The sequence below is a fragment of the Lysinibacillus sp. SGAir0095 genome, assembly GCF_005491425.1.
Lineage (GTDB): Bacteria > Bacillota > Bacilli > Bacillales_A > Planococcaceae > Ureibacillus.
Genome location: NZ_CP028083.1, coordinates 3555343 through 3647500 on the forward strand (window position 1 = coordinate 3555343; position 92158 = coordinate 3647500).

At 38.9% G+C, this 92158-nt stretch carries 66 protein-coding genes, 8 rRNA genes, 1 pseudogene and 1 riboswitch (2 of these 76 running past the window's edge); of the genes and pseudogenes, 15 read left to right on the forward strand and 60 right to left on the reverse strand.

Annotated features, from left to right (window positions below; genetic code table 11):
* From C1N55_RS17580 to C1N55_RS17620, 9 genes are all read right to left on the reverse strand, one after another.
* Nucleotides 1-1267 carry the 5' portion of an alanine/glycine:cation symporter family protein gene (locus C1N55_RS17580; protein ID WP_137730006.1) on the reverse strand. 155 nt of this gene lie to the left of the window's left edge, so only the first 1267 of its 1422 coding nucleotides appear in the window; its start codon is at nucleotides 1265-1267; its stop codon lies off the left edge, out of view.
* A 429-nt stretch (nucleotides 1268-1696) separates the two neighbouring features.
* On the reverse strand, nucleotides 1697-2062 hold the full coding sequence (locus C1N55_RS17585) for a metal-dependent transcriptional regulator (RefSeq protein ID WP_137730007.1): 366 nt from the start codon (nucleotides 2060-2062) through the stop codon (nucleotides 1697-1699).
* A gap of 58 nt (nucleotides 2063-2120) precedes the next feature.
* A complete protein-coding gene (locus C1N55_RS17590; protein ID WP_137730008.1) occupies nucleotides 2121-2993 on the reverse strand; it encodes a metal ABC transporter permease in 873 nt (290 codons plus the stop codon).
* Complete coding sequence (locus C1N55_RS17595; protein ID WP_137730009.1) at nucleotides 2990-3910, reverse strand: metal ABC transporter permease; 921 nt, start codon at nucleotides 3908-3910, stop codon at nucleotides 2990-2992. The genes C1N55_RS17590 and C1N55_RS17595 overlap by 4 nt, the downstream gene beginning before the upstream one ends.
* Nucleotides 3891-4643, reverse strand: coding sequence for a metal ABC transporter ATP-binding protein (locus C1N55_RS17600; RefSeq protein WP_137730010.1), 753 nt, complete (start codon nucleotides 4641-4643; stop codon nucleotides 3891-3893). Before C1N55_RS17600 ends, C1N55_RS17595 begins: the two co-directional genes overlap by 20 nt.
* Nucleotides 4643-5605: a metal ABC transporter solute-binding protein, Zn/Mn family gene (locus tag C1N55_RS17605; RefSeq protein ID WP_137730011.1), complete on the reverse strand. Its 963-nt coding sequence runs from the start codon at nucleotides 5603-5605 to the stop codon at nucleotides 4643-4645. Before C1N55_RS17605 ends, C1N55_RS17600 begins: the two co-directional genes overlap by 1 nt.
* Nucleotides 5606-5955: 350 nt before the next feature.
* Nucleotides 5956-7641, reverse strand: a complete 1686-nt coding sequence (locus C1N55_RS17610) for a methyl-accepting chemotaxis protein (protein WP_137730012.1) — start codon at nucleotides 7639-7641, stop codon at nucleotides 5956-5958.
* A 62-nt stretch (nucleotides 7642-7703) separates the two neighbouring features.
* Nucleotides 7704-8093: a GtrA family protein gene (locus C1N55_RS17615; RefSeq protein ID WP_137730013.1), complete on the reverse strand. Its 390-nt coding sequence runs from the start codon at nucleotides 8091-8093 to the stop codon at nucleotides 7704-7706.
* Between the two features lie 56 nt (nucleotides 8094-8149).
* On the reverse strand, nucleotides 8150-9256 hold the full coding sequence (locus C1N55_RS17620) for a phosphatidylglycerol lysyltransferase domain-containing protein (protein ID WP_137730014.1): 1107 nt from the start codon (nucleotides 9254-9256) through the stop codon (nucleotides 8150-8152).
* A gap of 246 nt (nucleotides 9257-9502) precedes the next feature.
* On the opposite strand from C1N55_RS17620, the gene C1N55_RS17625 reads away from it, so the two are divergent.
* Entirely contained in the window at nucleotides 9503-11209 is a 1707-nt protein-coding gene (locus C1N55_RS17625; protein WP_137730015.1) for a methyl-accepting chemotaxis protein, read from the forward strand.
* Between the two features lie 143 nt (nucleotides 11210-11352).
* Here the strand turns inward: C1N55_RS17625 and C1N55_RS17630 are convergent, their stop codons facing one another.
* From C1N55_RS17630 to C1N55_RS17645, 4 genes are all read right to left on the reverse strand, one after another.
* Complete coding sequence (locus C1N55_RS17630) at nucleotides 11353-13053, reverse strand: methyl-accepting chemotaxis protein (RefSeq protein WP_168193894.1); 1701 nt, start codon at nucleotides 13051-13053, stop codon at nucleotides 11353-11355.
* Complete coding sequence (locus C1N55_RS17635; protein ID WP_137730017.1) at nucleotides 13037-14686, reverse strand: pyridoxal phosphate-dependent decarboxylase family protein; 1650 nt, start codon at nucleotides 14684-14686, stop codon at nucleotides 13037-13039. The genes C1N55_RS17630 and C1N55_RS17635 overlap by 17 nt, the downstream gene beginning before the upstream one ends.
* 374 nt (nucleotides 14687-15060) lie before the next feature.
* Nucleotides 15061-15291, reverse strand: coding sequence for a small acid-soluble spore protein Tlp (locus C1N55_RS17640; RefSeq protein ID WP_137730018.1), 231 nt, complete (start codon nucleotides 15289-15291; stop codon nucleotides 15061-15063).
* A 150-nt stretch (nucleotides 15292-15441) separates the two neighbouring features.
* Nucleotides 15442-17409 (reverse strand): lipoteichoic acid synthase, encoded by a 1968-nt coding sequence (locus C1N55_RS17645; RefSeq protein WP_137730019.1) that lies wholly within the window; start codon nucleotides 17407-17409, stop codon nucleotides 15442-15444.
* Between the two features lie 1089 nt (nucleotides 17410-18498).
* Between C1N55_RS17645 and C1N55_RS17650 the strand changes: the two genes are divergently transcribed.
* The gene (locus tag C1N55_RS17650) at nucleotides 18499-19434 is read left to right on the forward strand and encodes a 3D domain-containing protein (RefSeq protein WP_137730020.1); all 936 of its coding nucleotides are present in this window, start codon (nucleotides 18499-18501) and stop codon (nucleotides 19432-19434) included.
* A gap of 91 nt (nucleotides 19435-19525) precedes the next feature.
* Here the strand turns inward: C1N55_RS17650 and helD are convergent, their stop codons facing one another.
* The 6 genes and pseudogenes from helD to C1N55_RS17680 all read right to left on the reverse strand — a co-directional run bounded on the left by helD (nucleotide 19526) and on the right by C1N55_RS17680 (nucleotide 27441).
* Nucleotides 19526-21871: an RNA polymerase recycling motor HelD gene (gene helD / locus C1N55_RS17655; protein ID WP_137730021.1), complete on the reverse strand. Its 2346-nt coding sequence runs from the start codon at nucleotides 21869-21871 to the stop codon at nucleotides 19526-19528.
* A 686-nt stretch (nucleotides 21872-22557) separates the two neighbouring features.
* Nucleotides 22558-23613, reverse strand: a complete 1056-nt coding sequence (locus C1N55_RS17660) for a C40 family peptidase (RefSeq protein WP_137730022.1) — start codon at nucleotides 23611-23613, stop codon at nucleotides 22558-22560.
* Between the two features lie 213 nt (nucleotides 23614-23826).
* Nucleotides 23827-24105, reverse strand: a pseudogene (locus C1N55_RS21065) (GtrA family protein); the annotation flags it as partial.
* Nucleotides 24106-24147: 42 nt separating this feature from the next.
* Nucleotides 24148-25857, reverse strand: a complete 1710-nt coding sequence (locus C1N55_RS17670) for a bifunctional diguanylate cyclase/phosphodiesterase (RefSeq protein ID WP_137730024.1) — start codon at nucleotides 25855-25857, stop codon at nucleotides 24148-24150.
* A gap of 230 nt (nucleotides 25858-26087) precedes the next feature.
* Entirely contained in the window at nucleotides 26088-26486 is a 399-nt protein-coding gene (locus tag C1N55_RS17675) for a DUF1761 domain-containing protein (RefSeq protein WP_137730025.1), read from the reverse strand.
* A gap of 13 nt (nucleotides 26487-26499) precedes the next feature.
* On the reverse strand, nucleotides 26500-27441 hold the full coding sequence (locus C1N55_RS17680) for an AraC family transcriptional regulator (RefSeq protein ID WP_137730026.1): 942 nt from the start codon (nucleotides 27439-27441) through the stop codon (nucleotides 26500-26502).
* A 255-nt stretch (nucleotides 27442-27696) separates the two neighbouring features.
* Here C1N55_RS17680 and C1N55_RS20640 point away from each other — a divergent pair, with 255 nt between their 5' ends.
* A complete protein-coding gene (locus C1N55_RS20640) occupies nucleotides 27697-27840 on the forward strand; it encodes a hypothetical protein (protein ID WP_168193895.1) in 144 nt (47 codons plus the stop codon).
* A gap of 89 nt (nucleotides 27841-27929) precedes the next feature.
* On the opposite strand, the gene C1N55_RS17685 is transcribed toward C1N55_RS20640, so the two are convergent.
* The 3 genes from C1N55_RS17685 to C1N55_RS20695 form a co-directional block, all read right to left on the reverse strand.
* On the reverse strand, nucleotides 27930-28496 hold the full coding sequence (locus tag C1N55_RS17685) for a DUF4256 domain-containing protein (RefSeq protein ID WP_137730027.1): 567 nt from the start codon (nucleotides 28494-28496) through the stop codon (nucleotides 27930-27932).
* Between the two features lie 227 nt (nucleotides 28497-28723).
* A complete protein-coding gene (locus tag C1N55_RS17690) occupies nucleotides 28724-29713 on the reverse strand; it encodes a tRNA dihydrouridine synthase (RefSeq protein ID WP_205758556.1) in 990 nt (329 codons plus the stop codon).
* 311 nt (nucleotides 29714-30024) lie between these two features.
* Complete coding sequence (locus C1N55_RS20695) at nucleotides 30025-30582, reverse strand: iron chaperone (protein ID WP_205758487.1); 558 nt, start codon at nucleotides 30580-30582, stop codon at nucleotides 30025-30027.
* Between the two features lie 370 nt (nucleotides 30583-30952).
* Here C1N55_RS20695 and C1N55_RS17700 point away from each other — a divergent pair, with 370 nt between their 5' ends.
* Both C1N55_RS17700 and C1N55_RS17705 read left to right on the forward strand, forming a co-directional pair.
* On the forward strand, nucleotides 30953-32080 hold the full coding sequence (locus C1N55_RS17700) for a 5-methyltetrahydropteroyltriglutamate--homocysteine S-methyltransferase (RefSeq protein WP_137730028.1): 1128 nt from the start codon (nucleotides 30953-30955) through the stop codon (nucleotides 32078-32080).
* A 231-nt stretch (nucleotides 32081-32311) separates the two neighbouring features.
* Nucleotides 32312-33655, forward strand: coding sequence for an MFS transporter (locus C1N55_RS17705; protein ID WP_137730029.1), 1344 nt, complete (start codon nucleotides 32312-32314; stop codon nucleotides 33653-33655).
* A 172-nt stretch (nucleotides 33656-33827) separates the two neighbouring features.
* On the opposite strand, the gene C1N55_RS17710 is transcribed toward C1N55_RS17705, so the two are convergent.
* The 14 genes from C1N55_RS17710 to C1N55_RS17775 form a co-directional block, all read right to left on the reverse strand.
* Nucleotides 33828-34721 (reverse strand): nicotianamine synthase family protein, encoded by an 894-nt coding sequence (locus C1N55_RS17710; RefSeq protein ID WP_137730030.1) that lies wholly within the window; start codon nucleotides 34719-34721, stop codon nucleotides 33828-33830.
* 640 nt (nucleotides 34722-35361) lie between these two features.
* The gene (rlmD, locus tag C1N55_RS17715; RefSeq protein WP_137730031.1) at nucleotides 35362-36726 is read right to left on the reverse strand and encodes a 23S rRNA (uracil(1939)-C(5))-methyltransferase RlmD; all 1365 of its coding nucleotides are present in this window, start codon (nucleotides 36724-36726) and stop codon (nucleotides 35362-35364) included.
* A gap of 908 nt (nucleotides 36727-37634) precedes the next feature.
* Nucleotides 37635-38561, reverse strand: a complete 927-nt coding sequence (locus C1N55_RS17720; RefSeq protein WP_137730032.1) for a diacylglycerol kinase — start codon at nucleotides 38559-38561, stop codon at nucleotides 37635-37637.
* Between the two features lie 113 nt (nucleotides 38562-38674).
* Nucleotides 38675-39238 carry a thioredoxin family protein gene (locus tag C1N55_RS17725; protein ID WP_137730033.1) on the reverse strand — a complete coding sequence of 188 codons (564 nt, stop codon included), beginning with the start codon at nucleotides 39236-39238 and terminating at the stop codon, nucleotides 38675-38677.
* Nucleotides 39239-39379: 141 nt separating this feature from the next.
* The gene (gatB, locus tag C1N55_RS17730; protein WP_137730034.1) at nucleotides 39380-40825 is read right to left on the reverse strand and encodes an Asp-tRNA(Asn)/Glu-tRNA(Gln) amidotransferase subunit GatB; all 1446 of its coding nucleotides are present in this window, start codon (nucleotides 40823-40825) and stop codon (nucleotides 39380-39382) included.
* Nucleotides 40826-40827: 2 nt separating this feature from the next.
* Complete coding sequence (gatA, locus tag C1N55_RS17735; protein WP_137730035.1) at nucleotides 40828-42291, reverse strand: Asp-tRNA(Asn)/Glu-tRNA(Gln) amidotransferase subunit GatA; 1464 nt, start codon at nucleotides 42289-42291, stop codon at nucleotides 40828-40830.
* Nucleotides 42292-42316: 25 nt separating this feature from the next.
* Complete coding sequence (gene gatC / locus C1N55_RS17740) at nucleotides 42317-42610, reverse strand: Asp-tRNA(Asn)/Glu-tRNA(Gln) amidotransferase subunit GatC (RefSeq protein WP_137730036.1); 294 nt, start codon at nucleotides 42608-42610, stop codon at nucleotides 42317-42319.
* 318 nt (nucleotides 42611-42928) lie between these two features.
* The gene (locus C1N55_RS17745; protein ID WP_137730037.1) at nucleotides 42929-44107 is read right to left on the reverse strand and encodes a CamS family sex pheromone protein; all 1179 of its coding nucleotides are present in this window, start codon (nucleotides 44105-44107) and stop codon (nucleotides 42929-42931) included.
* Between the two features lie 14 nt (nucleotides 44108-44121).
* Nucleotides 44122-46122, reverse strand: a complete 2001-nt coding sequence (gene ligA / locus C1N55_RS17750; RefSeq protein WP_137730038.1) for an NAD-dependent DNA ligase LigA — start codon at nucleotides 46120-46122, stop codon at nucleotides 44122-44124.
* Nucleotides 46123-46155: 33 nt separating this feature from the next.
* Complete coding sequence (pcrA, locus tag C1N55_RS17755) at nucleotides 46156-48411, reverse strand: DNA helicase PcrA (protein WP_137730039.1); 2256 nt, start codon at nucleotides 48409-48411, stop codon at nucleotides 46156-46158.
* A gap of 68 nt (nucleotides 48412-48479) precedes the next feature.
* Nucleotides 48480-49172, reverse strand: coding sequence for a heptaprenylglyceryl phosphate synthase (locus C1N55_RS17760; RefSeq protein WP_137730040.1), 693 nt, complete (start codon nucleotides 49170-49172; stop codon nucleotides 48480-48482).
* 225 nt (nucleotides 49173-49397) lie between these two features.
* On the reverse strand, nucleotides 49398-49715 hold the full coding sequence (locus C1N55_RS17765) for a YerC/YecD family TrpR-related protein (RefSeq protein ID WP_137730041.1): 318 nt from the start codon (nucleotides 49713-49715) through the stop codon (nucleotides 49398-49400).
* A gap of 24 nt (nucleotides 49716-49739) precedes the next feature.
* Nucleotides 49740-50783, reverse strand: coding sequence for a DUF3048 domain-containing protein (locus C1N55_RS17770; RefSeq protein ID WP_137730042.1), 1044 nt, complete (start codon nucleotides 50781-50783; stop codon nucleotides 49740-49742).
* Between the two features lie 13 nt (nucleotides 50784-50796).
* Complete coding sequence (locus C1N55_RS17775; protein WP_137730043.1) at nucleotides 50797-52527, reverse strand: adenine deaminase C-terminal domain-containing protein; 1731 nt, start codon at nucleotides 52525-52527, stop codon at nucleotides 50797-50799.
* A gap of 202 nt (nucleotides 52528-52729) precedes the next feature.
* On the opposite strand from C1N55_RS17775, the gene C1N55_RS17780 reads away from it, so the two are divergent.
* Nucleotides 52730-53203: a YgaP family membrane protein gene (locus tag C1N55_RS17780; protein WP_137730044.1), complete on the forward strand. Its 474-nt coding sequence runs from the start codon at nucleotides 52730-52732 to the stop codon at nucleotides 53201-53203.
* A gap of 94 nt (nucleotides 53204-53297) precedes the next feature.
* Here the strand turns inward: C1N55_RS17780 and purD are convergent, their stop codons facing one another.
* The 13 genes from purD to C1N55_RS17845 form a co-directional block, all read right to left on the reverse strand.
* Nucleotides 53298-54554, reverse strand: coding sequence for a phosphoribosylamine--glycine ligase (purD, locus tag C1N55_RS17785; RefSeq protein WP_137730045.1), 1257 nt, complete (start codon nucleotides 54552-54554; stop codon nucleotides 53298-53300).
* 308 nt (nucleotides 54555-54862) lie between these two features.
* Nucleotides 54863-56389, reverse strand: a complete 1527-nt coding sequence (gene purH / locus C1N55_RS17790; protein ID WP_137730046.1) for a bifunctional phosphoribosylaminoimidazolecarboxamide formyltransferase/IMP cyclohydrolase — start codon at nucleotides 56387-56389, stop codon at nucleotides 54863-54865.
* Nucleotides 56390-56490: 101 nt separating this feature from the next.
* A complete protein-coding gene (gene purN / locus C1N55_RS17795) occupies nucleotides 56491-57075 on the reverse strand; it encodes a phosphoribosylglycinamide formyltransferase (RefSeq protein WP_137730047.1) in 585 nt (194 codons plus the stop codon).
* The gene (purM, locus tag C1N55_RS17800; RefSeq protein WP_137730048.1) at nucleotides 57075-58130 is read right to left on the reverse strand and encodes a phosphoribosylformylglycinamidine cyclo-ligase; all 1056 of its coding nucleotides are present in this window, start codon (nucleotides 58128-58130) and stop codon (nucleotides 57075-57077) included. The genes purN and purM overlap by 1 nt, the downstream gene beginning before the upstream one ends.
* A 60-nt stretch (nucleotides 58131-58190) precedes the next feature.
* A complete protein-coding gene (gene purF / locus C1N55_RS17805) occupies nucleotides 58191-59615 on the reverse strand; it encodes an amidophosphoribosyltransferase (protein WP_137730049.1) in 1425 nt (474 codons plus the stop codon).
* Complete coding sequence (purL, locus tag C1N55_RS17810; protein ID WP_137730050.1) at nucleotides 59591-61819, reverse strand: phosphoribosylformylglycinamidine synthase subunit PurL; 2229 nt, start codon at nucleotides 61817-61819, stop codon at nucleotides 59591-59593. Before purL ends, purF begins: the two co-directional genes overlap by 25 nt.
* Nucleotides 61809-62489, reverse strand: a complete 681-nt coding sequence (purQ, locus tag C1N55_RS17815) for a phosphoribosylformylglycinamidine synthase subunit PurQ (RefSeq protein WP_137730051.1) — start codon at nucleotides 62487-62489, stop codon at nucleotides 61809-61811. The genes purL and purQ overlap by 11 nt, the downstream gene beginning before the upstream one ends.
* A 2-nt stretch (nucleotides 62490-62491) precedes the next feature.
* Nucleotides 62492-62740 carry a phosphoribosylformylglycinamidine synthase subunit PurS gene (gene purS / locus C1N55_RS17820; protein WP_137730052.1) on the reverse strand — a complete coding sequence of 83 codons (249 nt, stop codon included), beginning with the start codon at nucleotides 62738-62740 and terminating at the stop codon, nucleotides 62492-62494.
* 2 nt (nucleotides 62741-62742) lie between these two features.
* Nucleotides 62743-63453, reverse strand: coding sequence for a phosphoribosylaminoimidazolesuccinocarboxamide synthase (purC, locus tag C1N55_RS17825; protein WP_137730053.1), 711 nt, complete (start codon nucleotides 63451-63453; stop codon nucleotides 62743-62745).
* A 94-nt stretch (nucleotides 63454-63547) separates the two neighbouring features.
* Entirely contained in the window at nucleotides 63548-64846 is a 1299-nt protein-coding gene (gene purB / locus C1N55_RS17830) for an adenylosuccinate lyase (RefSeq protein WP_137730054.1), read from the reverse strand.
* Nucleotides 64847-64860: 14 nt separating this feature from the next.
* Nucleotides 64861-65985, reverse strand: a complete 1125-nt coding sequence (gene purK / locus C1N55_RS17835; protein WP_137730055.1) for a 5-(carboxyamino)imidazole ribonucleotide synthase — start codon at nucleotides 65983-65985, stop codon at nucleotides 64861-64863.
* On the reverse strand, nucleotides 65982-66470 hold the full coding sequence (purE, locus tag C1N55_RS17840) for a 5-(carboxyamino)imidazole ribonucleotide mutase (RefSeq protein WP_137730056.1): 489 nt from the start codon (nucleotides 66468-66470) through the stop codon (nucleotides 65982-65984). Before purE ends, purK begins: the two co-directional genes overlap by 4 nt.
* Before the next feature lie 295 nt (nucleotides 66471-66765).
* Nucleotides 66766-66865: riboswitch (purine riboswitch) on the reverse strand.
* Between the two features lie 215 nt (nucleotides 66866-67080).
* Nucleotides 67081-67269, reverse strand: coding sequence for an NETI motif-containing protein (locus C1N55_RS17845; protein WP_137730057.1), 189 nt, complete (start codon nucleotides 67267-67269; stop codon nucleotides 67081-67083).
* Nucleotides 67270-67539: 270 nt separating this feature from the next.
* Here C1N55_RS17845 and C1N55_RS17850 point away from each other — a divergent pair, with 270 nt between their 5' ends.
* From C1N55_RS17850 to C1N55_RS20840, 6 genes are all read left to right on the forward strand, one after another.
* Complete coding sequence (locus C1N55_RS17850) at nucleotides 67540-68256, forward strand: response regulator transcription factor (protein WP_137730058.1); 717 nt, start codon at nucleotides 67540-67542, stop codon at nucleotides 68254-68256.
* On the forward strand, nucleotides 68246-69622 hold the full coding sequence (locus C1N55_RS17855) for a sensor histidine kinase (protein ID WP_137730059.1): 1377 nt from the start codon (nucleotides 68246-68248) through the stop codon (nucleotides 69620-69622). The genes C1N55_RS17850 and C1N55_RS17855 overlap by 11 nt, the downstream gene beginning before the upstream one ends.
* Nucleotides 69619-70389 (forward strand): PepSY domain-containing protein, encoded by a 771-nt coding sequence (locus C1N55_RS17860; RefSeq protein WP_137730060.1) that lies wholly within the window; start codon nucleotides 69619-69621, stop codon nucleotides 70387-70389. The genes C1N55_RS17855 and C1N55_RS17860 overlap by 4 nt, the downstream gene beginning before the upstream one ends.
* Before the next feature lie 104 nt (nucleotides 70390-70493).
* Nucleotides 70494-70979: a PepSY domain-containing protein gene (locus C1N55_RS17865; RefSeq protein WP_137730061.1), complete on the forward strand. Its 486-nt coding sequence runs from the start codon at nucleotides 70494-70496 to the stop codon at nucleotides 70977-70979.
* Between the two features lie 570 nt (nucleotides 70980-71549).
* Nucleotides 71550-72464: a group II intron reverse transcriptase/maturase gene (gene ltrA / locus C1N55_RS17870; protein ID WP_240758276.1), complete on the forward strand. Its 915-nt coding sequence runs from the start codon at nucleotides 71550-71552 to the stop codon at nucleotides 72462-72464.
* 20 nt (nucleotides 72465-72484) lie between these two features.
* Nucleotides 72485-72841, forward strand: coding sequence for a group II intron maturase-specific domain-containing protein (locus C1N55_RS20840; protein WP_137727147.1), 357 nt, complete (start codon nucleotides 72485-72487; stop codon nucleotides 72839-72841).
* Between the two features lie 59 nt (nucleotides 72842-72900).
* On the opposite strand, the gene C1N55_RS17880 is transcribed toward C1N55_RS20840, so the two are convergent.
* The 7 genes from C1N55_RS17880 to C1N55_RS17910 all read right to left on the reverse strand — a co-directional run bounded on the left by C1N55_RS17880 (nucleotide 72901) and on the right by C1N55_RS17910 (nucleotide 85117).
* Nucleotides 72901-74001, reverse strand: coding sequence for a mechanosensitive ion channel family protein (locus tag C1N55_RS17880; protein ID WP_137730062.1), 1101 nt, complete (start codon nucleotides 73999-74001; stop codon nucleotides 72901-72903).
* Nucleotides 74002-74225: 224 nt separating this feature from the next.
* Nucleotides 74226-74341, reverse strand: a 5S ribosomal RNA gene (gene rrf, locus C1N55_RS17885).
* A 63-nt stretch (nucleotides 74342-74404) separates the two neighbouring features.
* Nucleotides 74405-77323 (reverse strand): 23S ribosomal RNA (locus C1N55_RS17890).
* A 314-nt stretch (nucleotides 77324-77637) separates the two neighbouring features.
* Nucleotides 77638-79191 (reverse strand): 16S ribosomal RNA (locus C1N55_RS17895).
* 958 nt (nucleotides 79192-80149) lie between these two features.
* Nucleotides 80150-80265, reverse strand: a 5S ribosomal RNA gene (gene rrf, locus C1N55_RS17900).
* A gap of 63 nt (nucleotides 80266-80328) precedes the next feature.
* A 23S ribosomal RNA gene (locus C1N55_RS17905) occupies nucleotides 80329-83248 on the reverse strand.
* A gap of 315 nt (nucleotides 83249-83563) precedes the next feature.
* Nucleotides 83564-85117: ribosomal RNA gene (locus C1N55_RS17910) — 16S ribosomal RNA — on the reverse strand.
* The 16S, 23S and 5S rRNA genes sit together here, the layout of an rRNA operon.
* 513 nt (nucleotides 85118-85630) lie before the next feature.
* Between C1N55_RS17910 and C1N55_RS17915 the strand changes: the two genes are divergently transcribed.
* Entirely contained in the window at nucleotides 85631-86383 is a 753-nt protein-coding gene (locus C1N55_RS17915) for a GNAT family N-acetyltransferase (protein ID WP_137730063.1), read from the forward strand.
* A gap of 50 nt (nucleotides 86384-86433) precedes the next feature.
* On the opposite strand, the gene C1N55_RS17920 is transcribed toward C1N55_RS17915, so the two are convergent.
* Complete coding sequence (locus C1N55_RS17920) at nucleotides 86434-86970, reverse strand: GNAT family N-acetyltransferase (protein ID WP_137730064.1); 537 nt, start codon at nucleotides 86968-86970, stop codon at nucleotides 86434-86436.
* Between the two features lie 53 nt (nucleotides 86971-87023).
* Nucleotides 87024-87563: a ribonuclease FAU-1 family protein gene (locus C1N55_RS17925; RefSeq protein ID WP_137730065.1), complete on the reverse strand. Its 540-nt coding sequence runs from the start codon at nucleotides 87561-87563 to the stop codon at nucleotides 87024-87026.
* A 99-nt stretch (nucleotides 87564-87662) separates the two neighbouring features.
* On the opposite strand from C1N55_RS17925, the gene C1N55_RS17930 reads away from it, so the two are divergent.
* Together C1N55_RS17930 and C1N55_RS17935 are read left to right on the forward strand one after the other, a co-directional pair.
* A complete protein-coding gene (locus tag C1N55_RS17930) occupies nucleotides 87663-88058 on the forward strand; it encodes an NUDIX hydrolase (RefSeq protein ID WP_137730066.1) in 396 nt (131 codons plus the stop codon).
* 184 nt (nucleotides 88059-88242) lie between these two features.
* Nucleotides 88243-88632: a hypothetical protein gene (locus C1N55_RS17935; protein WP_137730067.1), complete on the forward strand. Its 390-nt coding sequence runs from the start codon at nucleotides 88243-88245 to the stop codon at nucleotides 88630-88632.
* 468 nt (nucleotides 88633-89100) lie between these two features.
* Here the strand turns inward: C1N55_RS17935 and rrf (C1N55_RS17940) are convergent.
* Together rrf (C1N55_RS17940) and C1N55_RS17945 are read right to left on the reverse strand one after the other, a co-directional pair.
* Nucleotides 89101-89216, reverse strand: a 5S ribosomal RNA gene (gene rrf, locus C1N55_RS17940).
* Nucleotides 89217-89279: 63 nt separating this feature from the next.
* Nucleotides 89280-92158: ribosomal RNA gene (locus C1N55_RS17945) — 23S ribosomal RNA — on the reverse strand; it runs 41 nt beyond the window's last position.

Here is a 92158-nt window from a genome sequence, read left to right on the forward strand (position 1 = left end):
GGTTAATAATCGCCATAATAGCCATGAAAAGATCTGCTAAATCCCATACAACCTGTACTTTCGCAACCGATCCAAACATAACGAAAGCTACTGCTAATATACGGAATATTAATAAGCCTGTTTTAGATTCTTTAATAAATCCAATATTTGTTTCACCATAGTAATAGTTTCCGATAACAGTGCTATAAGCAAATAAGAAAATTGCAATAGCTAAGAAAATTCCAGCCCAATCGCCTAAATTTGAAACTAAAGAAGCTTGTGTTAAATTGATTGAAGCTGCATCAGACTGTAGATATGCATCACTTAATAAAACGATTGCCGCTGTTGAAGTACAAACAAGTAATGTATCAATAAATACACCTAATGTTTGTATTAACCCCTGTTTTACCGGGTGAGATACAGATGCTGTAGCTGCCGCATTCGGTGCAGAACCCATCCCTGCTTCGTTGGAGAATAATCCGCGTTTAATACCGTTCATAATAGCCGCCCCGATCATCCCTGCAAAGGCTTCCTCTATTCCAAATGCTGATTTGAAAATTAACACAAACATGCTAGGTAATTCTGTTATATTTAGAATCACGACAACTAAAGCAACAGCAATATAAGCTATAGCCATAACTGGTACAATGATTTGCGTAACGCTCACAATACGCTTTAATCCACCAAAGACAATAATGGCAGTTAATATTGAGATGATGATACCTACAACAACACGGTTTGTACCAAAGCTTTCTTCAAAAGCAATAGTAATCGTATTTGCTTGTACAGCATTAAATACGAAACCATAAGTTAACGTAATTACTACCGCAAAAAGCACACCCATCCATCTTTTGTTTAAACCTTTTTCCATATAATAGGCAGGACCCCCACGGTACATGCCCGTACTAGAATCTTTTACCTTGTATACTTGTGCCAAAGTACTTTCAATCAATGCCGAAGCGCCACCAATTAACGCAATCATCCACATCCAAAATACAGCGCCAGGTCCTCCAAGTGCAATCGCTGTTGCCACCCCAGCAATATTTCCAGTCCCTATACGAGAAGCTGCTGAAATCGTAAATGCCTGGAAAGAAGATATACCTTTCTTCCCTGAGTTGTCTGTAGGTGATTTTTCTGTGAGTAGTTTAAACATTTCAGGTATTAATCGAAATTGAATAAACTTTGTTTTCAGCGTAAAAAATAGCCCAACGCCTACTAACAAGATAATTAATACGTAAGAGTACAAATATGTATTTACACTGCCTAACAGATTACCAAACCATTCCATGACTAATTCCTCCTTTATTGAATAATACCCAGCTTAAACTTAGCAATCATTATTCTGAGTAAACTATTTCATTTTTCAACTAGGTGCGAAAATCTCCTAAACCTCACTATTCTTATAAAATCTCAACTTGAAATCAAATAACTTTTATATTATTAATTGTTATAAGAATCTAAAACCCAATATCGTTAATTTTAGAGTAAATAAACGATTTCGAGAAAATACAAGTATTCAAACACCTTTTCAAATTATAACAGTATAATATTAATAATGTAAGTTTGCTATTTTTTCATAATATTAAAATTACAATCAAAAAAAAGAATACATCCCCTATTTCAGGAATATACTCTTTTTCAATCTACCAAAAGCAATGTTCTATAAATTCCCATGAATATCATTCTTAAAGAATTTTTCAAATATCTGCACAATCATTTAGTAATTCTTCTCCAAAAATTGTTCCATGCTTTTAATTACTTCATCACTAACATAGCATCCTATGTTTTTTACTTCCCTTTCAATTTCTTCTTGATTCACACCAATTATCGTAAACAACCGTACTAAAACATTATGCTTTTTAATCAGCTGCTGACTGAATGCATTTCCCTTTTCAGTCAAAATGATGATTCCATATCGTTGGAATTCTATGAAGTTCTCTTCATTTAATTTTTTCGCCATTTTAGATGCAGAAGGAACAGAAACCTTTAATGATTTTGCTAATTGTGAGACTCTCGTGAATCCTTCTTCCTTTAAATTACAGTAAATTTCCCAAAGGTATTTTTCTTGATTAGCTGAAATCATGTCTTTTCCTCCTAATTTCGAAAAACTTTTTATTGATATACATGCCTAACAGCAAAACTCATTTCGCTCTAAGCGGTCTAATCCAATATGAAACCATTCCATGACGAGGTGAGAATATAAAGCTTAAAAGAAATACTAGACCTGTAGCAAATGCCATGGAACCTGAAATTGTCGTATCAATCCAAAGAGCGAAATAGTAACCAGAGATAGCTGATACCGTTCCAAATAATGCACTTAGAACAAACATTTTTATTAGCCTATCTGTCCAAAGGTAGGCTGCCGCTGCTGGGGCAATCAACATGGCAACAACCATAATTGCCCCAACTGCATCAAAAGAAGCGACTGTTGTTACAGAAAGAAGTGTCATATATAAATAATGCATAGCCAAAACTGGGATTCCAATACTTGCTGCTAGGGCTGAATCGAAGGTAGTGAGTTTCCACTCCTTATAAAAAAGCCCAATGATTAAGATAACGACCACCAACACTATGAATAAAGTAAGGGTCGCTATAGGCATATCACCAACTATCGGTAGATGAATTGTATCCCACGGAATGAATGTAATTTCTCCCATTAAGGCATGTTTGACATCCAAATGGGCATTCCCTACTTTCGTTGCAATCAATATGACACCTAATGCAAAAAGCGTTGTAAACACTACACCGATAGAAGCATCTTGTTGAACGCCTCGATTATTTAACCATTGCACAAGATAGGTGGTTAAAACCCCAGCCACTGCAGCACCAATTACCATATGAATACCGCTTAAACTTTGCGTCATTAAGTAGGCCATAACAATACCAAGAAGCACTGTATGACTAATTGCATCCGCCATCATCGCCATTTTACGCAAAATCAACAGTACTCCCATAAGGCCACAGGAAATCCCAACAAGAGATGCAGTAAGTAATATCCATGCAGTATAGGTCATGATTTCCCCTCCCTTGCAATAGAAGTGTTTAGGGATAGTTGTTTGATCTCTTTCTTTTTATTGCGGAGCATCATATATTCGATAACCATTCCTTTTTTAATTCCAAAAAATAAAGAGATTAAGAAAATACACCCTGATGTAAGAACTATAAAAGGTCCAGTAGGCCATCCAGCACCTAGTGTGCTAATGGTTGTTCCGATAGCACCTGAAACACCGCCAAATATAGCCGATAACCACATCATCACCTTAAATGAATGTGTCCAATATCTTGCGCTTACAGCAGGAATAATTAGTAGGGCAGACATCAGGATAACTCCAACCGCCTGGATACCAATCACTATGGTTAAAACAAGAAGTATTAAGTAAAGCACATTCATTCCTTTAATTGAAAAGTTAAGCCCTTTCGCAAAATGAGGATCAAACAAAAATAATTTCCATTCTTTAAAGCCGGCAACAATCACTAAAATTATTGAGAAAGCAAGAATTAGCATCATGATTACATCTGATCCAATCATCGAAGCTGCCTGACCAAATATAAAACTATCGAGACCCGCCTGATTTCCACCACTACTTCGATTTACTAATGTAAGAAGAACCATTCCTCCACCAAAAAATACGGCTAGAATCATTCCCATTGCAGTATCTTCAGTAATTCGAGTAGCCGTTTTTATCGTCATGATGAATAATGCTCCAAGTAAGGCGCTAATACTTGCACCTATAATTAAGATAAAGAAATTCTTTTCATGGAATAAGAGAAAACCGATCATAACTCCAGGTAGAGCAGCATGTGATAGAGCATCACTCATTAAGCTTTGTTTTTTCCAATAGGCTAAACAACCAATCAATCCAGAGGCGATACCTAGAACGAGTGTGCTAAGGAAAACCCATTGAAAGTTACTAGACAGGAGAATTGACAAGGCCAATTCCCTCCTTCAGCCAACGAACAGTTCCACCATAGGCTTTTTCAATATTTTCTGTTGTGAATGTATTATGGACTTCACCATGTGCCACTACTGAACGGTTTAAAAATAACACTTGATCGAAATAGTCTTCTACTGTCTGAAGGTCATGGTGGACTACCAGAACTGTTTTCCCTTCGTTCTTTAACTCTCTTAAAATAGTCATAATCGCTCTTTCGGTCGCAGCATCTACACCAGCAAGTGGCTCATCCATAAAATATAAATCTGCTTCTTGGATTAACGCTCTTGCTAGAAAGACCCGTTGTTGTTGGCCTCCTGACAATTCACTGATTTGCCGATGCGCATAATCAGCCATTCCTACTTTTCTTAATGCATCCAGCGCTTTCTCTTTATGTTTTTTTTTCGGCCATTTTAACCAACCAATTTGCCCATACATTCCCATCATCACTACGTCCAATGCATCGGTAGGAAAATCCCAATCTACAGAACCACGCTGTGGAACATACCCTATTCTGGTTTTCATCTTTTTTAAAGTCGCATCAAAAAATGAAACATTTCCAGATAACTTAGGATGTAGATCCAGTAAAACTTTTATTAAGGTGGACTTCCCAGCACCGTTAGGACCTACAATACCCGTAAGCGAACCTTGCTTAACTGAAAACGACACGTCATTAAGAACTGTATTTTTTCGATAGGCGGCACTCAGTTTTTTCACTTCAAGGACATTCATCAGTTACCACCTCCTGATAACCCCTTATAAATCGTTTCAACATTGTGACGATACATCCCCAAATACGTCCCTTCTTCTGTACCTGCATCCCCCATAGCATCGGAGAATAGTTCACCACCAAGGTCGACTTTTAATCCATCCTTTGCAGCACCCTCGATTACTGCCTTGATCGAATTTTGATTTATACTGCTTTCCACAAATACTGATGGGACCTGCTTTTCAATTAACAGGTCAACAGTTGATTGGATATCTGATAAACCTACTTCATCTTCTGTACTTAGCCCCTGTAGACCGATAACCTCTATGTCATACATTCGACCAAAATATCCAAATGCATCATGTGCAGTTACTAATACACGTTGCTCATCAGAAATACTGGATAACTTCTCTGAAGCATCTGCCTTTAGTTCATCAATTTTAGCAAAATAATCTTGTTTGTTTTGTTCAAAATAACCGGCATCGTCAGGCGAATATTCTTTTAAAATTTCTGTTGCATTATTTAACGCATCCTTCCAAATGTCTAAATCAAACCAAATATGGGGATCGATTGCCCCTTCCTCATCTTCCAGTAATCGACTTTCGTCAATTGATTCTCCTAGAGCTAATGTTGTTTTTGTTTCTTCTAGTTTTGCGAATATATCAGTCATATTCCCTTCAAGATGAAGCCCGTTGTAAAAAATCACTTCTGCATTTTGTAAAGTAGTTATATCTCCTTGTGTTGCTTCATACAAATGGGGATCCACTCCAGGTCCCATCAAGCTCTGAACCTCTACACGTTCACCACCAATTAGTTGAATCGGTTCTCCAATCTGTGCGATTGTTGTTACAATTTGAATCCGTTCATTTGTTGAATTATTCGAATTCGTACCATTTTCTTCTGTTGATGAATTGCAGGCACTTAAAAATACTACACTCCCAATACCAAACAATAGCAACTGAATAAAAGTCTTTAGTTTACTCATTTCTTCTCCTCCTTGTATTAAGGAATAATTGTTGCCTTAGGGAAACTTTTGGCGTAAAAAAATTTAGAGTTTGTTTGTACAAGCATTTTCCCCATAGACAAAAACTTTCTTTAAGGAAACTTTATGTTAGGTCATACTATTTTGTCAATAGAGGATTTTCCAAAAAAAATCGTTTTGTAAAAATTAGTTCTCACTCAACCCCTCTAATAACTTGGAGTTACTCAAGTTTATTATTATTTTATTAGCTTTTAAAAAAAGTGGAAATTAGGTAATTTTACTTATTATAAAAATAATCAAATAAAAACACTGCTACATCCAAATTGGATGAGCAGCGTTTCAAAACATTAATATTAGATTTTAAATTTATTTACCAATTCTCGAAGATTTTCGGCCAGTTTAGATAAAGACGCAGCAGAATTTGTAACTTCCTCTGTTGCGGCAAGCTGCTCCTCTGTTACAGTAGCAATTTGTCCCGCATTATCTGAAGTTACTTTGGCTAATTGTGCTACCTCTTCAATGGAAGCATTTACTTGCTGAACACTTGCTGATAATTCTTCAGAGATAGCAGAAAGTTCTTGTGTTTGCAGAGTAGAATCCTGTATAGAATGCTTAATAACGTTAAACGTATTACCAGTTTCTTGGGCTAAATTCACACCATTAGTTACCTCTTGGTTAGCTTCATGCATCATCTGAGCAGCTTTTTGTGTCTCAGCTTGAATTTCTTTGATAATATCTGAAATTTGATTCGCTGAAGCACTAGCCTGTTCAGCAAGTTTACGCACTTCATCGGCTACAACGGCAAAGCCCTTTCCATGCTCGCCTGCACGAGCTGATTCAATTGCAGCATTCAAAGCAAGTAGATTCGTTTGATCTGCAATGTTGGTGATTGCCTCGATAATGTTCCCAATTTCATTGGATTTACTTTCTAATTCCTGTATCACATGATTCGTTTCTGAATTTGCTTGAGAAATTGTTTTCATTTGTTCAATAACATTCTGAATAGATTGATAACCCAATTCTGTTTGTTTGGTAGATTCTACTGACGACTCAGCTACACTTGAAGCATTGTCCGCAATTTTTGTTATTGCGATAGTAATTTCATCAATTGCTATTGCGCTTTCTTCTGTATTCTTCCCTTGAACTTCTACATTTTTGGCTACGTCCGTTATTGAAACAGCCACCTGATTTGTTGCTGCTGTTGTTTCTTCTGAGCTTGCCAAAAGCTCCTCTGCCGCATTAGAAAGTTGGTTGGAAGAGATCGTTACTTCGTTTATCATCGATTTTAAGTTTTGAGACATCAGATTAAAACTAATTGCTAAATCACTTAGTTCATCCCTCGTTTTATCTTCAATAACCGCTGTAAAATCGCCCTTTCCAGCTAATTGAAGAACCGTTGACATACGGTATAACCTGCTTTTTATTCTTCTAGTGAAGAATGAAACACCGATAATAGATAGTGCAATAATCACAAGCAACACAATAAGAAAATCTTTAAATACTTTTGAAGTAATGCTATCGATTATATCCTGAGGAGCTCCTACGTATAGAATACCAACAATTTCATCTTGCGCGTTTTTTAGTGGCATATAGGCTGCTTGATAAATAGTCCCTTGCACATTCGCTTCACCTAAATACTTCTCACCTTTCCCAATCACTACGTCCGAAACTTGTTGCGAAATTTGCGTTCCAACAATTCGTTCTCCATCCTTCATGACATTCGTTGCAACACGAGTATCCCCTTGAAAGATCGTCACTGTATCACCAGTGTCTTCTCCAATAGCATCTACTATTTCGGTATTATCATTAATTACGGTAGAGCCTTTATAGAGCTTATTATCTTTAATTTCCCAGTAACCAGGATATTTACTATCAATAAAGTTAGAAGAAAGCTTCAAATCACCATCTGCTTTTTGTATCGCAAATTGCTTAATACCTGCACTTACTTCATGATTTACTACAACACCAATAACTGTTGAAAGCAGAAGTATAATACCGATGACGATTATATTTATTTTAGCACCTAATTTGATCTTCATATGTTACATCCTTACCATCATTTTTATTATTTAAGAAAAATCTTAATATTTTTATGTTTGTATTACGCAGGCGATTGAAACGTCCAATAATTATTTAGTAGAAAATTAACAACTGGAATCACTAGAATGGTAACTAATTCTCCGATAAAATAATGGAAGTCAAATATATGAACAATGACAAACATTAGTAAAAAATTCAAGATAAATCCTATTGTTGACACGGTCATGAAACGTAATGCTTTCTGCTGAGTAATACTACTTCCAAACGTATACTTTACGTTTAGGAAAAAAGATACAATGGTCATGATGATAAAAGAAACCGCCGAACCCAACACAGGATCCATATGCAAACCTTCAATAAAAACAAAAACTGAAAGAAAATAGATTAACGTACTTATACAACCTACCAAACTATATCTCATAAACTTTACGAATACTTTACTTAATAGCATAGTTTCCCTCTCCGACTCATTTCTTTATAGTGACCACTCTATAAAAACCCTTTCCATTATTCAAAACGCAATTTACTCCCAATTACTTTCCTTACAACACCTTTACTTAAGAATGTTTTATGAGGAAGACTTTGGCGATTAATCAATACTATTAATTGCAGGAATATAATCGGTAAAAATGATTTTTTGTACGCTAGGTATTTGGGCTCCCAGTCTGTTGCAAATTTTCCTTTAAACTCTTTTAAACCTTTAAAATTGTACTTCTTATTCCCATAACGATAGACATAATGAATCAGCTTTTCACTAATAAATGAATGTTTGCAATTACCTACGTTGGCTAGCGGCGCCATTCCCAAACTACATTTCTGAAAGCCAGATTCTTTTGCCCATAAAATAATATTTGTAAACAACACATCCATTGTCCCATGAGGACTCTTCTTACAGTTTCTCATAAGGTCGATAGTTATTGTTTGTCTGTAATCTGTTGCTAAAGTGGCAAAAGCAATCACCTTTCCTTCTGTATTATGTAAAAGCGCAATCGGAAAGCGTGAAACATAATCCTCGCAAAAAGAAACTACCGAGAATCCCTTCTCAGTTTCACCACCGAGCCAACAATCTGAAATTTTCTTAATCTCGGAAATGAATTTAGAAGAATGTGGTGGTTCTACAACACAAAATGTAAATCCATTCCGCTTAAATTTATTTAATCTAGTTCGTAGCTTCGCAGTCCTTTTTCCCTCTAAAGTAAACTGATCGAGATTTATAAGCGCTTCTTCGCCTAGCTTCATAAATCGAAATCCAGCCTCATGATAGAGTTGCATATAGCGAGGATTCACTTGGTAATAAATAGGTTTTACCCTATTCACTTTACAGAACTCATTGAATTCTATAATGGCTGTGGGGAAAATAGATTCATCCCCAATTGGGTCGCCAAGTACTACATATTTATCGAAAATTTGTTTATACACAATCAACACATTCAAATCTTTCGTCCAAAACTGTTGTTTATCTTGTAAAAAAATTAGATGCGATACATGGTTACCCCCGTTTTTCTTTAAAAAAGGGATTAAATCATCATACTGAACGTGTACCTGATTTTCTGATAAACCTCTCTTTATACGGTTTTTTTGAGAGTTAGAAACGAGGTTTTTCATAGAAACCATGGGTATTTCCTCCTGTTAAAATTACAGCATTATCTTTGTTGATAATATCACATAGTAAGTACTGTTCATAGATAGCAAATAATAACTAATATTTTCTATTTGTCATAGGAGAAAGATTGGAAGAATTTAACCATAAAAAAACTAAAGTCCTAGTATAAACAATTGATTTTATTTCTCGATATATCATTAGAAGATGAATGTTATGAAAATCTATTAAATATCCGAACTAACAAAGGAGAATACAGCATGAAATGGATAAAAAATTTAAAACTTAATCAAAAGTTCACCTTACTTTTGATTGTTACTCTTCTGAGCCTTTTATTAATTGGTGGAATTAGCTTTATTCAATTGAACAAAATGGGAAGTAAATTGGAAGATATGTACGATAACAAATTGACACCGATTGAAACAGTTAGTGAATTGAAAAATAATTCACAGTATGTTCGCTTAGCCTTGATCGAATTAATGGTCAATACGGAAAGTGAACGTAATGAGGAACTTTTGACAGCGATTGATGATCGGATTACAGCAAATCGTGGTCTATTGAAATCCTACAACTCGGATGATTCAAAGGAGTTGGAGTTATTAGATCAAATAAGTGAATTATCTAAGGCATTCTCTGGGTATCAAACAGAAATTCTAGATTTAGCGAAAAATAACCAAAATACAGAAAGCTACGCATTATATGTTGCCAAAGTGGCTCCAATCTTAAATGAGATCGATGAAGTGTACACAGAAATTATTAAGCTAAATAGCGCGGAAGCCAAATCAGTTAATGAACAAAATGAAAAAGATATTCACACATCAACAATCATTTTAATTGCTGTCATTGCGATTGCATTAGCTTTATATGTGGGATTAAGTTGGATAATTGCTAATGTGATTTCAAAACCAACGCAAGAAATGGAACAATTGATGAAAAAAGCACAGCAAGGGGATCTGACTGTTCTGAGTACTTATGTATCGAAAGATGAAATGGGCTCACTTGCACATTCATTTAATCAAATGCTGACTCAATTAAAGAGCCTGATTATGAACGTTCGTGAATCGTCCGATCAAGTTGCAGCATCATCTGAGCAGTTAATCGCTAGTGCGGAAGAAACAAGTAATGCTTCCCAACATATCGCAGAAGCAAGTACTTATCTTGCTGCTGGTGCTGAAGATTCAGTAAAGCATACAGAGGAGATATCTATTTCTACGCAAGAAACAACAGCGAGTATAAATTACATTGCTAATTCTATTTCGCTAGTGTCAGAGCATTCTAATGCTACTACGGAAGAATCAGAACGAGGAAATATAGCCTTAAATAAAACAATTGAGCAAATGAAATCTATTAATAATACTGTCCTTGCTTCATCAAGTGTTATTAAAGATCTAGGTAGTCGCTCATCAGAAATTGAAAAAATAGTAGGTGTCATTTCTGGCATTTCTGAACAAACAAATTTATTAGCTTTAAATGCAGCAATTGAAGCAGCACGAGCAGGTGAGAATGGTAAAGGCTTCGCGGTTGTAGCCGAAGAGGTTAGAAAACTAGCGGAAGAATCAAGACGTTCTGCGGAGCAAATAACCCACCTCATTTTGGACATTCAAAACAATACAATGGAAGCTGTTGCTTCAATGGACAAATGTACATTAGAGGTAGAGACAGGGCTTCATTTAATCAATGAAACAGGAGAATCCTTCGGTAAAATTGTCCTTTCAGCAACAGATGTATCGAAAAAATCAGAAGAGGTTTCTGTTACTTCAGAGCAAATCGCAGCATCTGTTGAAGAAATGAGCCTCAAGATTCAAAATATTACTCAAAGTGCTGAGGTATCTTCTGCAAACTCTCAAACTGTGGCTGCAGGTGCTGAGGAACAGCTGGCGTCAATGGAAGAAATTACGGCTTCAGCTCATGCACTTGCCAAAATGGCTGAAGACCTACGCGGTGTTGTAAACACGTTTAAAATCTAGAGTTTTTTAAGTATCGCTTTTACCTCAATTGTTAGTATTCAATAAAACAAAACAAGTGGAGAAAAACGCATTGTTTCTCTCCACTTGTTTTTTGCGTACCAGGTACATAAACAATTCTGAATATTCTAATTTAAATCAAACTTTTATAATTTGAATCTTTTAACTGCTCCGTTTAGGTTCTCTGCCATTTGAGATAGGACATTTGCAGAGGATGTGATTTCTTCCATTGTAGCGGATTGCTCTTCTGAGGAAGCGGCGACATTTTGGATGTTCCCTGATGTTTGGGTAGAAATAGAACTTAAGTCGTTCATGGAGCTTGATATATGTTGTACACCTTTGTTCATTTCTGCAATCTCATGATTAATTTCTAGAATTTGATTGTTAACACTGTTAACCGATTCCAAGATATGACTGAAATCTGCACCAACGTGTTCAAACGAAGAAACACTGTCTTTCAATGTATCGGAGCCAGCAGCCATATATTTCACAGCATTGGTTGCTTCATCTTTGATCACTTCAATTTTGCTTCTAATATGGTTGGCCGCCTCTTTGGATTGGTCCGCCAATTTACGGACTTCTTCTGCAACAACTGCAAATCCTTTTCCATGTTCGCCAGCTCGTGCTGCCTCAATGGAAGCATTTAAAGCGAGCAAATTTGTTTGATCTGTTATTTCAGTGATGATAGTGACAATATCACTAATTTCTTTTGTATAATCACTTAATCGATTGACTACCTCTGAAGTTTCTTGAATCGTTTTGTATGTGATATGAACCTTTTCAACAGCCTCTTCAATTACTTTACTACCATTTTCTGCAATATTGGTTGTGTTTTGCGAATTATCGGTTACTAAACTTAAATTGTCAGTAATCTGTTGCATGCTACCTGAGATATTTGTTACGTTATCATTCATATTCTCAATATTCGTTACTTGATTTTCGACACCGCTTGAAACTTCTTGAATTGCACCAGTAATTTGATTGATCGATTGGCTTGTTTGTTCAGCACCCGCCATAAGTTCCTGGGATGTTGCTGCAACTTGCTCACCACTCTCAGAAATGGAAGCAATCAATTCATTTAGGTTTTGCACCATAGTTTGAATACCTTCAGCTAATTGAGCAATTTCATCTTTGCCTTTAACATGGAGCTCATTCACAGATAAGTCCCCATTCGCAACACGGCTTACATAATTACGTAATAAAAGTAGTGGATTAATAATCTTTTTGCTTACAAAAAAGGCTACAATCACACCTATTATGATAAATATTAGCGAAAGTATAATTGAAATCATTAGAATAGTCGAATATAGTTTTTGGATAAACGATGCATCAAGATCAATTCCTACCATCATCTCCGTCCCCTCAATCGGAGCGGAAATTGATTTATGAATCCCATATTCGTCTTCATAGATATCGCTAATTTCAGTTGTCCCTTTATTAAAAGTATTATTCATTTCCTTTGTTAAAGCATATTCCGTTCCATATAAGTCATCACCGTTAACACCGACGATATAACTTTTATCCCCTTTTTGTGTCAAAACATAAGCTAATTCAACAGACTCATATTTTTCTGCATAGTTATTAAGTGTGTTCAACAGCTCTTGATACTTTTCTTTGTCTCCATTATCCGCCTCTTCCACAACAGATGGGTCAATTTCTCTCTGGGCCTCCTGCACCAACAATTCTAGATTCTTTTCAAATTGATCTAAAACCTGGTTATTTACAATACTCTGTGAAAAGAAATATAAAATAGTACTGAAGGAAATAGAGATAATCGCAATTGGAACAATAAAACTTAATATATATTTCATCAGGATTGAATGCTTAAATTTAGATAAAAACTTCATTTGGTATTTCCTCCAGTTCCGTAATGGCATTTTCAATCGCATCGATAATGTGGTCTAAATGCTCTAACGTTGTATAAGGGGAAATCGAGAAAAACTTAGCCGCATAAATTGGATATCGTTCCTTCGAATCACTAACATCCACCAAGCACTGTTTCTTAGTATCGCCAAAGAAGACATCTTCACGATTTTTTCCTAAAATCTCAAATAATTGATTATTCAATTCGTTTGTCTTTTTAATCTCCTGAAGAGTTGTTTTTCCACTAATTTCAAGATTCCAGATTGGTTTACTTTCATACAATCTGAAAGTAGTGATTGGCCCAATAGCTTTGTCATTGGTAATTCCAATCCTAGGAATCTTCGATACTAATTTTTCTCTGAAAGCTAGATTTACACGAATATAGTTAGCTAGCAATTGTTGGTATCCTTCCACCCCAAAAGCTAATAATGACGCATAAATCGAAACAGCACTTCCCATTCTTGAGCACTCTAATGTATAGCCGGTATGATAGCTTCCGTATCCACGATTACCGACATATGGTGTGTCAAATTCTTCAAGGTCTAACAAGCCAAAATCCTGTCCATTTTTTACTAAATATAAACTTGCGTTATAAGGATTTTGTCCTAGTTTATGGAAGTCAAAACAACAGCTATCAGCTAAATAAATATGCTTCATTCTTTCATTGATTTTTTCTAAGCTTGTTAATACCTTTTCTTCAAATCGAAGTGGATTTTTTGCAAAATCATATTCACGGAAGAAACTATAGAAGCCACCCATTGCTGAATCTGCATGAATATGTATTGGTTTTAATCCGTACTTTTCTTCCATTTCTGTCGAGAGTTCTTTAATCGCTTTTACATCATCGATTCCAAAACTGTCTGTTACACCTGTTGTTGCAACAATATAAACCGGAATACCACCTTTTTGAATGACCTCTTCCAATTTATATCTTAAGTCAGATAAGTCCATTGAATGATCTGATCCAGCTTTAACGGTGATTAAATGTTTGCTGCCGATACCAGTTGCTTCTACAGATTTTAATAAGCTGTAATGGGCATTTTCAGAAGCAAAGCAATATAGATTATTTGGAATACCTTCTTCATTTGAATTTGGAAATTGCTTCACAATGGCAAGACGCAGTCCATTAAAGACAGCCCCTTGACCACCCCAAGTTGTATAACCCCAGCTTTTTTTAAAGTCATATCCAACTAGCTTTGACATCATAGAAATAACTCGAACCTCAGCTTCGGTAGCAGCTGGTCCATAAACATCCCATAAACTGTTTGAGTTCAATAACGATGTTGTTAACTGACCGATAATTCCAGCCATGCTTGCTACTGGGATCGAGTTGGTTACATAATTTCTAGTTTGATAAGGACTTCCTTCTGAAAGGCTTATTAACTCTTGCACTACCTTGTCCATCCCAATACCTGATTGAGGTGTATATGTATTTTCAATAATGTCTTTATAAAAATCGTTATTCTTATCTTGAATATTACCTAATGTGGATTTGTTCGGATCTTTTAGATGATCGATATTCTCTATTAAATTTTTAATATAATTTAAGAATGCTTCTTGTTGCAGCTTATTTCCATCCTCACTCGGAAATAGTTGCTGTACACTTTTAAAATCCATTATTATTCCTCCAATAGCCAAAGATTTTCTAAAATTTTCCTTTATCAACCTAGGAATATCTCGAATACGGAAATTTACCTATAAAAAAATCCCTAAATAGGGATGCAAAATGTTAAAAAGGATGCGATAAATTGCAACCCAGACAATAAATTCGTAGCTTTGCGTCCCCATTTTTCAATAGTTTGCATATATTAGAAAATATTAACATTGAAGCAATGATAACATGTGATATAGGACTTTTTTCTAATTTTATTTATTTAGAATTAATGGAAAATTCCCACTTCAAACAAATAGTTAAATCTCTTGTTTCAATTTAATGGCCATGTATGATGTAATAATCACAAAAAAAGACACTCTATACAGAGTGCCGTTTTTTAAATTTCTCTATTCTTGCGAGCATCCATTTCATCTTGCATTTCTTCTTTCATTGCTGCAATCGAATGTATTCGACGCTCATTCTTATTTTGAAGCATTTTACGATCTTCCGGGCTTGCAAATTCCATACTAATCTCAGCTTCTTTTAGTTTACTTTCTGTATTTTCAATCATGTCATGTAAACGTTCCACATTATTTTGTCTATTATCCGGTTTTGGTTGTTTCGGCATATGGACCCTCCAGCTTCCTTTTAACTGTAGTTTGGATTACTTTCACTTTTCTATACACAATACACTAGTGCGCTAATAACAGAGTTAAACAAAAAGGGGCAAGATCTCACAAAAGTACTTGTGAGATCTTGCCCCTTTATTTCAATAACACTATTCGGTTACATTCATTGTTTCTTTTGGTTTAGTCAGATCTTTATTGTAATCGTATTGAGACGGATCCACTTTAGTAAAGTCTGCTGGTGTATAGAATCTCAATAAGTCTCCGTTCACTACATTATCGGATAATTGTAATTTATAATCCACTTCTTTCTTGTACTCATCCGTCATTTCTAATTGACTTTCATCAAGTGGCAAGCCAGTTGTCGCATCATAATATTTATCGTTGATTGAGTAGATAGTAGGACTAACATAATCACCGTTTCTAAACAATACTACTTCATTATGCTCTGCAGATAATAAATCCGTACCGAATTGAACATAATTATGAGTATCGACACCAAGTAAATGTAATAACGTTGGAAGAAGGTCAATTTGCCCACCGAAAGTATGGTTAACTCCACCTTCCATTCCTGGAACATGAATGATTAATGGTACACGTTGTAAATTAGTACTTTCATAAGGTGTAATTTCTTTCCCCATAATTTTTGACATGGCTTTATTATGATTTTCTGAAATACCATAATGGTCTCCATAAAGAACGAACACACTGTTTTCATATAAACCTGATTCCTTCAAATCAGCAAAGAACTGTTCAATCGCTTCATCAGCATAACGAGCTGTTTGGAAATAATCATCCACACTCGCATCCCCTGTATCCGCCTTACCAATCGTTGTCAAATCTTGATTGATTTTATAAGGATAATGATGCCCCACCGTAATGAACTTTGTATAGAACGGTTGTGGTAGATTTTCCAATAGTGGTATAGATTGTTCAAAGAATGGCTTGTCCAACAAACCATATTCAGCCATATCTATTTCCGCGCTCGTGTCATAATACTTTGCATCAAAGAAATGTTCATAGCCAAAAGCTTTATAAATCTTGTTGCGATTCCAGAATGTACCGCTATTACCATGGAATACGGCAGATGTATAGCCATTATCACTTAAAATAGCCGGTGCTGCTTGGTACGTATTTTCGCCTTTTGTAATAAAGGCAGACCCTTGTGGTAAACCGAATATAGAGTTTTCTAGCATAAATTCCGCATCCGATGTTTTACCCTGAGCTGTTTGATGGAAGAAATTATCAAAGTAAAGTGAACTTGAATCTTTAGTTAATGAATTGATAAATGGTGTAACTTCTTCACCATCCAACTTATAGTCAATTAAAAAGTTCTGGAATGATTCTAAATGAATATAGATAACATTCTTCCCTTTTGCTGCACCAAAATAATCTTGATTTGGTTCTGCATAGTTCGATTTTGCATAGTTAATAACTTCTGTCATATCGTCATTGTCAGCTAAAACCCTTTGCGAAGATGCTTTTACAGTTTCTGTCGCATCATAAAGAGTATAGTTATACATTCCTAAATACTTCACTATATAGCTTCTATCAAAACCACGTGTTAGTAACTGTGGGCGATCGACATTAGCTAGTTCTAAGTTAACTGCTGAAAATCCGATTATAAAAGCAATCAACGCTAGACCTTTTTTATAACCCATTCGAGTAGTGTCTTTTTGTATTCTTTTAGTTGAGCATAAGTAGATTAGCACCAGTACATCCACAAAGAATAATAGATCGTATGGTTGTAATAATGAAACTACACTGCCGCCTAAATCTCCAAAGTTTTGAGTTTGGAAAATTGTTGGTAATGTAATAAAGTCACTGAAGAATCGATAATAAACCGCATTTGCATATAAAAGAATGGACATAAGTGTGTAAATGACCGCTAATGATGCATATCGTCCTCTTCCTCTAAATAAAAAAGCAAATCCTAGAAATAACATAGCCGATCCTAATGGATTGATAAATAAAAGGAATTGTTGAAGAGGCCCTTCTACCCCTAAGTCAAACTGCGTAACTTGAGTAATATATGTTTTAAGCCATAGCATGATGACAGCTAATGAATATAGACCAAAGAATTTATTTAAAAAATTATTTTTAGTATTTAAACCTTCCATTTTTTCACCTTCCTATTATACTAATAGATTAAAATATGATAACTACATATACTTAATTATTATCTCGAGAGAAAAACAATTAAGTTATACACCAGAAGATTATTTTGGTAAAATATAAGACTATTCATTTTTATCTAGAACAATTTCTAGAACTTATATACATTACATCTTGCAGCATAGTTCTGTCAAGTCGCTATCCAAGCTATTTTACTATTTTTCTAAGAAACTACCTTAAAACCTAAATAGCTAAATCATCCTATAGAGTAGTCAAATAAAGCTTCTTCGCTTTGATTTCAGCTTGTCATTTTATCTGGAGATAAATTATTTTAATATAATTCTATCAAATTCACATTGTTATTCAGAGCTTTACAATTCACTATCAATCATCAATTGCAAGTATAGGCTAGATTCGGAGACTCTAAACATATTTAAGCAAATATCACTTTAGTTATTTCCATCATTATAATTAAAATCATTTACATTATTAACATAACGTTTACACACCGTTAAAGTTTCAAGGAAGTTAGCATTTTTTTCGCAGTAGAAAAAAGGATTGAAATCGGGACGCACCGAATTCAATCCTTTTAAACTAAGAAGGGCTATAAGTATATGAAAGTTAATTTATGTTTCTTTTTTTCTTATAGAGTAAATATCCTACCCAAAATACAATAACAAAGAAAGACTTCAATAAGAGGATAATATAATGGTACTTAACCGGAAGAATGACTAACAAAACGATTGCAACAAGCATCATAGGAAATACTGTATAAAACCACATTCTTACAACAGGATTTTTAAAATTCATTTCAAATCTTCCCATTTTACTCACCTCTCAACTACCATCTTTTAACAATTATCTCAAATCATTTATAAATTTTCTACAATTTCATTTTGTTTCTTCTTATTAATTACCAACTCAATTCGCTTATTCTTTATTAAACGTCCTTATCTTCAATTAATATGAGAAATATTTTTGCAATATAAATGCCATTTGTGTAAACGAATTAACACGTCCTTGTTCTTTTTCTCGAAAAATTCTATGTTACGATAAATCTCGAATCAGCAACATAGAGTTTGGAGGATGAAAGAATGTTCAAAAAAATCATTTCGATAGTACCAGTCGCTGCACTCTTAACAGTAGGTGCTACTGCACAAGCAGCAACCATAACCGTCCAAAAAGGAGATACTCTCTGGGATTTAGCACGTGCAAATAATACATCTGTAGAAGCAATTCAAACAGTGAATCATCTTAACACCGACCTAATCTACCCTGGTGATTTACTAACGATTACTCAGGAGAAACAATATATAGTTAAACTTGGAGATACATTATGGGATATTGCCATAGATCATAATGTAACGGTTTCGCAAATTAAAGATTGGAACAATTTACAGACTGATCTCATTCACCCTGGATTAAATCTACTAATCTATCAAGGTGCAAAAGCAGCATCTGAAGGTGGAAAATCATCTGCTACAAATGTACAAGATTCAAAAGAAAGCGTACCTGAAGTTTCTGTTCCATCAACAGGCAATACAGCATCTAAGGAAGAAAGTATTCATGCTGATGCACAAAAATCAAATAACACACAAGAAGTAGAGACACCTAAAGTAACTGCCCCAGCACAAAGCACTCCTCAATCCAAGGAAGAAGCAGTTGCACAATCATCAAATAAAGAAGCTGCAAAAGAAAACGCACCTGTAGCAGAAGCTCCAACAAAGAGCGATTCAACTTCAAAGGAAATTATAGTTGAAGCTACGGCCTATACTGCTTCATGTGAGGGATGCTCGGGTATTACCTCTACTGGAATCAACCTTTTAGAAAACCCGGATGCCAAGGTCATTTCAGTCGATCCAACCGTTATTCCATTAGGAAGTAAAGTCTATGTAGAAGGCTATGGTGAAGCAATTGCAGGTGACACTGGTGGAGGCATTAAAGGTAATAAAATTGATGTCTTCATCGCTTCAAAAGAGGATGCAATTAATTTTGGGGTAAAACAATTAAAAGTAAAGATACTAGATTAGTATTTTTTAATCGAAGCTAACTTTAAGCTTTCTATCTAAATTTGCAAAAGCAAAAAGGAACCAGATAACAGTTCCCTTTTGCTTTTTTTATTTAACTGCGGCATGCTTGGATAAAATCTTCTTGTAAAGCCTTATCCAAAAAAGGACTTGCTTTCCCTACGCTGTATAGATTCAAAGAATGCATAGCTCTAGTGCACGTTGTATAGAAAACTCTTCGCAAGCTTTCATCACCGTATACTTCCTCTGAGGCGTCATAGATAATGACAGCGTCGAATTCAATACCTTTTGACAGGTACGAGGGAATGACAACAACTCCTTGTTCATATTCAAAGGATCCACTTTTCAAAAGCTTTAAATTACCAATATCAGACAACCCTTCATATGCACGTTCACTTTCCTCAGCCGATTTACATATAATAGCGATACTCTTATATTCTTGATTTCGCAATTCAACTACCTTGGATGCAATGCATCGGTGCAATTCAGAATAATTATCTAATTGTGACAGTACAGGTTTCTCACCGTCGCGTTCAAAAGGGATAATCCTTTCGCCGTTTGGTACTAGTCTACGGGTAAATTCAATGATTGGCTTTGTGGATCGGTAACTGCGCGTCATGTTAATTACCTCCGTTTCAGCCTCTCCATAAATGCTTGCTAGTGTTTGGAAATCTATCATCTGTCTTGCATGGGCGAATATTGCCTGATTAAAATCACCAAGCACAGTTACTCTGGCAGCAGGAAACAGACGTTTTAGAAATTCAAATTGAAACGGGGAATAATCCTGCGCCTCGTCAACAAGGATATGTTTTATAGAACGGTTCGTCTGAAATCCTTGAATCAATTCTTTTAAAAGTAAAAATGGCGTAGCATCTTCATAAGACAATCTTCTTTCATCCAGTAATTCTAATGTATCTTGACAAATCTCATCCCACTCTTCCGGCAGGTTACTTTCAATAAACTGTTTAATTTGAAGTGGATCAGCAAAAAGGTTTTTGTAAATGCCTTTTATATCTATAAAATTTAGCGTCTGAATTGTATTTCGTAACGGCTTATATCTACGACGAACAATCAATTTGGCAAGTGCTTCCGGCTCAATTTCATAATCAGCAATCGACTCTCTTTTAAAACCTCGTTTTTTAGCTAAGTAGACTTGCGCCTTATGGTATTCTTCATTGCTAAGAAGTTCAATCTCTTCCTGTACCCAAGGTTTATTCCATTCAGCCTTTTCAGCTTCCTTTACTTGTTTAAGTAACCAATCCTTCAACTTTTCAAGTCTGTTATGAAAATGTAGAGAAGAATCACTATTATAAAACCTATCTGAAATTTTTCTTGCGGTTACAATTGGCTTACCTTTGAAAATAATATCCTTGAACAACATACCAGTTAATTCTAATGATTTCCTATATGATTCGATGATTTCATAAAAACTGACAGATGCTTTAAATTTTATACTCTCTACCCTAGCTTTGTAAGAAAGGGAATTGGCCGCAGTTAAAATATATTCGAGTTGCTCGAATGGAGTTTCAACTTTATATTCTTTAGCCAGCCGATGATTCAAATAGTCCTGAAATGTGACCTGTTGCATATTCTCTTCACCCAGCTCTGGCAGCACATTCGATACATAGCTGTTAAATAAGGAGTTTGGAGAAAATAGAATGATTTGATCTGCTTTTAGGCTTTCTCTATATTTGTACAGCAAATACGCAATTCTCTGGAGTGCAGCCGATGTCTTACCACTACCAGCTGCTCCATGAACAATAAGCAGCCTTCCGCTATCATGACGAATGATTCGGTTTTGCTCTTGTTGAATCGTAGCTACAATATTGTGCATATGTTTGTCAGAACCTTTACCCAGAACCTGCTGTAATATCTCGTCTCCAATGGTAAGACTCGTATCAAACATGGATTGGAGAATTCCATTTCGGATAATATATTGCAATTTTTTCTCCAAAGTACCATGAATGATTCCTCCCGGAGTTTTATATCGAACTGCTCCAGGCTGGTAATCATAGTAGACACTCGAAATCGGCGCTCTCCAGTCGTATATAAGGAAATTATCGCCATTTTCGTCTGTAAGTGAGGAAATTCCAATATAGACTTGTTCCTCCGTTGTAATACCTTCTTCTAAGAGATCAATTCGACCAAAATAAGGAACCTCCTGCATGCGTTTCAGCGTTGATAACCTCTTAGTAGCATGCCTTTGCGTACTTTCATTGACAGACAGATTTTGTGCCTCTTGTCTCAATCCAATGATGGTCTCAAGATAATCGTCGAAGGTATCCGTATTCACCTTAACTTCATCCCAAAAATGTCTCCGAATATTAACTAATTCATCTCTACGACGAGAAGTTTCTCCCTCCAACTCACGGATTTGATTTGCAATTGTTTGCATAACACCATCAACTCGTTGTTGCTCCTGTTGAATTTCTAAACTCATAGCAAACACTCCTTTAAAAACAATTTTTGGGTTGACTAATCAAGAAATATGATATACAATTATTATAGGGAATTTTAAACCTATTTAATTAAAATTGCATATATCCTATTAATTCTATCATGCGTTTTCATTTATTTCAATTTAATTATTTTTCGTTTTTGTTGAACGTAACAAACCAAATTCGTTCACTGCCCACCATTAACCTTTCCCCTCCAGACCTTATAATCTACATATAAATTAAAAAATCAAAATAAAAAGCGTAAATCCCCTATGGATAAACGCATTAGATAATGAATATGTAATTTAGATTTCTTTCTTTACTAATTGCTTAATTTGCTCTTGGGTTTCTTTCAGGTCTCTCCTTAATGACTTAACCTGCACCTATGAATCAATGCCATGTCTGACACCATATTTAATAGTGAGATATAAAATCCCTACAACTACAAAACCTAGCAGAAAAATCTCCATTACCAAATCACTCCCAACCTTAGCTCACAAATAATATTACCATATAAAGTAAAATAATGACGGTCTATTTGTTCTTTGGCGTTCAAGATTAACCTTGACCCTAAATATACTCTGTTTCATCAATCCATTAGAAACCCTCCTTTTAAATTCGAAAAGTTTTTATTTACCTAAAAAAGAGCGTCTCCACTTTTTTGGAAACACTCATTTTAATCTTAAGACTATTGAATAACACGTTTTGAAAACAGATAGTTTTTTGACCAATAAGGATTTTGCAAAACATTGGCTGTGATCATAACACCTTTTGATGTAGAAGCATGTATCATATTGCCATCCCCCATATAAATACCTACATGGGCAACCCTTCCATCTGTATATGCATCATTCATTGTGAAGAACATTAAATCTCCTGCTTTTAGATTGGAAGCCGAAACTGCCACACCTTTACTTGCTTGATCTCTGGATACTCTCGGAAGCTGAATCCCAAAATTCCCGAATACATATTGAGTATAAGATGAACAGTCAAATACTTTTGGCGCATCTGCTAATGTCGCTCCATATTTATATTTTGCTCCGATGTAATTCTTGGCATCATCAAGGATTTTTTTTACTTGCTGTGCTATAGAGTCACTGCTATTATTTTTAACTGGCTCCCGTTCTTTTACTGGTTCCATTTCCCCTTTAGATCCATCTGGATTAGGTATATTTAAGACTTGTCCATCTTGAATAATATTCGAAGCAAGACTGTTTGCTTTTTTTAATTCGCCAACGCTGATATGGTGAATACGGGCAATATTATACAATGTATCACCTGTGTGCACGATATATTTTGTAGCAGGAGTCTGGATCTGAATCGAACCGTTTTCTTTCTTGAAAGTTATATACGAGTTAAATATCGCACCACTAGTATGGAGTGAAACGTAAGCTGTTTCATTAATCCATCTTGGAGGCTCGATATTTATATATTCATTCCCTTTTTTTGCTCTACTTCCACCCATTGTTATTCGTATCACAGTAGAACCATCTGTTATCTCATAGGTCTTTGTTTTTTCTTCAAACTGAATACTATTATAATTCAAGATTTTGGCAAGCTCTATAAATGGAAGATAGTATACGCCATTTTCAATAATCGGAGTAATACCACTGACAACTTTTCCATTAATGAAAACACCAGCATTGGGAACAGATTCCACTTTTGCATTGGTACTTATCGTTCCAGTTATACAAATGCCAAAGACGACCATGAATACAATTGTCATTCGTAAAATTTTCTTCATTGCTTCTCTCCTTATCAGTTATTTTTCAGACTTATAGGTTATCATGGCTTTTCATCTTTTTTTTATGCTTCCCTTTTCATATTCAAATGTTTGGTATAATTCAGCTAAAACAAAAAGAACTCCTCAAAAAGGAGCTCTCTGATTGTTAGGATTTATTCTTTCGTAAACAATACCAGTTGTCAATCATTAATATCCCATTCTTTGGATTCACATTTACTTCACAAAAATATACTTTCTTTGGAACCAGTAACTAAAAAAGAAAATCGTAGTTTCTGCTAAAATTTTGGCAAAGAACAATGAAACCCCTGCTATACTATAATAAAAATCAATTACAACGAAGTTTGCCATCATGACAAAGATCGCTAGAATTATATATTTTGGCAATGAATTTTTAATCGAGGCGTCTTTATACTTCGAAAACACATAATATCTATTTACAGAGTAGTTAAATAATGCACTGCAAACTCTTGCCCCTACTACTGCAAGTGCAAGCTGTAGAAAGCTATCTTTAAATTGTAGAAAGAGAAATCTTTTCTATGTTAAAAGTTTGATTTCCATGTCATTCTCACTGAGAGGCTTACTAAAATAAAACCCTTGAATGGAGTCACAATTACTTCCTTTCAAGAACATTATTTGTTCTTCTGTTTCTGCACCTTCAACCAAAACGTTTAATTGAAGTGATTTTCCAAGCTGTATAATAGATAGCAATAACGAATTATCTCTATTTGAATTAGGGGTTTCTACTACAAATGCACGATCAATTTTCAAGGTATCTATAGGCAGATCCTTTAAATAATTGATGGATGAATACCCTGTCCCAAAATCATCAATTGCAATTAATACGCCCATTTTTTTAAGTTCATTTAGTTTTTCAATAATACGATCAGGCTGTATTAATATCGATTCTGTAATTTCTAATTCTAGAAAACACGCCGGAAGCCCTGTTTCTTGCAATATCTTCTTTACCGTTGGAATAAACTGAGCATGCATAAATTGCAGTGCAGATACGTTCACAGACACTGGTACATGACGCCGCCCCTTATCCTGCCAATCCTTATTTCTCCTACATGCCTCTAATAGGACCCATTCTCCTAGTTGATGAATAAATCCGGTTTCTTCTGCTATCGGGATAAATTCTCCTGGACTGATGAGGCCCTGCTCCGGATCCTTCCATCGAATAAGAGCCTCCATACCGATAACTTCAGATGTTTTTACACAAACCTTAGGTTGATAAAAAACAACAAACTCACTATTATCCAGAGCATTGACCATTCTTTTTTCAATCGTCATACGCGTTTCAAGTTTTTTTGCAAGCTCATTATTAAAATAACTATAACGAATTAAGGAGTCATTTTTTGCTTCTCGCAATGCCAGTGAAGCATTAGAAAGTAAATGTTCTACATCCTTGCCATCCTCCGGGTACTTACTAATACCGATACTATAGTCGATCGTAATTTTTTCTCCTAATAACATATAGGGCTTTGCTAAAATTCGCTCGATTGACAAAAGTGTATTAGTCAATTCAATTGAATCATTTAGTTCGTGCAGAATTATATAGTCATCCGCAAAACTTCTCGTAATAGGCGCTTTCGGAAAGATCTCGCTCAGACGATTTGCCGCCTCTATTAAAACGATATTACTAACATGCTCCCCGTAGCTATTATTGATATTTCTAAAACGGTCCAAGTTCACTCTATAGATAGCCAGCTGTTCAGAGCCTCTATCGATGTATTTTTGTAAAACTTCTTTAAAATTTTCCAGCTTCATTAATCCTGTAAGTTGATCAAAATTTGCTAGCTGTCTAATTCGTTGCTTTGCCCTTTTCTCATCTTCTATTTGTTTCGTGACATCAAACTGTAAGCCGATAAAATAAAGCGGCTTATTGTCGTTGTCTAAAATAGGGCTAATGATGAATTGGTTCCAGAAAGGGCTTCCATCTTTTCGATAATTTTTCAGTGTTGAAGTTTCAGTTTTTAATTCTCGAATAGCATTTCTTATTTTGCCAACCTGTTCCCTATCTGTTTCTTCACCTTGGAGGAAACGGCAATTTTTCATATAAACTTCTTCTTGAAGGTAGCCAGTAATCTCTTCAAACCCCTTATTCACATATACTAAAGGCAGGCCTTCTTTTCTTGCGTCAACAATTGACAGCCCTACTCCCATTGAATCAATAGTATTAAGAAAGTCTGATATCCCAATTGAAGTTTCTAAACTTGTTATAAAATTTTCCTGATTCAATGCCATCAACCTTTCCATCTTGCTTGATTCGAATAAAGTTTTGATTTCAAGCTAAATATTACATTAAAATGGCAAATTCACAAACAAATCCTACTTTTCAATTGCCTTTAAAGATTTTTTTGATATTTATTCACTTTTTTCATAAACTTTTCGATTACTGCAACATTTCGTTAATAATATTTAAAAAACCAAAAAAAAGAGAACAAATCATAATTTGTCCTCTTCTAATTAAATTTCTACAAAAATATTCCGTGGATTATCCCTAGTAAAGTAAATATGATTAGATGGTCTCCAATTGCAATCAGAAAAGACTTATTAGACATTAATCCAAATAATCGATTTTTTAAATAAACAAGTGATATTAATAACCCTATTATAAAACCAATGCCTGCTCCTACTATTAGTGTGTCTGCTCCAACAGATTGAATAAGTATACCTATTAAGAATGAATTAATAAATGCAAGAACGACGGAATAGACATATTTAACCGGCCCCTTACTTTGATTATCGAGCATCTCTTTATTTTTGTTTTTATTCGATAAAACGACTGAATAATAAATTCCTCCATATAACATATAGACAATCCCGCCCAAGATAACGGGTAAGTATTGAATGTTCTCCAAATTGATTAGCACCTATGATTCCTCCCTATTTTGGTTCAATTGCTAGACAAATTTTCTTAATTTTGCATTCAATTGATAGCGACCCTTCAATTGGTTCTAGTTCGACCAATTCGATTGGATTTCCTAAATATCTGTAGCCACTTTTGGGTAGCCAATAACTGTAAAGCTCAGAATAGCATTCTATCAATTTGCTTCTCTCAGCATACATCACTGGTTCATCAAACTCATAGACGACATGTTTTCCACCTTTAAATTCATAGATAAGTTCTTCTCCCGCACCTGCGAAATCCTCTTCATTTATTGCAATGCGACAATCGTAACGACTTTTATCAGGCGGTGTGATATATGGGTTATTTCTAGGAACTCCAAATATAAACGAATTTTGTTTCAGTAACTCTCTAGACTTTGACCAATGATAAATGTCCTCCCAAGTTTCAGGAATACCTTGAGTATAAGGACCAATATTCTGCCTATTTACAGTTGCGCATACTGGAAAATCAATGGTTTTCACTTTGGTCAAATCCAACCATCTAAAGTCATTATAAGTGTTAACTTGTTTTCCATCTTTCTTATTATTGCTAAAAACTTTAGATTTCTTGCTATCCTGATACTCTCTTGGAAATCGTTCCAAGTAGGCTCTTTCACGCCATTTCTTAGGACTTGTCTTAAAATATTCATTAAATGAATAGGTAAAGTAAGACAATGACGAAAATCCACACATCATTGCAATTTGTGTAATCGGAATTTGCTGCTCGTAGATTAGATAGTGGGCAGAATTCTCCAGACGCAGCCTTTTAATGTAGCCGGAAGGTGTTTCACCTGTCATCGCTTTGAATGTACGCTGAAAATGATAAACCGAATAGGTTGAGACTTTGGCTAGCTTCTCAAGAGGAAGGGATTCGTTTAAATGTTCATCTATATATTCAAGCACTCGATCAATTTGTTTTTGCTGTTCATTTCCAAGCATTTTTTAACCCCTTTTATTTAATAAGTAATTTCTTTCATAAGTTACATGAGGGACATTTAGGCAGTAATAAAGGACTATTTGTATTTTGATTTTACATTGTTCCTAACAAAAAGAACACTCCTTGAGAGATTATCCTTGAGCATTAAAAAATCAAACCTGATTCAGCACTTCCCTCTTATAAAAATTACTTTCTTGAACAGAATAAAATTGATGGCAATCTCATCAATATTTAAACAGGAGCGGAGGTCAAATAAGGTGGCAAAAAAAAGTAAAACTAGTTTCAAAAAAGAAAACAAAGAAACAAAAGACACTAATATGCGTGAGGAATATTCAAAAGAATTAAATCAAGTAATTCATAATAATGCTCCACAAAAAGTGACTAAACATAGAGCAAGATAAAGAAAAGCCTTAGTTCATTCTCTAGAACTAAGGCTTTTGCATCCCACCGGATATCGTCATTAAACCTGGCTTGAATTTCGCATCATAATTTAGATCCTTAACGAGCCACGGAAACCTCTAGCAGCATAATAAGACTCTGCTCCATTGTGGTACACAAAGACCGTGTCATAGCGAAAATCACAAAAAATTGCCCCACCGAGTTTTCGAATATTTGCAGGTGTTTTCACCCAGCTTGAGGTTTTATTATCGAAATTCCCAAGTGTTTGCAGCTCACGGTACTGTTCTTCTGTTAAAATCTCAATCCCCATCTCTGCAGCCATATCAATAGCGGTATTCTCTGGTTTGTGTTGCTTCCTTGACTCTAGCGCTTCCCGGTCGTAACAAAGACTTCTTCGTCCTTTTGGACTTTCTTTTGAACAATCATAAAAAATGAATTCTCCCGACTCTTTATGGTGAGCTATAACATCAGGTTCTCCACCCGTTATTTCCATCTGACTGAGCGACCACAGTTTTTCAGTATGCGTTTCTAGCTTTGCATGGACACCAGACCATTCTATGTCTTTATGGCGGTTCATGTTTTTCTCAAAACGGGTTTTCAATATTTCAAGTATTTCTTCCTGTTGTTCAGGTGTCAATTCTTTATTTTGTTTTGGCAAATCATTTCCCCCTATTTTATATTAATTCTTAGTGGTTTACGGACTAAAGTAAATAATAATAACTAAGACGCGCGAGCGTATGTACCCGTTCTAACTTAGTATTTTTCTCTTTAATTCTTTATGTTCAGCACTACAACCACGAAACAACAGCAAAAAAGGATAACCGGTTCTTAAAAGTACACATGATTTGTTGTATTTTTTTAGTAACATCATTTTACTATCCAGCATCAATCAACATTATTTGCTTCAAAGCTATCAAGTAATGCACGCACTTCTTCTGTTGATTTTGTGTTCATCAATTGATTTCTTAATTCACCAGCTCCACGGAATCCCTTTACATAGATTTTGAAGAATCGATGAAGCCCTGTGACAGAACAAGGCAATTCTTCTATATATTGATCGTGAAGGTCAAGCTGATATCTTAGAAGGTCTAGGTACTCCTTACTGCTATGCTCTTTTGGTTCTTTCTCGAAAGCAAAAGGATTTTTAAAGATACCGCGTCCAATCATCACGCCATCTACACCATACTTTTCTACAAGCTGCAGACCTACTTGACGGTCAGGAATATCCCCATTAATGGTTAATAGTGTATCTGGTGCGATACGGTCACGCAATTTCTTGATTTCAGGAATGAGCTCCCAATGTGCATCTACAGCGCTCATTTCTTTTCTTGTTCGTAAATGAATGGAAAGGTTCGCAATATCCTGTTTCAAAATATGCGTTAGCCACTCCTCCCACTCATTTATATCCTCAAAGCCCAATCTTGTTTTCACACTAACAGGCAGTCCACCTGCTTTCGCTGCTTGAATAAGTTCTGCCGCAACTTCCGGGCGAAGGATAAGTCCACTACCCTTTCCTCTTGATGCTACATTCGGTACAGGGCAGCCCATATTAATATCGATGCCTTTAAACCCTAGCTCGGCCATGCCAATACTCATTTGACGGAAATATTCGGGATTGTCCCCCCAAATATGCGCCACCATTGGTTGTTCATCTTCTGTAAAAAGCAAACGGCCCCGAACACTTTTCATGCCCTCTGGATGACAATAACTATCTGAGTTAGTGAATTCTGTGAAAAACACATCCGGTCGACCGGCTTTACTTACTACATGACGAAAAACAGTATCCGTCACATCTTCCATTGGTGCCAGTACAAAAAATGGACGTGGTAATTCACGCCAAAAATTTTCTTTCATTTCAAATCCAAATCCTTTCATTATGGATACCATTTCATGCTCTCATCCAAAAGATATAAAGCCATCTGTTTCACTTTTTTACTAGTTTGTGAAAAACGCCAATATTTATTTTAACGAAAATCAATCCTGAACGGTATTTTTATTAACAAAAAAGCAGCGGGTATAAACTTTTCTATATCAACTGTATTTATGCTATATCAACTCTAACCACATGACCCTTACACAATGGAGTGAGTGGGCTAAATCTAAAGTGACTGTGAAAATAAATGGATAATCAATGCAATTCTCGATCAATTCTACACTGATTTGCATGCAGCCATATAGAGTGCCATTTACTCCTCTTCAACTAATCTTGCGACTCTCCCACCGCAGTTTTTGCAATAGCCTTTTAATACTACTCCAAACCTGTCATTATGAATACCGTAGTTTACAATTTTAGTAACACCACATTTTGAGCAAAACACATTATTTATTAGCAACTGTTGGATATCAGGTGATACCTTGGACCATTTCTTTATCCCCTCCATATCCGAGACTGATGGGGGTTGCTTTGATTTGTTGGAATCCACTATTACCTTACAAGCATCTATCAATGCTTCTATCGCTGATTCATTGCTATATTTAATTCTTGCACAACTCTTCCCTAAAGAAACTGAGGGCACCAACTCTTTTATTAAGGGGAGTATGCTTATATCATCCGTATAAAATGAAAAATAATTTTTTTGTGCTGCAAAGGCAATATAAAAGTTGTTACCCTTATAAGTAGGCATTCTACGACTAAAGCTTTCTTCAAGCTCCGGGAATACTTCACGCAAGCAGTTTACCATAATTGAAACCCATGACTTTTTTGGTTCTTCTAAAGTATCAATGTATTCATTTACTAAATTCACTTTATCTAATACTCCTTTAATATCAACTTTCTATACAATTTTCCTATTTAGCATATTGTTTTTAATCTCGCTTGCAAATCCAATTATAATATAGAAATTTCGAAAATAGGCATGATTAATGTTACAAACAGTCTACTGTCTAATAATCTTAACCACTCTCTCAAAAAATCAATTACAGGAGAATAAGCTCAACTATAGTTTAAAACTATATCAAGATATAGATTTTATATGTTATTCTATATGGTTTTTCTGATGCTATACTTACTTCTAATCAAATAAGGAAAAAACTAGTTAAGGTAATAGTATTCTCTTCATAGTTTATAAGAAGAAGTTTTGAAAATATTAAAGTTAAGAAAGAAGGAAATCAGCTATGTCAAAAACAACAGTTAAATCCCTATTTAAAGCGGATCATGTAGGGAGTTTTTTGAGAACCGAACCAATAAAAAAAGCAAGAGAGGCTTATTTGAATGGGGAAATTGATCAAGAAGCTCTAAAAGCTACAGAAGATCAAGAGATTGAGAAACTTGTACAAAAACAAATTGAAGTAGGACTTAAACCCATTACAGACGGTGAGTTTAGACGTTCGTGGTGGCACTTAGACTTCCTTGCTGGATTAGAAGGGGTCGAATTATTTGAAACAGAATATGTAAGTAACTTTAAAGGTGCTAAAACAAAAAATAATGCCATTAAAGTGGTCGATAGAGTAGACTTCCATGATCATTATATGTTAGGGCACTTTACGTTCTTAAAAGAGGCAGTAGATAAATATGGAGATGGCAGTCAAGTTGCTAAGTTCTCCATTCCAAGTCCCAATATGTTATTCACGAGAATTCAAGGTGATGAATTTTATAACGGAAACATAGAGCAATTCTATCTTGATACAGTAGTTACTTACAAAAAAGCCATTAAAGCTTTCTATGATGCAGGCTGTCGCTATTTACAATTAGATGATACTTCTTGGATTGACTTTGTCTCAGAAGAACGGATACAAGCAGTCGAGGAAAAACTTGGAATGAATGTTCAAGATATCATCGAGACGAGAGTTCGTTGTTTAAATGATGTAATTTCGGAAAAACCGGATGATATGATCATTACTATGCATATTTGCCGTGGAAACTTCAAATCTACCTATATTACAAGTGGCGGGTACGATCACATTTCTGATGCTATTTTTGCCCAATTAAATGTAGATGGACTTTTCTTAGAATATGATGATAAGCGTTCAGGTGATTTTGAACCATTAAAAAGCTTTAAACGCGAAGATCAAACTGTTGTACTTGGGTTGATTACGTCCAAATTCCCTGAATTGGAAGATGCAGAGAATATTAAAGCTAAAATCAAAGAAGCCAGTCAATACATTCCTTTAGGAAACCTATCTCTAAGTCCTCAATGCGGATTCTCCAGTACGGAGGAAGGGAACATTTTAACAGAAGAGGAACAATGGGATAAGATTCGTCACGTCATTGAAATTGCTGATAATGTATGGGGTAACAACTAAAAGTGAATCGAACTATGTAGTAGTTCTGTCATACCTCCTCCCACCAGGTTGAGGAGGTATGACTTAAAAAAACCATTTTCGCTATATTCTCTCATTTCCGAAACATCGATTCAGATTTACTGTCAAACGATTAGATTTTCTCCTTCTTATTCAAAAAACGAAGAATCAATTGTTCTAACTGTTGAATCATCATCCGTAGTAATTTTATTTTAAATCATTGAGGGGTATTTTATGAATCCTATTACTTTTTTTGAGCAAAGCAAAATAAAATCATTCCACATTCTGTTGGTTTTATGGTTATTTATCATTCTGATGTTTGAAGGGTACGATGTCGTAATCTATGGCGCTACCATCCCCTTCTTAAAAGAATCCTGGGGAATATCCGCTATTATTGCCGGGTCCATCGGAAGCTATACAACCATTGGTACAGCTATTGGTGCGGTACTGTTTGGTTTATATTCGGATCGTTTTGGTCGCAAGCGTATTATTATTTTAACGACAATATTATTTAGTCTTTTTACAATGCTATCAGGTTTTGCACCGAATGCGGTGATTTTCACGATTTGCAGGGTTATTGCCGGATTTGGGTTTGGAGGTGTGATGCCGAATATCGCTTCACTTATTTCTGAATATGCCCCATTAAAATATCGTGCTGCTATTATTTCATTTATATTTTGTGGATATTCAGTTGGTGCAATGGGCGCTTCCTTCATCGGCCAAGCATTACTTGCTGAATTTGGATGGCGACCAGTTTACTGGATTGGCGCTATTCCATTACTATTTATTCCATTTATGCTAAAAATGATTCCAGAATCACTTGACTTCTTGCTTAATAACAAGCGACATGACCAAATTTCGATTGTTGTTAATAAAATTCAACCAAGTGCTGCTACAACTCTTGATTTTACTTATCAAAAGACGGAAAAAGAGAAAAAATCACCGATTAGTGCACTTTTCACTAAAAAATTCGCTATAACAACGACGATGTTTTGGCTAGCCTGCTTCTGTACATTCATTTTAATGTATTCCCTTAATACTTGGTTACCTACATTGATGCTACAGACTGGTTATAACTTATCTTCAAGTTTAATGTTTGTTGCCGTACTACAAATGGGTTCGATTGTTGGCACTATAGTCCTCAGTAATATTATTCAAAAAGTTGGATTTAAAAAAGTGTTAATTCCACTTTATTTGGTTGGTGCGATTTGTCTAGCCCTCATTGGATTTTCTACGAATATATATTTAGCATACTTTTTAATTTTTCTTATCGGTTCTGCAACAGTTGGTCTGCAAAATATGTCGAACGCCTTCGTTGCTGCCTATTATCCTGTAGACGTTCGACCAGCCGCACTTGGAAGTACAATGGCCTTTGGTCGAATTGGTTCCATTGTGGCTCCAACTTATGTAGCCGTGTTACTGACAATGAACTTACAGCCACAATATAACTTCATCGCCATTGGAGTTGCTGCGATTTTCGGTATGATTGCATTATTATTCATTAATGATCATCACGCTGATTATCGGCTTGTCCATGAGCCAAAGATAGATAATAGCACTGAAACAGTTCAAGCATAATAAAACGAAAGGAGTTCTGAATAAATTCGGAACTCCTTTACTATCCTATCGTATTAGTAATATAAAATTTCGGTTTTCTAGTAGTTATACACGAGGATTTAGTGTCTGTTAATCGTAACGAATCTATAGTTGTTGCGGATTTCCCCTAAAGTTCGGTGATCACGGTCTGATATTAACTCGACACAGAAGATTTAGTTACACTTTCAAGTAACAATGTCGAATTGATGACCAGCTTTTCTTCTGGACAAGTTCTCCCTAGAATCCTCCACCCCTGCTCATTCAACTGAGATTCATCAATCGCTTCATACATGATTCTCCTCATCCCCTCTGCTGTACGGACAGCTACTAAAGGATCTGTGGAAGTTCTGCTAATTGCCTCAAGCACCGCCTGCTTGTTTCGAACGAGACTAGCAACAAAGATCAGGCTATAAGAGCTGTAGTCAAACTCAGAGCCATCCTTCAATAAGACAGTAACTTTATCTCCTAAGCCTAAATGCTCCAGCAAATTGCATGATGCGTCATAGGCAACATCATTCATTTCCAAACAGATCACCTCCGCATCACTGAGCAGGTGTAGAGTAATAGGACTTATCGGCATTGGACCGCTGCCTACAAAGATAATGGGCAACTTTTCTGTATTACGTTTCTGCCGCTTGTATTGATAAATCATTTGCAATTCCTGACTAACTAGGGAAAAGTAACTGTTCCAATTAGGTAAACTTTTTACGATATTTAAAACTGATCCCCCTAATTTGCAGATTTCACGAGAATCTCTAAGTTCTACAAGAAATTCGACTTCTGACAACTTATCCTGCAACTTTTGTTGATTTATTTGAATATACTCGTTGTTTAGGATAGCTTGTACCTCTTGAGGCAAAAAGTGGGAACGCAACTGAAGTAAAAGATGGTTGAATACATCCGATACCATTTGATTTGCAGGTGAAATATCTGTTGCCTTCTGAAGAAGCTCATTTGCTTCACGGATAAAAGCGATAAAGTTATCAACCCTTTGCATACTTGGCGCGTTCCTTGTATCTAGTAAAGAACCAGATGAAGAATACTCCATTTTCTAAATTCCTCCCATACTCTACACTTGATTCGATACTATGAAATATATTCATGTCGTCAAGGATATAGAAGAAAATACGGGGAAGGTTCTTACTAGCTCTCTAATCTTTTCTATGAAAAAAGACAAATCCCATTAATCGGGAGTTGTCTTTCGATTATTACTATACTTGTTCAGTAACAATAATGTCTTGCTACACCACTTTTCTCAAACCCTTGATATTCCTACATTTTTATTTCTGAATTTTCACTCAGTTAAAATAGAGTTCTGCACAAATCACGCACTTTCCCGATTTTCTTCTCACTTTTTTCTGCCATAACTTTATTATTTATGATAATAATGTCGTGATATTTCTCGCTATTCTTCCTGCCTTTTTCTCCTGCTTTTTCTCACTCTTTTTCAGGCTTTTGGGGTTCGTACGAACCCCTCACACTTTTCATTCAAACGTTGAAACCGTAAGGTTTCTCCCCTGCTTTCTCACGCTTTTTTATTCAAGGAAAAAAGGATGGGATTCCTGTTCCCACCCTCTTTCTTCTTTCTTTATTTCCTGCCTTTGTCCACACGTTCTCCACAGGCATATCAGAACTTTGTTTTGATTTTCCTATGGGTTTATTGTGGATGCCAGGAGTTTATTATTGGGTTACAATACTAACTCTAACCACGCGACTGCTTCACAGTGCGTCGTTTGCGGGAACATGTCCACTGGCTGGATTTCCATTGTTTTGTAGCCGCCATCTTCCATGACACGAAGATCACGAGCTAGCGTTGCTGGGTTACATGAAACATAAACTACACGATTTGGTTTTTGTTCGATGATTGTTGTTAATAACGCTTCGTCACAGCCCTTACGTGGAGGGTCGACAACTAGTACGTCCGCTTCTTTCCCATCTGCATACCAGCGTGGGATGACTTCTTCTGCTGGGCCTGCTTCAAAATAAGTGTTAGTGAAGCCATTTAATGCTGAATTGCGTTTCGCGTCTTCTATTGCTTGCTCTACGATTTCAACACCCATAACCGATTTGGCTTTTTGCGCTAAGAATAGAGAAATTGTTCCGATACCACAGTAGGCATCAATTACTCGTTCATCTCCAGTTAGCTGTGCGTAATCTAGCGCTTGTTTATACAAGACTTCTGTTTGAACTGGGTTAACTTGATAGAAGGAGCGCGCTGAAATCTCAAAACGTACGCCCCCAATTGTATCCTCGATGAAATCTTTCCCCCAAAGTGTGACTGTTTCATTTCCAAAAATCACATTCGTTTTTTCAATATTAATGTTTTGAACAATCGACGTAACGTTTGGTACAAGCTTTTGGATTAATGCAACTGCCTCGTCTTTTTGAGGGAACTTGTGTTTATTTGTGACAAGAACAATCATGACCTTCCCTGTTGCATGACCTTTACGAACTACCACATGGCGTAGCATCCCCTGATGAGACGCTTCGTTATAAGGCTGCACTCCGATTTCCATAAGCTTTTTTTTCAGGTTCGCCATCATGGCATCTGCTTCACTTACCTGAATTAAGCAACGTTCCATATCCACAATTTCATGCGATTTTGATTTGTAAAAGCCTGCAATGGGGCCTGTTTCCGTCATTGAGAATGGAATCTGCGACTTATTTCGGTAATTCCAAGGATCCTGCATGCCTTTTACAGGTAATACAGGCGCGTCGATTTTCCCTAGTCGTTTCATTACATTGCGAACCATGTTCTCCTTCCATTTTAACTGTCCTTCATAGGATAAATGCTGAAGCTGGCAGCCACCACATTTCCCAAAATAAATACACGGTGCCTTCACTCTGTCGGGCGATTCTTTAATAATGTCTACGATTTTCGCAAAGCCGTAATTTTTTAATGTTTTTAAAACATGAACTTCAACCTTTTCTTCTGGCAAAGCCCCTTGGATAAACAATGGATACCCATCAACCTTAGCCACGCCATTGCCATCATGTGTCAAATCTTCTATATAAACTGTTCTACGATCATTTTTCTTAACTGGTGCTACCATCTTCCGTCCTCCATTTCAGTTCTTATATTGTAGCAAAAATAAAGCCAACTCAACAGTAAGTTGAGTTGGCTTTATTTTCTGCACCGAAAGCCTGCGTCAGGTGCAAAAATGTTGGATTTTTTTTATGTGCCGAAAGCTTGCGTCAGGTGCAGAATAAGTGATGGAAGCACTTCTTATATAAATACAAATATTCTAAAGTGCTTCATCTCCCTATTGATGCACTTCTCAAGTAAAAGCACCGTCCAAAAGTGCTTCATCCCCCTATTGATGCACTTCTCAAGTGAAAGCAGCCTTCCGAAAGTGCTTCATCCCCCTATTGATGCACTTCTCAAGTGAAAGCAGCCGTCCAAAAGTGCTTCATCCCCCTATTGATGCACTTCTCAAGTGAAAGCAGCCGTCCAAAAGTGCTTCATCCCCCTATTGATGCACTTCTCAAGTGAAAGCAGCCGTCCAAAAGTGCTTCATCCCCCTATTGATGCACTTCTCAAGTGAAAGCAGCCGTCCAAAAGTGCTTCATCCCGCTATTGATGCACTTTTCAAGTGAAAGCAGCCGTCCAAAAGTGTTTCATCTCCCATATGAAATGCATCTCAAACGAAATTCACCTTCTAAATACGTTTCATCTCACTTATGAAACGTATCTCAAAAAAAAATTCACCTACACATGCGTTTCATCTCACTTATGAAACGTATCTCAAACAAAAATTTACCTCCACATGCGTTTCATCTCACTTATTAAATGCATCTCAAACGAAATTCACCTTCTAAATACGTTTCAGTTCAGTTCCTCAAATGAGACCCATTCCAAACGAACTTCATCTCTCACTGACGTATTCCTCATTAAACATAAAAACCCACACAACAGTTAGTCTAGCCACTCTAACTGCCATATGGGTTACAAATCATCTAATTATTCCACTCGATCCAAGTCGCGGATGTCGTTGAGTGGGACAAATACTTCGATATGTCTTTTTAGATTCTTGAAGGTAACAGGTGCATCGCCGCCGTACTCTCCATCTAGGTTGATATGAATGTTTTCTTCATCAACAGTAGATGTTACTTTTACCACACTCGCCTTTTGGTAGATTACGTTCGCGTCGTTCAGATGTTCTCCACGTAAAGCTAAAGACGCAATTCTTATAAAATCAGCGATATTACATTTTTTTAGAATCATCATAGTGAAGAGGCCATCGTTAATACTAGCGTCAGGAGCGATTTTTTCAAATCCCCCAACCGAATTCGTTAAGCCGCATAAGAACATCATGGCTTCACCTTCGAAAACCTCATCATCGTATTCGATTCGCATTGTTGTTGCTTTAATTGATGGAATCATCTCAATGCCCTTTAAGTAATAAGCAAGTTGTCCTAAAAGGGTTTTCATTTTGCTCGGTACTTCGTATGTCAGTTCGGTAATGCGGCCACCTGCAGCAATATTGATGAAATAACGGTCATCATCTATTAATCCAACATCTACTGGAATTGTATCGCCTTTGACAATAATATCGATTGCTTCGTCGATTTTTCTAGGAACTCGGATTGCACGGGCAAAATCATTTGTTGTTCCCATAGGTACGACGCCTAGCTTTGGCCTCTTTTCATAGGGACTCATCCCAGCTACAACTTCATTCAGAGTACCGTCTCCGCCAGCTGCAATAATAATATCGAAACCACGTTCAACAGCGTGTGCAGCAGCGATTTTAGCGTCTCCTTCACAAGTTGTTGCATGACAAGATGTTTCATAGCCTGCTGTTTCTAGTTTTTCTAGCACCTCAGGCAAATGCTTCCGGAATAGTTCTCTACCCGACGTTGGATTATAAATGATTCTCGCTCTTTTCATGTTTTTTCCATCCTATACCTTTTATTATGTAAAAACACACTTAGGCGGAAAAAGGTTCCCTTCAATTACAGAAAAACTATTGAAATTGAAGAGAACTTCCACCTAAATCTTTATTATGATAACGCTTTTGTAATGACAGTCTTCATATCTTCGTAGACCCATTTTGCACATTGTGGGTCTTTTACATATTTCTCCTGCAAGTTAGTATACATCTCTTTTTGTTTTTCTTCAAATGACGGGTTGTCTTTTTCAGGAAGTTCTGCACGCATATCCATGACTAGTTGTTGCAATTCTTGTGCACGAGGTCCCCATTTTCCAATTACGTCGCCTTGTTCACTTAAGAAAAGATAAATGGGTATCCCTCGTCCTCCATTTGTTAGGTATCGATCGATTAAGTCTGTATCTGCATCACGGAATGCACAACGAATTTCTAAATTCGCTTCTTCGGCAATTTTGCGGATGACTGGGTTATTTAACATAGCATCCCCACACCAGTCTTCTGTTATTGCTAAAATATGAGGTTTTTTCGCTTTTAATAATTGGAAGACTTCATCTTCTGGATTCACGTTGAAGCTTTCGTAGACCTTAAAGCTTGGCTCTTTTAGGTTTGTTGACATTTGATCCATGTATTCTACCATTGTCATGGATTCTTCAAAATATTGTTGTTCGGTTTTCATTTATAATCCTCCCTTTTCCTTAATAATTCCATTTTGCATTGGATTTTACAGAAATACAATTTTTCTGTTTGCACGAGAAAGCCCCTATGAACTAAATTATATATCTAGCTCACAGAGGCATTTAAAGAACCGTCGTGGATTCTATCTTTTATTAATTTCTTCAAGCAAGATTTTGTTAACCATTGGTGGGTTTGCTTGTCCTTTTGAAGCTTTCATGATTTGACCTACTAAGAAGCCAATTGCACGGTCTTTCCCGTTTTTAAAGTCTTCAATAGATTGTGGGTTGGCATCAAGCACCTCTGTAACTAAACCAAGTAATACAGATGGATCTGAGATTTGAACCAAACCTTTTGCTTTAACGATTTCGTTCGCGTCTCCACCGTTTTGCACAAGCTCCGTGAATACTTTTTTCGCAATTTTAGATGAAATTGTGCCATCTGCAATTATTTTCACCATACCAGCCAAGTTAGCAGGTGTTAATGGCGTATCTGCAAGCTCTTTTTGTTCTGCGTTTAAGTAAGCTGACACATCACCCATTAACCAGTTAGCGGAAAGTTTTGCATCTGCACCCAGTGCCGTCATTTCATCGAAGAAATCTGAAATGACTTTGTTTACTACAAGGACACTAGCATCGTAATTATTTAAGCCAAGTTCTTCAACGTAGCGTTTTTTACGCGCATCTGGAAGCTCTGGGATTGAAGCTTTAACACGTTCTAACCACTCATCATCAATATGAAGGTCCACTAAGTCTGGCTCTGGGAAGTAACGGTAATCATCCGTTCCCTCTTTTACACGCATTAAAATTGTTCTACCGGTTTTCTCATCAAAACGACGCGTTTCTTGCTGAATTTCTCCACCTGACATTAATACTTCCGCTTGTCGTACTTCTTCATATTCAAGACCTTTACGGACAAAGTTGAATGAGTTTAAGTTTTTAAGCTCTGCTTTTGTACCGAATTCTTCTTGACCATAAGGGCGAATTGAAATGTTGGCATCACAACGAAGTGATCCTTCTTCCATACGCACATCAGAAACGCCCGTATATTGGATAATTGCTTTCAATTTTTCAAGATATGCATAAGCCTCCGCTGGTGTGCGGATATCTGGCTCCGATACGATTTCCACAAGTGGTGTCCCTTGACGGTTAAAGTCTACTAGAGAATAGCCTTCAGCATGTGTCAATTTACCAGCATCTTCTTCCATATGAAGACGAGTGATTCCGATTTTTTTCGTATAGCCTGGTTGACCATCTGTACCTTCGATTTCGATTTCAATCCAACCATTCTCACCGATTGGTTTATCAAATTGAGAGATTTGATAAGCTTTCGGATTGTCTGGATAGAAGTAATTTTTACGGTCAAATTTTGTTTGTTGGTTAATATCCATGTTAAGTGCAAGTGCAGCTTTCATGGCATAATCAACAACGTTTTTATTCAACACAGGTAATACCCCTGGGTAACCAAGGTCGATTACTGTTGTATTTGTATTTGGCTCTGCACCGAAATGGTTTGGTGCTGGAGAGAAAATTTTAGAATTAGTTTTTAATTCAACGTGTACTTCTAAGCCTATTACTGTTTCAAAGTTCATAATTATTTACCCTCCCAAATTTGAGGAGTTTGTGCATGGAAATTCGTCGCTTGTTCATAAGCGTATGCTGTGCGATAGATTGTTTCCTCATCAAAATGTTTCCCGATGATTTGTAAGCCTAATGGCATTCCGTTATCAAAACCACACGGAATTGAAATTGCAGGAACACCCGCAAGGTTAATTGGAATCGTTAAGATGTCGTTAGCATACATCGTCATTGGGTCATCAATATTAGCGCCGATTTCGAATGCTGCTGTTGGAGCAGTTGGTCCAATAATAACATCATAGTCTTCAAACACTTTATCGTAATCTTGTTTGATTAATGTACGTGCTTGTTGTGCTTTTCTGTAGTAAGCATCGTAAGTACCAGCACTTAATGAATAAGTACCTAACATAATACGACGTTTTACTTCTTCTCCAAAGCCTTGTGCACGCGTTTCTTTATATAGCTCCATTAAGTTTTTCACGCCCTCAGCGCGGAAGCCATAACGGATACCGTCAAAACGTGAAAGGTTAGAAGAAGCCTCTGAAGATGAAAGAATATAGTAAGCCGCTAAAGCGTATTTAGAGTGAGGAAGTGACACTTCATCAACCGTAGCGCCTAAGCCTTTTAATACTTCAAGTGCTTCCAATACTGAATTTTTCACTTCTTCTTTAACACCTTCACCAAGGTATTCTTTAGGTACTGCAATACGTAGGCCTTTAATATCTCCATCTAACTTAGAAGCGTAGTTTGGTACTGGAACGTCTGCTGAAGTTGAGTCGTTAGGGTCTACTCCTGCAATCGCTTCTAAAAGAAGTGCATTATCATAGACATTACGAGAGATTGGTCCAATTTGATCTAGTGAAGATGCGAACGCTACTAAACCAAAACGTGATACACGACCATACGTAGGTTTCATTCCTACAACTCCACAATATGCTGCAGGTTGACGGATCGAACCACCAGTATCAGAACCTAAAGAGAAAGGTACTTCACCTGCTGCAACTGAAGCTGCAGATGCACCTGAAGATCCTCCTGGTACATGATTTAAATTCCATGGGTTTTTTGTAGTTTTATAGGCAGAGTTTTCATTTGATGAACCCATAGCGAATTCATCCATGTTTAGCTTCCCAACTGTTACCATGCCTGCTTCACGTAGTTTTTTCACTACAGTTGCATCATAGATTGGCATAAAGCCTTCTAAAATTTTAGAAGCACATGTTGTTTCTAGTCCTTCTGTTACGATGTTGTCTTTAACACCGATTGGTAAACCGAATAAAGGTCCACGTTGTTCGAATGGTACTTGATCCATTTGAGCAGCTTGTTCAGTTGCTTTTTCTTTGTTTAAAGCTAAGAAAGCTTGTACATCGTTATCTAGGTTTTCGATACGAGCAAATGCTTCGTTCGTTAAATCAGCGATCTTAAATTCGCCGTTATGTAAGCCTTCTTGTAATTCTTTTGATGAAAGTTTGAATAACGTCATAAGGCTACCTCCTTTTGCTCTTGTATTAGTCTTCTAAAATTGATGGTACTTTTACTTGGCCATCCACTTGTTCTTTTACGTTCAGCATCATTACATCACGGTCTAGACCATTTTGTGCAACGTCTTCACGCATTACATTCACGATTGGTAAAACATGTGATGTTGGTTCCACATTTGTTGTGTCTAGTTCATTTAATGTTTGTGCGAAGTCAGTAATTTTCCCTAATTGGTTTGCAAATTTCTCCGCCTCTTCATCAGTAATAGCAAGACGAGCTAAATGAGCAACGTGTTTTACTTCTTCTTTTGATAATTTCGCCATAAATTTACACCTCCGATAATCTCTGCGTGGCAATAATCATTAATTGTACCATTTTTAATAAAATAAATCATAAATTTGGATAAAATCATGAAGTTTCCTGTCAATGTTCGTCACAATAGGTAATGATCAGAATAGACTGCCATTTTAATACACTAAATCAAACTCTATTATCGCCTTATGTATCATAAATTCAAACATGGAATCAGAAATTGTTTGGGACCTGGCATGCAGATAATTTTAATATTCAGAATTGTTTGTGTACCTGGTACACAAACAATTCACTTCATAAAAAAAGTGCAGCCCCGAATGGGCTACACTTTAGTAGTCATAGATATGAACGAAAGGTTCTTGTTCGTTTCGTTTTTTTATGATTAATGCTTCTGCACCGTTAATGGATGTAATGTTTACTTCGATGTCTACATCTACAGGCAGATGCTGCATGATAACTCCGGACAAATACTGCGTAAATCCAATGATTTCGGTAGTTCCATAAAATTGGATTGGGACTTCGATTGAGAGTTTACGTAGTGTGTCGTTTTGATAGAAGCCTCTTCCAATCACGCTCGTGTAATTGGAAAAATACTTATCTACATCCTGTTTAAAGTTTTGGAAGCTTGTATTTACAGTACGATAAAGTTCTTCTGGTGAAGACATTGGGAATGTCACATACTTCTCGTTTATACCTTGCCAATCGCCTAAAGCATTTTGACCTTTCTCTGAAACGCTAAATGAAAAATATGATCCAGGGACAATCGAATTATTAGCTGCTTGCTTAAATAATCCAATGACTATTGGTACATCTTGAAGCTCAGACCGTTGACGAAGTCTTGAAATTACTTCTTCTGCAATCTCTTTGCCTTTTTGTTCAAGCTCGGCATCAGGAATAGGCTCTTCAAATGTATCGCCATATTGTTCTTTTTGGTAATAGTAGATTGAATTTAGTGCAAGTCCAATCGATATGCCTCCAAGTTTCACCTTATTATCATCTGTTTTAACAAGATAATTTTGCTCAATGACATGTGCCAGATAAATTGGTGCTTCTTGTGCCCTCACTACCGGATCTAATGTTTGCCCATTGGCGTCCACATCAGGAGGATTTAAGCCCCGTAATTCTTCTGACTCATCTTGATTTTGATTACTTCTTGCCAACCAGTTCTTAATCGTGTCTGTATCTAAATACTGACCTTCCTGGAAGTAATAGCTATCTGTATCATATACATTTTGTGAAAGTCGCATTAAACCTTCTTCTACTTCTTTAATGTCATATTTTGTATATAAATTTGACACGACTAACCCTCGGCTAGCACTTTCTTTATAAGGTACTAACGTTCTATAATAACTATCACTCAATTGCATACTTGGGATGATTGTCGTTTCAACTACGCTTTCAGTTTCATCTGTATCTTTTAACACTTCTGTATCTTCTTTAAGAGAAGGCACACAACCTGCTAGCATTGCAACAACGACCATCGCCGGAATCCAGCGAAATCGGTTCATCGTTTGAAACTCCTTTACTGTTGTAATTGTTCTACTAGGCGGTTTTCGTCCCAAACTTCAATGCCTAGTTCTGTGGCTTTTGTAAGCTTCGAGCCAGCATCTTCGCCTGCAATTACCAGGTCTGTCTTTTTACTAACACTACCTGTTACACTTCCGCCCAACTCTTCTATTTTCGCCTTTGCTTCATTACGTGTCAATTGAGATAATTTACCTGTTAATACAATTGTCTTACCTGCAAATGGATTTTCTCCGGCTTCAACCTGTATTTTTTTCCCTTTATAAATCATGTTGACACCAACTGCTTTCAGTCGCTCAATCAACTCTTTCACTTCATCATTAGCAAAGTAAGTAACGATCGAATCCGCCATTTTATCGCCAATTTCATGAACAGCCGTAATGTCTTCCTCTTTTGCAAGCATTAGGGCATCCATCGATTCAAATTGTTCTGCCAAAAGTTTCGCTGCCTTTGCACCTACATGACGAATTCCTAAGCCAAATAGTAGTCGCTCAACTGAGTTTTCCTTTGAATTTTCGATGGCATCTACCAGATTTGTAGCGGATTTCTCACCCATACGTTCAAGCTTTACCAGTTGTTCTTTTTCTAGATGATAAAGGTCTGCAACATCCCGAATATATTCTGCACGTAGGAGTTGTTCAACTACCTTTTCGCCAAGGCCATCAATATTCATCGCATTACGAGAGACAAAGTGCTTAATTCCTTCTGCGATTTGGGCAGGACATTTAGGGTTTACACAGCGTAACGCTACTTCTCCTTCAATACGAACTAAATCATCTCCACATGCAATACAGTTTGTCGGCATTTCAAATGGGATGGAATCCTCTGGTCTTTGTTCCAGAATGACACCAACAACTTCCGGGATAATATCGCCTGCTTTATGAATAATGACTGTATCTCCAATTCGGATATCCTTTTCCCGAATTAAGTCTTCGTTGTGAAGAGATGCTCTTCCCACAGTTGTTCCAGCTACTTGTACAGGAGTTAAAATAGCTGTCGGTGTAATGACCCCTGTACGGCCTACTGTAAGCTCAATTCCTGTGATTGTTGTAATAACCTCTTCAGCTGGAAATTTGTAAGCAATTGCCCAACGAGGACTTTTTGCTGTAAATCCTAGTTCATCTTGATGAGCATAGCGATTCACTTTTACTACAATCCCGTCAATCTCATAGGCAAGATTTAGGCGATTTTCAGTCCACTTATTTATAAACGCCAGTACGTCTTCAATTGTTTCACAAAACTCACGCTCTTTATTTGATGGGAAACCTAATGTCTCTAGATAATCCAGCATTTCTGCATGCGAATCGATTCCGTAGGCTTCGCCATCACCGCCAATAGAGTAAATAAATGTGGAAAGATTACGGCTTGCGGCGATTTTCGGATCTAGTTGACGGAGTGAACCAGCCGCCGCGTTACGCGGGTTGGCGAATAGCTCTTCACCTTTTTCGCTACGCGCTTTATTTAAGGCTGCAAAGGAATTTTTAGGCATATAGGCTTCACCACGAACTTCAATTGTTACAGGTTCCTTTAATCGAAGAGGAATAGCGCGGATTGTTCTCAAATTCGCGGTAATATCCTCACCAACTGTCCCATCCCCACGTGTAGCACCCTGTACAAACACACCATTTTCATAGCGTAACGCAATAGCGAGCCCATCAATTTTCAGTTCACAAACATAAGAAAAGTCATTCCCGATTGCTTGGCGAATTTTTCTGTCAAAGTCCCTTAAATCCTCTTCACCAAAAGCATTCGATAAACTTAGCATCGGATACGTATGGGTTACCTTTTTAAATCCTTGAAGCGGAGTGCCACCAACTCGTCCTGTAGGAGAATCAGGATATATTAATGATGGATTCTCTTTTTCAAGAGCGATTAATTCATGTAAAAACTGATCATAGACAGCATCTGGCACAAGTGGCTTGTCCAACACATAGTATGCATGCCCATACTCATGAAGTAGTTTATTTAGCTCGGCAACTCGTTTTTCGATTTCGTTCATGTTATTCCTCCATCATTAAATCAATCATCTAAATTAACCTTTTGTAATTGGTGCAAATTTAGCCAATAAACGCTTAATGCCAACGTTAGGGAATGCAATATCCAATTCAAGTCCATCACCATCACCCTTGACACTAACCACAGTACCTGTCCCCCACTTACCATGGACCGCTTTATCTCCTGCTTTCCATTCCATCTGGTTCCCACCAGTAGCTTGTAGACCCGCTATTTGAGGTTTCGTTTGGACATTTCCTATTGTTCGACGTCTTTGACTTTGTGCTCGGCTTCTTCCTGGACCAAATGGTAATTCATCCTCGTCAAATCGATTACCTGATTTTGAAATTTGCTCGATAATGTCATCAGAAATTTCTTGCAGGAATCGAGATGGCATGTTGAAGCTTGAACGTCCAAAAATCGTACGTGATCCGGCACATGTTAAATACAAGCGTTGCTCTGCACGGGTAATGCCAACATAAGCCAGACGACGCTCTTCTTCCATTTCAGCAGCATCATCCAATGATCGTGAATGTGGGAAAATATTTTCCTCCATGCCGATAATGAATACTACAGGGAATTCCAATCCTTTTGCAGAGTGCATGGTCATTAGAATAATACTTCCTTTTGATGTATCTTCTTTATCCAGTGAATCAATATCTGCTACCAAGCTTAAGTCCGTTAAAAAGGCGATGAGCGATTTATCATCACTGCGTTCTTCAAAAGCCTTCGTAACCGATAAAAACTCTTCTATGTTTTCTAAACGGCTTTCCGCTTCAATTGTTTTTTCATTTTCAAGCATCGTTCGGTAGCCGGACTTTTCGATCACTTGTTCTACTAGTTCAGTTACCGACAAGTAATCCTGCATTTTAGTGAAGTCCTCGATTAACTGATGGAACTTCTCTACACTACTTGCAGCCCTTCCTGTGATTCCCATGAATAAAACTTCTTTCATCGCATCAAAGATGGATCGATCTTGTCCAATGGCATAGGATGCTATTTTTTCAAAAGAAGTTGCCCCAATGCTTCGTTTCGGTTCATTAATAATCCTCGCTAGTGAAAGGTCATCATCGTTATTGGCGATTAATCGTAAATAAGCTAGTAAATCTTTAATCTCCTTACGATCATAGAACTTAGTTCCACCCACAATTTGATAGGTCATATTCGATTTTACGAGTACTTCCTCCATAACACGGGACTGGGCATTTGTTCGATAGAGAATAGCAAAATCATCTAATGAACGATTTTCTTTTTCCATTAGTTTTTGAATTGTTTGGACTACAAATTGTGCCTCATCTTGCTCATTAGAAGCTTTATAGAGAACTAGCTTTTCCCCTTCCAAATTTTCTGTTCTTAATTTTTTCGGATAACGGCTTTCGTTATGCTCGATGACATCATTTGCAGCTTGCAGGATTCGTTGTGTTGAACGGTAATTTTGCTCAAGCAAGATTACTTTCGCTTTTGGATAATCTTTTTCAAAGGATAAGATATTGCCGATATCTGCTCCGCGCCAACGATAGATTGATTGATCCGAATCCCCTACTACACAGATATTTTTAAATTTTTGTGCCAATAATTGAACGAGCTTATATTGTGAATGGTTGGTATCTTGATACTCATCGACATGTACGTATTGGAATTTATTTTGATAGAAATCCAGCACATCCGGGACACGCTCAAAAAGTGATATGGTTGTCATGATTAGATCATCAAAATCCAATGATTGGTTTCGGCGAAGTCTCTTTTCGTACCCTTCATAGACTTGCGAAATGACTCTTTCATATGGATTGTTTGGATTACTATTTGTCTTGTACATATCTGCTGTAATGCATTCATTCTTTGCAGAGCTTATGGCATTTAGGATTGCTCTTGGCTCAAAACGTTTCGAGTCAATATTCAATTCTTTTAAGACATTTTTTACTACTGTTAGTTGATCGCTGGTATCCAAAATCGAGAAATTTTTTGAAATACCAATTCGATCAATATTGCGTCTCAAAATACGAACACACATAGAGTGGAATGTTGACACCCACATACTATCTGTTGTCCCGTTTCCAAGTAGGTTATCTATACGTTCACGCATTTCTCGAGCGGCTTTGTTTGTAAATGTAATAGCCAAGATTTTAGAAGGATAGACTTCCTTTTCAACAACTAAATAAGCAATTCGGTGCGTTAAAACCCGTGTTTTCCCTGATCCCGCACCTGCCATAATTAACAGCGGTCCTTCTGTTGTTTTCACTGCTTCAGCTTGCTGAGGATTCATCCCTTTAAGTAAATTTTTCGTTATTTGTTCCATGATGCACCGCCTTTACACAAACATTTGTTCTGCTTTTATTATAACGAAATTCTCTGATTTTGTGAAATTTATTTGCGAGTGTTTTTAACAGCCTCTACTGTTTTCAAGGCTTGTTTCAAATCATCATAAATAATGTTTCCAACAACTACTGTATCTGCCAAACGCGCCATCTCAGCGGCTTGCTCTGCGCTGGCAATACCACCACCGTAGAAAAGACGTGTATCATTTAAAACGTCTTTGACAGAAGCGACAATTTCTTCATCACCATACGTACCACTATATTCCAGATAGAAAATCGGCAGTTTAAAATAATTTTCGGCTAAACGTGCATAAGCAATCACATCATCCTTAGTTAAATCCGTTTTCGCATCCGTTACCTGAGCCACCTTACAATCCGGATTTAATACACAGTATCCTTCAGCAATTAGCTCGTCCCAAACTAGAATATCACCATATTCTTTAATCGCCGCGTGATGCAAATCCTTTACCCATTTTGTATCCTGACTGTTTAATACACTTGGAATAAAGTAATAATCGAATCCTGCCAATATTGCCTCTACATTGGAGATTTCCAATGCAACCGGCACTGAAAAACGTCTTACACGAAGTAAGATATCAATAACATTTTCTAGCGTTACATCATCTGTTCCACCAACCAAAATGACATCCGTACCAGATTCACATACTTTTTCTAAAGCTTCCTCTGAAATTTCCTTTGCTGGGTCAATTTTGAACACATGTCGCCAATTTTTATAATCCATTCGTTGCTTCCCACCTATCAGCCCTAAAAATCTTCATTTGTTTAGTCTTTATATTCGTCTTCAAGTATAACGTAAACTACCCTAAAGCGAAAAAGTTTTCATTCTTCCAACACTATTACATCAATGATTTTTTATACTAATCTTTTGTTGAAAGACAAAAGGCCATTTAGTAAGTCTTGATCTTTCGACTAACTAAACAGCCTATTATTGTTTAATAGCTTATTATTATTTAGAAGCTTGAAACGGTTTTTCGTCTGGATAAAGACGACCCAACATTTCATCATAAGTGTCGTTGCCATAATCAAAACAGCGTCGTACACGTGAAATCGTTGCTGTTGATGCACCCGTTTCCTTTTTGATGGATTCATAGGTTTTCTTTAAACGTAGTAAATGAGCAACTTCAAAACGTTGTGCTAACGATTGAATCTCGCTGATTGTACATAAATCATCAAAAAACATATAACATTCTTCTAGGTTTTTTAACTCTAATACAGCTTTAAATAATTGGTCTGTTTGATGCCCACGAATTTTATCGATCTGCATTTAGTATTCATCCTTTCATATTTGCTACGAATATTTTACCGATGTAGGTATTCCTGGATTTGTCGGCACAAAATGAACCCACGTTTTTCCTGGAACTAATTTTACTTCACTACCATCTTCTTCTACTGCTTTTAATACGCCATCTATGTTTTCCCAACGTACTTCTCGCATGATGCCTTGCTGGAATACAAAGGCAGTTCCACCAGAAGTAATATCAATTTCGCGACGACCTTCACTATCTATAATGGAATGGCTCATTTCAAAAAATAAGACATTCGAAAGCTCTATTGGCTCATTTGTTAAAGAATCGATTGTCTCGGCATTCCCTGATTGTCGAGTATAAGTATTACTGTTTCCATCATAAGTGTACAAACTATTAAATGTATCATTTTTGCTATAAGTAATCGCTACGGATTCAGCCTCTGTCCCCATTTTAACACTTTCATCTTCTTTATAAAAAGTATACGACACTTTTTTCTGATAAAGAAGTGAAGTGCTCACTTTCTCTGCAGCGGTTTCTAGATTTGCACCAGGGAAGTAGGAATTATGAGGTGCAACACGATCAGAAGAACGTTTAAACAGAATCCCATCATATTGCATACCGTTCACATTATCAACAACACCATTCATTAAGAGTTGCTGCGCTTCAGGACTATAGCCATGAGCAATGTAAAAAGCATCTAGCCCTACTGCTAGTTCAATAAAGTAATCTCGCGCACTACGAATCGGTCCTATTGTTTCAGGTATTTCTGATTGATATAACCCTAGTAATCTTGTAACATCTCCCTCTGCCAGCATTTCATAAATCACGTCTGCTGCGGCTATACCGGACTGAGGGCGTGCATCTGGATGATTATTGATAGTTGCCAGAATAGGACGCTGCGTCATCTCATTTGAAATCCCTACACCTGTGAATGGAGTAACGTATGGTAATACAACCTCTTCCGTTACTGGTATTATTTCTTCTTCACTTGAATTTGTGCTTTCTTCTACAAGTTCCTCTTTGTCGCCACATCCAGCTAATAAATATACACAAGCCAATACTGGAATAAATCGATTTTTACGCATAGAATTCGCTCCTTTAGCGCATCACCGCAGGCAGCATCACTTTCTTTTTCATGACATCATATATACCTTGTGGAGTGATACGAATATATGGTAAATGTGTGGATTGTAAAAAGAATAATGTATAGATTGCATCCGAGTGGCAATATCCTCTTTCTTTTAATGCTCTTGTAAGCAGCTTTTCATATTCAATTAACTGTTCGACATCCCCGTCAAATAGTTCCCCATTAATTTTAAGAGGAATGGACGCAACTACTTCATTATTTTCTGCTAGAACGATTCCACCATTTAATCTCTTTAATTCATTAAATGCAAACTTCATATCTTCTATGCTTTTTCCTATTAAAATAATTTCTCCAGTATTTGAATAAGAAGACGCAAAACCTTTTATATGCGTATCAAATCCTTTAAGCATTGTGTTAACACGCCATTTGCCTTTTCGATCGATTAACATAAGATAGCTTTCATCTTTGCCAAGTGCAAGCTCTTTTTTACTAAATTGAAGATTAATAGAAAAAGGCTTCGTAATGACCTCGTTCGTTAGATGAATCCCAATCGGCATTGAAAATTGAAAATCATCATCTGTTAGATCAAACGGTATTTTGAAGGTTCCAAATTGATTCCAATTAATTTTTGGAAGAGCACTTACTTTCTTATTATCGCGCTTTAGCCAAACTCCTTTAGAGATAACTGATTCCGGATTAGGCGTTGTATCGTTTTCCAGAATATTCAAGGTAGCAAATCGTCCAGTTGCAATAAGACCATGTAAATGTGTCTTATTGTAATATCTAGCAATATTGTATGAGGCCATATTATAGGCATCAATTGGTGTTACGCCTGCTTCAAGAGCAATGCGAATACATTTGTCCATAACACCATCTTCATGGAATGCAGGAGTTGACCCATCTGTTGTCATCATTAAATGGTCAAAAATGTCTAGCTCCTTCTCTAAAATCCCTTTTAATAACTGCGGTAAATCTGGACGAATGGATGAATAACGCAGCGTTACATCTAACCCATGCAGAATTCTTTTTTCTACTTCTTCGACTGTCATGGCTTCATGGTCACTATCTGCCCCAAACAGCTTCATACGAGCGAGTGTTTTTTCCGAAGCACCTGGAAAGTGTCCTTCTACTTTTTTCCCTTTGATTTTTGCCGCCTGTATCCAATTTAGCATTAAATCATCTCCACGCATTAAGCGTGGCCATCCTGTTAATTCGCCACCAAGCAGTACATCATCTCGTCCCAACCACTCTAGAACTGATTTATTTGTAAAAATTTCATCCTCGTTTTGCAGCTCAGATTGTGAATCGAACCTAGCCCACCAATAAAACGAAAATGGCATTTTTTTTAGCTGGTCCATAATTGTAAACGCTTTCTCATTTGGCAACGAAAGGGCAAATGTCATATTATCCGCAATGAATGTTGTTGTACCTGTTTGAGCAGCATAGTCCGCAAATGAATGTGGATTATATAATTGAGTCGGATGGACATGAGGTTCGATATATCCAGGGACAACAACTTTATTTTCCAGATCGACTACTTCCGTTTTAGAAAGATTTAATGGCATTTCACTTCCCACATAAACGATTCGACTACCTAATATCCAAATGTTTCCCACTAGCCATTTTTTTAGCACACTATGTAGAAAGCGAGCATTTTTTAGAACGATTGATGGGGCTAGTTTTCCATCAATAACAGCCACTTGTTTTCTAATTTCGTGTATCTTCCAGGTAGACTCTGGCATTGTTAACACTCCTTTCTATTATTTATAAAATTTATTTTGGTTAATCATTTTTTATACGCACATACTAACTTTGCTCAAAAATTGTTCAATTATTTATTGAGTATTTAGAAAAAATATAGTGTTTTTATCGTAACACAGCATTTTTTTAAAGAAAAGGTTAATATTTGTTATTTATTTACTTTGACAAAGGGAGTGACTTTACATGGAAGAGAATATTTCAGATAGAAGTGGTTTTGTCCGTTTAGCTCTGGGTACAGGTTTAACAGCATGTGGTATTGCTCATCTAGCAAAGGAATCGGGTAATCGCGGTTTAGGTGCTCTTTTCGTAGCAGCAGGTGCCATGAAAGTGGCAGAAGGCATTTTTCTTTACTGTCCTATGAAAGCGTTAATTAATTCCAATGTAAAAGAAGCGGTTGCAACAACTTTTAATGAGTATTTAGATGGCGATAGCATCATGAATGCCTATAACGATTTCTATACAGAAAAATGGGGTTCAGGATATTCTGGTTCTGGTACTTCTCAAACGGCTAATAGTGGCGTCCATGCAAGTACGAATGTTGAGAAGGCTGCAAGTGATATAGGACAAATCGTATCTAATGCTACTCAAAATGACGCATTAAAAGATGTTGCTTCACAAGCTGTCAAAAGCGCTGCAAGTTCAGGTTCAGGTAAATAAAATCGAATCTAAAAATAACGGGTTTAGCTGTAATTCAGCTTTTTCCCCGATTAGATAAATTATGACAAGGGGTATTGCCCCCTTGCCATTTTTATTATTGAAAGGTTCTCCACCCGATATCTTTACGATAGAAAAATTGATCCCACTGCAATTGTTCAATTCCCTTATATACCTGTTCCTGGGCTTCTCTTAATGTGGCTGCTTTTGCTGCAACTAAAAGAACACGTCCACCGTTCCCGACAAACTGATTCTCTTGGAGCTTAGTCCCAGCATGATATACATCATAATTTTCAGTTAAAGCATTTAAATCTGGAAGCGGATTACCTTTTTCTACTTCACCAGGATAACCTTCTGCTGCAATAACAACACCTAACATTGCTTCGTCAGACCATTGAAGGTCAAAATATTTTTCTTCCATTAGAGCTTTCATGAATAAACCGAAGTCTGATGCCATACGCGGTAGAACCACTTGTGTTTCGGGATCCCCGAAACGAGCATTAAATTCAATCACTTTTGGCCCTTGCTTCGTTAAAATTAACCCCGCATAAAGGATTCCTGTAAATGAAACACCTTCCTCTTCCATCGCTTTAACTGTTGGTTCAACGATTTCAATATATGCTCGTGAAATATATTCTTGCGGAATTTGAGGTACTGGAGAATAAGCTCCCATTCCACCAGTGTTCGGCCCCTTATCGCCATCATATGCTCGCTTATGATCCTGTGCAATCACCATAGGATATATTTGTCCCTGATGAACGAATGACATGAAGGAGAATTCTTCACCGTCTAAAAACTCTTCGATTACCACACGAGAAGATGACTCGCCAAATCGCTGATTGCCAATCATATCGTTAACGGCTTCAATTGCCTCTTGCACCGTCATAGCAACAATAACTCCCTTACCTGCTGCTAATCCATCTGCCTTTACTACAATTGGTGCCCCTTGTTGTTGAACATAAGCAATGGCTTCTGCTGCATCCGTGAACGTTTCATAGTTCGCTGTTGGGATATTGTATTTTTTCATAATTTCTTTTGCGTAGGATTTACTGCCTTCAAGTTGAGCAGCTGCTTTTGTTGGACCAAAAATTTGTAGCCCTCTTGCTTGGAAAAAGTCAACAATTCCCCCAGCTAGAGGTTGTTCAGGTCCCACAAATGTTAACTCGACTTGGTTCTCTTTCGCAAATTGGGCAAGTCCTGCAAAATCCATTGCATCTAGAGGAACAATTTCAGCATCCTGTCGCATCCCATCATTTCCAGGAGCAACAAACACCTTATTTACAGATGGAGAGTCATTAAATTTCTTTGCAATAGCATGTTCACGTCCACCACTACCTATAACTAGAATGTTCATGTGAAATGCCTCCTATATTTTTATTGTTGAGATTGATTTTTGACTGATTACGGGCGAGTTTTATTATTTTACATACTAAGTCGCTCGTTTACTTGCGACTATTAGCTTTTTACTTGTGAATTTCGCCTCTTTACTTGCGAATTTTTACTCTTTACTTGCGAGTTTCACAATTTTACTTGCGACTCGCCACTTTACGGGCACCCTACCAAACCTATTCCCGGCTCAGATTTTAAAAAACGCCCATTTTCCCTAAAAAAACGCCCGGCTCATCGCCGAGCGTTTTAATCCACTTCATACTGTATTCAAGATTAGTGTTTAAAATGACGTACGCCTGTGAATACCATAACGATTCCATATTCATTTGCTTTGTCAATTGAATCTTGGTCCTTGATAGAGCCACCAGGCTGGATAATTGCTGTAATACCCGCTGCAGCAGCTGTTTCTACAGTGTCGCTCATCGGGAAGAATGCATCAGAAGCTAGAGCGGCCCCTTTTGCTTTATCCCCTGCTTGATCTAATGCAATTTTTGCAGAGCCAACACGATTCATTTGCCCAGCACCGACACCTAATGTCATTTGTGTATCTGTTACAACGATTGCGTTTGATTTCACGTGTTTAACTACTGCCCAGCCAAGTTTTAAGGCTGCCCATTCTTCTTCAGTAGGTTCACGATCCGTCACTACCTTAATGTCTGCTTCAGCAAATCCAAAAGTATCATCTTCTTGTACTAATAACCCGCCTTCAACAGAGACGACTTTTAACTTATCTTGGTTCTCTTGTGCAAAGTTAATTGTCATTAAACGAATATTTTTCTTTTGTGTTAAGATTGCTAAAGCATCTTCTGTGAACGCAGGAGCAATAATGATTTCTAAGAAAATGCCGCTTAACTTTTCAGCTGTAGCCACATCGACTTCACGGTTTAGTGCAATAATTCCACCGAAGATTGATGTTGAATCTGCCTCATATGCTTTATCGAAGGCTTCCTCAATGCTAGCACCAGTACCAACTCCACATGGGTTCATATGCTTAACTGCAACCGCAGCAGGAATATCAAACTCTTTTACGATTTGAAGGGCTGCATTACCATCTTGAATATTATTATAAGATAATTCTTTTCCGTGTAACTGAGTAGCATAAGCTAAAGAAAAATCCGAACCTAAACGTTTTTGATAGAAAGCGGCTTTTTGATGTGGGTTTTCACCATAACGTAAAGTTTGCTTTAACTCATAAGTCATTGTAAGACTTTCTGGGAATTCTTCTTCAGTTAAGTAATTCGAGATGTATGAATCATACGCTGCTGTATGACGGAATACTTTTGCTGCTAAACGTTTACGTGTTTCAAGAGTGGTTGACCCATCAACCTTTAATTCTTCAAGCACATTGGCATAATCATTTGAGTCTACAATTACTGTTACATATTGATGGTTTTTCGCTGCAGAACGTAACATTGTTGGACCGCCGATATCAATATTTTCAATCGCGTCATCCCAAGTTACATTGGGTTTTGAAATTGTTTCTACAAACGGATACAGATTTACACAAACAATTTCAATCGGTTCGATACCATGTTCATTCATTTGTGCTTGATGAGAAGGATCATCGAATTTGCCTAACAAACCACCGTGAATTAATGGGTTTAATGTTTTTACTCGGCCATCAAGAATTTCAGGGAATTTTGTTACTTCATCAACAGCTGTTACTGGAACATTGTTATCTTGCAACATTTTTTTCGTACCACCAGTTGATAAAATCTCGTAGTCCAATGCTACTAGTTCTTTTGCAAATTCTAAAATACCATCTTTGTTAGAAACACTAATAAGTGCACGTTTCGTCACGAAAAAGACCTCCAATTATGTAAATAAATTAAGTAAAGCATTCCGAGAGAACCAAAGATTATGCTTCGCTCGAAATTAACAACCTAGAACTTCCACTTAAATCAATGAACTATTCTAATTTCTTTTTTAAAGAGTTTTTGCAATGTCCTTGTGTAAAGCTCATGTTCGACTGCATGAACCCTTGCTTCTGTTGCAGATCGATTTCCCACTACAACTTCCACTGCAGCCTGGCTTAGAATAGGACCAGTATCCATTCCTTCATCTACAAAATGAACAGTTACCCCCGTTACTTTCACACCATGCTCCATTGCTTGTCCAATGGCATCCTTACCTGGAAAAGAAGGCAGTAAGGACGGGTGAATATTCACGATTTGATTTCTGAAAGCTGACAGCAGGGTGTTACCAATTAGACGCATATATCCAGCAAGAATAACCCATTTTACTTCATGCTTCTTTAGAATATTAACAATTTCCTGTTCATAATGAGCTTTTGATTCATAGTGTTTTGCAACGAATGAAAATACCGGGATATTGAAGTTTTCCGCTCTCTTCACAACGTAAGCATCCGGCTTATCTGTTACGACAATTTCGATTTGAGCATCTAGTTGTCCATTCTCAATTGCCTCTTGGATTGCTTGAAAATTACTTCCACTACCAGAAGCAAATACGGCAATTTTGGTTGTCATTAACTTAAGCTCCCATCATGGGATCCATTAAACACGACACCTTCGCCTTTAACTACGCGACCAATCTTGTATGCTTTTTCTCCGTTCTCTTCAGCAATGGCAAGTACCTTCTCTGCTTCAGAAGCAGGAACTGAAAGAACAAATCCAATACCCATATTGAAAACGTTATATAAATCTTTATCAGCTAAAGCTCCTTTGTCTTTTAAAAATTCAAAGATTGGCAATACTGGCCAGCTTCCTAGATTGATTTCAGTTGCTAATCCTTCAGGCATCATACGTGGAAGGTTTTCATAAAAGCCGCCGCCTGTAACATGAGCCATTCCATGAATTTTTGCTTGTTTTAGAATTTCCAGTACAGGTCTTGCGTAAATTTTGGTTGGTACAAGCAAAGCTTCCCCGATTGGACCAAGCTTTTCGTATCCTTCCACAACCTCGTCAACTGCAAAGCCATTATCAGCAAAAACAATTTTGCGAACTAGTGAATAACCGTTGGAGTGAACTCCGCTTGAAGCAAGACCAATCAGAACGTCACCCTCTGTAATTTCCTCACCAGTGACTACATTTGCTTTTTCACAAGCTCCTACTGCAAATCCAGCTAGATCGTATTCATCTTCTTCATACAGTCCTGGCATTTCTGCTGTTTCGCCGCCAATTAAGGCACTACCAGCTTGCACACAGCCATCTGCCACACCTTTTACGATTTGTTCAATTTTCGCAGGTTCCGCTTTTCCTACTGCAACATAATCTAAGAAATATAGCGGCTCTGCACCTTGAGCAACGATATCGTTAACACACATCGCTACACAATCCACACCAATTGTATCGTGTTTGTCGACCATAAATGCGAGCTTTAATTTTGTCCCAACACCGTCAGTACCTGAAATAAGAACCGGTTCCTTTAAGTTTAAAGAGGACAAGTCAAACATGCCTCCGAAGCCACCAAACGTCCCCATGACACCTAAACGTTTTGTCCGTTCAACGTGGGATTTCATTCGATTTACCGCCTCGTAACCAGCTTCTATATTAACGCCCGCTTGTTCATATGCTTTTGACATGACTTTTGAATCCTCCTCTAAATCATTTCACATTGCGTAATTACCTTTACGATCAATTCCTTAATGCTGTAATTCCTTTACATGTGGCAAAACTGTATCCGGGAAAATTTCTGTTGGATAATCCCCCGTAAAGCACGCCATGCAAAGTCCACGAGTTTCATCGTCAAATGCACGAGCAGTGGCTTCTATGAGACCATCAGCAGAAAGGAAAGTTAATGTATCCGCTCCGATCGCTTCACGAATATCTTCTACACTTTTACTAGATGCAATCAGTTCTTCACTTGTTGACGTATCAATCCCGTAGAAACAAGGGTTTTTCATCGGCGGCGATGAAATGACAACATGTACCTCGGTTGCGCCGGCTTCTTTTAACATATTAACAATTCGACGTGATGTCGTACCTCTTACAATAGAATCATCCACCATTACCACACGTTTACCTTTTACAACTTGCACTACTGGAGAAAGCTTCATTTTCACTCCACGTTCACGCAGTTCTTGTGTTGGTTGAATGAAAGTACGACCTGTATAGCGATTTTTAATTAAACCAAGCTCATATGGGATGCCGCTTTCTTCAGCAAATCCAATTGCTGCAGAAATAGATGAGTCTGGAACACCTGTGACAACGTCCGCCTCAATTCCAAAGCACTCTTTTGCCAATTGTTTACCCATACGTTTACGTGCAGCATGAATGTTGATTTCATCGATATTGGAATCAGGACGGGCAAAATATACATACTCCATCGCACACATTGCACGTTTTTCCATTGCAACAAAACGATCCTCTTCAATACCTTGATCAGTAATGACTAATAGCTCACCTGGTTCTACTTCACGAACAAACTCGGCTCCAATTAGATCAAATGCACAAGTTTCCGAAGCTACAACATATGCCTCTCCTAATTTACCAAGAGATAATGGGCGTAACCCGTTACGATCACGCGCTACCATCATCCCCTCCTTCGTAATAATCAAGAAAGAAAAGGCCCCTTTTAATAATGAAAGAGATTCTTTAACTTGTGCACGGAATCCCGGCTTTTTACTTTTCTTGATTAAGTGAACAACAACTTCTGTATCCGATGTCGATTGGAAAATACTGCCCGAACGTTCTAGATGTTGTTTTAAATGATTCGCATTTACTAGGTTCCCATTATGGGCAATGGCTAGTGTACCAGTAGAAGAACGGAATAATAATGGCTGTACATTCTCGATACCACCGCCACCAGCAGTCGTATATCTGGCATGTGCAATCGCTCCGTAACCTTTAGCTGTGCCTAAGTTGCTTTCATTAAACACATCATTTACTAACCCTTCACCCTTTACTGCACGAAGCGCATGACCGTCCGTTACGACGATCCCAGCGCCTTCTTGCCCACGGTGTTGAAGTGCATGTAGACCATAATAGCTTAATTGTGCAGCATCAGGATGTCCCCAAATGCCGAAAACTCCACATTCTTCATTTAAGCCTCTGATTTCACCAAGCATGGGATTGCTCCTTTCCAAGCAGAACGGAATTCCTCCACTGTACCTTCTAAAAGAACGCCAGTATGACCGTTGATTGTAATTTTCGCATCATCTGTTACAATACCGATTTTCTTCGCCTCAGGAATTACTTTTTCGAATGCAGCTGCATTTTCCTCATTTACTGTTACAACAAAACGTGATTGAGATTCACTAAATAAAGCTGTTACTGCAGAGCCCTCTAATGATACGTCAATCCCTAAACCTTGTGCTCCAAAAGTTTTTTCTGCTAATGCTACCGCTACGCCACCTTCAGAAACGTCATGTGCAGATTGCAATAACCCTTCACGGATTGCAGTTAAAATCGCTTCTTGACGTTTAGCCTCTACCGCTAAATCAATATGAGGTGCTTTTCCGAAAATTTTACCGAAAACAAGCTTTTGAAGCTCAGAGCCACCGAATTCAGTAGCTGTTTCACCCACTAAGTAAACAACATCTCCAGCAGTTTTTACTTGCTGAGTTGTAACGTGTGCTAAATCCTCTACTAAACCAACCATACCGATTGTTGGTGTTGGGTACACTGCTTCACCAGAACGCTCATTATAAAGGGATACGTTCCCACCGATTACTGGTGCGTTAAGTGCTGTACATGCTGCTGAAATACCGTCAGCTGATTTTTCAATTTGCCAGAAGATTTCTGGTTTTTCCGGATTCCCAAAATTCAGACAGTCAGTTATTGCAAGTGGTTTACCACCAGAAGCAACAATGTTACGTGCAGCTTCAGCTACTGCAATTTTCCCACCCATTTCTGGATCTAAGAAAATATAACGAGAATTACAGTCAGTTGTCATTGCAAGACCTTTATTTGTACCACGTACACGTAATACAGCCGCATCAGAACCAGGTGCAACAATCGTGTTCGTACGTACTTGATAGTCATATTGATCATAAACCCACTCTTTAGACGCAACTGTTGGTGCCTTAAGTAAGCCTAGTAATGTATCTTTGTAGTTATCTACTTCTGGTTCACTATTTTCAAGAGCTTGGAACTCTGCAAAGTATGCAGGTTCTTTCGAAGGCTTATTGTAGACTGGTGCATCTTCAGCAAGAGCATCTGCTGGAACTTCCGCAACTACTTCACCTTTATGTACCAGACGTAGCATTTTATCATCTGTAACGCGACCAATTGCCACAGCGTCTAAACCATATTTATCGAAGATTGATTTAATTTCATCTTCGCGCCCCTTTTTCACAACAAGCAGCATACGTTCTTGTGATTCAGATAACATCATTTCGTAAGCTGTCATTCCTGTTTCACGTTGAGGAACTAAGTCTAGATTCATTTCTACACCGGAACCAGCTTTAGAAGCCATTTCCGCTGATGATGAAGTAAGACCTGCCGCACCCATATCCTGAATTCCTACAAGTGCGTCTGATTTTACAACCTCCAGGCATGCTTCAAGTAAAAGTTTTTCCATGAATGGATCTCCAACTTGAACTGCTGGACGTTTTTCTTCAGAAGCTTCCGAAAGTTCTTCCGATGCAAATGTAGCACCATGAATTCCGTCACGGCCAGTTTTGGCTCCAACGTACATGACTGTGTTGCCAACCCCAGCAGCAATACCGCGCTGAATATCTTTATGGTCGATTAACCCTACACACATTGCGTTAACAAGTGGATTACCTTCATAACAAGGATCAAATTGAATTTCTCCACCTACTGTTGGAATTCCGATACAGTTTCCGTAACCTGCAATCCCTGCAACCACTTCTTCAAATAAATACTTGCCACGTTTGGATTGTAATTCACCAAAGCGTAATGAGTTTAACATGGCAATCGGACGGGCACCCATTGAGAAAACGTCACGAATAATTCCGCCTACACCAGTTGCTGCTCCTTGATAAGGCTCGATTGCAGAAGGATGATTGTGTGATTCCATTTTGAAAACGACCGCTTGTTCATCACCGATATCAACAATCCCTGCTCCTTCACCTGGACCTTGCAACACTTGAGGTCCTTTTGTCGGGAACTTGCGTAATACTGGTTTTGAATTTTTATAAGAACAGTGTTCAGACCACATTACAGAAAATAGACCCGTTTCAGTCCAGTTTGGAAGACGACCTAAGATACCTTCCACCATTGCAAATTCTTCATCTGACATCCCCATAGAAGCATATAGCTTTTGATTTTTAATTTGCTCCACTGTTGGTTCTAAACTAGCTGACATGTGATTCCCTCCACATTTTTACAATAGATTTAAATACCTTAAGACCATCGTCACTACCTAGTAATGCATCCACCGCACGTTCTGGGTGAGGCATCATGCCAAGTACATTTCCCTGTTCATTAATGATTCCGGCGATGTCTTCAAGACTGCCATTTGGATTTTCACCTGAATATGTAAATACGATTTGATTGTTTGCTTTTAGTTCTGCTAGCGTTTTGTCATCACAGAAGTAATTTCCTTCTCCGTGAGCGATTGGGATATTGATGATTTGGCCAACTTCATATTGATTTGTAAACAATGTATCGTTGTTTTCTACTTTTAACCCAACTGTACGACACATGAATTTCAAGTTTTTGTTTCGAAGTAAAGCTCCAGGAAGTAAGCCTGCTTCAGTTAAAATTTGGAATCCGTTACAGACACCTAGTACTGGTTTGCCTGATTCAGCAAACTTTTTCACTTCTGCCATTACGTTTGATTGGTTTGCCATTGCACCACAACGTAAATAGTCACCGTAAGAGAAACCGCCTGGTACTAATACGCCATCAAATTCGCTTAAATCTGTTGCGTCATGCCAAACGTATTCTACTTCTTCGCCTAGTTCATCTTTAATAGCATGATACATATCGATGTCACAGTTTGACCCAGGGAAAACGAGTACTGCGAATTTCATGATTAGTTAGCCTCCTCAACTTCATAGCGGTAATCTTCAATAACTGTATTTGCAAGAAGCTTTTCACACATTTCTTTTACCAAAGAATCAAGATCACGTTCTGTATCGCCAATTACAACCTCTAAATACTTACCGATACGGATGTCTTGCACCTCGTTGTAGCCCATTTTCGCCAAGGAACCTTGAACAGCTGAACCTTGTGGATCAAGTACACTTTCGCGTAATGTAACGTAAATTTTAACTTTAGTCATTTTTATTTTCCTCCAAGTCTAGCAAGAATAATTTCATATACATCTGTTAAATTTCCTAAATCACGTCGGAACACGTCTTTATCAAGCTTTTGTTTTGTTTCTGCATCCCAAAGACGGCAAGTATCTGGTGAGATTTCATCTGCCAGTAATACATTTCTGTCCTTATCGCGGCCAAATTCAAGCTTAAAGTCTACTAAAATAACGCCGACTTCTTCAAAGATTGGTTGAAGAACACTATTAACCTTTAAACCTTGTTGATAGAGAATTTCGACTTCTTCCTTCGTAGCAATCCCTAAAATGTCGATATGATCGTTATTGATCATAGGGTCACCAAGGGCATCATCTTTATAATAAAACTCTACAATCGTCCGGTTTAATGGAGTTCCTTCTTCAAGCCCAAGTCGTTTCGCAAGACTACCCGCAGCAATATTACGAACCACTACTTCGATTGGAATAATATCTACCTTACGAACTAGCTGTTCGTTTTCAGAGATACGTTCCACAAAGTGTGAATCAATTCCTAGCGTTTTTAATTTTTCGAAAATTACTGTTGTAATGCGGTTGTTTAGTATACCTTTTCCATCAATCTCTGCTTTCTTTTCACCGTTAAATGCAGTAGCACTATTTTTATACTCTACGAACAAAATATCCTCTTGTTCAGTTTGGTATAAACGTTTTGCTTTCCCTTCATATAAAAGCTGACCTTTATTCATGACGCGTGCCTCCAATTATTTATCACTCATCTCCCACAGCTGTGAGAGATGAGTGGTTATGTTCAATTGTTATTAGCGAAAATCATTTAATCAATTAGTCGTTTAGTCCAAGTCGTTCAAAGATCATATCTACATTTTTAATGTGATAGTTATAGTCGAAGCAATCATCAATCTCTTCTTTCGATAATAAAGAAGAAATTTTTTCATTTCCTTCTACTAATGGGCGGAATTGCTTTTGTTCATCCCATGCAATAGCAGTTAGTGGTTGAACCGTATCATAAGCTTCCTCACGTGCTAATCCTTTATCGATTAAAGCCAGTAAAATACGTTGTGAGTAAATTAAGCCGAATGTACGATCCATATTGCGTTTCATGTTCTCAGGGAATACCGTTAAGTTCTTCACGATGTTGCCAAAACGGTTTAACATATAATTTAAGCCGATTGTTGCATCTGGAATAATTACACGCTCTGCAGATGAATGTGAAATATCACGTTCATGCCATAACGATACGTTTTCATAAGCTGTTAGCATATAACCACGTAAAAGTCGTGCAATACCTGTCATATTTTCAGAACCGATTGGATTACGCTTATGTGGCATTGCAGAAGAGCCCTTTTGTCCTTTTGCAAATCCTTCTTCTACTTCTCGTGTTTCTGACTTTTGTAGACCGCGTACTTCTGTTGCAAATTTTTCTATAGACGTTGCGATTAATGCTAAAGTTGAGAAGTATTGAGCATGACGGTCACGTTGCAATGTTTGAGTTGAGATTGGTGCAGCTTGTAGACCTAATTTTTCACAAACATATTGTTCAACGAAAGGATCGATATTGGCATAAGTTCCAACTGCTCCTGACATTTTACCTGTTTCGATTACTTGTGCCGCTATATCGAAACGTTCCAGGTTACGTTTCATCTCTTCACGCCATAGAGCAAGCTTTAAACCGAATGTCGTTGGCTCAGCGTGTACACCATGGGTACGACCCATCATCACCGTGTATTTATATTCTTTTGCTTTTTCAGTCAAGATGTTGATGAAGTTCACGATATCTTGACGTAAAATATCGTTCGCTTGTTTGATTAAATAAGATAAAGCTGTATCCACTACATCTGTTGAAGTTAAACCGTAGTGAACCCATTTGCGTTCTTCTCCACAAGTTTCAGAAACAGCACGAGTGAATGCTACAACATCGTGGCGAGTTTCTTGCTCGATTTCATAGATACGGTTAATATCAAATGAAGCATTTTGGCGAAGTAATGCTACGTCTTCTTTCGGAATTTCGCCAAGTTCAGCCCATGCTTCACATGCTAAAATTTCAACCTCCAACCAAGCTTTAAATTTGTTTTCTTCTGTCCAAATTGCGCCCATTTCTGGACGTGTATAACGTTCGATCATGTTTTCTTCTCCTTTTATTCTGACCAGATGCCAGAATGTTCGATTTCATAAAGTGTGTCGTCAATTTTATCTGTCAAAATTGTTACATGTCCCATTTTACGATTCACCTTTGCTTGAGTCTTCCCATAAAGATGGATGGACCAATCAGGATGCTTTGAAATTGAATTACTTAGTGGCATTACGTGCTGGCCTAATACATTCACCATAATCGATGGCTGCAGCAATTTAGGTACGCGAAGTGGCCATCCACAGATCGCACGAATATGTTGCGTAAATTGAGAAACATTACAAGCCTCAATAGAGTAGTGTCCCGAATTATGTGGTCTAGGTGCAAGCTCATTAATAACGATTTCACCATTTTCTAATACAAACATTTCGACCGCTAATGTCCCAACAAGCTCTAAATAATCAGCAATTTTCTTCGCAGCATCGATTGCTTTGTTGTAAGTTTCATCCGCGATACGTGCTGGCACAATTGTTTCGTGTAAAATGTGATGAACATGGATATTCTCTCCAACTGGAAGGCAATAAGTTTCTCCTTGTCCATTTCGCTGAACAATGACAGATATTTCTTTTTCAAAAGGAACGAACCCTTCGGCAACACATTGCGAATGCTCAAATAAGCTCTTTGCCAATGGCAGGTCTTCTTTTGAATTTAATTGTTGTTGACCTTTACCATCATAGCCACCACGTGAAGTTTTCACAATACATGGATATCCAATTCTGTCGATTTGATTCACTAATTCATCGTAATTTTCTGCTACTATGTATGGTGCGACTGGGCAACCTGCTTCTACAATTGCAGCCTTCTCTGTTACACGATCTTGAGTAATGCGAACTAATTCCGCCCCCTGTGGAACATATGCAATCTGTGTTAATCTTTTTAAACCTTCATAATCTATATTTTCAAATTCAAATGTGATTACGTCACTTATATCCGCTAATTCCTCTAAAGCCGCCTCATCATCATATGGAGCAACAATTCGGATATCGGCAACTTGCCCACATGGAGAATCCATGGTTGGCTCAAGTACAGCAATTTTATATCCAGCTTCTTTTGCTGAAAGTGCCATCATACGACCTAATTGTCCACCACCAATGATTCCTATCGTCTGTCCAGGAAAAATCATCTTTGTCATGATAAATCACCTGAACTTTCTAGCACTTGCGCCTTAATGGCTTCCCGGCGTGCTTCAAGACGACTAGCTAATTCAATGTCCGGAATTGATAGGATTTGAGCTGCCAGCAGTCCCGCATTCGTTGCCCCCGCTTTCCCAATTGCAACCGTTGCAACTGGTACACCACCTGGCATTTGTACGATTGATAACAATGAATCCAAACCGTTTAATGCTCTTGATTGAACTGGTACACCGATAACAGGTAAAGTTGTTTTAGCTGCTACCATTCCTGGTAAGTGTGCCGCTCCACCTGCTCCAGCAATAATTACTTGGATTCCTCTTGAACGTGCTTTTTCCGCATATTCAAACATAAGATCGGGTGTACGATGTGCCGAAACAACTTGTTTCTCGTAAGGTACTTGTAACTCATCAAGAATATCGCATGCATGCTTCATCGTTTCCCAATCACTAGAACTTCCCATAATAACACCGATTTTTGGATTCATTTCAATCTCTCCTTCAATCTTCGCCCTCTTATCGATTGCGCTTTACTGTCTTCAAAACTCAATTAATTTCAATCTATTTTTCCATGAAGCACTTGTATCCATTTAAGTTTGATGGTTCACACCAACTTGTCAGCAATGGTTTTTCCTATGGAATGAATTTCAACCAAACATTTTAAACAATAAAATAGTCCTCAAATAATCCACTCTCTTCCATGCGAAGAAAGCAGAATACTTGAGGACATAAGATTGAAAGAGAATGAAGTGAACATAGTTCACACCACACCTTTCATTACACCAAAAGTTCGCTTTCCCGCATAGTCCAACATTTTCGGTGTCGGGTAGAGACACTAGAGCCATATTCTCTAGCATATATGTGGGATATCCTATTTACTGGTTACTAAACTAACTATTTATATACCTCTGCAATCATTAGTTTGTACTGACATGACCATGCTAGAGGCTTAACTTCTAAACTAGTGTTTTCAATCTATTTTAAGAAGTTTTACTTCCTGTTCACATTTTAACAAGCCTCAAGAAGAAAATCAATGGTAAAATGCGAACGATAAATTTTCAGAAAACGGTAATGTTCGTATTTAGAGTGAAAAATCCTTCATTCCTCTAGCAATATCCCTTTAAATTTAATCTTTTGACGTAAGTATGTTGGTTCTCCCTCCACAAGGTGAAATACAGGCTCTTCCTTACGCCCCATCGGCATATAGCCTTCATCCCTCATCCTCTCTAAACATTGTTCAATGGTTTCATTTTCTTCTACTTCAAACCAAATTTGTTTTTTTCCCATACATAATTCCTTTCGATCATTGTATTAATAATCATAACAAATATTAAATCATTAAAATTACATTCTGATAAAGTATTTAAATTCATCTATAATTTACCCAATTACAATCCAAATCAAAGTGAATTCCTGAATTTCCTTTTCCTTAGCTTAGAATTCTAGCAATGGTGCTCATGTCGAATATTTTTTTTTAAAGAGAAGGGTTTTCTCATTAATTTCTAATGGAGATTTTGTATGATTCTATATAAGAAGAAAAAAAAGTGAGTTGATTACATGACATATAAAATATTAATTATTGAAGATGAAGAGAACATTGCACGTGTTCTACAGCTGGAGCTGGAGTTTGAAGGTTATGAAACAGATGTTGCTCATACAGGAACTAGCGGCTTGATTAAATACCGAGAAGGAAGTTTTGATTTAATACTCCTTGATTTAATGTTACCCGAGATGCATGGTCTGGACGTTTTAAAGAGAATCCGTGCTACAGAGCAAGCTACCCCTGTTATTTTATTAACAGCAAAAAGTGAAGTGGAAGATAAGGTAAAGGGTTTAGATCTCGGTGCAAACGATTATGTAACAAAGCCCTTTGAGATCGACGAATTATTAGCACGTATTCGAAACTCCATTCGCTTTGCTAAACCGAAAATTACTGAGCCGCTGGCAGAAGAAAAAGATGATTATCTAATACGCTATGGTCGCCTTTCTATTCATGAACAAACTCGTGATGTGCTTTACTTCGAAAAATCGGTGGACTTAACTCCAAGAGAATATGATTTGCTGCTTTACTTACTTAAACACCCAAAACAAGTACTAACACGAGAACAAATTTTAGAAGCTGTATGGGGCTTTGATTACTTTGGAGATACCAATGTAGTGGATGTTTATATTCGTTATCTTCGGCAAAAGCTGGAATCGGCAAATCCTACAGCTCTCATTAAAACTGTAAGGGGCGTTGGTTATGTATTAAAGGAGTCCACTCATGAAACTTAGGACGAAGATTCACCTCTTTACGACTTTGCTAATGGTCATTTTATTAGCATTGATGAATAGCGGAGTTTATGTGCTATATGAACAGCTTGCTATTAATACCGAATACAAGCAATTAAAAACTCGTGGTGAGGAACTTCTAACTTCTTTAAACCAATTAACGGATGAAACAGCAACAGATCCAATGATTGTTCTGCGCGCCTATATGCCAAGTGATGGTGCGGTTCGGGTCTTAAATGCGTCAGGGAAACAAATCAGTTCAGTCAATGCTTCTCTAGAAATCGAAAAAATCAACCTGCAATTAAGTAAAGATGAGAACTATGCCAATGAGGAAATAGATGGCATTCCATTCATTATGATTGAGACTCCTGCCATTTGGATTGATGGCAGTGTTGTAAGACTGCAGATGCTACAGCGATTAAATGAAGTTGCAAACAATGCCGATTTGTTAAAGCTAATTCTAGTTGCTGTTACTACAATAATAGCTATACCTCTTCTATTATCAAATATGGCCCTTAGTCGAATTATTTTAAAACCATTAGAGCGTTTAAATAGAACTATGAAAAAAAGCGGAACAACCGGTACCTATGAAAAAATCGAAAAAGCCGAAGTAGGTAAAGATGAGCTTGCAGAAATTGGTCGAACTTTTAACAGTATGATGGAGGCGCTTGAAACAAACTTCAGAAAGCAAGAACAATTTGTATCGAATGCTTCCCACGAACTTAAAACCCCTCTTACAGTGATTGAAAGCTATGCAAAGCTATTGTTACGAAGGGGCTTTACAAACGAAAAGCTATCGAAAGAAGCCTTAGAAGCAATTGTCAATGAATCAGGCCGTATGACTGATTTAATCGCTCAAATGCTGGAACTAGCGAAAAATAAGGAACTTGCTTCGCTTACTATAAAACAAGTTGATATCTCCCTTCTCCTTGAAAGTACAGCATTGCAAATGCGCCAGGCCTATAACAGAACAATTGAACTGTACGGTGATTCATTTCTATTTGTTCAATTGGACGAACAAAAACTGAAGCAGCTTTTATTTATTATTCTAGATAACGCACGTAAATATAGTGAAGATAAAATCATGATCACGACAACAAAGCATGAAAAATCAATTTCTGTTGCCATTCAAGATTTTGGTGAAGGTATTGCAGAAGAGCACATTCCTCATTTATTCGACCGATTTTACCGTGTGAGTAAGGATCGTAACAGAAAAACAGGAGGAACGGGGTTGGGTCTTGCAATTGCAAGAGAGTTATCTGAAAGACTTCAAATTTATATTGAAGTTCAGAGTGAATTAGGTGTAGGAACTTGCTTTACATTGTTGATTCCTTTCGATTTAGAAATAAATAAGGGGGAGCGCAAATGACAAGTTATACTAAATGGATGATTTCTTTAGTCATACTGATGATTACCGTTACTGTGTTTGTCATTTGGCTTATTCAAGAGCGCTTTTTTGAAACAACCGAAGACTTAACTGTGCATGAGGCAGAGGAGATAATTATGAACCTCTATGGCGGCTCTGTCGAATCTATTGAGGAAAAGAATGATATTTACTATATGACAGTCCTTAGAAATAATCTAGCCTATGATTTTCAAATCGATTCGGAAACTGGCAATATACTTCAACTAAATAAGGTTGACGGCAATAAGTTACCGGATATGTCGGCCAACGTTAAAACCATCGAGGAAATTCGCACGTTACTAAATGGTCAACAAAAAGGGACTATTCATTCTATTAGCTATCAGGATGTTGGCGAGCAACCACAATATGCAGTTGAAATAACAGAACAAGAGACATTAAAAACCCTTATAATTAACGCCATTACAGGTGAAATACTCTCTGAAAAAGTGAAACAACAAAATTCATCTGCTACCCATACTGTAACAATTATTTCTAGTGAGGAAGCAAAACAAATTGCCCTTTCACAACTTATTGGGACGGTGGAAGATGTTGTTTATGAAGATGCTAGTGATGGAGGCTATTATCTGGTTGAAATAGACGGAGAAAATCAGGAAGCGACATTCCAAATAAATGCTGTTACTGGAAAAATCATCTCAGTGTCCAACCAAGATGATGATGACGATGAAGATAGTGACTCTGAAGATAGCAGAGACGAAAATGACGATGATTAGAATACATTAATAATTCTCTAATGAAATTCTAATCTCACTCTCCCTTTCTTATAATTTGCAGCCTTTAATATAAAGGTATCAAATAAGTTAAGGGAGAGATACACATGAAAAAGATTATTTTGGTACCTGCACTATTAGGAGTCATGGGAATAGGAGGCATTATCGCTGTTGCTGGAGGAAATATAGTTGGTTCGGCTGATACTTCTGTAGTATTAACGAAAAGCCAAATCGAGAAAAAAGCATTAGCTGAGATAGAAGGTAAAATTACGGAAATTGTATTCGATAAAGAAGGATTACTAAACGTTTATGAGGTAGAAATAGTAACTGCAGATGCAGAATATGATTTTAAATTCGACGCTACTTCCGGTGAATTGCTAAAGAAAAGAAAAGATGATGAGTATCATGATGTTAAAAACTCTAATACAAATGCATCTACGAATACAAACACAGAGTCAAATAGTACAATTCAAGAAGATGACGGTGACGACTGGTATGATGATGACCAATATGATGATGATGATGATCAGGATAATTTGGATGATCGATATGACGATGACGATCATGATGACGACGATCGATATGATGACTAATAAATTAATAAAAAGGGAGTAAAAACAAAACCGTTTTTACTCCCTTTTTTAATGTGCGCCCGGCATGGGTAATAACTTGGTGGTGAAAGTCCACTACAGGCTTGGTAGTAGGAACTGTTAGCGAATGGCAAGGGTGTCCGTGGTGACGCGGAATCTGAAGGAAGCCGGACGCAAATTCTTGAACTGACGAACAGAAACTATATACAAGGCTGAATCGGGACGGACGAGTTTGCATTACAAAACGAAGTCCAATACTGCCCAAATCCCGTACAGTAAATATAGCAGTTACATGAGAAGAAGGTTATTACTCTTACCCGGGGAGGTCTCATGAGGGTTATTCAATTAACAATCAATTTAGTGATAACTTGATGAATTATGAGAAGTCAGCAGACGTCATAGTAGTTTCCTTTCGGAAATGAAGGACTGAACAATCTTAAATCTTGGAAAACAAGGAGGTATAGATATTCCGTATAATCGCAGAAAACATCGTGGTAAAGTCCGAAAGATGGCTACCTGTTAAGAGATAAGTTGGAAACTAAAGGGTAAATAGGAGTGCGTAGGAATATCAATATGGATATGAAAGAACAGGATGGTATCAATTTAATCGATAAAGTCATTGCAAATAACAATCTCTGGAGAGCATACAAGAAAGTAAAAGCAAATAATGGTGCACCAGGGGTTGATGGAATTACAGTAGTACAATTAAAGTCACACATGAAGAAATACTACGAACCTCTTAAAAGGAAGCTAAAAGATGGAACTTACCAACCTCAACCAGTCAAAAGAGTTGCCATACCAAAACCGGACGGTTCTAAACGATATCTAGGAATACCTTGCGTTTTAGATAGAGTCGTTCAACAAGCTATTCTTCAAGTAATTGAACCGATTATAGACCCACACTTTTCAGAATATAGTTTTGGATTTCGGAAAGGTAGAAACGCCCACCAAGCTATTAAATCAGCACAACAATATTACGAAGAAGGTTATCGAGTTGTAGTAGACTGTGATTTGAAAAGTTACTTCGACACAATACATCATCAAAGGTTAAGAGCGTATTTAGAAGAATTCATATCAGATAAAATTGTTTTAAAATTAATATGGAAATTCCTTCGTTCAGGTATTCTTGACCGAGATATCTATATCGAAACGAAAGATGGTGCTCCGCAAGGTGGACCTTTGTCTCCTATTTTAGCAAATGTCTATTTAAATAAACTAGATAGAGAATTAGAAAAGAGAGAACATCGTTTTATTAGATATGCGGATGATTTCGTCATCTATGTGAAAAGTGTTCGAGCTGGGGAGCGGGTAATGGAAAGTATCAAGAAATACATCGAGGATGACCTACATTTAACAATTAACCAAAAGAAAAGTAAGGTTTGTGGTGCAACATCAGCAACATTCCTCGGCTTTAATATTCAAAATTTAATGGGAAAGTCGGATGCCGACCAAGTAAGTCGGCCAAGCAACGATTCAAAGACAAGTTAAAGAAGAATACAAGCCGGAAAATGAGTGGAACTTTTGAAGAAATAGTAAAGAAAATTAATCAAATCACAACTGGATGGATTAATTACTATGGGATCTCAAGAATGAAGAAATTCATTTTTGAAACTCAGAAATGGTTAAACCATCGATTAAGACAACTCATATGGAAGAGATGGAAGAAACCAAAGACTAAATATAAGATGCTTCGTAAATATGGAACTAACCATGATGACGCAATGAAATTAGCAAACTCCCGTAAGGGATATTGGAGAATATCACGAAGTGAAATCCTCCAACGAGCAATAACAAAAGATAGGCTCATAAAGTGGAAACTAAAAGACATCTCCTTACTTTATGAGCAACGATACTTAAAAGGTTGAACCGCCGTATACGGAACCGTACGTACGGTGGTGTGAGAGGTCGACTAGCCAAATAATGGTTAGTCTCCTACTCGATTAGTTTGATTATCCAAGTGATTAGCTTTATAGGTATCAGGGTCTACCATTGCAAGGGAGACTTCGTTCATTACTTGTTTGATAACAAATAATATATCTTGTTGTACGTCATATTTTATTTGTATATCATTCGAAGGGATAAAGTAGCTTACAAGCATTCGATAATAGCCTGCGTGAAATTCATCAATATAAACTAGAATCAACTCATTTTTCGAAATACTTGGATGAAGAATTATTTGTTTTTTAACCTCATTACAGAAACCTCTTATTTCTGATTCCGTATGTTCTGATGATATATAATAATACGTTTGAATTTTCCGCTTTTCTCTAGTTGTTAAATTATAGATTGGTCTGTTCATTAAATAAGCATTTGGGACATAAACAGTCCCTTTATCAGAAGTAGATATTAAGGTCGAACGCAAGTTAATATCCAGGATTACTCCTTCGATTTTATTATCCTCTGTAGCTATCATATCCCCTACCTTGAATGGCTTATCAAATGCCATCGATAAGCCACCAAAGATGTGCGATGATGTATCCCGGATTCCAAATGCGAGTGCCACACTGGTAAGACCAATACCCGTTAAAAATCCATTCAAATTAAATTGCCACAATGATGCAATCAATACAATCCCTAAAATAGCTAGAAGCGCATTGATGACTCTTAGTGAAAATGGTGTTAATCGAGTTGATTTACTTATATCTAAATGAAAGGCTTCAGGATGATTAGCATAATAATTTAATACATCAATCATCCCTTTAATGAAGTAAAAGACCATCAATGAATAAAAGAAGTTCAACATAGATGCATTTTTTAATAACGAAACCTCGATCAGGTATGAAAGCGCAAAGAAAATGATCCATGTAAATATTGCATGACGAATCTCTCGGCTAAAATGTTCAATTATCCTTGCAGTCATTAATTTTGATTTCTTTTCAAAGAAAGCTGCAATTTTTTTTATAATATATTTTAATAAATAATGTTGAAGTAACCACCCTAAAACAATAATAGTTACAGCAACGAAAATGTCCGACCAGGTTGGCTCAACTAGATTCGGATACAACCACCGAATAGATTTATCCATTTCTCTTACTCCTATCAATAGGTTTAAACTGACTATGTATTCTTTTCATAAAAACATTTATTATAATACCATTCAAACTATATATACAATTTAGGGCTAAATCTACTTATTAGCTCTTGGGGCTGATTTAATTTTATTGATTTCTTTTTCTAAATGCACCGATTAATGTTAGATTTTTGCTTTTCTGCAATAAAAAAACCACTGAATCCTCAGTGGTTTCATTTGCCTAGCGACGTCCTACTCTCACAGGGGGAAGCCCCCAACTACCATCGGCGCTAAAGAGCTTAACTTCCGTGTTCGGTATGGGAACGGGTGTGACCTCTTTGCCATCATCACTAGACTATTTAGTTGAAAGAACTTTGTTCTCTCAAAACTGGATAAAGACATTGATTGCGTTCAAGATTTGGTTAAGTCCTCGATCGATTAGTATTCGTCAGCTCCATGTGTCACCACACTTCCACCTCGAACCTATCTACCTCATCGTCTTTGAGGGATCTTACTTACTTGCGTAATGGGAAATCTCATCTTGAGGGGGGCTTCATGCTTAGATGCTTTCAGCACTTATCCCGTCCACACATAGCTACCCAGCGATGCCTTTGGCAAGACAACTGGTACACCAGCGGTGTGTCCATCCCGGTCCTCTCGTACTAAGGACAGCTCCTCTCAAATTTCCTACGCCCACGACGGATAGGGACCGAACTGTCTCACGACGTTCTGAACCCAGCTCGCGTACCGCTTTAATGGGCGAACAGCCCAACCCTTGGGACCGACTACAGCCCCAGGATGCGATGAGCCGACATCGAGGTGCCAAACCTCCCCGTCGATGTGGACTCTTGGGGGAGATAAGCCTGTTATCCCCGGGGTAGCTTTTATCCGTTGAGCGATGGCCCTTCCATGCGGAACCACCGGATCACTAAGCCCGTCTTTCGACCCTGCTCGACTTGTAGGTCTCGCAGTCAAGCTCCCTTGTGCCTTTACACTCTACGAATGATTTCCAACCATTCTGAGGGAACCTTTGGGCGCCTCCGTTACCTTTTAGGAGGCGACCGCCCCAGTCAAACTGTCCACCTGACACTGTCTCCTACCCGGCTTACGGGTATGGGTTAGAATTTCAATACAACCAGGGTAGTATCCCACCGACGCCTCCCTCGAAGCTGGCGCTCCGAGTTCTCTGGCTCCTACCTATCCTGTACAAGTTGTACCAAAATTCAATATCAGGCTACAGTAAAGCTCCACGGGGTCTTTCCGTCCTGTCGCGGGTAACCTGCATCTTCACAGGTACTATAATTTCACCGAGTCTCTCGTTGAGACAGTGCCCAGATCGTTACGCCTTTCGTGCGGGTCGGAACTTACCCGACAAGGAATTTCGCTACCTTAGGACCGTTATAGTTACGGCCGCCGTTTACTGGGGCTTCAATTCAGAGCTTCGCTTGCGCTAACCCCTCCTCTTAACCTTCCAGCACCGGGCAGGCGTCAGCCCCTATACGTCACCTTACGGTTTTGCAGAGACCTGTGTTTTTGCTAAACAGTCGCCTGGGCCTATTCACTGCGGCTCTCATTGCTGAGAGCACCCCTTCTCCCGAAGTTACGGGGTCATTTTGCCGAGTTCCTTAACGAGAGTTCTCTCGCACACCTTAGGATTCTCTCCTCGACTACCTGTGTCGGTTTGCGGTACGGGCACCTCCCGCCTCGCTAGAGGCTTTTCTTGGCAGCGTGAAATCAGATACTTCGCTCTAAAGAGCTCCCCATCACAGCTCAACGTTACAGGAAGCGGATTTGCCTACTTCCACGCCTTACTGCTTGGGCGTACTCAACCAACGGTACGCTTATCTTATCCTACTGCGTCCCCCATTACTCAAACGGCGGGGAGGTGGTACAGGAATATCAACCTGTTGTCCATCGTCTACGCCTATCGGCCTCGACTTAGGTCCCGACTAACCCTGAGCGGACGAGCCTTCCTCAGGAAACCTTAGTCATACGGTGGATGGGATTCTCACCCATCTTTCGCTACTCATACCGGCATTCTCACTTCTAAGCGCTCCACCAGTCCTTCCGGTCTGACTTCAACGCACTTAGAACGCTCTCCTACCACGGACATCTTAGATGTCCATCCACAGCTTCGGTGAATCGTTTAGCCCCGATACATTTTCGGCGCAGCGTCACTCGACCAGTGAGCTATTACGCACTCTTTAAATGATGGCTGCTTCTAAGCCAACATCCTGGTTGTCTAAGCAACGCCACATCCTTTTCCACTTAACGATTACTTTGGGACCTTAGCTGGTGGTCTGGGCTGTTTCCCTTTTGACTACGGATCTTATCACTCGCAGTCTGACTCCCGTGTATAAATATCTGGCATTCGGAGTTTGTCTGAATTCGGTAAAGCGAGATGCCCCCCTAGTCCAAACAGTGCTCTACCTCCAGTATTCTCTATCACGAGGCTAGCCCTAAAGCTATTTCGGAGAGAACCAGCTATCTCCAAGTTCGATTGGAATTTCTCCGCTACCCACACCTCATCCCCGCACTTTTCAACGTGCGTGGGTTCGGGCCTCCAGTGAGTGTTACCTCACCTTCACCCTGGACATGGGTAGATCACCTGGTTTCGGGTCTACGACCACGTACTCATTCGCCCTATTCAGACTCGCTTTCGCTACGGCTCCGCCTTCTCAGCTTAACCTTGCACGTAATCGTAACTCGCCGGTTCATTCTACAAAAGGCACGCTATCACCCATTAACGGGCTCTAACTACTTGTAGGCACACGGTTTCAGGTTCTATTTCACTCCCCTTTCGGGGTGCTTTTCACCTTTCCCTCACGGTACTGGTTCACTATCGGTCACTAGGTAGTATTTAGCCTTGGGAGATGGTCCTCCCGGATTCCGACGGAATTTCACGTGTTCCGCCGTACTCAGGATACACTCAAGAGAGAATGAACTTTCGACTACGGGGCTTTTACCCGCTATGGCAGACCTTTCCAGATCGCTTCGCCTAATTCATTCCTTTGTAACTCCATATAGAGTGTCCTACAACCCCAAGAGGCAAGCCTCTTGGTTTGGGCTCTTCCCGTTTCGCTCGCCGCTACTCAGGGAATCGAATAATTTCTTTCTCTTCCTCCAGGTACTTAGATGTTTCAGTTCCCTGGGTCTGCCTTCAAGACGCTATGTATTCACGTCAAGATACTGCTCCATTACGAACAGTGGGTTCCCCCATTCGGAAATCTCCGGATCAAAGCTTACTTACAGCTCCCCGAAGCATATCGGTGTTAGTGCCGTCCTTCTTCGGCTCCTAGTGCCAAGGCATCCACCGTGCGCCCTTAATAACTTAACCTATAAAGATCAGTTACTGCTCTTCTAAAAAAAGAAAAGACTTAAGAACTACACAATCAATTACTTGAATTTTGTTGCTTTCAATGTCGTTTTATCCAGTTTTCAAAGAACAAATCAGCTGACTTCAATCACATCGTGACTAAACATCAGTGAAATACTCCGTGCAGATTTGCGACGAAAGCTTTGAATTACTTCCTAGCTTTTCTTCGCGGCAGGAGCACAATTTGAAAATTCATTGCTGAACCTTCAAAACTGAACACAAAACGTTAATGTTGGTTTGACCAAAAGGTCAACCATTCCGTTAAATATCCTTAGAAAGGAGGTGATCCAGCCGCACCTTCCGATACGGCTACCTTGTTACGACTTCACCCCAATCATCTGTCCCACCTTCGACGGCTGGCTCCCGAAAGGGTTACCCCACCGGCTTCGGGTGTTACAAACTCTCGTGGTGTGACGGGCGGTGTGTACAAGGCCCGGGAACGTATTCACCGCGGCATGCTGATCCGCGATTACTAGCGATTCCGGCTTCATGTAGGCGAGTTGCAGCCTACAATCCGAACTGAGAACGGTTTTATCGGATTAGCTCCCCCTCGCGGGTTGGCAACCGTTTGTACCGTCCATTGTAGCACGTGTGTAGCCCAGGTCATAAGGGGCATGATGATTTGACGTCATCCCCACCTTCCTCCGGTTTGTCACCGGCAGTCTCCTTAGAGTGCCCAACTAAATGATGGCAACTAAGAACAAGGGTTGCGCTCGTTGCGGGACTTAACCCAACATCTCACGACACGAGCTGACGACAACCATGCACCACCTGTCACCACTGTCCCCGAAGGGAAAGCTATGTCTCCATAGCGGTCAATGGGATGTCAAGACCTGGTAAGGTTCTTCGCGTTGCTTCGAATTAAACCACATGCTCCACCGCTTGTGCGGGCCCCCGTCAATTCCTTTGAGTTTCAGTCTTGCGACCGTACTCCCCAGGCGGAGTGCTTAATGCGTTAGCTGCAGCACTAAGGGGCGGAAACCCCCTAACACTTAGCACTCATCGTTTACGGCGTGGACTACCAGGGTATCTAATCCTGTTTGCTCCCCACGCTTTCGCGCCTCAGTGTCAGTTACAGACCAGAAAGTCGCCTTCGCCACTGGTGTTCCTCCAAATCTCTACGCATTTCACCGCTACACTTGGAATTCCACTTTCCTCTTCTGCACTCAAGTCCCCCAGTTTCCAATGACCCTCCACGGTTGAGCCGTGGGCTTTCACATCAGACTTAAAGGACCACCTGCGCGCGCTTTACGCCCAATAATTCCGGACAACGCTTGCCACCTACGTATTACCGCGGCTGCTGGCACGTAGTTAGCCGTGGCTTTCTAATAAGGTACCGTCAAGGTACAGCCAGTTACTACTGTACTTGTTCTTCCCTTACAACAGAGTTTTACGATCCGAAAACCTTCTTCACTCACGCGGCGTTGCTCCATCAGGCTTTCGCCCATTGTGGAAGATTCCCTACTGCTGCCTCCCGTAGGAGTCTGGGCCGTGTCTCAGTCCCAGTGTGGCCGATCACCCTCTCAGGTCGGCTACGCATCGTCGCCTTGGTGAGCCGTTACCTCACCAACTAGCTAATGCGCCGCGGGCCCATCCTATAGCGATAGCGTAAACCATCTTTCAACATTTCAACAGGAGATGAAATGTATTATTCGGTATTAGCCCCGGTTTCCCGGAGTTATCCCCAACTATAGGGCAGGTTGCCCACGTGTTACTCACCCGTCCGCCGCTAACTTGACAGGAGCAAGCTCCCATCAAGTCCGCTCGACTTGCATGTATTAGGCACGCCGCCAGCGTTCGTCCTGAGCCAGGATCAAACTCTCCATAAAAGAGAAAATTTGATTAGCTCAAATTTCTTGCTGGCATCAATTTGATGTCCAAATTTCGTTTCTCTAAATTAATAGAAGAAACTATAATCATTAACGTTTTGTTGTTCAGTTTTCAAGGTTCATATCGTTACCGTTATCAACAGCAACTTAAATAGTTTAACACTCACTCTTCGTTGTGTCAACAATATTTTCATTATTACTATTAGCAAGTAACTTTATTACTATAACATTTCATTCGATAGTTGTCAACAGTTATTCTATTTATCTAAATACAATATGTTCGACAACTTCTAAAGTATACCAAACAATCTATATCAAAGTCAATAACTTTATTTCATTTTTAATAATTATTTGATATATTTGTAATGACAGTTATTAATATATCACTATAACAAATAGATTGCAAGTATATTAATGGTATTAAGATAAGTTTTCTATAGTTTTATTAATACAATTTTTTTCAATTTATACAGTGGATCATTTAAATTATTTAAATTATCTTAGTCCAGCTATACTTCAAAAATTTATACTTAACCTATAGAATATTAATTTAATTTTTGTTATTTTCATCAACTTTGTAAAAGCATATTCTCTCTTAGATGTACCCCTAATATGTATCCAATCTACCAAGTGCAATAAGAATCTTTGGTTTAAATAATTACGGCCAAATATAATATAAAAGCCACTGAATACTCTATGATTTCATTTACCTAGCGACATCCTGCTCTCACAGTCGTGCCCCTATCTACCATCGACGCAATTCTCCGAAGTGCGATGACACATCGGCTAACCGCGTCATCTACTTCGCACCGATGCTCATGTACAAAGTACACTGCGTTTTGTCTCCTTGATTCCTTGTTATCTTTTGTCCTCCCACTTCTATATTTCTTTCTTCTTAACTGTACCGATTTTGTTTTTCTGCAATAAAAAAACCACTGAATCCTCAGTGGTTTCATTTGCCTAGCGACGTCCTACTCTCACAGGGGGAAGCCCCCAACTACCATCGGCGCTAAAGAGCTTAACTTCCGTGTTCGGTATGGGAACGGGTGTGACCTCTTTGCCATCATCACTAGACTATTTAGTTGAAAGAACTTTGTTCTCTCAAAACTGGATAAAGATATTGATTGCGTTCAAGATTTGGTTAAGTCCTCGATCGATTAGTATTCGTCAGCTCCATGTGTCACCACACTTCCACCTCGAACCTATCTACCTCATCGTCTTTGAGGGATCTTACTTACTTGCGTAATGGGAAATCTCATCTTGAGGGGGGCTTCATGCTTAGATGCTTTCAGCACTTATCCCGTCCACACATAGCTACCCAGCGATGCCTTTGGCAAGACAACTGGTACACCAGCGGTGTGTCCATCCCGGTCCTCTCGTACTAAGGACAGCTCCTCTCAAATTTCCTACGCCCACGACGGATAGGGACCGAACTGTCTCACGACGTTCTGAACCCAGCTCGCGTACCGCTTTAATGGGCGAACAGCCCAACCCTTGGGACCGACTACAGCCCCAGGATGCGATGAGCCGACATCGAGGTGCCAAACCTCCCCGTCGATGTGGACTCTTGGGGGAGATAAGCCTGTTATCCCCGGGGTAGCTTTTATCCGTTGAGCGATGGCCCTTCCATGCGGAACCACCGGATCACTAAGCCCGTCTTTCGACCCTGCTCGACTTGTAGGTCTCGCAGTCAAGCTCCCTTGTGCCTTTACACTCTACGAATGATTTCCAACCATTCTGAGGGAACCTTTGGGCGCCTCCGTTACCTTTTAGGAGGCGACCGCCCCAGTCAAACTGTCCACCTGACACTGTCTCCTACCCGGCTTACGGGTATGGGTTAGAATTTCAATACAACCAGGGTAGTATCCCACCGACGCCTCCCTCGAAGCTGGCGCTCCGAGTTCTCTGGCTCCTACCTATCCTGTACAAGTTGTACCAAAATTCAATATCAGGCTACAGTAAAGCTCCACGGGGTCTTTCCGTCCTGTCGCGGGTAACCTGCATCTTCACAGGTACTATAATTTCACCGAGTCTCTCGTTGAGACAGTGCCCAGATCGTTACGCCTTTCGTGCGGGTCGGAACTTACCCGACAAGGAATTTCGCTACCTTAGGACCGTTATAGTTACGGCCGCCGTTTACTGGGGCTTCAATTCAGAGCTTCGCTTGCGCTAACCCCTCCTCTTAACCTTCCAGCACCGGGCAGGCGTCAGCCCCTATACGTCACCTTACGGTTTTGCAGAGACCTGTGTTTTTGCTAAACAGTCGCCTGGGCCTATTCACTGCGGCTCTCATTGCTGAGAGCACCCCTTCTCCCGAAGTTACGGGGTCATTTTGCCGAGTTCCTTAACGAGAGTTCTCTCGCACACCTTAGGATTCTCTCCTCGACTACCTGTGTCGGTTTGCGGTACGGGCACCTCCCGCCTCGCTAGAGGCTTTTCTTGGCAGCGTGAAATCAGATACTTCGCTCTAAAGAGCTCCCCATCACAGCTCAACGTTACAGGAAGCGGATTTGCCTACTTCCACGCCTTACTGCTTGGGCGTACTCAACCAACGGTACGCTTATCTTATCCTACTGCGTCCCCCCATTACTCAAACGGCGGGGAGGTGGTACAGGAATATCAACCTGTTGTCCATCGTCTACGCCTATCGGCCTCGACTTAGGTCCCGACTAACCCTGAGCGGACGAGCCTTCCTCAGGAAACCTTAGTCATACGGTGGATGGGATTCTCACCCATCTTTCGCTACTCATACCGGCATTCTCACTTCTAAGCGCTCCACCAGTCCTTCCGGTCTGACTTCAACGCACTTAGAACGCTCTCCTACCACGGACATCTTAGATGTCCATCCACAGCTTCGGTGAATCGTTTAGCCCCGATACATTTTCGGCGCAGCGTCACTCGACCAGTGAGCTATTACGCACTCTTTAAATGATGGCTGCTTCTAAGCCAACATCCTGGTTGTCTAAGCAACGCCACATCCTTTTCCACTTAACGATTACTTTGGGACCTTAGCTGGTGGTCTGGGCTGTTTCCCTTTTGACTACGGATCTTATCACTCGCAGTCTGACTCCCGTGTATAAATATCTGGCATTCGGAGTTTGTCTGAATTCGGTAAAGCGAGATGCCCCCCTAGTCCAAACAGTGCTCTACCTCCAGTATTCTCTATCACGAGGCTAGCCCTAAAGCTATTTCGGAGAGAACCAGCTATCTCCAAGTTCGATTGGAATTTCTCCGCTACCCACACCTCATCCCCGCACTTTTCAACGTGCGTGGGTTCGGGCCTCCAGTGAGTGTTACCTCACCTTCACCCTGGACATGGGTAGATCACCTGGTTTCGGGTCTACGACCACATACTCATTCGCCCTATTCAGACTCGCTTTCGCTACGGCTCCGCCTTCTCAGCTTAACCTTGCACGTAATCGTAACTCGCCGGTTCATTCTACAAAAGGCACGCTATCACCCATTAACGGGCTCTAACTACTTGTAGGCACACGGTTTCAGGTTCTATTTCACTCCCCTTCCGGGGTGCTTTTCACCTTTCCCTCACGGTACTGGTTCACTATCGGTCACTAGGTAGTATTTAGCCTTGGGAGATGGTCCTCCCGGATTCCGACGGAATTTCACGTGTTCCGCCGTACTCAGGATACACTCAAGAGAGAATGAACTTTCGACTACGGGGCTTTTACCCGCTATGGCGGACCTTTCCAGATCGCTTCGCCTAATTCATTCCTTTGTAACTCCATATAGAGTGTCCTACAACCCCAAGAGGCAAGCCTCTTGGTTTGGGCTCTTCCCGTTTCGCTCGCCGCTACTCAGGAAATCGAATAATTTCTTTCTCTTCCTCCAGGTACTTAGATGTTTCAGTTCCCTGGGTCTGCCTTCAAAACGCTATGTATTCACGTCAAGATACTGTTCCATTACGAACAGTGGGTTCCCCCATTCGGAAATCTCCGGATCAAAGCTTACTTACAGCTCCCCGAAGCATATCGGTGTTAGTGCCGTCCTTCTTCGGCTCCTAGTGCCAAGGCATCCACCGTGCGCCCTTAATAACTTAACCTATAAAGATCAGTTACTGCTTTTCTAAAAAAGAAAAGACTTAAGAACTACACAATCAATTACTTGAATTTTGTTGCTTTCAATGTCGTTTTATCCAGTTTTCAAAGAACAAATCAGCTGACTTCAATCACATCGTGACTAAACATCAGTGAAATACTCCGTGCAGATTTGCGACGAAAGCTTTGAATTACTTCCTAGCTTTTCTTCGCGGCAGGAGCACAATTTGAAAATTCATTACTGAACCTTCAAAACTGAACACAAAACGTTAATGCTGGTTTGACCACAGAAGGTCAACCATTCCGTTAAATATCCTTAGAAAGGAGGTGATCCAGCCGCACCTTCCGATACGGCTACCTTGTTACGACTTCACCCCAATCATCTGTCCCACCTTCGACGGCTGGCTCCCAAAAGGGTTACCCCACCGGCTTCGGGTGTTACAAACTCTCGTGGTGTGACGGGCGGTGTGTACAAGGCCCGGGAACGTATTCACCGCGGCATGCTGATCCGCGATTACTAGCGATTCCGGCTTCATGTAGGCGAGTTGCAGCCTACAATCCGAACTGAGAACGGTTTTATCGGATTAGCTCCCCCTCGCGGGTTGGCAACCGTTTGTACCGTCCATTGTAGCACGTGTGTAGCCCAGGTCATAAGGGGCATGATGATTTGACGTCATCCCCACCTTCCTCCGGTTTGTCACCGGCAGTCTCCTTAGAGTGCCCAACTAAATGATGGCAACTAAGAACAAGGGTTGCGCTCGTTGCGGGACTTAACCCAACATCTCACGACACGAGCTGACGACAACCATGCACCACCTGTCACCACTGTCCCCGAAGGGAAAGCTATGTCTCCATAGCGGTCAATGGGATGTCAAGACCTGGTAAGGTTCTTCGCGTTGCTTCGAATTAAACCACATGCTCCACCGCTTGTGCGGGCCCCCGTCAATTCCTTTGAGTTTCAGTCTTGCGACCGTACTCCCCAGGCGGAGTGCTTAATGCGTTAGCTGCAGCACTAAGGGGCGGAAACCCCCTAACACTTAGCACTCATCGTTTACGGCGTGGACTACCAGGGTATCTAATCCTGTTTGCTCCCCACGCTTTCGCGCCTCAGTGTCAGTTACAGACCAGAAAGTCGCCTTCGCCACTGGTGTTCCTCCAAATCTCTACGCATTTCACCGCTACACTTGGAATTCCACTTTCCTCTTCTGCACTCAAGTCCCCCAGTTTCCAATGACCCTCCACGGTTGAGCCGTGGGCTTTCACATCAGACTTAAAGGACCACCTGCGCGCGCTTTACGCCCAATAATTCCGGACAACGCTTGCCACCTACGTATTACCGCGGCTGCTGGCACGTAGTTAGCCGTGGCTTTCTAATAAGGTACCGTCAAGGTACAGCCAGTTACTACTGTACTTGTTCTTCCCTTACAACAGAGTTTTACGATCCGAAAACCTTCTTCACTCACGCGGCGTTGCTCCATCAGGCTTTCGCCCATTGTGGAAGATTCCCTACTGCTGCCTCCCGTAGGAGTCTGGGCCGTGTCTCAGTCCCAGTGTGGCCGATCACCCTCTCAGGTCGGCTACGCATCGTCGCCTTGGTGAGCCGTTACCCCACCAACTAGCTAATGCGCCGCGGGCCCATCCTATAGCGATAGCGTAAACCATCTTTCAACATTTCATCAGGAGATGAAATGTGTTATTCGGTATTAGCCCCGGTTTCCCGGAGTTATCCCCAACTATAGGGCAGGTTGCCCACGTGTTACTCACCCGTCCGCCGCTAACTTGACAGGAGCAAGCTCCCATCAAGTCCGCTCGACTTGCATGTATTAGGCACGCCGCCAGCGTTCGTCCTGAGCCAGGATCAAACTCTCCATAAAAGAGAAAATTTGATTAGCTCAAATTTTGCTGGCATCAATTTTGATGTCCAAAATTTCGTTTCCCTAAATTAATAGAAGAAACTATGTTCATTAACGTTTTGTTGTTCAGTTTTCAAGGTTCATCGACATCGCTTTAACAGCGACTTGATTATTGTAACATCATCAATTTGTTATGTCAACAATAATTTTTGTTCACCACTTATTCAAAAGCGACTTTTCAAATATATCATTTCCACCAAAAGATGTCAATCATTTTCTGATTCAATTTAATCGCATAATCAAAAATATTTACAATCATATCACTCTTCTATATCGAAAGCAATATATTTCATTCGTTTTTAATATTAATTTGATATTACATTAGCGACATTTATTAATATATCACTATAGTTATCTTTTATCAAGTATTAAATATAATAGCCTCCCATCTAACTTAATTGGTAGTTTTTCTGTAAAATCTGAGATATATTCTTCATAATATAAGAAGAATATCTTATTGTGAAGGAGATTAATATGACGAGTATTACATTTAATCAGATCCATAGAGATGGACAAATAGTAAAAGCAACAAAAGAATACGAACACTTTCATGATTCAGAGTTTCTAAGCCGTTATGATAGTAACCTAATTGCTTGGAAGTGCATGCCTTCAACCGCTTTATTTAAGGAAATTGAAGTTACTTTAAGCAACTTTCATTTACTTAATAACCAAAAGCATCTAAAATTCATATTCCCACCTAACGAAAAATTAACTAATGAATTACATAACTACTTATTATCAAAAAATTATAGTATTGGATTTCTGGAACTCTATTCTATCCAGCCCAAAGATTTTAAAGCTAGTAAAAACACTCAAATAGAAATTCAATTTGTTAAAGAGGAGAATATTGAAGACTTTTTACAGTTACAATATCATGAGGACTTACAGTTTGGTGAAAGTTTCGCTACAGAGAAACAAGTTTATCTTAGAAAGCAGTATATAAAAGATAATGTCTACTTTATTATTGCTTACGATCAAATGAAACCTATAGGATCAGTTATTATAATTCAAAAGGACAATACTGCAGAAATTGATAATTTGTTTGTATTGGATTCACATCAACGTAAAGGTATAGGGAGTTCGATACAACATTTTGTTATGGAACATTTTCACAATAAAACAATCACTTTAGTTGCTGACGGCGAAGATACCCCAAGAGAAATGTACCAACGACAAAATTATCGTCTGAAAGGTTTTCAATACGAAGCTTTGAAAGTACAAGAGTAGTATTTACATATAGGAGATGTTTTAAGGCAATTTACATCTCCTATCAATACTTAGTATGGAACCTCATTTAACTTTATCGGTGTTACTATTCCATTTTCCCAATCCGATCTAATTATACTGTAGCAAACTGAGTCATGGATGCTGCCGTCTTTATTCTCCCAAGAACTTCTTAAGTACCCCTCTTTTACAAAACCACAATTGCTTAATGTTTTTCTCATCCCATGATTATCGCCACGAGTGTAAGCTTCAATTCTAATCTTTTTATCTTGTAATTTGAATAGGTAATCTACTAGCCAATTAACAGTTTCTCTACCATACCCCTGCCCTCTATATGCACTATCTAATCGAATATCAAAAAGCGGTATGGTATCACCAATATCATCAATGACAATTAATCCAATTTTCTTGTTTGATAGTTCGACCCAAAATGTTTCACGTTCCTCATAGTACCATCCCTTATTAACTAAATGCACAATCTGTTCCACAGAAGTGTTTGGTTCTGAGTGATAATCCCACGAATTATTTATCATAAAGGATATTAGATCCTCTAGTTCATTTTGAAATAACCTATATTGTAATTTTTGCATTCCCGCTTCAACTCCTAATTGTCAAAACCGCTTACATCCATTTTTAATCAAATTTATTCTACATTTCTTATAATCTCTTTATGGCTCTTTGCTAGATGGATTAAATTAAACTTACCTTGCCGTATTAAACCGATTACCTTCCTTGCCTCTTCCCAAGCTAAATCATACATAGACTTATTGATTACACCTTCAGATAAAGCTTCATCAAGTTCCTCTTCATCCAAAAGCACTATTTCCCCAGTCGGAAATACAACAATATCCAAATATAAATCATCCATCCAAGGGATATTATCCTTTATACCAATCTCATAGCAAATGTCTATATACCATTGTATTATCTCATCTTGCGCATCAAACATTGTAGTAACTGAATAGTTTCTTCCAATCGGAAAATGTTGAAGCCATGAATAACCGTCATTAACTATGCAAACTTCATTTACCCCATTTTTTACAACTAATGGCTCCAATACTTCTTTGATATTCAATAGGGTAATGTATCCCCTAAAGTCTTTATCTTGATGGAAGTTTTGTTGATAATCACTTTTCAAAACGCGTTTCCAATCAGATCGATTACCATACTTTCTTTTTAACATCTTCTCCTCCTTTTAAGCTGATTGCTCTTATACTATTTTATAATCATTCGTTTGAATAATCTAAATATTTATTAGATAATAATTTCCGGAGGTGTTTACATGCGTGATAGAGGTTCTTGTATTCTAATGAAGGATAAGAAAATTGCTTTAATCAAAAGAATAAGAGATGGAATGGTTTATTATGTTTTTCCAGGTGGGGGAATAGAAAAAGGTGAAACTCCTGAAGAAGCAACAAAAAGAGAAGCATTTGAAGAATTGGGCGTCAGTATTATTGTAAAAGATTGTTTTGCAGAAGTTTCATATAACGGCATTCAATATTTTTTCATAGCCGATATCATTGAAGGGAAAATTGGAGATGGACAAGGAGAAGAGTATACCGATTCAGCGAGAAATCGAGGTGTCTATCAGCCAATGTGGGTCGAGATAAATGACCTTCTCTCTTTAGATATTCGTCCTATTGAAGTAGCTAAAAAAGCACACGCAAAATTTGCTTAAAAACGAACGTGGAGATGGAATCTGCGTTCTTCTGGTCATTATCGTTTTCGAAAACTTAATAATCTTTTATATGAGAGCAGAAATAGTCAGATTAAGAATAACAGCATTATGACAGTCATACTTGTCATGGATAGCTTTGTTTTCTCGACAAATTAAAAAGATTGTAAAAGGAGTAATAAGTGTTTTGAAAAAGATATCTTTAGCAATCATTTTTTTAGTACTCCTACTAATAGCATGTCCATCAAATAATAACGACTTAATATTTACTGGTGAGAGTGAATTATGGTCGGCAGTAGTAGTAGTAAATCAAAGTATTGGAGTAGAAAAATATCACATGCAGCTTAATTACAAAGGAACTAACATCGAGAAAATTGATTTCTTTCATTACCAAGTTGCATCACTTAATAATACAAATATAGAATTCGGTGTATCTAATGCTACTTTAAATGATGAAGGCGTATATCTTAAGAAATTATTAGCATCGAACAGTCCTACTTCAAAAGCAGAAGATGAATTAGTAGTAAAAATAAAATACAATAATAATAGCGACAGCTTTACTTTGTCTACCAAGTAAAAGGTGCTTTGTAGAGGGAGATCTTTAATAAGCTGGTTTTATTCTTGTTTTCTCTAGTTGACTCTATTCATAATAAATAAGATTATCAAAAATCACTGAATACTCACTGGTTTTTGGTCGCCTAGTAATGGCCAGTTCTCACAGCAAGTGCCTCCAACTATCATAGACCCTAAAGTACTTAACTTACTTTTCTGGCTTTCTTCGTTCTATCCCATTACAGCTTATTGAGATACTTCTTTGTTTCGCTATCTTGTTTTGTCCCAATGGCTACTCACATACAGACAATTCAGTAAAAGTACACTGCACTTCGATTTCCTTGTTCTCTTGTTACCCTTGGTTCTGCCACTTCTCGAGTTCTTTCTTCCGTATTTACCTCTTCTTTTTAGCAACGCCAATTAAACTTCAATTCCTATTGTTGTGGCTTTTTTTTACAATAAAAAAACCACTGAATCCTCAGTGGTTTCATTTGCCTAGCGACGTCCTACTCTCACAGGGGGAAGCCCCCAACTACCATCGGCGCTAAAGAGCTTAACTTCCGTGTTCGGTATGGGAACGGGTGTGACCTCTTTGCCATCATCACTAGACTATTTAGTTGAAAGAACTTTGTTCTCTCAAAACTGGATAAAGACATTGATTGCGTTCAAGATTTGGTTAAGTCCTCGATCGATTAGTATTCGTCAGCTCCATGTGTCACCACACTTCCACCTCGAACCTATCTACCTCATCGTCTTTGAGGGATCTTACTTACTTGCGTAATGGGAAATCTCATCTTGAGGGGGGCTTCATGCTTAGATGCTTTCAGCACTTATCCCGTCCACACATAGCTACCCAGCGATGCCTTTGGCAAGACAACTGGTACACCAGCGGTGTGTCCATCCCGGTCCTCTCGTACTAAGGACAGCTCCTCTCAAATTTCCTACGCCCACGACGGATAGGGACCGAACTGTCTCACGACGTTCTGAACCCAGCTCGCGTACCGCTTTAATGGGCGAACAGCCCAACCCTTGGGACCGACTACAGCCCCAGGATGCGATGAGCCGACATCGAGGTGCCAAACCTCCCCGTCGATGTGGACTCTTGGGGGAGATAAGCCTGTTATCCCCGGGGTAGCTTTTATCCGTTGAGCGATGGCCCTTCCATGCGGAACCACCGGATCACTAAGCCCGTCTTTCGACCCTGCTCGACTTGTAGGTCTCGCAGTCAAGCTCCCTTGTGCCTTTACACTCTACGAATGATTTCCAACCATTCTGAGGGAACCTTTGGGCGCCTCCGTTACCTTTTAGGAGGCGACCGCCCCAGTCAAACTGTCCACCTGACACTGTCTCCTACCCGGCTTACGGGTATGGGTTAGAATTTCAATACAACCAGGGTAGTATCCCACCGACGCCTCCCTCGAAGCTGGCGCTCCGAGTTCTCTGGCTCCTACCTATCCTGTACAAGTTGTACCAAAATTCAATATCAGGCTACAGTAAAGCTCCACGGGGTCTTTCCGTCCTGTCGCGGGTAACCTGCATCTTCACAGGTACTATAATTTCACCGAGTCTCTCGTTGAGACAGTGCCCAGATCGTTACGCCTTTCGTGCGGGTCGGAACTTACCCGACAAGGAATTTCGCTACCTTAGGACCGTTATAGTTACGGCCGCCGTTTACTGGGGCTTCAATTCAGAGCTTCGCTTGCGCTAACCCCTCCTCTTAACCTTCCAGCACCGGGCAGGCGTCAGCCCCTATACGTCACCTTACGGTTTTGCAGAGACCTGTGTTTTTGCTAAACAGTCGCCTGGGCCTATTCACTGCGGCTCTCATTGCTGAGAGCACCCCTTCTCCCGAAGTTACGGGGTCATTTTGCCGAGTTCCTTAACGAGAGTTCTCTCGCACACCTTAGGATTCTCTCCTCGACTACCTGTGTCGGTTTGCGGTACGGGCACCTCCCGCCTCGCTAGAGGCTTTTCTTGGCAGCGTGAAATCAGATACTTCGCTCTAAAGAGCTCCCCATCACAGCTCAACGTTACAGGAAGCGGATTTGCCTACTTCCACGCCTTACTGCTTGGGCGTACTCAACCAACGGTACGCTTATCTTATCCTACTGCGTCCCCCCATTACTCAAACGGCGGGGAGGTGGTACAGGAATATCAACCTGTTGTCCATCGTCTACGCCTATCGGCCTCGACTTAGGTCCCGACTAACCCTGAGCGGACGAGCCTTCCTCAGGAAACCTTAGTCATACGGTGGATGGGATTCTCACCCATCTTTCGCTACTCATACCGGCATTCTCACTTCTAAGCGCTCCACCAGTCCTTCCGGTCTGACTTCAACGCACTTAGAACGCTCTCCTACCACGGACATCTTAGATGTCCATCCACAGCTTCGGTGAATCGTTTAGCCCCGATACATTTTCGGCGCAGCGTCACTCGACCAGTGAGCTATTACGCACTCTTTAAATGATGGCTGCTTCTAAGCCAACATCCTGGTTGTCTAAGCAACGCCACATCCTTTTCCACTTAACGATTACTTTGGGACCTTAGCTGGTGGTCTGGGCTGTTTCCCTTTTGACTACGGATCTTATCACTCGCAGTCTGACTCCCGTGTATAAATATCTGGCATTCGGAGTTTGTCTGAATTCGGTAAAGCGAGATGCCCCCCTAGTCCAAACAGTGCTCTACCTCCAGTATTCTCTATCACGAGGCTAGCCCTAAAGCTATTTCGGAGAGAACCAGCTATCTCCAAGTTCGATTGGAATTTCTCCGCTACCCACACCTCATCCCCGCACTTTTCAACGTGCGTGGGTTCGGGCCTCCAGTGAGTGTTACCTCACCTTCACCCTGGACATGGGTAGATCACCTGGTTTCGGGTCTACGACCACGTACTCATTCGCCCTATTCAGACTCGCTTTCGCTACGGCTCCGCCTTCTCAGCTTAACCTTGCACGTAATCGTAACTCGCCGGTTCATTCTACAAAAGGCACGCTATCACCCATTAACGGGCTCTAACTACTTGTAGGCACACGGTTTCAGGTTCTATTTCACTCCCCTTCCGGGGTGCTTTTCACCTTTCCCTCACGGTACTGGTTCACTATCGGTCACTAGGTAGTATTTAGCCTTGGGAGATGGTCCTCCCGGATTCCGACGGAATTTCACGTGTTCCGCCGTACTCAGGATACACTCAAGAGAGAATGAACTTTCGACTACGGGGCTTTTACCCGCTATGGCGGACCTTTCCAGATCGCTTCGCCTAATTCATTCTTTTGTAACTCCATATAGAGTGTCCTACAACCCCAAGAGGCAAGCCTCTTGGTTTGGGCTCTTCCCGTTTCGCTCGCCGCTACTCAGGGAATCGAATAATTTCTTTCTCTTCCTCCAGGTACTTAGATGTTTCAGTTCCCTGGGTCTGCCTTCAAGACGCTATGTATTCACGTCAAGATACTGCTCCATTACGAACAGTGGGTTCCCCCATTCGGAAATCTCCGGATCAAAGCTTACTTACAGCTCCCCGAAGCATATCGGTGTTAGTGCCGTCCTTCTTCGGCTCC

What these genes read in the sequence shown, in the direction of transcription:
- C1N55_RS17585 (WP_137730007.1), bottom strand. Translation starts at nt 2,062, where the DNA reads ATGATTTCAGCTAATCAAGAAAAATACCTTTGGGAAATTTACTGTAAT.
- C1N55_RS17590 (WP_137730008.1), bottom strand. Translation starts at nt 2,993, where the DNA reads ATGACCTATACTGCATGGATATTACTTACTGCATCTCTTGTTGGGATT.
- C1N55_RS17600 (WP_137730010.1), bottom strand. Translation starts at nt 4,643, where the DNA reads ATGAATGTCCTTGAAGTGAAAAAACTGAGTGCCGCCTATCGAAAAAAT.
- C1N55_RS17605 (WP_137730011.1), bottom strand. Translation starts at nt 5,605, where the DNA reads ATGAGTAAACTAAAGACTTTTATTCAGTTGCTATTGTTTGGTATTGGG.
- C1N55_RS17610 (WP_137730012.1), bottom strand. Translation starts at nt 7,641, where the DNA reads ATGAAGATCAAATTAGGTGCTAAAATAAATATAATCGTCATCGGTATT.
- C1N55_RS17615 (WP_137730013.1), bottom strand. Translation starts at nt 8,093, where the DNA reads ATGCTATTAAGTAAAGTATTCGTAAAGTTTATGAGATATAGTTTGGTA.
- C1N55_RS17620 (WP_137730014.1), bottom strand. Translation starts at nt 9,256, where the DNA reads ATGGTTTCTATGAAAAACCTCGTTTCTAACTCTCAAAAAAACCGTATA.
- C1N55_RS17625 (WP_137730015.1), top strand. Translation starts at nt 9,503, where the DNA reads ATGAAATGGATAAAAAATTTAAAACTTAATCAAAAGTTCACCTTACTT.
- C1N55_RS17630 (WP_168193894.1), bottom strand. Translation starts at nt 13,053, where the DNA reads ATGAAGTTTTTATCTAAATTTAAGCATTCAATCCTGATGAAATATATA.
- C1N55_RS17635 (WP_137730017.1), bottom strand. Translation starts at nt 14,686, where the DNA reads ATGGATTTTAAAAGTGTACAGCAACTATTTCCGAGTGAGGATGGAAAT.
- C1N55_RS17640 (WP_137730018.1), bottom strand. Translation starts at nt 15,291, where the DNA reads ATGCCGAAACAACCAAAACCGGATAATAGACAAAATAATGTGGAACGT.
- C1N55_RS17645 (WP_137730019.1), bottom strand. Translation starts at nt 17,409, where the DNA reads ATGGAAGGTTTAAATACTAAAAATAATTTTTTAAATAAATTCTTTGGT.
- C1N55_RS17650 (WP_137730020.1), top strand. Translation starts at nt 18,499, where the DNA reads ATGTTCAAAAAAATCATTTCGATAGTACCAGTCGCTGCACTCTTAACA.
- helD (WP_137730021.1), bottom strand. Translation starts at nt 21,871, where the DNA reads ATGAGTTTAGAAATTCAACAGGAGCAACAACGAGTTGATGGTGTTATG.
- C1N55_RS17660 (WP_137730022.1), bottom strand. Translation starts at nt 23,613, where the DNA reads ATGAAGAAAATTTTACGAATGACAATTGTATTCATGGTCGTCTTTGGC.
- C1N55_RS17670 (WP_137730024.1), bottom strand. Translation starts at nt 25,857, where the DNA reads ATGGCATTGAATCAGGAAAATTTTATAACAAGTTTAGAAACTTCAATT.
- C1N55_RS17680 (WP_137730026.1), bottom strand. Translation starts at nt 27,441, where the DNA reads ATGCTTGGAAATGAACAGCAAAAACAAATTGATCGAGTGCTTGAATAT.
- C1N55_RS17690 (WP_205758556.1), bottom strand. Translation starts at nt 29,713, where the DNA reads ATGAAAGGATTTGGATTTGAAATGAAAGAAAATTTTTGGCGTGAATTA.
- C1N55_RS17700 (WP_137730028.1), top strand. Translation starts at nt 30,953, where the DNA reads ATGTCAAAAACAACAGTTAAATCCCTATTTAAAGCGGATCATGTAGGG.
- C1N55_RS17705 (WP_137730029.1), top strand. Translation starts at nt 32,312, where the DNA reads ATGAATCCTATTACTTTTTTTGAGCAAAGCAAAATAAAATCATTCCAC.
- C1N55_RS17710 (WP_137730030.1), bottom strand. Translation starts at nt 34,721, where the DNA reads ATGGAGTATTCTTCATCTGGTTCTTTACTAGATACAAGGAACGCGCCA.
- rlmD (WP_137730031.1), bottom strand. Translation starts at nt 36,726, where the DNA reads ATGGTAGCACCAGTTAAGAAAAATGATCGTAGAACAGTTTATATAGAA.
- C1N55_RS17720 (WP_137730032.1), bottom strand. Translation starts at nt 38,561, where the DNA reads ATGAAAAGAGCGAGAATCATTTATAATCCAACGTCGGGTAGAGAACTA.
- C1N55_RS17725 (WP_137730033.1), bottom strand. Translation starts at nt 39,238, where the DNA reads ATGAAAACCGAACAACAATATTTTGAAGAATCCATGACAATGGTAGAA.
- gatB (WP_137730034.1), bottom strand. Translation starts at nt 40,825, where the DNA reads ATGAACTTTGAAACAGTAATAGGCTTAGAAGTACACGTTGAATTAAAA.
- gatA (WP_137730035.1), bottom strand. Translation starts at nt 42,291, where the DNA reads ATGACGTTATTCAAACTTTCATCAAAAGAATTACAAGAAGGCTTACAT.
- gatC (WP_137730036.1), bottom strand. Translation starts at nt 42,610, where the DNA reads ATGGCGAAATTATCAAAAGAAGAAGTAAAACACGTTGCTCATTTAGCT.
- C1N55_RS17745 (WP_137730037.1), bottom strand. Translation starts at nt 44,107, where the DNA reads ATGAACCGATTTCGCTGGATTCCGGCGATGGTCGTTGTTGCAATGCTA.
- ligA (WP_137730038.1), bottom strand. Translation starts at nt 46,122, where the DNA reads ATGAACGAAATCGAAAAACGAGTTGCCGAGCTAAATAAACTACTTCAT.
- pcrA (WP_137730039.1), bottom strand. Translation starts at nt 48,411, where the DNA reads ATGGAACAAATAACGAAAAATTTACTTAAAGGGATGAATCCTCAGCAA.
- C1N55_RS17760 (WP_137730040.1), bottom strand. Translation starts at nt 49,172, where the DNA reads ATGGATTATAAAAATTGGCGACATGTGTTCAAAATTGACCCAGCAAAG.
- C1N55_RS17765 (WP_137730041.1), bottom strand. Translation starts at nt 49,715, where the DNA reads ATGCAGATCGATAAAATTCGTGGGCATCAAACAGACCAATTATTTAAA.
- C1N55_RS17770 (WP_137730042.1), bottom strand. Translation starts at nt 50,783, where the DNA reads ATGCGTAAAAATCGATTTATTCCAGTATTGGCTTGTGTATATTTATTA.
- C1N55_RS17775 (WP_137730043.1), bottom strand. Translation starts at nt 52,527, where the DNA reads ATGCCAGAGTCTACCTGGAAGATACACGAAATTAGAAAACAAGTGGCT.
- C1N55_RS17780 (WP_137730044.1), top strand. Translation starts at nt 52,730, where the DNA reads ATGGAAGAGAATATTTCAGATAGAAGTGGTTTTGTCCGTTTAGCTCTG.
- purD (WP_137730045.1), bottom strand. Translation starts at nt 54,554, where the DNA reads ATGAACATTCTAGTTATAGGTAGTGGTGGACGTGAACATGCTATTGCA.
- purN (WP_137730047.1), bottom strand. Translation starts at nt 57,075, where the DNA reads ATGACAACCAAAATTGCCGTATTTGCTTCTGGTAGTGGAAGTAATTTT.
- purM (WP_137730048.1), bottom strand. Translation starts at nt 58,130, where the DNA reads ATGTCAAAAGCATATGAACAAGCGGGCGTTAATATAGAAGCTGGTTAC.
- purF (WP_137730049.1), bottom strand. Translation starts at nt 59,615, where the DNA reads ATGCTTGGTGAAATCAGAGGCTTAAATGAAGAATGTGGAGTTTTCGGC.
- purL (WP_137730050.1), bottom strand. Translation starts at nt 61,819, where the DNA reads ATGTCAGCTAGTTTAGAACCAACAGTGGAGCAAATTAAAAATCAAAAG.
- purQ (WP_137730051.1), bottom strand. Translation starts at nt 62,489, where the DNA reads ATGAAATTCGCAGTACTCGTTTTCCCTGGGTCAAACTGTGACATCGAT.
- purS (WP_137730052.1), bottom strand. Translation starts at nt 62,740, where the DNA reads ATGACTAAAGTTAAAATTTACGTTACATTACGCGAAAGTGTACTTGAT.
- purC (WP_137730053.1), bottom strand. Translation starts at nt 63,453, where the DNA reads ATGAATAAAGGTCAGCTTTTATATGAAGGGAAAGCAAAACGTTTATAC.
- purB (WP_137730054.1), bottom strand. Translation starts at nt 64,846, where the DNA reads ATGATCGAACGTTATACACGTCCAGAAATGGGCGCAATTTGGACAGAA.
- purK (WP_137730055.1), bottom strand. Translation starts at nt 65,985, where the DNA reads ATGACAAAGATGATTTTTCCTGGACAGACGATAGGAATCATTGGTGGT.
- purE (WP_137730056.1), bottom strand. Translation starts at nt 66,470, where the DNA reads ATGAATCCAAAAATCGGTGTTATTATGGGAAGTTCTAGTGATTGGGAA.
- C1N55_RS17845 (WP_137730057.1), bottom strand. Translation starts at nt 67,269, where the DNA reads ATGGGAAAAAAACAAATTTGGTTTGAAGTAGAAGAAAATGAAACCATT.
- C1N55_RS17850 (WP_137730058.1), top strand. Translation starts at nt 67,540, where the DNA reads ATGACATATAAAATATTAATTATTGAAGATGAAGAGAACATTGCACGT.
- C1N55_RS17855 (WP_137730059.1), top strand. Translation starts at nt 68,246, where the DNA reads ATGAAACTTAGGACGAAGATTCACCTCTTTACGACTTTGCTAATGGTC.
- C1N55_RS17860 (WP_137730060.1), top strand. Translation starts at nt 69,619, where the DNA reads ATGACAAGTTATACTAAATGGATGATTTCTTTAGTCATACTGATGATT.
- C1N55_RS17865 (WP_137730061.1), top strand. Translation starts at nt 70,494, where the DNA reads ATGAAAAAGATTATTTTGGTACCTGCACTATTAGGAGTCATGGGAATA.
- ltrA (WP_240758276.1), top strand. Translation starts at nt 71,550, where the DNA reads ATGGATATGAAAGAACAGGATGGTATCAATTTAATCGATAAAGTCATT.
- C1N55_RS20840 (WP_137727147.1), top strand. Translation starts at nt 72,485, where the DNA reads ATGAGTGGAACTTTTGAAGAAATAGTAAAGAAAATTAATCAAATCACA.
- C1N55_RS17880 (WP_137730062.1), bottom strand. Translation starts at nt 74,001, where the DNA reads ATGGATAAATCTATTCGGTGGTTGTATCCGAATCTAGTTGAGCCAACC.
- C1N55_RS17915 (WP_137730063.1), top strand. Translation starts at nt 85,631, where the DNA reads ATGACGAGTATTACATTTAATCAGATCCATAGAGATGGACAAATAGTA.
- C1N55_RS17920 (WP_137730064.1), bottom strand. Translation starts at nt 86,970, where the DNA reads ATGCAAAAATTACAATATAGGTTATTTCAAAATGAACTAGAGGATCTA.
- C1N55_RS17925 (WP_137730065.1), bottom strand. Translation starts at nt 87,563, where the DNA reads ATGTTAAAAAGAAAGTATGGTAATCGATCTGATTGGAAACGCGTTTTG.
- C1N55_RS17930 (WP_137730066.1), top strand. Translation starts at nt 87,663, where the DNA reads ATGCGTGATAGAGGTTCTTGTATTCTAATGAAGGATAAGAAAATTGCT.